We start from the raw sequence: 115,343 nt of genomic DNA, 5'->3' as shown, positions 1-115,343 counted from the left end.
TCAATGTGACCGAGCCGAGTTTATCCAGTGTGAACATAGATGCGCCTGAAGCTGATTTGGAAACAGACGAATCAGCTGCGGATGTCCCGTATGCGTCAAAGACAAACGATTGACTTAACATCGCAGCGCATAGCATCATTGCTATGCATGTCTTTTTTTGCCTGTGCATAAATGCACCTCCCTGTATTTGGCTTTCTCTCTTTCTGTGAAATAGGAAGCAGCGCACAAATGTGAGCTGCTTCCTGGATGATCTACCTATTCGTTTAAATAGGTGGTGACTCGGTTCTGGATCAGCTTCGCCACTTCCTCTGCAGTTTTCTGTCCGCTGAAGTACGCCATGGACTCTTCACCCGCAATAGATATCACTTTACTGTCCAGATCCACGTATTGATCGGCGGACTGAACCATTTGTTTAAACACATTGAATTGTTCGTCGGGTACTTCGGCCGGCTGCCCATTCGGAAGCTTATAATCGCCGCTTTCCACTTTTTCCTGAAGGTCATTTATCAGCTTTTCATTCACGGATTTAAGCATCGAGAACCCTTCTCTTTCCTGCAGTAATTGTGCTTCTTCTGACAATAGGAAGGTGATGAACTTCCAAGCTTCGTCTTGTGCTGGCGATTTGGCATGAATCGCGAACTGGGTTGAAGTAAAGACTCGCGCTCCTTTTTGCGCGGTTTCTCCCGCTCGGGGTAACAGCATGATCTTTGGATGATCGAACAGCATATAAGGGCCGTCGATGAAATCAAGCGGTGACCTAATCGGGGTTGAACTGAACAATTGTTGACCCGGCTGTGCCTCGTCAGCGGTTATAATCTTCTCATCATTCATTTCCATGGCCTGCTGAAGCAAATCCACAAATTCCGGAGAGTCGAACAATGCCTTTTTGGCGGAAGGTTCAACAAATGCAGCGTAGTTTTCATAGAGCATTTCTTGGAAGAGGTATTCCGGCGGATAGGACGCCAATGCATAAACCTCGGGGATACCGTTCTCCTTTGCCTTACGGATCACTTCCTTTGAAACCTTCTCGAACTTCTTCCAATCCCAGGTTTTATCATCGATTGCCACATTAGCGTTGTCCAACATGTCCCCATTACCAACCAATACTCTCAAGGAGTATCCCAAAGGGATGGTATACAGTCCGTCATTCAGTTTCAGACCGTCCAAAATATTCATTTGCAAATCGTCTTTATGGAGTGTCTGGTCTTGTTCCAGCAAATCATTCATATTGAGTAGGAAGCCTTTGCTCACATATTCTTTAACAGGCAAGCCGCCAACTTCAATGATATCCATCCCGTTTCCTGATAACATGGCTGTATTCGTTGCAGTACGATACTTCTCGAAATCCCCAGGTCCCCTTTGTTCACCCATGCTTTTATATGCATGGATCTGCAGGTCGATATCCGGGTATTTCTCTTCGAACTTTTTTTCCAGCGTTTGATAGAACGGAGTCGACTCTGTCAGTGACAGGGTAAGCACCGTTTTTCCCTCTTTCGTTGCGGGCTTATCCGCGTTCCCGCCTTCTCCTGACCCGCAAGCGGTTAAACTCGCGATCAAAGCTCCCATAGAAATAAGTAAATGCCATTTTTTCATCGTATAATTTCCTCCTGATATGTTCTGTTTACAACGCCTATTCCAAGCGTACTCGGTTGCCATCCTGCAGAGGCTCGCTGCTTTTCAGAATGATCTTATCTTGTTCATAAATGCTATCCGTTTGGATCATCGTTTCTTTGTCATTTCGCTCGCTGAACTTGATGTTGACTTTTCGGGCAACAAAAACGTTACCGAGTGCACCTGGCTGCTCTTCGACTACAAAAACGTACATACCTTCCCGGTCCTGATGAACAGCTTCATTAGAAACAAGCAGCCCTTGATAGAGAGAGCTTTTCTCGATGTTAATTCGAGCCTGCTCACCTCCTTTCAGCTTGGTGTTTATGAGTTTAATGCGAATTCTCTTTTGAGGGACGGTTACCGTCTCCGTTCCTTCGGTTGCCCCCTCAATCATCGGTTCCGCATTGGTGATTTCTTCAATTACACCTTCCATGACATTGGCTTGCTGCTCTTTATCTGTGTGGACTTCTACCTCGATCCGCTCACCAACGGATATCCCAATACTGGACAAACGTTTTGCATCAGCGCCGACTTCAAACCTATAGCCTTGGCTGCTATTTGAGACAATGACATCCGGCTCGCCCGCAGATGCAAGACCTTCAACCGCATTCAGCTTCGTGACAATACCGTCAAAGGGAGCGGTAAGCATCTGGTCTTTTGCCAGTCGTTCTTTCATCTCGTTGATCTTACGTTCTTGCGCAGCGATATCGAGTTTCCCTTTTTCAACTTCACGTTTTGCGCTGCGCAGTTTAAGCTCATCCTCCCCAATGGAAGATTGAATAAACTGATCCTGAAGATTTTGCTGCTCAATCCTTTGCTTTTCCAGATTCGTTACTTCAAGTTCGATTTCTTGTCTTGCCGCTACGTTGTCATAAGCGATAAGCTTCTGTCCCTTCTTAACACGTTCACCTTCTTTTACGTAAATCTGCTGAGCCTTCCAGTCGTTTGAACTGGATAGTTTAGCTTCGGCGATCGGCTGAAGTATTCCGCTTCCCGCGATCGATAGCTCAATGCCTCCCTGTTTCGGCTGTTCCGTGGTCACCTTGGGCAAGGTCAACGACTGCAGCGTGTTACTGAACAATGTAAACAACAGCAGCACCCCCATAAAACCCATGAACACGATTTGAAGGATTCGCTTTCGTCTTTGGTCAGCTAACCCTTTTCCAAGCTCCATATCCTTTCTTCTCCTCCTAAAAAAACCGTCCTAATAAGCTAACCCTTAATACCTGACAATTGAATGCCCTCTATGAAATACGACTCCGCATACAGAAATAACATTACCATCGGGGCCATATAGATCATGGATGCAGCAAAGGCAATCCCCCGGTCGCTATCATTAATCCTGGATAAAAAGACGGACAGCGGCTGCTTGAACGGGTCGTCCAAAAAAATAAGTGGCTGTTCCACCATGTTCCAATAATCAACGAACAGCAAGATCACAAGTGCGGCCAATCCCGGCTTGATCATCGGAACAATCATCGTTATAAAAATCCGCAAATGTCCGGCACCGTCGATTTTGGCTGCTTCAATGTAGGCATAGGGAATGTCCAGCATGAACTGTCTGAGCATAAATACACCAAAAGCTGCGAAAATACCAGGAACAATGATGGCGCCCGTACTATTCAGCATGCCAAGCTTATCGACCATAATATAATTGGGTACCAGCGTGACTTGGAACGGCATGAGCATCGTCATGACATAGACCAAAAACATCGTATCCCGGCCGCGGAAAATCAGCTTGGAAAATGCATAAGCAGCCAGTGCCGCGACGAGTGTCTGACCTACAATAATCGGCATCACCATGAACACGGAGTTCCAGAACATCGTCAGATACTTCGGGTTGTCAATGAAAACCTTCCCATACTGTGCAAAAGACACCTTGTCCGGAATCAGTTTCAGGTTCGCAAAGGAGCCGTCTCTACCCGCAGTCGTTTCATTCATTTGTCCGATGAGGCCATAATTGATTTCAATTTCCAGTTCTGTCATCAATGAATTTGTGAATGTAATCACAATTGGGGATATTAAGATCATAGCAATAACACCCATGACAAACGTTAAAGCACTTTTTTTCAATATGTAGGCTACTTGCACAGACTTCGCTCCACCTCCTATTCCATGTACTGCCGATGTCGGCGCTCAATCGCAAACAGCACTAGTACAATCAGTAAAATACAGAGAAACATCAGGGTTGCCGCCGCAGTCAGCTTTTGAATGTCGAGCGACACGAACATATTGTTCATGTAATGCTGCATCATATAAATGCTGTCATGGGGGTAATCACCTGCGATCAGATACGTTTCACGGAACACTTTGAATGAATTGATAATGGACATGATCACAACAAAAAACATCGTGGAAGTCAGATAGACCAGAGTAATACTTCGGAATTGCCGTAAACGACCAGCCCCCTCAATCCGGGCCGTTTCGTAGTAATCCTTCGGAATTTGCTGTAGTCCCGCCAGGAATAAAATGACGTTGTAACCGATGTTCTTCCATAGGTACACAATGATTACGACCCAACGTGCCGATTCCGTCTTCATCCAGTCCACCCGTTCAAATCCGAAGCTGTTCAGCCATGCGTTCAGGGAGCCGTTCCAATCAAACAGCAGCTGCCAGATCATGATGATGGAGGCGACGGGCACAACAAGCGGCATAACATAAGCTGTACGTAGCCATTTTTGAATATATGTATTCTTATTCAGCAGCATCGCTAACCCGAGTGACAGCATGACCATAAGCGGAACACTGACCGCGCTGAAGTAAAACGTGTTGGATACCGCCTTGCGGAAGGAACCACTTTCAAGCAGTTCCAGGTAATTATCGAATCCCACAAATTCGCCGCCCAACGATTGGCTCATAAAGGAATAATACATACCCATGGCAAACGGGATAAGATAAAAGAGTGCAAATCCGATACCGCTTGGTACGAGAAAAAACATGGCCGCCGAAGCATCCTTACGGAGCCATTTTTTCATGATTGACTGATCCTTCCTTTCTCAGTAAAGTTTCGACCTCCATCCTGGCCTGTTGCGCTCCCCACTGCATTTAGAATAAATAAGATTGCTTAAGAAAAAAGTGTGGGAAATATTAAAAATACTTAAAATATTGAAGTGACTAGGCGATTTCGTTACAAACAAAAGTGGTACAACAAAAAGCACCTGAAAGTATCAGGTGCTTTTTTCGTGTATTTCAGAGATACGATTCTAGTAAGCCAATCCAGCTTCAAGCTTCACAATACGACCCGCTTTTCTGCGGCAATTCTGTACCCGACGCAGCAGCGACCGAATCCGAATTACAAGCTCCTGCGGATCGAAAGGCTTCACCAGATAATCATCACGTCTAACACGCGAAACTTCCATATTATACTAAAAGTGCACCCCCTAGGATTCATCGGATACCACTAGGGGCTTATCCCATGTCCGCTCTAAGGGGTGCACTTCATTTATCAGATGTTCGTTATCGTTCTACATCCATTTCATGTTTGGCAGCTGAAATCACCGACAAAAATAATCGATTTCAACGCCAACTGTATCTCAAACTCATATTCTGGACCGCCACTAAGTAAAACACAGGAAGGAAAAACGGTGACCGAGATATTCCCTATACATTCTCCTGCTTTAACGCATCAATAATGTTATCCTCTTTTAATTTCCTGCTGGAAAAAATAATCGCAGATACGACAATAACAAATACGGCGACGACAACAGAAAGCATACTCAGCCAGGGAACGGTGAATCCGTAGCTGAATCGGTTCGCAAATGACCGATAAATCAGAATCATCACGGCGAAACTGACGGGAAGCCCGAGCAGCAGCGACTTGACTCCATAAAAGATACTTTCATAGTTCATCATTTTCGCAAAGCCTTTTGGCGTCATGCCAACGGATTTCAACATCGCAATTTCTCGCTTACGAAGGGATAAGCCCGTCGAGATGGTATTAAAAATATTCGCAATCGAAATCGCGGAGATTAACACGATAAAACCGTACGAAAAGACGGACGTCAATAGAATCTGTTGTTCTTCGCTTTTTCTGAATTGATATACATTGTAGACATTCAGATTGGTCTCAAACATCTCTTCGATTTCCTGGTGTGTCCTCATTGGCTCCATACTTTTCAAATAGAGGTATGTCTGAACGTTAGCCAGCTCCTCAACGTCTGCCAATTGATCCATGATGCGTTCCGACACGATCATATTTAACCCACCCACGCCTGCCCCGCTCATTCCCATCGGCGCTTGATCCGTCAGCGCAGCAACGGTCACACGTCTTACCTTCGTTTCTTCCGCATTATCTTGATAGCTATTCGTTAGTTCGAAATTTTGACCGACATTCGTATATATGGCCTTCGTCTGGACGTATTTCCCCCTATCCAAATCCCGGTAATGAATCGTATCCATCACGATCGCGGCGGGATGATCCGGGTCCCTAAGCTGTTCGAAATTTGCACCGACGGCATTGGCATAGGCTTGCAGACTCGAATCGTCTAATGCATGGATCTTAATCTCGTAAGGGTATTTTCCGTCCTGCAGTAAACTCTTATCCTTCTTAGCCATCTCTTGCAATTCTTCGGAGATGTACGCTTCATCGACCCAAGCGCGCTTATAGAACTCTTGAATCAGGTTGTATTCCAATACACCATCTAAGGATACAATCGATTGCAGCAACCGGTCGTCTATTCTTTTTCCATTGCTGTACGACACTTCCATATCATAATTGACGCCTTCCTGCGACAGTTCCAGGGATTGTTTCATGCCGGCGGTAAAAAACGATACCGTCAAAAACAAAACGATGCTGATGACAAGCGAAAATACAATGGCATGATATCTCCGTTTGTTTCTTTTTAAGTTTTTCAATCCGATTTCCGCTTCGATGCCGAAGAGCTTGCGAATGAACCTCGATGTTTTCACGGCTTTCGCCGTAAGCTTAACGTCGGACGTTTGGCGAATCGCGTCCATGGCGGAAACCTTGGATGCTTTGATCGCCGGCAGATACGTCGAGATGAAAATCGTCAGCATCGAAACAATACAGGCAATCAAGAGTGATAACGGCGTGACGATGACCGTCAGCTTTTCACTGCTCCATAATGCCCCTTCAATCATCGGGTTCATGAACCAAAAGGTGATTCCGATCCCAGCAAGACCGCATAGAATACCAATCGGGATGCTGATCAAGCCAATGATGACACCTTCAAAAAGCACGGAATTTCGCTTCTGCCTTTTCGTAGCCCCGACGCTCGCGAGCATCCCTAAATGACGGGAACGTTCCGAGTCGGATATCGCAAACGCATTATAGATGAGCGAAACCGAGCCGATCATAATAACCGCCATCAGGATCGCCGATAAAGAGTACATCATGCTGTACGATTCTTCGTTTTTGGACAAGCCGTAATAATGCAGCAAGTCGTTATTGTATTGGACCGATTCGATATCGTTTCTCTTTGCCACATTTTCCGCATGCGCAAACAAGGACGGTTTGATTTTCTGCAAGACCACCGCTGCATTCACGCGATCGGTTGCCCCGATCATATTTTCATCGACATAACTGATGATCGTATAACCCGGGGCCCCCGCCGTTTCCCATTCGGGGCGCTTGATGTAGCCGACCACCGTATAATCCTTTGTCTTGATATGCTGCAGCCTTTCAGTCAATGTGCCGTTTTCCCTACGCAGCGGTTCGGTCTGATCCAAGGGATGATCGCCCCCTTGTTCGAATCGTTCGCCGATCTGAAGGGTTAGACGATCGCCGATTTCGTACTTCACTTTGGCGTTCGTTGCAACGGGCTCAGAAATAACCACTTCCTTGTCCGTATGGGGTAGACGGCCCTTGCTTAGTTCAACCTGAAATTGCGTGAAACCTTGCGCATCATATTCCTTGATGAACAAGTATGGTTTATTGGGATTTTGTCCCCCTTCTAATAGGGTATAGCCAAGATCCCTTGAAATCGCAACGGTTTTGGTCGCCTCATCGGCTTGTATCGCCGCAAGCTGTTCTTTGGTGACATCATGATATTGAACATGCCACTCCCCGCTATCCGCGATGGTTTGCCTGATCATTAAATCCGAGAAGGAGAACACAAGCGTAGCGACAGCGGTCACCATGGCAACCGAAATGATGACGCCGAGGATGGTGACAAGTGTTCGTCTCTTGTTTTGCTTCAAATTCCGGATGGCAAGTTTGTAGACAATATTCATTGACGGATCACCTCGTCTTTGGCAATCTTGCCGTCTACAATTGAAATGATCCTGTCGGCCTGTAAAGCGATTCGTTCGTCGTGAGTGATGATAATCAGCGTCTGATGATAGGTTTTATTCAACATGTTCAACAGATCGACAATTTCGCTGCTATTTTTGCTGTCCAAATTCCCCGTGGGCTCGTCTGCCAGCATGATGGCAGGGTTACTGATGATCGCTCTGCCGATCGAAACTCTCTGCTGCTGCCCGCCGGATAACTGATTCGGCAGGTGGTTTAAACGATGCTCCAAATTCAGCGTCTTTACGAGCGCATCGAACTGCTTCTTATCTTCCTGCTGGTTGTCCAGCAAGAGCGGCAGCGTCAGATTCTCTTTCACCGTTAAGGTAGGAATCAGATTGAAAAACTGGTAGATCAGTCCGATTTGTCGCCGCCGGAAGATGGCCAGACGCGTTTCGTCCAATGCATAGATGTCCGTATTTTCAACGAAAACCTTGCCGTTTGTCGGTCGATCGACGCCTCCCAGCAGATGTAGAAGGGTCGATTTTCCCGATCCGGACGGGCCGATAATCGCGACGAATTCGCCTTTTTGAACCGAAAATGAAATATCGTCAAGCGCCTTTACCGCCGATTCGCCAGTGCCGTATATTTTAGACAAATGCTCGATTTTTAAAATTTCCATTGCCATATCTCCTAAAAGTTTTGTGGGCGTTACTTCTTGAATCGACTGCGTACAAAACTCGCTTCGGAAGCATGGGCGCTCCTTCAAGCTCAATTCCAGCTATATACCATCTCTTGATATCCAACATCCCACAGGATTACATTTCCCTCAATGGTGATCGCAAGCTCATTGGCCTGAGGAAGATAAATGGAGCTCATATCCGGCTCATGGCGTCCGGCTTCTACAGATATAGTCAGGAACTCATGTCCATCGGCGGTGACCCTAATGCTGCCCCGGGAATCCTTCTGATCGGGAATTCCATAATTCAAGAAGAGGTACACCTCCTTCTTATTGCCAAACGTATATGTGTACGTTTCCTTGTTTCTACCTTCAATGCTGTACACATTATAATGGGGTTCCACTTTTTGACCACCCATCTCAAAACTGGCCGTTTGGGGTCCTGTTGAAGAATTCCCCGTACTATCCCTTAAATCGTTTATCGCCACAAAGGGACCCATCTCTTTGGTGAACGCTTGGTCAACCATTCCGAAGATCCCCCACACCCCGAGCATCAAAACAACGCTGAAAATACCCGCGGCAACAATATTTCTCCAGATGTTTTTCGCGCGAAAGCCAAGTTTGTACGCCCCGAATCCGATGGCTGCTCCCGTTGAGTTCTGTATGACGTCGTTCATGTCGAAGCTGCCGAGAAAAGTAAGCGCCTGAATCGTCTCCAGCACGAGAATGGACAGGATGAACAGAATCATGAAGCGAACAAAGCTAGTCCGATATAACAACGGAATCAATATGCCAAAAGGAATGAAAGCGGCGACGTTCCCGAAACCCACAAAGTCCATCAATGTCGGATGTAGAAGGTCGGATAGACCCGGCAGCCTAAAAAAATCGTCCGGTAAAAAAATAAAGGTGTACCCCTTGATTTGATCTGCCTTACCTACTCTGCCGAAAGCGAAAAACAAAAAATATAGAATAAACAGGGTGTAAAATATCGTAATAGCAAAAATACTCTTGCGTTGTTGCTTCGATTGCATTGTCTTACCTCCATCGTTCTTCTGATGAAAATCATTTTATCTGTCTAAAATGACTTTTCAGTGACGATGGAGATGACAATTCAGTCACTTACGGTGTGACGCTAAATCACGTGCTTATAAAATTTAATCCGAAACTGCGTACCCTTCTCGCTGTCGCTCGTCACATCGATCACGCCGTTCTGGCTGGCAATGATGCTGTGAGCCATCGCAAGCCCTATGCCGATGCTCCCTTCGCCAGCATTCTTTCCTTTGTAGAAACGTTTAAAAATATAAGGCAAATCCTCTTTCGGTATGCCTTTTCCGTTGTCGGCAATGACGAGTTCCGTAAATAACGCGTTCTCGGAAAATGTGATGGCGATCGCACCGCCTTCAGGCGTATGCTCCACTCCGTTTTTCAAAATATTGATAACCGCTTCAGCAGTCCAATTGAAATCGCCGACAAAAGAGACGTCGTCATCCCCCGCAATGGAAATCGTCTGTCCCTTAATATCCATCGGAATCATTACCGGCTCTAATGCCTTTTGGATAAGGCTTTTCATGGGTATTCGGTCTTTTTTGAATGGGATGGTCTTCGCGTCCATTTTCGATAGCTTTAACAAAGAAGAAACAAGCCAGTCGATCCGTTCAAGCTGGATGCGAATATGGTGGGTGAACTCCGTTCTTTTGGCCGGAGGCAGGTCAGGGGCGCTTAGCAGGTCCGCCATGACGGTCATGGAGGTGAGCGGCGTTTTGAGCTGATGCGAAATATCGGAGATGGCATCCGTGAGTTGAAGTTTGTCCCGCTGCAACAACGACCGGTGCTCCGACAGCATGCGCGTCACTTTGTAAATATCATTCTTCAGGATGCTGAGCTCGCCTTCTTGATTATCCCGTACGTCAAGGGTATCATTGCCGCTGCTAATCTCCCGCAAATAGACGGACAGCTTTTCAATTTCGCGGTATCTCCATCTCGTATACAATAAGCTGCTGCCAATGAGCAAAATCGATAGAAAGAAAACGAGTGCCGTGGCGGCAGGAGAAATCATAAGAGCGCCAACAATCGCCGCTAAGCTGATTAAACCCATGACGAACAATAACATCTTTATTTCTCGATTGCGCAGCATCTAATCACCAACCTTATATCCCAGGCCGCGTACGGTTTTGATCAATGTCGGATGTCCGGGATCATCCTCCAGCTTTTCCCGCAGCCTTTTGATATAAACGGTTAACGTATTGTCGTTCACGAAATCGCCGGCCACATCCCAAATCTGCTCTAAAAGCTGATTTCTTGAGAGCACTTGTCCAATATGGTTGCCAAAGATCAAGAGCAATCGATACTCCAAAGCGGTCAGCGAAATCTCGGTACTGTTTTTAAAGACTTTTCCTTCCAGTGTGTTGATGCGGATATTATCGATGTCTATGATGTTTTTGGTTTGGGACGGCTTTTGATATCTCCGCAAGACAGACTTGATCCGCGACAGAAGTTCGCGAACTCGAAAAGGTTTGGTAATATAATCATCGGCTCCCATATCAAGCCCCATTACGACATTGACCTCATCATCGATCACCGTTAAGAAGATGACCGGAATGTCCCGCCGCTCCTTCACCATCTTGCACAATTCATAGCCGCTTCCGTCCGGAAGCTGCAAATCGAACAGGCATAAAGCGAACTGATCGATATCTTCGGCGAGCACCTGTTTTGCGGATGCGACATCATGGCAGATAACGGTTGAATAGCGCTCTTGCTGCAGCGAATATTCCAGACCGGACGCAATTGTTTTATCATCTTCCACTAACAAGAATTTCATATCCAAAACGATCATCCTAACGTTTGATTGAATTTATGACCCCATCTTCATTCTGATAGTTTACCAACGCACTAGGAAAAATAAAAGCCGTTCCCATAAGAAAACGGCAGTCCACTTCGGAAGCAAATTGAGAAGGGTATAGTTGAGATCCTGATCTAATCGGGAATCGGCTCAGTTCTTGTCCCCCCGACATTTGTTTTTGTTTTTCGATTCATCTTTCTATCGTCACGAGTTGAAAAAAATCCTAACAAACAATGCAAAAACACCTCCAAGTTGTCTCCATGCCTTACGACATGATTGCATGCTCTTGAAGGTGTTTTTATTTTGTCTCACGTTATGGGGCAGCCCCTCTATACAGTGAAATTGAGATCCTTTTTTATGTTTTAGATGCTATGTTCCCATGTCATGCGAACGATTTGGATACAGCCCCATTTTCCAGCGATATGCCTGTTTCATGGCTTTTGGCAGCTTTGTGATTATTCGCTCATTTTTTAGTATCCTCTAACCCCGCTAAACATTATAATTTTGCTAGGTATTTTGCGGTACGTATTAACTGGCTGGTAAAGGAGTTCTCGTTATCATACCACGCAGCAATTTTCACCAATGTATCTGTTCCGAGCTCTGTTACCTTTGTCTGTGTTGCGTCAAACAAACTGCCGTAAGTCATGCCGATAATATCAGACGAGACAAGCTGTTCTTCTGTATAGCCATATACATTCGACTGGGACTGTTCCATCTTCGTGTTGACCTGCTCTGCTGTGACGGAGCCGGCTACTACTGCGGTTAATTCTGTCAGTGAGCCCGCCATGACCGGCACCCTTTGCGATGTTCCATCCAGCTTGCCATCCAAGGACGGGATCACTAGCCCGATTGCCTTTGCTGCTCCGGTTGAGGTCGGAATGATGTTGCCCGCTGCAGAACGCGCCCGCCGCAGGTCGATCTTGGGATGGGGTCCATCCAAGGTATTCTGGTCGTTTGTGTAAGCGTGTATGGTGGTCATAAAGCCCTTTTTGAGTGGTGCAAGCTCGTTCAAGAAATACGCCATTGGCGCAAGGCAGTTCGTCGTACAGGAAGCAGCCGAAACAATGGTATCGTTCTTAGACAACGTATGTTCATTGATACCGAAGACAATCGTGGGAACATCGTTCCCGGCGGTGGTGGAGATCAGCACCTTTTTGGCGCCTGCTTCAATATGTGCTGCTGACGCTTTTTTTGATGCGAAGTAGCCAGTGCATTCCAGAACAACGTCAATTTTCAGTTCCTGCCAGGGCAGCTTTCCGGGGTCTTTTTCGGTATAAATCGGAATATCCACACCGTTCACGTTCAAGCTGTTCTCACTATAACCAATCTTGGCATCATAACGCCCTTGCGTGTGTCATGCTTCAGCAAGTGCGCAAGCATCTGCGGACTTGTAAGATCATTGATGGCTGCAACTCTATATCCATCCGTATCAAAAAGCTGCCGAAATGCAAGTCTGCCAATTCTGCCAAAACCGTTAATTGCGATGTTGATTGCCATCATCATAACCACCTTTCTGTCAGATACCCAAATTATATCCCTTGAAATTTTGTGATACACTGTCATAAGTGAAGCATTTAACTATACTATCTGTCAGGTGAGAACCATGCCACAAATTGACCGCCATAAAAACAGAACGGTAAATATCGAATTTGTAGCTGCCGAGGATTTTGCACATATCCCCTACCCGGAGCGGTTTACTCTCGTTTTTGTCACAAATGGAAGCATAAAAGGGATATTGAACGAACGCCCGGTCACCATTTCAGCACCCGCTATTCTTTGTTTGTCTGAAGAGGATACGATACAAGGATTAGAAAAGCACAACGCTTCTGCATCATCATTTTGTTTTCATCTGGATTTTCTTAACTCAACTCCTCATGCTGAAACAGCAGATTACTTTCCGACCGATTTGAAAATACAAACAGGTCTTTCGCTGTTTCGTAAGTCTCCTGAACGAACGGGCATACCTCGCATAACCGAGAAGGCATATCCACAATTATTGGAGTGGTTTTTTGTGCTTGGCACGGAAGTGTATGCGCAAAGCGATGCACTCTGGGCATGTAGAATAAAAAAATATTTTATTCAAATCATGGGAGTGCTTGAACATTTAAACCGTCACAGTGAACAATCACCTGTGGATTTGGTTCTGGAATATATACACACCAATTATTCGAAAAAAATCACCCTGGAAGATTTAACAAAGTGCGCGTACTTGAATCGCGTTTCTCTCAATAAGATGTTTCAGGAAAGATGCGGGTCCACAGCGATGGGCTACTTAATGTCGCACCGCTTGAAGGTTGCGGGGAATCTTCTGACTCATACCGACATGAGCTTAAATGAAATTGCACGAGCTACCGGATTTGAGTATGACACTTACTTCATTAAACAATTTACGGCTAAAAAAGGCATGTCACCAACAGCATATCGGGAAATTTCCCGCAAGTTCTCTGCTGCCCAATGATGAAGGAAGATTCTCCTCTTCATAATCTAATGTTACTTCAACGAACAACGGCAGCCGGTCACGTGGCCAGCTGCCGTAATGAATTGTTGCGCTATAGTTCTTCGTTAGTGCAATAACAAGTTGCTATGACTCATTCAAGATGGAGACATCAGACAAAGCTTCAGTTTCTAGCCGAAAGGGAGCCAGTATGTCCTAAAACTATCGTTTTCCGTCATGAAAAATGAACCCTACGAGTCTACTACCGTAGACATAAAAATATCAACGGGATCCTCACGATCCACTGCAAACCCGAAGCGTTCATATAGACGAATAGCCGCGCTCCCTTGAAGAACATTCAAAGTAACCCGTTTTCCTGCGACATGATCTTGTTTCAGGAAATAAGTTAATACTTGGCTGCCGATTCCTTTGCCTTGGAAATCAGGATGGATGTAAAAATGCTCTAATAAATACCCGTCAGTTAGCGTTTTGAAAGCAATGCATCCAATAAACCTAGGCCCTGCTTTTATGATCCATGTATGATTTGGATCAAATGAATCCCTTAAACGTTGGCGAACCTCTCTTCATTAAATCTTCCTAACCTTGTTAAATCATCATGTAGTACTATTGCCCGTAAATTTGCAATTGTCTCAACATCAGAGCAATCGGACCGGTGAAGAGTAATCTGATCCACCAAGCTGACCCCCCTCCCTTTATTCAATGAATTCTTGGGCTATCCTGCCTATCCCTGCGTTTAGCTCGTAACCATTATTTATAGCATTTTGGGTACAGAAACCATATCATCAAAACACTTGCCGTTACTTGTGGTACGGTCACCCGCTGTCTGTAACGGCAGGCTTTAGAGCTACCCTCAGGGAGAGGACTTAACATTATTGAACTAGCTTGAAATAGATAAGCTACCACCTGTGAATAGCGTATATAAATGAAATAAGTGCCCCGGTTTCGCATAACATCCTATCTATGCTCTTCGTAAATAGCCACATATGTAGAGAATTCGAGAGAAATTATTGAACTACCCTGCTCGTTAGCTAAATAATTTCCTTTCTTTCCGCTTTGTATCTTAGAGTCACGTATTACTTCTAAAATTTGACGGTCTTCATCAATTCCATGACCCATTTGAATTTATAAATGCGATCAGCTCCGTATCTTTATGACTATGACAGAAGTTGTCACTATCCTAATCTATACTAAGTTTTAGATTCTCGTTAACTTTCGTTAAGTAATGAAGTGAACAGGAAACATGAATCACTTGAAGTGCCAGCCCACCTATTTTCTTATCACTTAAATAAAGTACTAGGAGGTGATATGTGAGTGTTAGAACATGTATTAGCACTTAAGCCCAGTTAATGTTATATTTATAAGGATTCATTACCGAATTATTCCAAAATAGTCTGGAGGCCATTGGCATGGAACTAACTCACACTCGCTTGCTTGTAGATTGCTTTAAGGAATGTTTTATTTTTTACCGAGATGTAATGGGGTTGGAACCCATTTGGGGAACAGAGGAAGGAAGATATGCTGATTTCAATGCAGGTAACACTACTCTGGCCCTTTTTGACCGAAAATCCATGGCCGAAGCGATCAACGAATCTTACTCTGTAGACGATCACTTTAATGATAGGACAGTCATCGTCTTTCAAGTGAATGACGTAGACAAGTCATTTCTCGAATTGAAGGGAAAGGTAAACTTTATATCTGAGCCGGTTTCAAGGCAATATGGGATTAGAAGCTTAAATTTCAGAGATCCAGCAGGAAACTTGATCGAGTTGTATCATGAAATTCCTATGGAGTAGGGGGTGTATTGAATGAGTACTATAAGTTATGAAGAATTTGTCCAATTAGTAGAAAAAAATAAGATTATTCCGTTCGCAGCGTTTATCCCAGATTATCCATCGTTGACAGCTGCGGCGGATCATAACGACTGGCATTCAGGATCCGGTACGGATCCATGGTTGTGGCGTATTCGGATTGTCCAAGACGGTGTTGCTGCATATGGAAAGTTTTTTGGTGATAAGGCCTGCTTCATTCAAACCGATTATTTTCCCATAGTCAGGTCCCTCCTATCATCCGGCAAAACCATTGAAGTACGTTATAATGACGGTCTGATATCAAGAACTGCGTATCATATCTATAAAGTCTTGTGCGAGCATGGAAATATCGATTCGCGAAACTTGCGGAAATTGACCGGTTTGGATAAAAAAGAGAACAAAAAAGAATATGAAACGTCACTGGTTGAACTACAGAATTATGGTGATGTCGTTATCACTGGAGCAGCAAAACAAAATGAAGATAATTCAGGCTGGAACAGTATGTGCTACCAACCTTCGGAATTATGGTTGAGCTCGATTCAGGCAAGAAGTGAAGATGTACTCGTCGATGATGCGAGGATTCGGTTGAAATCGGAATTATCCGAATTTTGCTCTGAGAAATCTTTTAGATTCTTTGCAAAGAAACTAGCTCTCTGACTCCGCCTCTATGACGCATCATCAACCGATCATTTTTTGCTAATCCATAATCATGTTGATGACTTGTTTTGCAAACGCAGCATAGGGATCGATCAGATCAGGGCTTCGATCAATAGCCCACCTTAGGTTATCGAAAGCCCTTAATAGTAGCAAATGCCTCGTTTCAGGTAGGTCTTTTTCACTTATTCCGTACCCGTCCATAAACGCTTTAAATTCCTCAACATTTGCACTTTCTTCTAGTCTTAAGATTTGATAATGTATCATTTGAGCAACAGTTGCATGCGGTACCACGCTTACTTCTGGATTCCAGTCCAGTAATATAACTTGCTTTGCCTGATTGACAATTGTATTCTTCAAAGACATGTCTCCATGGTTTAAGCCGAAGTGAAACGATGTATTCTTCAAATTTTCAAACAGTTTTTTTACTCTCTGCGATTCCATCGGAGTAATTACTCCAAGCTCAATCAAACGATCATGCTCATTCAAACAATTGATATTATATTGCACATACCCTTGCCAACTGCCGTCTGATCCGGCATGAGTAGGTGACTGAAACTCACCGTGGACTGGATCAAACAGATCCCCTCCATATCCTCTCACTTGAATAGAATGAATACGCTTGGAATATTCGCCTAGTTTTCTCCAAATATCAGACTTGGGAACAGTACTGTCTACCCCGTTGTCTCCCTCAATAAAGGCTTGAATCATAAATGCGGTTTCATCAACTATACCAATGGACAACACCTTAGGTCCTGGAACGCCAACTGCGGCTGCCTGCTCGATGCACCACTTTTCTTTGATAAAGCTCTGAAATGTATCTTTATTGTTCATCCGGACAACAACTTTATGACTCTCCGTTTCGACTACGAAAATTTGATTTATGATGCCTTTACCTATAATTTGATATGAACTTTTTACTTGTTCCTGAAGAAAATCGCATGCTATTCGCTCTGCTTGTATAACTGCAGATTTTTCCATTGTGTCCTTTATCCCTCCAAGCGTCGTGCTTCTAATAGTTTATCACACACTATTTTGGATAGTACGTTTATAATGAAACTCTACTTCCCGTAACTTTAATAAAATGAGCAGGCAACTGTAGCCTGCTCATTTTTAAGCCTTATTCAACTTACGTTTCTGTTAGCTTAATTGCTAATATATCGACGCATAGAAGGATAATGACAGCGCCCCAATTCATTGTCAGCTGCCTTCTTTTCTTTATTTAATTATCGTTTCCCGTTAGTTTCCCGGTATCATCTATAAGGTGTAAACAGGTTGGCATGTCTAAAATTAATCAAAGCATCATATGCTTCATCTAAATTCATTTCAAATTGATAATCGTCCGAGTTGCGAGAATTAGGATCATTCAAATCAACACCATTAAGGCTTCCGATATGAGGCATCTTCAACATCTCTTTCGTGAGTATTCGCTTTAATTGCTTATCTTGCATTGCACGATCAAAGTCCAAGAAATAAGCATCCTCTGGCAACTTCATGAATGAATTCAGTAATATGTTGTCGATACGAACGGTTAATGAAGGCGGATTCTTATCCGATCGTATCATTGAGTCTGCTGCTAATACCCCCTCATTAAAGGATGTTCCAATTGTATAATATGCATCACCATAACTTTTCTTTAATTGTTCTCCGATATATGTAATTTCTAGCATTTCGTTATCTATACTAATCCCTTTATCTTCTGCAATTTTAACAAAATAGTCTCCTGACGCTTTAATCTTTTTAGCGATATGTCCATTATGCCCTGCGATTAGTATCGGCCCGTTTGCTTGATTTATAATCCAATCCACTTTTTCCTTCATGGCTGTATCGCGATTCTGCGAATGTGAAATAAAGTGTAAGAAACCATAACCTTTACTATAATCTCGTATTAAAGAATCATTTATCGACGAATAGTAGGCATATATAGACAGCATATTCTGCATCGCGATCTCGTACAATTGCTTGCTGGACTTGGATATAAGATGATCAGCTTTCATATTCATTTTGTGTATCAATTGTTCAATAAGACGAACATCCTTCTGTAACAGTGGACTCCATTGATGTTGTATCCGTTTATACATACTTGCAGTTAATGCTCTATCTCTATCAGAATCTAATTCATCACCGACTAAGAGATAAAATAATCCCATAAGGTCATCAACACTTACATTAATGCTGCTGAACTCTCTGTAAAGATCACAATCCACATCTTTTAAATACTTGTCAAGTATGGGTTGTATTAGGTTTGGTCGCTGAACATCCATGCCCCAATATTGCAACTGTTCTTCACTAGATGCGGATCGATTATATTCGCGCATCCAATTGAATAACGCAGCCATCTCTTGTGTGTGGTACATCGGAATCCAGTCTTCCCACACATCTTTCAACTCTATGTCCTCGCCAGAAAGATATCGATTCATTAATTCAGAACCCGCAAATTCCTCCTCCAATACCAATGTGCGAACTCCATACTTTTCGACAAGCACCTTAAATACATCAAGCCGCACAGACTGAAATTCAGCATTGTTATGGGTCGCTTCGCCTAAACCAATAATCTGGACACCATCGGGTATCGTCAATTGCTTAACGGGTACAGCATATTTTTCTAGTTTATTCGTTAGATCATTTGGTTGACTAGAACAAGCAGTAAGTAATATCAATATAACGGTTATCCATGCTAAATATAATCGCCGCCTCATTGTTGCAACTCTCCTCTCTATAGGGGATTTATCTTCCTAACATCAAATCCCATATTAGGTATTCTATAATTTTATTGAGTAATCCTGCCTTTCAGCTTAATGATCTAGAGAAGTGAAATGTAGTTTATGCATATCTAATCGGCAATCGGGTAATGTTCTTATTCATTACGGCAATCGGGACAAGAACTTGTACCGATAAAACAAAAAAGCCGCTAAATTAGCGACTTTCAATGGGATCATGATCTTGTTCCCGACACGAAGAATCTCCAATGAGATTCCGTCTATTTTCGCTCAAGATTCCCCGAATCGCTTAGCGGCTCGTGCCCGGGCCCGAGCGATCTCAACCTCTCGATTGCGGGGTTCAGCTTGAGTCACCAAAGAATCCAGCAGCTGCCTTGCAACGATGGTAATCTCTTGCACCCCTTGGTTAAATGCTGCTTCGTTCGCTTTGGAAGGACGGTTAAAGCCCGAGAGCTTCCTTACGAATTGCAGCGCTGCAGCCTGAATTTCTTCATCCGTCGCAGGCGGGTCGAAATTAAATAAGGTCTTGATATTTCGGCACATGGCATACTAAACCCCTTTCTTGTAATGAACGCACTTTGATGTATCCAGCATAACATAGTTTGCTCATTCAAATAGTTCCTCAACCCTTTCATATTAAAAAAGAAGCAAAACGCGGACTTTGTAAAGGAACGAACGCGAGTAACATTCGCCCCATTTTTCGTAAAGCGATTCATTCCAATCTTCATCCGACACTTCTTTTCCAAGAGCCATTTCGTATGAAATGGCTAGGAACGAACCATTTTCTGCAGCAATTTCTTCAACCATATTACCTCTGGTCGATGGAAGAGCATTTGAAACTGCCAGTCCTTTTTTCGACAAAAAATTTAAAAATTCAATTTCCCCCCGTATATTATTTATTGATCTTCTAATTGTATGTGAGATTTTCAATATGAAAAATGCATTGTTTTTATGGTATTCATAAACAAAGCTTTCATAACCGCCCATTGAACGAATATTGTCTCTATTAATGTCATATCGCTTTATTGCTTCGGCAAGGATCTCTTCAGTGAATTGCTCTTCAATTTCTCGGATCATTTTCTCTACCTTCTTCCATTCTTAAGTTAAGTAGTTGCATCATTTTTTCAATCGGAAATTTCGGCAAACACCTGACGATAAAGCCGCGTTGATTGCTTTCCAAGTAATTGTCCATAAGCGCCCTCTGCCCTCTCTTAGAAACACATCGAGTGCTGGTTAATGCCTGGCAGCGGCAAGCACATCATATGTGACCCTTGTTGGATAAATCTTAAATGAAGAATATTCATCAACCTTCTTAGCACTTAAAGATATCCCCTACACTTTTCATCTCTAAATCGGAATGCTCGTTCTTGTTGACTGTAACATTCTTGTTAAATTATGAAAAGGAAAGAAATTAGTTAAATCAGCCCTTATCTTTGAAGGTTATTGCTTGTTAAAGAGATAGAGACAGGATTCATTCGTTGGTAAACTTCTCAAAATCACTTTTCAGCCAAAGCTGATTCCTGGTTCAAAGAGTTAGGAATGGGTATTGATGCGTCGGAAAAGCCAAGCGGGGCATTGTGTAGGAACAATTCATGAAACCAACTGCAGACTATAACGTAATACTGTATGGTTACGAATGCAGCAAATTATGCTTTGTAGCCAACCATCATAATTACAAACAGGAAGGAGGTAGTACATTGGGAAGGCGTTATTGCAAATGGATCAAGCTCCGGAACTAAAACGGTTTCAGAAGCGACTGCCGACAAGCTTTTTGCTCGGTTCGGCCAAGCAGCTTGAGTGGTTGGGACTTTTTCAAGCTACCTCCTTTCGTGGCTTGCAATGGAGCCGAACCAGCATTGAATCGTGCGTATCCGAATAGCCGTATTTCAATCTGGAGGTGAATCCCTCAAATTTGAGGGAATTAATTGGACATTATTACCGTTACAAATTTAATCATACTCGTTGTCTTGATCGGATTGACCGCATTTTTCGTCGCATCGGAATTTGCCGTCGTGAAGATCCGGATTCGCGAATTGATCAATTGATAGCTGAAGGCAACCGGAAAGCGGTCACCGCCAAAAAGGTCGCGAGCGACCTGGACTACTATCTGTCCGCATGTCAGCTGGGCATAACCGTTACCGCCCTGGGGCTCGGGGCCATTGGCAAGCCTGCCGTTGAACGGCTGCTGTACCCGATATTCGACCTTCTCAACGTTTCGGACGCCGCAGCATCGGTTGTATCCTATGCGATCGCATTCATCCTCGTGACATTCCTTCATGTCGTCGTAGGCGAGATGGCGCCGAAGACGCTGGCGATCCAATTTGCTGAGAAGTTGACCCTTCTTCTCTCCGCCCCGCTATATTGGTTCGGCAAGATCATGTACCCTTTCATCTGGGCGTTGAACGGAGCTTCACGCGTCCTTCTGCGACGATTCGGCATTAAGCCGGCGGGGCATGAGGAGCATTATTCCGAGGAGGAGCTTCGTATCATCATGACCCAGAGCTATGAAGGCGGCGAGATCAATCAAACGAAGTTGGCCTACATGGAGAACGTATTCGCATTTGACGAACGAGTTGCAAAAGATATCATGGTGCCGAGAACCGAACTTGTGACGCTGGACAAGGATATGAAGTATGAAGAAATCGTCTCCATCCTGGACGAGAATAATTACACTCGTTACCCCGTCATCGAGGAAGGCAGTAAGGACCGCATCATCGGCGTCGTCAACGTGAAGAAAATGCTCCCGCATATCGTTTGCGGACGCCATCGCAATCTTGAGGAATTCGTACGCACCATCCCCTATATCTTTGAGGCGACCCCAATCAAGGAAGCTATGCTGAAGATGCAGCAAGAGCAGGTGCATATGGCGCTTGTTATCGACGAGTACGGAGGCACGGCCGGTATTTTGACGATGGAAGACATATTGGAGGAAATCGTCGGGGAAATCCGAGACGAGTTCGATGCCGATGAGGTGGCTGACATCCGAAAGATCGTTGGTGATCAATACCTGATCAACGGCCGCGTCCTGCTGGAGGACCTGGAGCGGCAATTCGGGATGATCTTCCAGGATACCGGCGGCATGGACACGATCGCGGGCTGGATTCAGTATCAACGCGGCACGACAGTGCAGAACGGGGATGAAATCGAGTTCGGCGGCTATGTATGGACCGTCGCCGAAACGGACCAGCTGCAAATCAAGCAAGTCCGGTTAAAACAAATGGAACCTACCATCTGAACCAACGAGCAATCGCTATAATCAATCTACCTGTGGAGGTGAATCCCTCGCCTGAGGGAAATTATTGGACGGTATAATTGCATTAAACCTGTTTCTGGTAGCCGTGTTCATCGGACTGACCGCATTCTTTGTCGGTGCCGAGTTCGCCATTCTAAAAGTGCGGATGTCCAGAATGGATCAACTGATTGCCGAAGGGAACAAAAAAGCGACGGTTGCGAAGAAAGTCGCGGGCGACCTGGATTATTATTTGTCTGCCTGCCAGCTTGGCATTACGATCACAGCCCTGGTGCTTGGTGCTCTAGGCGAACCGACCGTGGAGCGCATGCTGCATCCCCTCTTCGAGCGATTCGATGTGCCAGCGGCGGTTGCAACGGCACTATCCTATATCATTGCCCTGTCTATCATTACGTTTTTGCATGTTGTCATCGGCGAGCTGGCTCCAAAAACGCTAGCCATCCAATTTGCGGAGAAAATGACGCTAATGCTGGCCGGACCTCTGTATTGGTTCGGAAAGGTCATGAATCCGTTTATTCACGCTCTTAACGGCGCGGCCCGCTTGCTCCTTCGCATGGTTGGCGTCAAGCCGGCTGGACATGAATCGGTTCACTCCGAGGAAGAACTGAAATGGATCGTGGATCAAAGCTACGAAAGCGGCGAAATCAATCAGACGGAACGGGCCTATTTAAACAATATCTTTGCCTTCGACGAGCGATTGCTGCGGGAAATTATGATCCCCCGCGACCAGATCGTGACCGTTCGTAAGGGAATGCCGCTGAACGAGCTGATCCAGTTGCTGGACAACTATGATTTTACCCGCTATCCGGTCGTGGATGAACATTCGACGGATCACTTTGTCGGATTTATCAATACCAAGGAAATGCTCACTAGCATTGCAGCCGGCAAGGAATCCGACGTGGAGCGGTTCATCTACGACATGCCGCGTTTCGCGGACACGGCCTCCATTCGGGACGTCCTGCTCAAAATGCAGCAGACGCGGGTTCATATGGCAGCCGTGACCGATGCTTCTGGCCAAATCGTCGGACTTGTGACGATGGAGGATATTTTGGAAGAAATCGTCGGCGACATTCGTGACGAATCGGTAGGCCGCAGCCTGCCAGCTCTTCAGGGCTGATTCCAGTCTTACTGCGTAATGAACAATATTAAACGTCAATCAGCCCGTTATGGGCGGTTGACGTTATTTTTATCATAGGGATGGGGCACTGGTAATGGTAAAGCATCGAAACGTCTGGCTACCCCACCCATACTCCACAATTTTCCCATTTTCATTGGAGAACATCCTTTTTATTGGTGTTTAATCTTGCTGTCCTTACTCTCTTTTTCATCAAATTCTTCTCTTTCTTGTTTTCCTCAATAAATATCAGTTGTTCTTTTCAATATTTTGCCAGTTAGAAATACTTAATATTTCCGCTGCCTCTCCAATGAAGACCGCTCCTGCTTCCTCATCATCTTGCAGCTGGAACAACATCCAAGCCGTCATAGGTGCAAAAGCATATTCTTGTTACGATTTCGTAGGGGATGAAAAATCCGAACGCCAATTCAAATCCTTCCAGTCCTGATTGTGGTTAGAAGAATTCCGGATTTTATCGCAACCAAATACAAAATAGCCGCAACTATGCGGCTACTAGGCGTGTTTGTTCTTGTCGTCTTACCTTATTTGCTTATCTTGCATTCGACGAGCTGATGGATCCGTTCCCGTATCCTGCCGTTGCAGCTACCCCTTGATCCCCGTCATCGCAATGCCTTCAATGAAGTACCTCTGGGCGACAAGAAAAAGGATGAGCACCGGAGCGCTGACCATGGTCGCAGCGGCCATCATCGCCCCCCAATCGCCGTCTCCGTACTGGTTCTGAAAGGAACTGAGTCCTACCTGTACGGTGCGTAGTTCATCGCTATTCGTGACGATTAGTGGCCAGAAGAAATTGTTCCAGGTCCCCATAAACGTGAAAATCCCCAGGGTCGCCACGGCCGGTTTCAAAAGCGGCGTCACGATCGAAGCCAGAATACGCATATGCCCCCCGCCTTCAATTAAGCCCGACTCGATCAGCTCCGTCGGGATGCCCGTAATGAACTGGCGCATGAGGAAACAGCCGAAGGCGCTCGTAAGGCCAGGAATAATTAGGCCCGAATACGTATCCACCCAGTTCATTTGCGACAAAATGATAAATACGGGAATGATCGTTACCTGCGAAGGTACCATCATTGTTCCGATGTAAGCCAGGAAAAGAGTTTTCCTCCCCTTGAACTCCAGCTTGGAAAAGGCATATCCGCTTGCGACCGACGTTATCAGAACACCTGTCACGGTACTCGCCGTATATAAAGCGGTATTAAAAAAGTACTTATTCCAGGGAGCCATTTCCCAAGCCGTTGTGTAGTTGGACCAGGCAAATTCGGTAGGAATCCACTTGGGTGGGTACACGAATACCTCTCCCGGTGTTTTGATTGAAGTCGTGATCATCCATACTAATGGCAGCAGGGTCGTCACGACCGTCAAAAGCAGGATCGCGTAAACCATAAGCATCCCGATCATGTGTGTTGGTCTTCTCATCCGTTAAACCTCCTACAACTCAATCCTCTTTCTTCTGATACGAGTTCCACTGCCAGATTGTGATAGCGAACAGCAAAATAAATAGCAGAACACTCACCGCTGAAGCCCTGCCAATTTTGAAAAACTCAAACGCATATTGGTAGATATAGTAAGCGATCATATTTGTCTGGTTCATCGGCCCGCCGTTCGTCAAGGCATAAATTTCGCCAAAGGTCTGGAAGGAACCGCTGATCGATGTAATCAAGATAAAAAATGTGGCTGGTCGAAGTCCTGGAATCGTAATCCTGAAAAATTTCTGGACGGCATTCGCACCGTCGATTTCCGCAGCTTCGTACAGGGATCTAGGAACGCCCTGCAGCGCAGCCAGATAAATGACCATGTTATAGCCAAACGACTTCCATATTGAGAAAATGATGACGGACAGCATTGCCGTATCCGGCGAGACAAGCCATTGAAATGGATGATTGGGATTTCCGACCCCGATTTTCTCCAGAAAAAAATTCAAAAGCCCGTAGCTCGGTTCATAAATCCAAATCCATACCTGTGCCACGGCGATTACTGGCAGAATGGATGGCAGAAAAAATGCCGCTCGCATCAGCTTTCGGCCTTTGATTTTGCTGTTAAGCAGCACGGCCACCACGATCGCAATGCTCATGGAGAAGGCTACCGTAAATATCGTAAATACGGTTGTATTGACGATGGATTTCGTGAATACGGGATCCGCAAAGGATTGCTTGTAATTGTCCAGCCCCACGAGCGTGAATTGATTCGCGAACAAATCAACCTCTGTAAAGCTCAAATAAAACGAATAAAATATGGCGAACAGCGTAAATACGGCGATCCAGACAACATTTGGCGCGATCAGCATCCATGCAACTGCCGCATCCTTGCCGAATATACGTTTAAACTTTTTCATGTTTGCACCACCTCGCACACGCTTAATCAAGAATAGAGGGAAGGAGACGGATGCCGCTTTTCTCACCCCATCTCCCTCCTACACGAGCTTATTTAGATGAAGACCATGTTTTTAATAACGGTTTGCTTTCCTCGTACGCTTTTTGCATGGCCTCTTCGGCCGTTTCTTTGTTATGCATGGCAGCTTCGATATGCGAAGTGATAACCTCGGTGATCTCCGTAAGGGTGAGCACGTTAAAAGGCTGATATCTGCCGTACTGGTACCCGTCGATGTGAACCTGAATGTCCGGATTCTCCTTGACGAATTCCTTCCAAGCAGCGATATCCGAACTGCTCTTGCGAATCGGAATCGAACCGTAACCGACCGCGAATTCAGCCGTGTTTTCCGGCGTGGACAACCAGGTTAGAAAATCCCAGGCCGCCTTTTCCTTTTCCGGAGTTGTTTTGAAAATAAAATTGTTCGTGCCGCCCAAAATCGTCGCCTTGCCCTTTGTTCCTTCAGGCAACGGCGCAATGCCATAATCCAGCTTTTCGTTGGCATTCAGGGTTGGAATAGACCATGGTCCCGTAATGCTCATCGCGATCATGCCGGATTGAAATCCGTTTTGCGGCGGCGACAGGCTGGCCACTTTGTGCTTGTTGATCAGATCAGCGAAAAATTGGGTTGCGGCTCTACCGCCTTCTCCGTTAAACTGCAGTTCCGTACCTTCTGCATTGACATATTCGCCCCCGGCCTGCCACAAAAAGGGTGCCCAGGCGGCATCCAACGCTCCGCCCTGTGTCGTTGGCAGGGACATTCCCCATCTCTTTTTAGCCGGGTCCGTCAGCTTCTGTGCCGCTTCGACCAGCTCATCCCAGGTTTTCGGCGGTGTAACGCCCGCTTCATTAAACAGCTTCTTATTATAATAGAGTGCACGATTATTCGTCTCAATCGGAATGCCGTAGGTCACCCCGTCAAATCTCACGTTACCGTCAATCAGACCGTTCAGGAAGTCATCCTCGTTCCACTTGTCCGGCTCGGCCTGGATAAATTCATCCAGAGGTTTGACGACATCCTTCAGCGGTCCCAGCCACATCGGCCACATCAGCATCCCGACTTCCGGCAAAGCCTTGCCTGCAGCTGCTGCCGTTAACTTGGTCACCATATTGTCCGTATCCACGAACACGAGCTTCACCGTGGCATTTGACTGCGACTCGTTATACTTTTTAACGATATTGTCTAAAAATTTCGCGCTTTCTCCGGATGCACCATGCCAAGCCGTAATCGTTACCCGTTTACCTGAAGCCGTCTGATCCGTGCCTGATGCTCCCTCCTTCCCTGAAGATCCGGAGCACGCCGATACTACACCCAGCAGCATAGCTGCTACCAGCGGTAAAGCCAGTCGTTTAAAATGTTTGAACACTTGAAGACCCTCCCATTCGTAAATCTCGCCTATGCTTTATCCCTTGCCCTGTTCTGCAGCACAGTGCTTTAATAAAGCGTTGATTAAAAACTGATTTTACTGTAGATTAACGGTACCGTGTCTACTTTTAGACTGAAAACCCAATGTTGTAAGCACTTACATGAATGTGGTGAGTCCATGATATACAATATCCGCCGGCTGGAACACCGACGAATCTTAGCAATAAAGTGGAAAAATCTTATGTGTTTTGGATAACGGGAGGTTAAGCTGTGGCTGGAAAAACGCATTTTTTCAACTATTTATACCGCAGAACGGTCGCATATATTGTCTGTTCCGTCATTGTGATCACCGTTCCCCTGCTCATCATGCTGTCGGCCTACTCCAGGAACGAGATCATGAAATACAATAACGAAGCCATCGGCCTCATTAACGATCAGCTGGATTCGTTCTTCCGTTCGATCGAAAACACACAAAACATCATTACGACCGATAAGAGTGTCGTTCTGCCGCTCACGCTCTACTACGCCGTTCCCAATTATGATATCAGCGCGGCCACCAACGCGTTCCGCAGCATGTCGACAACGTTAAAGAACATGACTATGTTTCAGGACGGGCTCCAGTTTTGCGTTGTGGGCCAGAAAGGGCATTTGCCCGTCAACTCGACGAAAGAAGACATTAACGATAACTTTGTCCCCAGGGATGCGGCTTGGTATGAGATATTCGAACGAAATCCTGAGATAAGCCGGATTTTCTTCAACAATGAGCGTGATTACTATCTTTCAGCCGAAAAAGCCATCTCCATCATCAAACCGATCCCCGACATTCAGACAAGAAAGCCGATTGCTTATGTCATTATGGATATTACCTACCCTGATTTCAGGGATATGGTCGAGCGGATTCATCCATCCATTCCGATCCGGATTCAAGATCCTTCCGGGCAGATCTTGTTCAGCAACATGGACCCTTCGAGCCAGACGTCCTCAAGGGACAATAAATTGTTTAGCCGCCAGGTTTCGACATTTACGGGGATTGCGATTGAGAGCTACGTGCCGGAGCAGCTGTTTATCAAGCAAATCAGTTCGATCATCCTTGTAATCCTATCCATTATGGCTGTGTATTTGTTTATTATTTTCATCATTTCGCTCGTTTCCATGAAGCGGTTTACCCGCCCGATCTATTTACTGATGAAGGCTATGAAACAGGTATCCAGAGGCAATTTAGAAGTCGCCGCAAACTACCAAGGGAATATCATCGAGCTCCATGACCTCAAAAATTCCTTCAATATTCTCGTGACCGGCACCAAGGACCTCCTTAAGGAAAACTATGAAATGAATCTTCTGAAGACGCAGGCTGAGCTGGATGCTCTGCAGCAAAAGATTAATCCTCACTTCCTATATAATGCCCTTGAGACAATCTCCAGCCAGGCCATCATCGACGGCTCCAAAACTGCCAGCATCATGTGCCAAAAGCTTGGAGCCCTGTTTACTTACAGCCTTCAGCCTCAGGACATCGTAACGCTGGAGCAGGAAATCAGGCATCTAATGGATTATATGTATATAGCCGAAATCAGCTCTTTTTATCCGGACATCCACGTGGACATGAACATCGATCCGGATACGCTGGACCAGCTAATACCCAAAATGGTGCTTCAGCCCCTGCTCGAAAACTGCTTCAAGCATGGATTCGGCAGGGAGCCGGGACATACTCCTAAGATCTGGATCGAAAGCAGCATTCAGGATGAATATGTTCGCATCGAAGTGTGCGATAACGGCAGGGGCATGTCTTCCGATGAACTATCCCGGTTGAGAGAAAGCTTGAAGCAGGTGGAGAAAAGAACACTGTCTTCTCCCGGTACCTCAATCGGGCTACGACATGTCCATTCCCGGTTGGCTTTATTTTATGGGGATTCCTATGCCATGGATTTTCAGTCCGCCCCTTCACAGGGACTACGAGTCGTATTATTAGTTCCAATCCGAAAGGAAGATGCTTATGTATAAGGTCATAATCGCAGATGACAATCCCATTATTTGCACAGCGCTGGAAAGCCGCATTCCATGGAATGAGCTTGGTCTGGAGCTTTCCGGTGTTTGCCATGACGGCAGCGACGTTCTGGATCTGATCGAGAGACATGCACCTCATATCATGATCACGGATATCAGAATGCCCATCCTTGACGGAATCGCGCTTATCGAGCGGCTGCGCTCCCACGGGCTTCCACTGCAAATCATCATCATCTCCGGGTACAACGATTTCATATATCTTAAGAAAGCCATCGATCATGATGTGGCAGGTTATTTGTTGAAGCCGATTCAGGACCAGGAGCTGCTGAACAGTCTGCGTAAAGCGATCGGTCATTTAAAGGAACAGGAAAACGTCTCCCAAATGAGCCGTACTGCCCGTATCCACGAGCTGCGCGAATCCAAACGGAACGCCAGCGATCGTTTGTCCGCCGTCATTCGGGGCGTGGAGACCTGTGAGCGGTGCGGAGATGTTCTCGCGGAGCTTTCTTTTCCGTCGCCCTACCAATGGCTCTTGTTTCAGTTACCACTTCAAGAGGATGGAGGTTTACCCGAGATCACCACGGAAGATCTTTTGGAGTATGAGGATGTTCTTCTTCATCAACATGCACGGTCATGCCATCTATTCCTACCGTCCGGCACCCTGCTCGCTGCCATAGCTCCATATGAGCAGGCTGCTTCGGTTACGGACCTGGTTTCGGTGCAGCTTCGGGAAGATGGCATCCAGACAACGCATGCAGCCAGCATGCAGTTTCAGTCGCTATCCGGCATGCAGCGGGAGCTAATGGGAACAATAGCCGGTTTATATGGACAGCTATTTCAGAGCCGATTCACACCAGCGACTGCGGTGCATACCCCTTTTCTGACAATCAAGGATCAGCGGATCATCAGCATGCACCTCTCTCTGCAGGATTACAAGGGCTCGCTTGCGTATATTTCCGAGCAGCTCGATCATTGCCTGGTCTCAGCTCCGACACCGGGTCATCTAGATACCTTCATTAAGACCGTGTTCAAGTGGTATTCCGACTATGATCCAGCGTATTACGGCATGCAGGAGCAGATGGATGCAGCGCTGCTGGCTTCGCTTGCCTTTTCCTCGAGGGCCCATATACTGAATGCATTAACCCCAACGACAGAACCGGACTCTGATTCGGGGAGCAAAGCGATGAACGTCGTTCAGTATATCGAGAATAATCTGAATCAGACCTTGACCTTGAACATGCTGGGCAAGATCTTTCATCACAACAGCATCTACCTTGGACAGCTGATCAAAAAAGAAACGGGAATGCCGTTTAATCAACTGGTGAACAAGCTGCGGGTCGAGCGGGCCGAAGAGATGATCCGCCGCAATCCCGATGTGAAACTGACGGATTTGGCCTATCAGTTGGGCTACTCGGACAGCAAATACTTCTCCAAGGTATTCAAGAAAATTACGGGAAGGCCGCCAAGCCAAAGTGCGGATTCCGAAATGTAAAAAGCGATCTCAAATCCTGAATGGAGATCTGCCTATCGATCCTTATATCAAAAAATTCAGAAGACCTTCCAGACAATGGTTCACTTTCCTTATCTGTCTCTGCCGAAGCTGAAAGGTTAACCGATAAAAAATAAGAAGCGATCCAGTATCACTCCTGTGATCTCTGATCGCTTCTTAAATTGCATGAATGAGAATACAGTGACAGCCCTGTATAGATCAAATCCCATACATAAAGCCGACTATTAACAAGCTTCCAATGAGCGCTTTCTTTGTATAAATACTACAGTGTGATTTCTTTCTCCCAAGTTAACTCATTACCATGTTCATCTCGGAAAAGAAAGAGTACTTTCCCTTTCTCTCCTTTTAGATTATCGGGATAGATAAATCCAGAATACTGTCCATTTCCACTAATATAAAAGCCATCCTCTCCGTTACTACCATGTTCAACCGCTTCTTGAATAGTGTTTTTTACAACAGAATGTTCGGATAACCACTGCATTTCTACCAAATTGTAGCCTTCAGGAGCCTTATTTACAAAAAAGTCAAAGCTATTTCCTGTTGTTGGCTTTTCTGTCTGGTCAATAATAATTAAAATTTCTTTGTCCTGGGTATCTTGATTAGATTGATCAGACTGATTAGATTGAATTGTTTTAGTTTCACTTACATTTTTATCATTGGTTTCTTTAGAATTCCCACCTATCTTTTTATCATCTGAAGTATCAGAAGATCCGCTTTCCGCATTATTACCTTGATTCTCTTCAATGTCACCGGATTCTTCTTTATTAATACTTTCTTTCTTATCTTCCTGCTCTTGATTAGAATCAGTTGTCGTATTCCCCTGAATCGTTTCAGACTTTTGATTCACATTGCCATCTGATGTCTTCGTTGATTCATTACCGCAAGCGCTAGTAATCAGCATCATTACCACACCTGTAATAACGGTTACCTTTTTAATGTTAATCATTATTCATTTCCTGCCTTCGTTTAAAGTAAAGTAAAAAGCCACGCCTTGTTTAGTGTTTACTGCTCCATAATCGCTGCCGTGCAGTTCAAGAATATGCTTTACGATCGCCAGGCCCAAACCTGTTCCGCCGGTTTTCCGATCTCGAGATTTTTCCGCCCGGTAAAAGTGATCCCAAATACGTACTAGATCCTCCTCAGGAATAGACTTTCCGTTATTCTCTATGATGACGGTAATAGTTCCTATTCCTTTTTTTATGCTCATTTTAATCTCGCTGTTTTCAAATGCATGCCTTATTGCATTGCTCATAAGATTCAGAAGAACTTGTTCAATTCGCCTTAAATCTGCCTCAACAAATAAGCCTCTCTGGTTCAGATTATTAGTATAAAATTGAAGCTTTTTAGATTCCATTTGTTGTGAAAAAGAATCTACTACCCTCTGTATTAGATTATATAGATCAAAGGAGCTTGGAGACAGCTTGACGGCTTTCACTTCGAATTTAGATAATTCCAACATATCCATAATCAAGTCGTTCATCCGGTCCGTCTCATTAACAATTAAGGCCAGGTATCGCTCTTTCTTCTCCTTTGCTACTCCATCCTGTAACCCCTCCGCAAAACCTTTCACTATGCCAAGCGGAGTCTTAAGTTCATGTGAAATACTAGCAATGAGTTCTTTACGAAGCTCTTCAGCCCGTTTTTTTTCTTCTACGTCCTCCTGCAGCATTATGTTTGCGTGTTGTAGTTGTTTTATTGTCGTATCTAAGTTATGGGATAATATATTCAAGCTTCGAGATAGTTCTCCGAATTCGTCATTGGTTCTAACATCAGGCGGTGAAGAAAAGTCTAGTTTAGCCAGACGTACTGCTGCACGGTTTAACATAATCAAAGGGCGTGAAAGCATTCTCGAGTAAACTAATGAAAGTAACATTACAAGGAAAATAATAATGGGTGCTGCATAAATGAAATATTTTCTTAGGGTATTGACGGCTTCCCCCACCGGTTGCATGGAGGTCATCGAAAATAAGTAATGTTTCTCGTTAGCACTGTTTAAGAATGGGTGAAGCAAGAAAACATAATCGACCCCGCTCCATTTATCGCTCCAATTCACCCTGATTACTGAACCCTGTTTTAGTTGGTGTTGATATAAATCGACGTTTTCTAACCATTCCTCGACTGCTTCTTTTACCAATGCGTCTTGATATAAAGGGTTATAAGTACGATTCTCAGGAATGAGCAGATCTGATACCGTACCCTGAACCCGCACAAGTCCAACTTCTGGATAATTTCCCCTTGGTCGGATGGAAACAGGCTGCATGATCGTATCGTTTTCATCCATAAAGATTCCATCTACAGCTATTACATCGCCTAATCTTAAGTTCTGTGGTACCTCCCCTTCCTGTATCCCATCTAACGGGATCTCAATTTTTACAATTTTATTTTTAGTTTGCAGTTTTATAAAATAAGGATTCAAACGAATGATTTCAAAATTACTGTTCAATATTGAAATACTAGTATCATTTTGATTCATGAACTCCCCGATTGTTCTAGCGGGAAGTTTTGCATTCGGCTCTTTTTCCAACTCCTTCAAGAGCTGATTCGAGTTATGCTCCATTGCATTAATTTTAGATGATCTATAAAAATGCTCGAAGAATTGTCCTTGGGCGAACATGACCAAAGAAAAAATAAACAGGATTAGAAGTGAAGTCGCTACAAATAATTTGGTAACTACACTGTGCTTTTTCATCCCTCACACCTCAAATTTATAACCCGCACGAACTACCGTAACTATATACCGTCCTGTTTCACCAAGCTTTGCTCTTAACTTCTTAATGTGTGTATCCACGGTTCTTAAATCACCTAAATAATCATATCCCCAAACTGCGTTTAAAATATATTCTCTTGATAACACTTTTCCGTAATTTTGAACTAGAAAAAGGAGCAAGTCATACTCTTTTGGAGAAAAATCTATATTCACTCCTGATATATTTACGACGTGTGCCTTTCTATTAATTTGTAGTTCACCATACACAAGCATCTCGTTTTTACGACCTACAGTTCCTTCTTTCCTCTTTAATAGTGCTTTAGCACGGGCTACCAATACTCGAGGACTCAAAGGCTTTATGACATATTCATCTGCTCCAAGTTCAAAACCCAATAGCTGGTCTTCATCATCAGACCTTGCCGTAATTATGATTATGGGTATATCTGATTTTGCCCGAATACTCCGGCATACCGTATAACCATGCATTTCTGGCATCATAATGTCAAGAATAATAAGGTCGAAATGGGCAGCATTAAACTTATCGAGAGCGATCCTACCGTTTTCCGCTTCTTGCACTTCCCATTCTTCCTGAATAAAGTAATCTGAAATAAACTCCCTCATAAGTACATCGTCTTCAATCAATAAAATGCTTCGTTTCATTACAGCACGCTCCACTTTCTGTTTTCAAAGGCATATAGAAATCACCACCTCTATTGTTTTATCAGTATAGCAGAATAGAAGCACGAACCACTTTTATCTTTTAGCGATCCCATTCATTAACTAAATATAAATTAAACTTGTGTATAACGTGTGTACACGTCATAGTTTTGCGCAAATTCTTTCGTTTTTCTAATCCAATCCCGTTGTTCTATCCATCACTCCGAGAGTGAGTTCTTAAAAGAATACTCTATCTCTGTGCTTTCCAACTAGTATCGTTCTTAGGTCTAGGGATCAAATCAGCCTTTAGCCGTATTAAGTAAATATTCTTTCATGGCTTATATTATAAAGGGCACAAGATCCATATATTAAAAAAATCGGAATAGAAGGGTATGCGTAGAAGCTGAGGAAGATACGTGTTTCAGAAAAGATACTGTTATTGGGGTATGGTTTGATCCTTATATTTATGGTGGTACAGGATTGGGTTCCACTTGGCACGTTAAATAATGTCCAGGCAATTTCATTGAATCGTTCAAAGAGCGAACTGGTCACCGTCACAATTATTGGAGTTGTGCAAATTTTAATATTGATAGCTCTGATATTGGTTTTTGTCGGCAAGAGACAACCTTTATGGGTAAAGTTTTGGTTTACTTATTCATCCCACTTTTATATTTGCTGGAGCATTGCTTGATTGGTGGATTCCTTATTTGTTTGGATACGGTGCCGAGGAGAAAAGTACAAGATACATCGAAATGTTTGGAAACACGCATTCCTTTTTGCCTTTAAGGAATGGTATTGTGCCAAATACACCACATATCCTGTTCCATACGATACTTCTAATCTGCATCTTCCTTACCATTTATATTAGCTTCACTAATAAATCGAGGAGTTCGCAAAAGAAGTATATTTCAAGAGAAAAGGTTATATAAGCACTAGGGTTATTGACTGGGATCTCACTGGAGGTTTTGATTCAGACTATATTAAATAGGTGACATATTGAAAATATTTTAACGCATCTAAACTTTTCAACACTAACAATGAATGAGCATTTTAAGAAAAGGTAGAGACTTTATCTAATCGGGAATCGGCTCAAGTTCTTGTCCCTCGTCACCCCCCCTATCAAATAATTTGAAGGGGGGGTGGTTTGATGATGGATACACCTTTTATGAAACACTAACATCTCTTTTACTTAAATTCTTAAATGCCAAGTATTCCTTATTGGACTTCATATAACTTAATATCTTTTCGGCACATTCTTTTGGATTCATCTTTTCCGTATTTACTCTGAGGTCGTACTCATCAACGCTATATACCTTGTTGAACTGTGAAGCCGCTAGTCCAATAACTCTATCTCCTCTTGCTTGCTCTCTTCTAATGAGTTCTTCTTTCGAGCATATTACTCCTACAAATAACGTAGGCTGATCGAAAAACAGATCAAGACACTCATTCAACCACTTGTCGTTGTCGATTACGGTATCTACTATTACATTCACACCAATTTCTGAAAACAATTTTATTGTCGAATAGTACACGGAGAGTAAGGGATCAAAAATGATTTGTCCGATCCTTTGCTGATCTACTTCTCTTGTAGGTTCAACAACATCTAAAAATTTGGTGTTGAATTCTTTAATAAAATGATCTATTGATAAATAATGAAATGGAATCTCTGTTTGATTCATCAGTTCTATAGAAATACTAGTCTTTCCTGAACTTGAAGTTCCGTTCATTAACACAATAATCCCTTGCTTCAAACGAATCACCCTCACGTATAGGATTGGCGTAGCGTTCACATATCGTCTTATCTCTTGCCAAATTGGGAGGGCTTTCACCTTTTTTAACAGAATGTAGAAAGTACTCACCATGATTTATCTCCAGGCAGTTAAGCTGCTTACCGTAGGCACATGCTCCGTCAACACCTATCTTATCCTCAAGAGGACTAAACCAAATATCTGCAGATGAGTGCAAATAAACGCATGGCGTATGGCCAAAAACGACGATCTTATCTGTACCTGTGAGATTGTTAATGAATATGTCTCTGATCCACAAAAAATCGTCATCGGGCTGTTTTTTCCAATCCTCATAGAATGGGTTGATTCCGGCATGTACGAAGATATGAGTATCTGTTTCATGGTACAATGGCAGATCATTAAGAAAATCAATGTGCGGTTGGAAGTGATTACGAATAAATTCCTTGGCTTTTATATATGTATTCCAATCAAATTGCTCCTCCAAGAAGTCAAAACCACAATAACTCTCTATCGTCTGATACCCTCCATTATTTAACCAATGAGCATTAAGGCTCTCATCATTGTTGATCAGGGCGCTTACCATCATATCATCATGGTTTCCCTTTAGTACAACCACCCCAAACTCTTCATGCAATTCCTTGACTCGCTGCACGACCTCTCTGCTCTTTATCCCTCGATCAACGTAGTCTCCCAATAAAATCAACTCATCATGTTGAGGCCTATAATTAACTTTGCTTAGCAACAAGTTGAATTCATCGAGACAACCATGAACATCACTAATTATCAATGATCTGATACAGAACCCTCCTGTCTCAGTTGAATCTTTCATAATATACTATGCCATTGCCATCAGGTTTATATCGACGAGTCTTCGTTGAACAGGCTAAGGACAAACGGCTAAAATTCGCCATCTCCTGCTAGTAATATCCTAAAGCTCCTCAATACGCTTCGCTCAATATAGTTATTTCATATACCATTTAATCGCATTCTTATACAAGACCTTTTCAACTTGATCATTATCAAGAGTGTTGTAAATCAATTCAATATCAGAATGATCATAAGGTCTCTTTGCTCTCGTTGAAGGTAAATCGGTTCCAAACATTAAGGCATCTGGGTTAATTGAATAAATTGTACGGATAGCCTCTGTTACATCAAGATCAACCCTACCAAAGCCGGTTGCTTTTACTCTAACTCCCTTATCGACTAAAGATAGAAGGTTATTAAACCCCTCTCTTGATAAACCCAAATGATCTACCGATACTGCAGGGAGTTTTTCCAAAGTTGTTGCAATTTCAGGTAAAGAAGTAGAATCAATATATAATTCAGCGTGCCATCCTACTAACTCATGAACTCTCCTGGCGAAGTAGTCTAAACGGGAGATGTCTTCCGAACCTCCTCGCTTGACATTAAAACGAATGGCTCTTACACCGTAGCCATGCAGCCTGATTATTTCTTCATCTGACGTATCATGTGGCAATTGAGTTACACCAACAAAATTCTCACCGAGTTTTTGTAACGAATTAATGAGATAGTTTTGATCGAATCCTTGAAATGAACCCGATATAATAGCACCTCCCATTACATTTAGTTCCTGAACTTTATCTAAATAGTCTTTGCAGGTAAAGGGCTCAGGTAAGAATCCTTGATTCTCTATTAATGGAAAACGTGGGTCTATGATGTGTAGGTGTGTATCAAAAATGGTTCGCATGAATTTTTCTCCTCTCCTATCGCCAGATGTAAGCATTAGAAAAAGGTACACATGTGTTTCATCTAATGAAATTAAGTTTCACTAATGCTTCATCTATATTCTAACTGAAAAACACTAAGATAAAAAGCACCCAACATTGATAGAATTATATGAGTTTGTCGCATGTTTTTCTTTAGAGTCACATTTTATATGGATCCTCTTCATTAAGCTATTCCAACCCTTTAGCTTAATGAAATAGCATTGGAATTGCTTAGATTTTCATTTAACCGGTAATCGGACTCATTCTTGTCCTACAGCTGAGGCTGAAATTAAAAGCATAAATCCAATGAGTATTCATTAAGTAAGTATTTCTTTAAGAATCCATTATCTAGGATATTCAATTCTAACCTATAATTAAGGATGTCTTATGAATACAACCTACAAGCTCAGTCAATTCTAAATACAGCATGTAAATAAGCCACTTGGAAAGGACCAGGTGGCTTACTCATGTCATATTACACTTCCTCAAGTCTTACTTGTTGGCGGTACCGGTAATCTTCTCGTAGTACGGAGCCAGCTTGGAAGTCGCCTGCTCATATTGCTCCTGTTCTTCTTCGGTCAGCTTCTCGGCATCTTGGACAAGACGGACCATGAACCCGTACAACCAAAACCGGTATTACAACGCAACATCTTCACTTAAATCCACATTTCTGCCGCTTTCCCGATCAATCTCACCTTTGAATCCTCCCATTACATAGCTTTGAAGCCAACTTCTAAAAGAACTGCCTTATCCCCCGGAAGTTATGGCCAAACAAGTTGGAATCTTATTGGAGAGAAGTCTTTAGAGCATTACTGGTCCATTTGTCATGCAGATATGAAGAAAATCAACCACGAATAAGTGGTATTGTCTGGTCCTCATGCATAAAGGGCAGAAGTCGACGCTTCTGCCCTTTGATCGTTGCCCCTGCCACTTTATATCTATATTTACTTCAACTCCGTCACGTTGCCGTCAATGCTGATGCTCTTGATGTCTACATCCCCTAGAAAAACGAGGTTATTCTTGCTGTCGAGATTATACAGCCATTGAAATCCGTTCTTTGTGGTACTTGTCGAGCTGACATGCAGCATCAGTTCTGATCCGTCAGCGGCAATAACCTTAACCTCCGGCGTATATTCCGGCAGTTTATCTAACTCACCGTCGGTACGCTTGCCTTCGATAGCTAACCCGATGGAAGAAACACTAATAGTACTGAGAGACATTGCCTCCTCGCCCTCATCAATCGTCAGATTTAGACCCTGCTCTCTTTGCTTCCCGGGAGAAATGGTGAATTGTACATCCCAAGGGCCTTCAACGGCTTGGGTGATGGCCGCTGACGTGATTCGATCGGCTGTGATCCGTGCCTTTAGCCCGTCGAGGTCATTCATCGCATCCATTTCAAATACGCCGATAAGCTTTTTGTCATCGTCAACAAGCTGCTGCCCCACCATATAATTCACATCATGTTCCATATTCAGTTCAAGTGCAGGTATCGAAGCACCCTCTGGGAATGGCATGCCATCCTCTTTCATGAAGCTGACCACCAAATAACCGCTGTTGCCGACATAAATCCCTTCTTCCACATTCATGGTTACCCCGGAGGCGGTATCTGTCCCTTGTATAGGTGACCGTTCGTCTTCCGCAATGGATGCGGATTGGCCGAAGAACTGCTTCAAGCTATCCATGTACTGACTCGCAAAAGCGGTCGTGCTAAGTATCATAATCATCGCGGCAGCGATAACGATACTGGCTTTATATTTTTTTACCTTCCTGTTTTTAAACATCATCGTTTCCTCCTCTAGAATACGGTTCATCGCTCGATTCTTGATGCGTTCCAAACTGATATGCTGCGTCAACTCGCGTTCCTCTTCCTCCGTAAGAAAGAGTTTCTCCAGTTCCTGATTGTCGATATTGGCCAAGATATCTACAATTCGTCGCTTCACTTGCATCCATCCCCTTTCGCTATTCATTTGAAGCTTCACTCCTATAGACACGCTCCTTATAAAAATCCTACGGATTCTCGGTTTCATAATGGATGCGCAGTTTATCCTTCGCCCGGCGGATCCGGGCAGTGACGGCTTTCTCCTGCATATTCAGCCTGCTTGCAATATCCCGGACTTTCTCCAAATAGAAGTATCTGCGGATAAAGATTTCACGATCCGGTTCCCCCATATCCTGGACCATGCCGCTAATCGCTTCCTTCTCCTGTCGCAGAATAGCCAGTGCCTCTGCAGAAGGACAAGAAACCGCATCATCTTCCAGTTCCGATTCTATGACCCGCTGCCTTTTTCGCAAAACATTCAAAGTATGATTACGCGCGGCTATGGCCAGGTAAGGCTTGAGGCTATCTCCACGCAGCATGATTTTGGGCCCGTCTGTCCACAGCTTGACCAGCACGTCCCCGGTGATTTCCTCCACATCGTAGGAATTAAACCGTCCACCAGCCACCTTAGCAACCACCGCGGCTATGTAGCGTGAATATCGGTCAACCAATGTTTCAAAACATTTCGGATCTTTCCGAGCAATACCGTACAACAATGTCCGATCCTCCATGGATCCTCCCCCCTTTATAACCATCTCTTTTAGTTGAACTAAGCCCATAAATCCGGTGCTACTATATAAGACACCATTAATTCCGGAAACCCTACATGAAGTCCAATAAAAATTCACAAAAAACCGTTACCGGAACCCGATAACGGCTTAGCTGGAGCGATGAATATCTGATTTGGCTCCTCCCACACCCCATTTCCTGTTTTGCTCGCGAACTTGTGCGGCATCCGGGTTACGCATTTCCCAGCCCGGATGCGGCGACAGTTAGTAACTCCACGATATGTATGTAAGAAGTAAAGGAAACCCAGCTCTTCAACAGATAGCCAATATAAGTGAGCAACCGTTAATGAAATATTATCAAAAATATTTTTTTCTCATCAAAAAAAGTCACTCGGGAAAAATCCGGAGTGACTTTCGGCTATTTGTTCATTTCGGTGATCCAATCCTCTATAGCAAGAACAACCTTTTCTAATTGCTCTTCCTCATCAATGGCTGGATCATGATCCCCTTTTTGCTTTCCATATGATCCAAATTGTCCATGGTTCCCTCCCTCGATACTGACATACAAAGTGTCTGCAGGTAGGTTGGTTCTAGCCCTTTCCCAAGCTTCTCTGTTGAGTACTCCATCTGATGTCCCTGTTATTTGCAATACAGACAGATCTGAATCTTTTATTGAACCCGTATCATCAGCGTAAGAAGCCAAGAAAAATATTCCCTCAAGCTCCTTACTGTGTTCAGAAGCATATCTGGCTGCAAATGAACCTCCTAAAGAATGTCCCCCAATAACGTATGATTCATCGGGGTGTTCTTCAAGAAAGGAGTTGGCTTTATTTTGACCAAAAATGGCTAGATTCAGCGGCATGTCTGCAATGTATACGCGATGTCCCAGTTTTGCGAGTTCCCTCGCAAAGGGGGAATAGCTTTTCGGTTCTACCAGACCTCCAGGGTAAAAAATAATATTAGGTTCGATTACCTTCCCCATACCAGCCTCAAATTTGTAACCGTCTTTTACCTCTGTTACTTTGACCAAATTATCGCTCTGAAAAGCGAGCTCCGCTTGACTGGAAGGACTGTAGGTTATCAATTTCAGGTATATGAATAAGCCAATTGCAACAATCACGAACAATGAGCATCCCCATACCAGCCTTCTAATCCATTTGTTTTTCTTCTTCATGGTTGACACTTCCCTTCACTTGAAATAAATTAAATTATATTTACCGGTAAGTATAATTACAAGTTTAATTTGTTGATATGGATAAATTGTCATAAGTTATTCCCGGAGGCTATGATGATGAATAAGGATTCAGTTGGCAATAGGATCAAGATCTTGTCCTATAAAAGGATAAGTCTTGGTCCTATAAACGTTAAACCCTCCTTATGCTCGGATCTCTGAAGGGTTTTGTTCTTATCCGTCTGACGCCTGACCTCTCCTTGCCATTAAAATAAAGATAGCCGACCCATACTGGTCAGCTACCTTACGAAACGGATACTATTTTCATAATTTTAATAAAACCACGTTACCTACAGTGCAAATAAGTGAACAAGGATATCCATCTAATTTAGTAATTTGGCTACTGACCTGGTAATCCAGTAAAAAATTTCGCCGATCGTCATTACTTTTTCAGTATTATCAAATTTTTCTTCGATTCCTTTTTCGCTTTTTTTATTAGTAAGCATAATTTGATCTCCTTTGGTGATTCCTTTTTACTCAACTTATGTGTAGCTTTCATGTAGTTTTATACGAAAATAAATTTGTGAAAGTTCCGATTTTCAAAAATAATTCAGCTTAAGGTAGCAGTGAAATGCAGCTAAAAGCTTATCTAATCTAATCGGTAATCAGACTTTGTTCTTGTCCCCCGGCTATTGAGAATCCAATCAAAAAGAAACTCCGTTCCCCTTATATGGGACATTTTTTGGTGGAAGAACAACCCCGGTTTTCTTAAGGATTCCTCCATAGAAGTTATTTTTTTAAGCTCCATGAATGAATGACTGTATTGTTCTTTTTTAAATGGCTGTACCTTATGGCATTCTTATTCTTCAGTTCATTAAATAACTTATAATAATCCTGCTCCAAGGTTTCCCAAGCACTGTATTTTCCATTTCCGTCTAATCGCACGGTTAGAGAGCTTGCATTTGTTTCGTTATACAGGATTCCATTGGACGTTTGCCAATCGGGAATTTTATCTTTCCACTCCGCAAATATAAAACCCTTCCACTTGTCCCCGAGAGCCGACATCAATAAATTTCTATTTACTGGGTTAACTCCTCTGAACATTTCTAGCCTAGGATGATTATTATCAATGAAGAAATTACCGCAATTGGAACATTGATAAACCGTTTTAAAAAGTGTGCCTATTAATGATCGGATTCTCATTGCAGCCTCTTCTTTATCTGTTGATGACGGTCCCGATTTCTCAATAGCATCGTCAATCTCGTCCAGGAGATCAAACTGATCTTGATCCGATATTAAATATCCCTTATAGGATAAATAATCCGTCGTATCGTGTATTATTTGTCCACATTCACGTCTAAAATTCATTCGTTCACCTCAAACCGGCCGCTTCTTAAAATTAGGGTTGCCATTTACAAAGTATATTGCAATATAAATATTACCACATCCTGGAGTTTTCCTGCCCGATAAGAGAAACAATCTAAAGAGAAATATACAATTTAATGGTCCAGTTTTGAATTTTCAATGTTAAACCTTTTGAAACATCCCGCTATAATGAATCGTAGTAACCATTAAGGACGGTGAAGAGAATGGAAAAAGAACGTTTATTAAGGAAACCAACTGAACAGGGAATAGAACTCACCCCTCTCGAAATACATATGCACGAGTTTGACCACAGGCTTCGTGGGTATGACCAGGACCAAGTTAACGATTATTTGGATAGGATCATTAAAGACTATGAAACATATAACAAAATAATAAAGGAGCTTCAGGAATATGTAGTTATGTTGTTAAATCATGCGACTCCTTCAAGCGTTCCTGCAGGCCTCCATCAACGACTTCGCGAACTAGAGATTCATTGTTTCGGCAGACCGAAAGATTAAGGGAGGTTCCTGTCCAGACGAGGGTATTGACACAAAAGAGGCCTTATGAGGCCCCTTTTGTGTGCTCTCTAGCAGCAATCTGCCAGCAAATGTTAGTCGGCGCTCGAGATCGCTCGCAAGGTGGGCTTCAATCATGTGAATCACTTCATACAATCCTTAAAAAAGGTCCAAGGAAAAACACCTAAAGGTTTTAGGGAATTCAGAAGCGGATTAAGGAGTTGAACACCGTGAATTACTATAAAGGAGCCATACCAGGATCAGATAACTTTATCTACTTCAAAAGTGAAGTTAAGCTTTATGAAAATGATGTTATTGTCTTAGAAGAAAAGAAATACTTCATTGAACGAATTGAAAGCGGACTACTAATTTTACAGAAAGTTGGCGCCATTGTTTCGGTTAGCGTATAAGCTTACATTTATAAATAAACAAACATAATATTGTACTACTTGTTTATACCATGTCAAAAAGCATTAAGTTGTCTTCCTGCATAAGGCAATCGCTTTTTTGCAATTGAGAAATGAAGACAATACGATGTCAGGACCATCCAAATACTGCGTAACTCTGTCTGCATCGATAAACTCTATATAACAAAAAATAGACACTATCAACTTAATGGATAGTGTCTTACGTGTGCTTGGCGGCGTCCTACTCTCCCGGGACCCTTCGGTCCAAGTACCATCGGCGCTGGAAGGCTTAACGGTCGTGTTCGGTATGGGAACGCGTGGAACCCTTCCGCCATCGCCACCAAACATGATTTTTGCGCTGCCTTTGCTTCATGATTGCTCATCAGCAAAATATCAAGCCTTAGAAAAGGCATGCAGCTTCAAAATCGTTTCAAGATTTTTTGAACCTTGAAAACTAGATACGAAACGTCTTTGCGTTGATTAGAATCCGTAGCATTTCCCCAATGTGGTATCGGGGTCCCCGAAAAGTATTCGGCATTAGCTTCAAAGCTTCGCTTCACTTTTTGGGGTATTGTTTATGCTTCCGTAGCGAGCTTTCTTTCAGAAAGCTTTTAGGATAAGCCCTCGACCGATTAGTATTGGTCAGCTCCATGCATTGCTGCACTTCCACCTCCAACCTATCTACCTCGTCGTCTTCAAGGGGTCTTACATACTGGGAAATCTCATCTTGAGGGGGGCTTCACGCTTAGATGCTTTCAGCGCTTATCCCGTCCGTACGTAGCTACCCAGCCATGCTCCTGGCGGAACAACTGGTGCACCAGCGGTACGTCCATCCCGGTCCTCTCGTACTAAGGACAGCTCCTCTCAAATTTCCTACGCCCACGACAGATAGGGACCGAACTGTCTCACGACGTTCTGAACCCAGCTCGCGTACCGCTTTAATGGGCGAACAGCCCAACCCTTGGGACCTACTTCAGCCCCAGGATGCGATGAGCCGACATCGAGGTGCCAAACCTCCCCGTCGATGTGGACTCTTGGGGGAGATAAGCCTGTTATCCCCAGGGTAGCTTTTATCCGTTGAGCGATGGCCCTTCCATGCGGTACCACCGGATCACTAAGCCCGACTTTCGTCCCTGCTCGACTTGTAGGTCTCGCAGTCAAGCTCCCTTATGCCTTTGCACTCTTCGAATGATTTCCAACCATTCTGAGGGAACCTTGGGGCGCCTCCGTTACTCTTTAGGAGGCGACCGCCCCAGTCAAACTGCCCGCCTGACACTGTCCCCGTACCGGATCACGGTACCAGGTTAGAACCTAGATACGATCAGGGTGGTATCCCAACGTCGCCTCCACACAAGCTGGCGCTCATGCTTCTTAGGCTCCCACCTATCCTGTACAGATCGTACCCAAATCCAATATCAAGCTGCAGTAAAGCTCCATGGGGTCTTTCCGTCTTGTCGCGGGTAACCTGCATCTTCACAGGTATTAAAATTTCACCGGATCTCTCGTTGAGACAGCGCCCAAGTCGTTACGCCATTCGTGCGGGTCAGAATTTACCTGACAAGGAATTTCGCTACCTTAGGACCGTTATAGTTACGGCCGCCGTTTACTGGGGCTTCGGTTCACAGCTTCGGAGTTACCTCCTAACCGCTCCCCTTAACCTTCCAGCACCGGGCAGGCGTCAGCCCGTATACTTCGCCTTGCGGCTTCGCACAGACCTGTGTTTTTGCTAAACAGTCGCTTGGGCCTTTTCACTGCGGCCCCCTCGGGCTATTCACCCTACCGAGGCACCCCTTCTCCCGAAGTTACGGGGTCATTTTGCCGAGTTCCTTAACGAGAGTTCTTCCGCGCGCCTTAGAATTCTCTTCTCGCCTACCTGTGTCGGTTTGCGGTACGGGCACCTTCACCTGACTAGAGGCTTTTCTTGGCAGTGTGAGATCATGACCTTCGCTACTGTAATTTTCACTCCCCATCACAGCCCAGCCTTATCGATGTGCGGATTTGCCTACACATCAGCCTCACTGCTTGGACGGACATCCATCAGTCCGCGTCACTACCCTCCTGCGTCACCCCATCGTTCATAACGGTTTACGGTGGTACAGGAATTTCAACCTGTTGTCCTTCGACTACGCCTTTCGGCCTCGCCTTAGGTCCCGACTTACCCTGAGCGGACGAGCCTTCCTCAGGAAACCTTGGGCTTTCGGCGGATCAGATTCTCACTGATCTTTTCGTTACTCATACCGGCATTCTCACTTGTATGCTGTCCAGCGCTCCTTACGGTACACCTTCAACCTACATACAACGCTCCCCTACCCCTGAATCGACTTCACTCCGCCTTCGAAGTGTGTTTAACCCCTGAGAGCATTTGGTCATCCTTGATTTCATCTCAAGTCTGACAAAAATGTTCAACTCAGGCTCACTACCTCAAAGAAGCAGTGAAGTCGATTCAAGCCATAGCTTCGGTGGTGTGTTTAGCCCCGTTACATTTTCGGCGCAGAGTCACTCGACCAGTGAGCTATTACGCACTCTTTAAATGGTGGCTGCTTCTAAGCCAACATCCTGGTTGTCTGTGCAACTCCACATCCTTTCCCACTTAACACACACTTGGGGACCTTAGCTGATGGTCTGGGCTGTTTCCCTTTTGACAATGGATCTTAGCACTCACTGTCTGACTCCCGGATATAAGTCTATGGCATTCGGAGTTTGACTGAGCTTGGTAACCCTTGCGGGCCCCGCACCCAATCAGTGCTCTACCTCCACGACTCTAATTTCCGAGGCTAGCCCTAAAGCTATTTCGGGGAGAACCAGCTATCTCCGAGTTCGATTGGAATTTCTCCGCTACCCCCACCTCATCCCCGCACTTTTCAACGTACGTGGGTTCGGGCCTCCAGTGCGTGTTACCGCACCTTCACCCTGGACAGGGGTAGATCACACGGTTTCGGGTCTACGTCCACATACTCAGTCGCCCTATTCAGACTCGCTTTCGCTGCGGCTACGGCTTCTCGCCTTAACCTTGCATGGGAACGTAACTCGCCGGTTCATTCTACAAAAGGCACGCCATCACCCCTATAATGGGCTCTGACTTCTTGTAAGCACACGGTTTCAGGTTCTATTTCACTCCCCTTCCGGGGTGCTTTTCACCTTTCCCTCACGGTACTGCTTCACTATCGGTCGCTAGGGAGTATTTAGCCTTAGCAGATGGTCCTGCTGGATTCATACGGGGTTTCACGTGCCCCGCACTACTCGGGATCCGTCTCGGAGGGTTCACATTTTCGATTACAGGGCTTTTACCTTCTATGGCCGGCCTTTCCAGACCTGTTCGTCTAATCTAAACCTTTGTAACTCCATGTGAGACGTCCCACAACCCCAGAGAGCAAGCTCTCTGGTTTAGGCTGTTCCGCGTTCGCTCGCCGCTACTGACGGAATCACTCTTGTTTTCTCTTCCTCCAGGTACTTAGATGTTTCAGTTCCCTGGGTATGCCTCCTCGCATCCTATGTATTCAGATACGGGTAACTGGCTATTACACCAGTCGGGTTTCCCCATTCGGACATCCCCGGATCGAAGCTTGCTTACAGCTCCCCGAGGCAGTATCGTTGTTCGCCACGTCCTTCATCGGCTCCTAGCGCCTAGGCATCCTCCGTGTGCTCTTAGTAGCTTAACCTCAAAGTTTCGCTTGCGAAACTAACTTCGAAAGCATAAACTATGCTCCGGTTATTGTGCTCATCGCTCTGTTGTCCGCTTGTTTCCTGATTGGATAAAACCACTCAATGGTGAAACAAGCTCCCAAAGGATCGATGATCCCAAAACCTTCGCGTGCTACTTTTATTGAAACTTGTTTTGACACAAGTTCAGCTAAAAGGATATTTCTAAAACGCAAATTCGTTTCGTTATCTAGTTTTCAAGGATCAAATTCAATCGGCCGTTAATCGACCGGAAGAATATCTTATCAATTCTCAGCGATCTTGTGAAAGATCTGGAATCAACAAGCTTGAGAGGTTGAACTCTCAAAACTGACCAACGAGTGAGTTGGTTGACTTTACTTCGTAAAGCCTATTTATCCGGCAGCTTGCGCTGACCGTATTTGTACCGCTTCGCTACGGAAGCGAGGTACTCCATAGAAAGGAGGTGATCCAGCCGCACCTTCCGATACGGCTACCTTGTTACGACTTCACCCCAATCATCTACCCCACCTTCGGCGGCTGGCTCCCGTAAGGGTTACCCCACCGACTTCGGGTGTTGTAAACTCTCGTGGTGTGACGGGCGGTGTGTACAAGACCCGGGAACGTATTCACCGCGGCATGCTGATCCGCGATTACTAGCAATTCCGACTTCATGCAGGCGAGTTGCAGCCTGCAATCCGAACTGAGACTGGCTTTTTAGGATTGGCTCCACCTCGCGGCTTCGCTTCCCGTTGTACCAGCCATTGTAGTACGTGTGTAGCCCAAGTCATAAGGGGCATGATGATTTGACGTCATCCCCACCTTCCTCCGGTTTGTCACCGGCAGTCACCTTAGAGTGCCCACCCAAAGTGCTGGCAACTAAGATCAAGGGTTGCGCTCGTTGCGGGACTTAACCCAACATCTCACGACACGAGCTGACGACAACCATGCACCACCTGTCTCCTCTGTCCCGAAGGCCGCCTCTATCTCTAGAGGATTCAGAGGGATGTCAAGACTTGGTAAGGTTCTTCGCGTTGCTTCGAATTAAACCACATACTCCACTGCTTGTGCGGGTCCCCGTCAATTCCTTTGAGTTTCAGTCTTGCGACCGTACTCCCCAGGCGGAATGCTTAATGTGTTAACTTCGGCACCAAGGGTATCGAAACCCCTAACACCTAGCATTCATCGTTTACGGCGTGGACTACCAGGGTATCTAATCCTGTTCGCTCCCCACGCTTTCGCGCCTCAGCGTCAGTTACAGCCCAGAGAGTCGCCTTCGCCACTGGTGTTCCTCCACATATCTACGCATTTCACCGCTACACGTGGAATTCCACTCTCCTCTTCTGCACTCAAGTTCCCCAGTTTCCAGTGCGTCCCGAAGTTGAGCCTCGGGTTTAAACACCAGACTTAAAGAACCGCCTGCGCGCGCTTTACGCCCAATAATTCCGGACAACGCTTGCCCCCTACGTATTACCGCGGCTGCTGGCACGTAGTTAGCCGGGGCTTTCTTCTCAGGTACCGTCACTCTCATAGCAGTTACTCTATGAGACGTTCTTCCCTGGCAACAGAGCTTTACGATCCGAAAACCTTCATCACTCACGCGGCGTTGCTCCGTCAGGCTTTCGCCCATTGCGGAAGATTCCCTACTGCTGCCTCCCGTAGGAGTCTGGGCCGTGTCTCAGTCCCAGTGTGGCCGTTCACCCTCTCAGGTCGGCTACGCATCGTCGCCTTGGTGAGCCGTTACCTCACCAACTAGCTAATGCGCCGCAGGCCCATCCTCAAGTGACAGATTGCTCCGCCTTTCATAAACCCGCCATGCAGCAGGTTTAATTATCCGGTATTAGCTACCGTTTCCGGTAGTTATCCCAGTCTTGAGGGCAGGTTGCCTACGTGTTACTCACCCGTCCGCCGCTAAGCTAATGGTTTCCCGAAGGAAACCGTTGCTCCGCTCGACTTGCATGTATTAGGCACGCCGCCAGCGTTCGTCCTGAGCCAGGATCAAACTCTCCAATAAGGATTTTTCGAGTGGATACTTCCTGGATCACTCCAAGAAAATATCCAACCGTTCGAGTTTGTAGCTCATTTAGAAAAACTGACGAGAATTTGTTCAATTCTCTATTGTAACTCCCCGCCGAAGCGGTTCGTTTTACTCACTCGTTGTTCAGTTTTCAAAGATCAACCTTTTCGTTACTGGCGAAACATGTTCGCAGCAGCAACTCTTATAATATATCACTTTCCATCCATCTAAATCAACAAGTAAAAAGTTCCAATTTCTTGTGATCGTTCTTTTTATTTGTTTACTTGTCAGCAGCTTTCTTGCTGCCGGATTTATAATATAACATAATCTCTTTTCGATTATAAGTTGTAAAATATTCCGGGTGTTGATAAAGACTAATCAATGTTTAAGCAATTTCGAGTAGGCAGTCGATGTACGGTGAACCGTCTCACGCAGTTTCTAGACAAAACGCATTACTCCCGCCAAATAGTTCAACTGTATGCAATTAACCTGGTCGTATTGTTCAAATGGGAAAACCACTCCCGGCCACTCTCTAATCCTGGATCCGCCCCACATATCCCTACTATTTCTGCAAAATTCTTGTTGAAGCATGCTTCGTTAACCGTCGCTAGCCGTTTCATCCATAAGGGTGCTACGCAGACGACGAACGTCCCGGATTGGTGGCTGCCCAAACATCCGCGCATATTCCCTGCTAAAATGCGATGGGCTCTCATATCCAACCTGAAATGCAGCTTCGGCCGCATCGATGGATCCTGTCAGGAGTAACCGGCGTGCCTCTTGCAATCGGATCTGTTTCTGAAACTGGATCGGACTCATCCCTGTGACTTCCTTAAAATAATCGTATAAAGACGAAGCGCTCATGCGGGCCTCTGCGGCTAAATCATCGACGCGCAGGGGCTGGGCAAAGTCGCGATTAAGCTTTTCGACGACCCCTGCGATGCGTTGTGCATGACTTCCGATAACTGCAATCTGCTTCAGCGAAGCGTTATTTTCTTTCTGGAGCACCCGGTAAATAACCTCTCGCATAGCGTAAGGCGCAAGCACCGGGATATCTTGCGGCGCTTCGATCAATTTTACAAGCCGCAGCACTGCATCCAGGAGGGCATGGTCGATTTGGCTTACCTTTAGTCCCCGGCATGTTTCATTTCCTGCTCTCATCGAATCTCCGGCAGCCTGAATGACGTCAACAATCTGTTTCATATCGAAAATGATCTGCGCACTGACATATGGTGTTTCACTCGAAGCTTCCATCACCTGTCCAGTAATCGGCAGATGTACCGATGCGGTTAAAAAGCTGTTTGAATCATATTGGTACATCTCCTGCCCTAATATAACTACCTTGGAACCTTGAGCTACGACGCAAAGAGAAGGTTCATAAACGGAATAAACCGGCTCGGACGTCCTGGAAGCACGAATCAGGCGCAAACCGGGAACTTTCGTGTCATGCGTTCCGTCTTCTAGCGTGAATTTCTCTATGATATGTAGAAGTTCCTTTCTTTGTTTCTCGAACCATGCATCCATTAGTCTTCCCCTTCTTTTTACTGATGTAATTAACCTTACTTTATCTTTCTCTGGAGGATTTGACAATGATCCTGCAGGATCCGGCTACCGACTCTCCGCTCGAAGTTGCGATAATCGATATGTAAAAAAATGCGTTAGCGGAATGGGAGACCTATCCATAAGCAAACTTACAAGGTAGGTAAATGACAGCCCAATACACGCAAACGAGACGAGAGGAGAAATTGTATGAGTACACCAAACGAACAAAACCATCCATATGTCGGCATGTGGGTGACCAAAGACGGTTATATTCGACATGAACTGCTGCCGAACGGGCGGTATGACGAGGCACGCGGTAATCGAAAAAGCGCTTATCAAGGCCGGTATACCATTATAGGCGACCATATTGAGTACGTAGATGATACCGGGTTTACCGCAGACGGTGATTTCCGGGATTCAGTGCTTTACCACGCCGGTATGGTTCTCTATCGTGAGGAGTAGGAGATTTCCTTGTTTAGTTTATTAATTAGTTACCGTTTAATCGAACAATTAGCATAATCAAATGGAAGAGGAGAAATGTTTCATGTCAAAAATCCAGGGTAAAGTTGTTGTCATTACAGGAGCAAGCAGCGGGATTGGTGAAGCGACGGCCAAGCTTCTTGCCAGTCAGGGAGCGCATGTTGTTATGGGGGCCAGACGCGTGGAAAGACTGGCAGCTTTGGCTTCGACGATTGAGACAGAAGGAGGCTCGGTACTATTTCAACAGCTGGACGTGACGAATATCGAGCAAATGCAGTCCATCATCCGCTTGGCGCAGACCCGGTTCGGCCAAGTCGACGTCATTGTAAACAATGCCGGCGTAATGCCCCTCTCTCCTTTGGCTGCCTTGAAAATTGAGGAATGGAACCGAATGATTGACGTCAATATTCGCGGAGTTCTGCATGGCATCGCTGCAGGTCTTCCCATCATGAGAGAGCAGCAATCCGGTCATATCATTAACTTGGCTTCCATCGGTGCCTATGCAGTGTCACCAACGGCAGCAGTCTACTGTGCAACCAAATATGCCGTTCGCGCCATCACGGAAGGCTTGCGGCAGGAAGTTGGAGCAGACATTAGGGTAACGCTGGTTTCCCCGGGCGTAACACAGTCTGAGCTCGCAGAGAGTATTTCGGATGACGAGGCCAGGGAACTCATGAAAACGTACCGACGTGACGCTCTGCCTGCTTTTGCCATTGCCCGAGCTATTGCTTATGCGATTGAGCAACCGGCAGATGTCGACGTCAATGAGTTAGTGGTGCGGCCAACTGCCCAGCTTGCATAACAATGTGACAGAGAAAGGACCTGGAGCAACGGGTCTTCAAATATTGAAGGATGAATCAGGCAGTCAGTCAACCCATCGACTCGGCTGCTTGTTTGCTTCAAACTCCCCCTCCGATTCCGTCAGCGGAAAGTTTTGTTTGAAGATAGGCCTAATGGGTTAGAAGTATGCGGCAACTCCCGCCCACCCATAACCTATTGAGTTACGCTTTTTCGTCATTTGTTTATGACTACCGTGCTAGACAATTACCCTGCAATTATTGCACAGGTGTTGCTTGCCCCTGGCACCCCAACATTTTTCCGTCTTTGTTTGTTAGCACAGCTAAATCAGCAATGAGCCAATCACCTCTACTTACGAGGTTCCGAAAATTTAAAGTGGGCAACAGTGCTTTCGCACAGTGTCGCCCCCGCTTGTATTCGTTCTTCAAATCTCAATTTTATATCCGACACCCCATACCGTCTGAATGAGCTTATAGCCTAGCAATTTGTCCACTTTCTCTCGCAGGTTGCTGATGTGTACCATCACAGTATTATTGCCCTCATAATATTTTTCCTTCCATACCTTCTGGAAAATGTCTTCGGCGGGAAATACTTGCCCTGGATGACTTGCAAGTAAATATAAAATATCAAATTCTTTTGCGGTGAGGACGATTTTTTCTTCATTGTATCTTACTTCGTAACGTTTATGGTCGATCGTAAGTGGTCCAAATTGCAGGAAAGAAGAACCTTGAGATGGATTGTTTTTTGCCGGATAGGCGCGTCTCAGAAGGGCCTTCACCCTTACAATTAACTCCAAAAGATGAAACGGCTTGGTCATATAATCATCTGCACCAATCAATAATCCTTCTATCTTGTCCATGTCCTCCGATTTGGCGCTTAGCATGAGAATAGGCACGTTCTCTGTCTTTCTAACTTCCTTAGAAAACGTAAGTCCGTCCATCTCAGGCATCATCACATCTACGATTACAAGGTCAATCTCTAGTTCCTGAAAGCATCGTAAAGCTTCCAATCCAGTAGCAGCTGTGAAGACGTTATGACCTTCTTGTCGAAGTGCAAGCTCCACGAGTCTTACAATTTCCGGATCGTCGTCTACCACCAATATGTTAGCGTTCATCGATGTTCTCCCTTTCAAACAAAGTAAAGAAAGCTGTCCCGCTCTCATCACTCTTCACCCAAATTTCCCCTTGATGAAGTTCTACAATATTTTTGGCTATGGCAAGCCCGAGACCTGAACCTTCTTCCGTACGCGCCTCATCTGCTCGATAAAAGCGTTCAAAAACATATGGAAGAGAGTGCTTAGGAATCGGTTTCCCGTAATTTTTTATTTCAATACAAATCCCTTTCTCGTCCTCCTGGAGTCGGATATCAAGCCACTTACCATCCGCGCCATATCGCAATGCGTTGTTTATAATATTTTCGTATACTCGTACGAGTTTCTCAGCATCTGCATAAAGCCAGACTTCGCGACCAGGTAAACTTAAACGAGCTTCCATCCGATTGGCTTTTAATTCAGGAATATACTGAGCAGCCAGCTGTTGGAGCAATCGAGTCATATTTATTTTTTCTTTATGAAGGGTTAGCTTCGGATTTTTTGTACGAACATACTCAAACAGTTCATTAACAAGGCGATCTAAATTTTTGCTCTTCTCATAGATGATAGACGTATAATAGCGCATTTCGACTTCATCTTTGTAACGATCCTGTTCAATAATATAGAGATAACCAAGAATTGAAGTTAATGGCGTGCGTAAATCATGGGAAACAGAAGTGATTAGCTCATTCTTCGATTCTTCTGCTGCTCTCTCCTGCTGCAGGGAGAGTTCTAGCTGATGAACAAGAAATATTCTGTGCCAAATTTCCAATCAACGTACCCCGATCACTCACAGGTAATTTTACGTCCAATTTCCCTTCGGCCATCGATTGAAGCATTTGGGATACCTCTGTATAGTAACGAAATGACCGTCGAGACACAATAAACATGCTGAAAATGAGAAATAGGAAAAAAACAAAAAATATAATAGGAAACAACCTGGGGAATAGTCCGTTAAGTTCATTAACCAGGTTGATGACAAGGTTATATAGATCATCTGAAATAACTCTAATGATCAGAATAACAGCCATTAGTACAAAACAAGTTCCCCCTGCAAGCACTGCACTTATGCTGATAAACTTCGCCAGCTCCAATCGCATCCTATGATATGTAGATTCCATACAATTCACTCCATATTTAATTTTTATTAAAAATGATTAATACTCACAAAATCTAATGAACCTCAGTTCCAAGAATACTCGATCACTGCTTTTGTTTATGTAAAACTTTAAAATTCTTTAAATATACTTTACATATTCTAAACTTTCTCTTTGTAAGCTGAATAAGGAAATTAAGTTACTACGAAGGAGAGAGACTTTCATGGATTTGTTATACACTATTCCACCATTAGCCGTTTTGATACCTTTAGCACTACTGTATATCATTTTTAGGGTGATTACCTATAAAAACAAGAGAGTGACCTTACTTGAAATTTTATTTAGCGGCTATTCGTTGGGTGTCATTTATTTTGTCTTTTTACCTATTGAGCTGACCTTTGGGGTTCACCGCAATCAGGCTCCATGGTACAGCTCGATCAACTTTATTCCTATTCTAACCATTGATATGACAAGCTTTATATTAAATATTATCCTGTTCATTCCACTGGGTGCTTTCTTGTGGCTTGCGCCTCGCACCGTTTATTCCTTAAAACAAGCAATTCGGACGGGGTTGTCCGTATCATTTGGCATAGAGCTGATGCAGCTCATTATTAAACTATTACTTGGCAGCTCAAGAAGTATCGACATCAACGACTTGATAGCTAACACGATAGGATGCGTAGTAGGTTATTTCTTAATTAAACAAGCTATAAAATTCAAACCGTTTGCATCTCTTCTAAAATGGCTTCTCCCTATAAATCATCGGCTTTATAAGAAACTTTAGATAAAAAAAGACAAGGCACTGAACGGTATGGATGCTTCCATTCGCAGTTCGATGCCTTGTTTTATTTACCGAAACGGCTTGTTTCATCATCTGCCATCATACGGACAAATTCCATGGACGCGGGGGAAATCTCATCGAAAGAAATTGCGATAACTCCGATCTCCCTGGTAATCACAGGCGTAACCGGCTTAACGGTGAGCCCATGGGACACGGAGGATAGCGTAAAGTCGAAAACAAGACCGATCCCGAGCCGTCTACGGACCATATGGATCAGGGTTTCGGCGGTTTGGACGGTCAAATTGCTTTCGAGATTTAAGTGGTGCTGCTGAAGTATGCTGTTCATCGCCGCCTCATGCCCGCCTTTACAATAAATCATGTCATGCTGGTACCTTCCGAGGTCGACAACCGCCGTATCGTGCAGCTCATGATCGTCCGGAATGATCGCCACCATGTGATCCTGAACCAGGCTATAGTGCTCAAATTCCGTAAACGGGGACGCGACAAGCCCAATTTCCACGGCACGGTCGGTGACCCATTCCTTGATCTGGTCGGATACCCCCTCATGGAGTTCAATTTGAACGTGAGGATACTTGGCCCGGAACCTGGCGATAGCCTCAGGAAGTAACAGGGACGACGCAGCGGGAAACGAGCCGATTTTGATTGTTCCAGATAAGAGCTGGCTCTCCCGGCTGGCTACCTGAAAAATGCGGTTTTCAATGGATTGCATCTGCCTCGCCAATACCAGAACCTCTCTGCCGACATCGGTCAGAATGATCCCCTTCTGCCTATCCCTCACAAACAGTCTCACTTGCAGCGCATCTTCAAGCTGTTTAATCGTCTTGCTCACAGCGGGTTGGGAAATAAACAACGCTTTCGCTGCTTCGGTAATGTTTAATTTCTCGGCGGCAGCCATAAAGACATTCAGGTGGTTCAAGTTTATTTTCATCGCGCACACCTTCATAACCACGTGGTTATTCCCTTTATTACAAATATGTATTTCAGTTATGTACTATTATAACTTATTCTAATTGCACGGCAATACGGAGACATCGCACGCATTTAAGGTTGTAAGGAGGAGATTATATTGATCGATCATGCAAAAAAAGCGGGGCTTTCTCAGACCTCGGAGGGCACCCGCGTATCTACTCGCCGCATCTTGTCTACAGCTTGGATCGTTACGGCTGTATTCATGCTGTCCAATTCAGCGACGCCGCTGTATGTCCAGTGGCAGACGGCGCTGGGATTCACGAATGGAACCCTAACGGTTATTTTTGCCGCTTATATCGCGGGCTTGCTTGGCAGCCTGCTCGCAGCCGGCCAGTTGTCCGACCGGTTCGGACGCAAGGCGGTGCTTTATCCGGGTCTTTTGGCTGCGGTGGCCGCCTGTGCGCTGTTCGCATCGGCCGAATCGGTCGGCATGCTGCTGGCAGCTCGGTTGCTGACAGGCATAGCCGTCGGCGTCATCGTTTCCGCCGGCATGGCGGCGGTAGTGGACTCCGGTGGACACAGCAAGAGACAACTGGCATCCCTTGCCGCTTCCGTGGCTATGGTCCTCGGAGCCGGACTCGGGCCGCTGCTGGCCGGAATGATGGCCCAATTTCTTGCGTACCCTGTTGTGCCTGTGTATTCCGCGCAATTAATCATTTTAGCGACAGCCTTTCTGGTGGCATCCCGTCTCCCTTCCCGGCGGCATCCTACGCACGGAGAATGGAAGCTGCGCTTCCCGTCGGTCCCTAAGCATAACCGTCTGCATTTAGCGATGGGAATATCCGTGTTTGCTCCGGGCATTACCTCGACTTCCTTTGTACTGTCTCTGGGTCCGCCGCTGCTGTCCAAGCTACTGCATGTGACCAGTCCCTTGGTCGCTGGAGGAACGGCCTGTATCATGTTCTTGGCGGCCACGGGAATCCAATTCGTTGTCAAAAGGTTCTCCGTGCGCAGTCTGTTTCTCATGGGTAGTGCGGTTATCCTTTTGTCCATGAGCTGCCTGGTATCTGCTGTTATGTTATCGGCACCAGCAATCCTTGTAATAGCTGCGGTATTCGCAGGTGTTGGACAGGGGTTGGGGTAGCTTGGAGGCCTCACGCTGATCAGCTTGCATGTCCCGGAACATCGCCGCGCCGAAGCCAATGCGGTACTGAATATCGGAGGATACGTACCTGCCGCGCTGCTGCCCATCGGAACAGGTTTTTTGATCGATATGACCAGCATCTCCCCGGGTGCCTCGCTGTTTGCGGGTGTGATTGCGGCAGCTTCGGTCGCGGGGGCCGTTTTTGTAACCTTGAAGTTTAATAAAAGATAAAGACTAGAGACGGTTATCTCCATGGGCTGAATGATTCAAACATGCGGTAAACCAGGCGAATATAATTTGACTTTAACGTAGCGTTAACCCTTAAAGTGATTCTAAAGGGTGGATGCAATAGAGGAATTTTTCAATTTGATGATAATTAGCGAAGGTGAGCTTTAATATGCAGAATATAGAGCGACAAGCACAGAAAAAAGGCGTGAAGTTGAAGGCTTATGGTCAATGCCAATTTTGTGGATCAAACACTGCTGGTGGAGTTATTGAATGTTTTGACATTTTCAATCATATAGCAAGTCATTTTGTAGGAGGAAATGGTCTTTCTCAATTTATATATACTGATGCACATTGTCTGCAGCATTCGGAGGTTCATGGCAGATGGAACAACAATTTGCATCTCACCAGACAGTATTTAATACTTGAAAGAAATATAGAATGGGAGTATTCGAAACCACCTCTGTTGAGCGATATGATGGATAAATACAAATTATCGCACCCGGATGCTTTGATCCCTGCATTGCCCGTACTAGAAAGAGGAAACTTAACCGTTACGGACTTAGTAGGACTTAAACAGGATGAATTCGAGTCGATGCTATTAACATGGGCAATTGATGTATATCATGCATACAATCAGTTTCATGCAATTGCAAAAATTGTAGGTGATCTCTATATCAACAAATATGAACGATAAAAAACGGAGGACAACATGAATGTTATAAATATTGGATATGGCTCAACAAATTATTATGCAATAGAGCACCAGAAGAAGTATCTATTAATCGATACAGGCATGCCGGGTACGCTAGGAAAAATGACGAGTCAATTGCGAAAATATGGAATCAATCTGAATGCTGTTCATCATTTGATTGTAACTCACTTTCATCCTGATCATTGTGGAATCGCCCAAGAGCTACAATCCTTGGGCGTAGAATTGATGATCAGCAGAACACAACTATCTTTTCTTGAATCAGCAAATAACTTTCTGAAAAAACTGCACAATTATAAAGAAATTGAAGTCAATCCCAACAACATCATCAACGAAAACGATAAATCGGTGTTCACTAACAGATTTGGTATTCCTGGATACATTCTGCACACACCAGGTCACTCAGAAGATTCCATCAGTATTATTATCGAAGGAGTAGGTATTTTTACAGGTGACTTGCCTTTTCCAAACCACTACATGATTGAATCGAACGAGAAGGTGGATATTAGTTGGTCACAACTAAGAAGCACAAACGAAAAAAAGGTATTTCCAGGGCATGGGGATCCCTTCTCACTTTGAAAGTTGAATGAGCAGCACCTCTAAACTCGGATAGACATATAATAAATTTTGGAAATTTCTATCAACTATCGCAGGGCAATCAGGATGATGTGCTTCGCTTTGGAATGATTTTAACTTGGTCCTCTTGGTCCTATAAAGTAAAAAGCCGCGCGTATGCGGCTTAAAAAGGGACACCGTTTTTGACTTTCAAAAGCTTACTTCTCTCTGGATCTTCAGTTTCACTTCGATTTTGCACCCGTTACTTTGAAGTAAATTTGATAAGGCTCGTACCCGATATCCCGAATTCGTTTGAACGTGATGGCAGGATCCTGGTTGACTGTTTTGAAGAAATAACGCCAACTCCCCCACTCGCGCTCATTCTCGTTCTCGATGGCGGACGCGATATTCTCATCCTCCACATAGAGCTGACGTTCCGTCTCACACAAGCCCGCCAGCACTTCCGGCCCGTATCGGAAAGCACCCGTCCGTTCGTCGTCGGGCAGCGGAACAAACCGAATGCCGATTGGCAGCTTAATCGAGACGGTATCGCCTTCCTTCCATGCTCTGTGAATGTCGTAGAAGCTGCTGCTGTCTCGAGTCGTCCCCTGCAAACGGTCATTAACGTATACGGAAACCTCTGCCATGATCCACTCCGGTATGCGGAAGCGGAGCGTGAATGTTGTCGGCGCCGCAGTGGATACGATGAAATCGTACTTCCGGAAGGCAGGCATATTTTCATTCGTCGCCGCTGTATCATTAATGGCTTGATACCCAGCTGTGTTAGATGAGGATAGCAGGCTGCCGCTCATTTTGTCCTGCGTCTGTACGATCTGTATGTCGGTGCCATCGATGCTTGTGCGCAACTCGGAATCGAAGTATTGACTGATATAGATGATTTCCCCGTCCTGATAATAAATTCCCTTATTCCAGGCCGCATTCGCCTGAACCATCGTGCCATGGCAGCAGAAGAAGCTGTCGGTTTCCGTGCTCCACTCCTTACGCAGACCGGCCTTCATGGGAAGAAAATAGGTCAGCAGTCCGGTATGAGGATGCTTATGCTGACTGCCCGTCAAGCCATATTCCTGATAATAGGCTTGCGCCATAATGCCATTGTAAAGATTGTATTCGATATATTGCGCGTAGGATGGATCGCCCGTTTGACGAAATAAGAACTCGGCCAGGCGGATCATGTTATAGACCGTGCAATGCTCTTGATTTTTGTCACCCAGACGCGCCTTCATCTTCATCTTCGGCATCCAGACCTCACCAGCGGTTTGACCGCCTGTCGCAAGGCTTCCTCTCTCCGTAACCGCGCATTTCCAATACGCTTGGACGATGGACAGCCACCTGTCGTCTCCGGTAACCTCATAAGCTCTCGCACAGCCGAGCACTTCCGGGATCGTGGTGTTTGCATGCATATTCGTAAGGGGATCTTTGCCCTCCAGCAAGGGTTGAAACAGCCGACTGCGATAGTAGCGTTCCAGCAGCACACGATATTTGTCCGCCCCGGTTATGTGCAGCAGATCGGCCCATACCTCAAGCATCCCGCCTGTCTCCACATCGAGAATATCGTCGAATTGCTCTCTTGTAAAAGTGCCGCTCCAATTAACAAACCAGTCCGCGAACCGATCCACGATATCGAGCGCCTGTCGATTACCGGCATATTGCCAGGCATCGACCAGTCCCATCAATATTTTATGCAGATTGTATTGGGGCGCCCAGATGCTTTTGCCCCTTGCAATCCAGTGCAGATACTTTTCGGGAATCGGACCGACCCACTGCCCGCCGTTATCCCGTTGGCATTCATGCAGCTCCTGCACGATCGCATCCAGTTTGGCCTTTAATTCCATGTCGCCGCTTTTTTCGTAATGCATCGCCGCGCCCGACAACCAATGACCAAGAAAATGTCCGCGCAATTGGCAGACCGGCGTCTCCCAACCGCCGTGCGCACCTTCGGGAATCGTTCTGCCGTGAAATCTGCCGGCCTCCAATTGATAATTAAACAACAGATGACCGCTGTCCAGCTTCATCAGATAGCTTCTGTTCGCTCGTTCCCTGCGAATAAGATCATGCTCTTTTACAATGACCTGTTTACCCATCAATCCTTTCATCGTATCCCTCCTGTCCAGATGTCGGCCGGACGGGCTGTAACCTTTCAGCCCGGTTACCGGAACGCCTTGAAAAAGTATTTTTGTCTCCTACATAAACCGTAGAATTGGGGAATGAGAACCATCGTTGCTCCCCCACTGGTCCGGATAAACGGCCCAAATGATCGGATTGGAGCGCATGAAGATCCCCATGCCCAAGTATCATCGCATCTTAATAATTCGGGATCAGGGATAGTATAGAGGACTGACTTTTGCCGGAAAATGATTTATACTTGCTTTTACTTGATCAATTCTATTATTGCGAGGATTGCGAGGAAACGATGACAACGATTTATTATGTCGGATACGGTGCGGCCCATCCCGGCGACTTTCTGTATGATTTTCCGGAGGGTCATGATTTCTGGTTGCTTATTTTGACACATACTCCGGCCGAAATCTGGGTGCAGGGCAGCGTCAGGGAATACCCGGCCAATTGCGCCGTGCTTTTTCGGCCTGGACAGAAAATCTGGTATCGTGCCTGTGCGGAGCAATTCGTCAACGACTGGGTGCGCTTCGATACCGACGAATCCTACTTGACGGAAACGACGCTGCCGTTAGGCGTTCCGTTGCCGTTGGTAGACCCCGGCTACTTCAGCAGGCTGTTTCAACTTCTCGCTACCGAGCATTTCTTCCAGTACGACTATCGGGAATTGTCGATCGATTATTTGCTCCGGCTGATGTTCCATAAGCTGCTGGAGGCCGCCCGGGAGACGGATAGACAGCCGGACGAGCATCAATTGCTGGAGCTTCGCAAGCGGATTCACAATAATCCGGGCTTTGCATGGTCCGTTCCGGTCATGGCGGAGTCCGTCCATCTGAGTCCGAGTTATTTGCAGGCCTTGTACAAATCCGCCTTCGGCGTCTCATGCATGGAAGATGTCATTCAGAGCAGGGTCCGACTGGCCAAAGAACGGCTGTTATACGGCTCGCAGAGGATCGCTGACATTGCTGCATTGTGCGGCTACCGGAATGTCGAGCACTTCTCCAGACAATTTCGCCGAATTGCTGGCTGTACTCCACGTTCCTTCCGGAGCTCCGCAGGCGCGGCCGCTGATCAAAAATAAACCAGCAAATGCCCTCCTCCATTCGTGACAAGAAATTGTAGCGATAAAAAAAGCCGCTAAGTTAGCGACTTTCTTTGGGATCATATTCTTGACTATCGAGAGCGTTCGTAAAGGGCAGGGGTTAAAACAATAATGATGGTATTTTAATTGATTTTTTCAATACGCTTAACGAATCGAATAGGTGGAAAGGATTCTAGCTGGTCTAAGCCAGAAGTGATTTTCACTTTTTGTCCTACTTCAATTGATTCGTAAGTCTCTTTTTCAACCAAATAAAATGAAGCTTCCGGTTGGTCTTGTGCTAATTTTACAAAATACTCAAGATTACCTTTTTTTAAATCCTCCTCACTTATGTTTTGAAGAACGAAAAGTTTGTACATGTCACTTTGATCAGTCTTATATACTACAGTACCTTCGTAAACTGGATACTCCTCTTTCTTATCTTTATTTGAACAGCCAGCAACTATAAACATACTAATTAAAATACACAGCATTACTTTCTGATAATGCATTGCCGTACCTCTTTTGAAAATTTTCTTGTTCATTACATCAAGCTCCGCAAGTTTTGGTTACAGCTCCCGGGTCATAAAAGTACTGTAAGGATCGAGCGCATAGTCAGCAAATGGCCCGCACTCCAACAACCCGAAGGCAGCGTACAGCCGTCTTAGCCGGCTAAGGCAGCCTTCGCGTCCGTAAAAAACGTTACTTAATTATTTCCGATTTGTTCGGCCAAACCGATTAGAAGTCCTTCAACGCCACGAATGTAGCAGAGCCGGTACGAGTCCCCGTACTGAACAATTTCGCCAACGAGCACAGCACCATGTTTAGAGAGTCTGGATACCATTTCGTCAATGTCTTCAACGGCGAACATGACGCGCAGATAACCGAGAGCATTTACAGGAGCAGTTCGGTGGTCTGATATAGTAGGCGGGGTGAGAAATCGCGAAAGTTCAAGTCGGCTGTGGCCATCCGAGGTAACCATCATAGCAATCTCTACATTCTGTGAGCCCAGCCCGGTTACGCGACCAGCCCATTCACCTTCGACAGTAGCTCGTCCTTCAAGCTTCAAGCCAATTTCCTCGAAGAAAGAGATTGCGTCATCGAGTGAATCCACAACGATGCCAACATTGTCCATTCTTAATAATTTGTTATTTGCCATAGTTTGATCTCCTTATTGTCGAAATTTTATTACATAATCATCTTCTTGTTATTCTATGAGTGATTATTAATCCCTTCCAATTCGGTACCAACTTGTCACAGTTCGAATGTTCTTTCTTTTTCATCTAACGATATGCTCATGGCGTGGGGGTTTGACAAGAGCATATACGGTTAAAACGCAAATAGCCGCAGCTATGCGGCTATTAAAGCATGAATCTTCTTGTCGTTTTAATTGAAAGGTGTCACTGTTTAGTAGAGATCGCGGTCGTTCTTTTTATTTTACCTTCACTTCTCTTTTTTCAAGTAGATTTACGGATAATCAGCGAAGCCTTGTAGGTTTTCACGATAGGAGCAAATTGCAGTCCCTTCAATCTCCTGGTAAGACATTCCGTAACATCCCTCACCATATCGGAAATACAATTGGTTAATGTGGTCAGCTCCGGGTCAGTCATCAGTCCTACAGGATGGTTATCGCATCCGATGATGGACATATTTTGCGGTACGGATATCCCAGTTTGCTTTGCTGCCTTCAAAATACCGGTAGCTACAAAGTCACTACCTGTTATCATTCCATCCGGCAAATCATCAGAAGTAAATAATTGTTCTCCCAAAGAGTAACCATCCTCCATAGTCACCAGACCCGTGTAACATTGCGCTTTCGTACAAGCAAGGCCAAATTGTTGGTGAGCCAGTTGAAACCCTCTCCATCTTCGCTCTTGCAATGGTGTCAGTTGATCCATACAGAAAAATAAATGACGGCGCCCCTTGGACAGCAAATAGGCTGTCGCTTGAAAGACCGCATCTTCTTCATCCAATCGAAAGACATCGAGGAACTCTCCGTCCATCGCTTCGTTGCATATGATTCCAATGGAAGAACCTATATATTCTTTAATCTCTCTTTCAGAGAAATGGGAATGAGCAATAACCACGGCATCCATTTCTCGTCGTAACAATCGGGCATACACATCTCGTTCATACTCGCGGGATAATTCGGTCTGATAGATGACAAGTCGATACCCCGCTGAGCCTAAAGACCGACTTAATGCGCTAACAAGCTGACTGAAAAAGGGATGCTCCACATCCGGGACAATCACACCGATATGATTGCTGGCCTGAAGACGCAACTGAACCCCCTGCGTATTACGGACATATCCCAGCTGCTTAATGGCTTTCTGGACTTTTTGTCTGCTCTCATCCGATACATGCGGATGGTTGTTTAACACGCGTGATACGGTTGACTTGGAGAGACCGCTTACTCGAGAAATATCTATTATGGTGGGCAAAACGAACACCTCATCTAAAGTATTGACCTGGGAACGTTCCCTGCAACTATGATATCGTTATCAAACTGTAGGAGGAATGACACGTATGCAAGTCATCTATATCCCCGCTGTAACTGAATACCTGATATTTTTTGATTTCGACGAAACCTATTATCCGCATGAATGTTTGCCTGAACAACTCAATATGGTATACGAGCTGGAGCAATACCTCCAGCAGCTAGCCAGAAATCGTCAAGTAAAAATAGCTTGGGTTACCGGAAGCAGTGTTCAGCAACTTCAAGCAAAAATGAAAATAGCCGGTATGACGCAGCTCCCCCATTATATAGCGAGCAATCTGGGCACAGAGATGTGGGAGGTGGAGTCTGACGGACATCTGGTCACTGTTCCATCATGGACAAAGATTATTGGAGCATCCGGATACTCTCGAAGAGATGTGGAGGATTTAATTAGCGAATTAAAATCAACATACAACATTCTCCTTCACGAACAAACTCAATTTGGTCAATCCGGATATAAAATGAACTACTATTATTATCCGATATCACCAACAAGAACCCAATACGATTTAAGCATCATCAGGCACCTGGCTGCAAATCAGGGGATCGGCATTAATATCAATGTTTGCAATCCAAAGGCGGGAGATCCGGAGCACGCATATGATGTCGATTTTATCCCGGCTGGAACTGGAAAAAAAGCGGCTGTTCAATTCCTGATGGATTATTGTCAGGTACTCCCTTCCAAAACATTGGCCTTTGGAGACAGTGGTAATGACATCGAGATGCTTCAGATGGTTGCCCATGGATATCTTCTCCAGAATGCAACAGCTGAGGCAAAAGCAGGCCATAACAACGTTGCTCCTTATCCTTACGCCGAGGGTATTTTGCATGTATGCAGAAATTTCTTTGGGGAGTAATTCATGCTTTACTTTTGCATTTGCTTAGCTATTATCCAATACAAATACCGCCGATTTCCTCTTTGGAGAAGGGCGGTATTTACATATCGAGAGCTTAACAAGCCTATCCCCCGCTCGGAGGGTATATATGGAGCAACACCGGAGTATTATATTCTGCGCAGAGTTTGAAGATTTCCGTTCAAATACCATCCAACGGATCTCTGGTTTTCCCAAGCGACATGATCCGGAGAAAAACGGGATGAACTGGTCAGCATGGCCGATTATGCGCCTCAACAAGCTCCAAATCGCTGTACTCGATGACCAGCTCTTCGATACGGGCAATAAATAGCTATATCGCAGGCAGGGTTTGAAATGATGGCTTGCGAAATATCGAAATATCCCTTCTGACAATGACGAACCTCATAAAGAGCTCAGTTAAAACGATGGGGTGGTTTTTTACCACTTCTTTTTCTTCCTCTGCTTACCAAATAGAGCAAGCTTCAGCAAATAGGCTCCGTCTTTCTTGATAAAAGGAATGGTTGCAATTCCTAATGCGACGAGATAAATAAATGCAACCGTAAAACAAGCCGAGGTAATTTCAGAGTATTTGAACAAACTCGGCGTATCCGTAAAATAGCAAATGATTTTCAAGATAAATATGTTCAAGGCTACGGAGACCAAAGTGACAAAACCTGAGAGTGTGCGTTTCCCCTCATTCTCAAATTTTTGGGCACGAAATATCATCGACCAGAATAAAGTGGTCCATAAATAATACAGAATAACAATCAAAAACCAAATAAACCATAAAAAGGCTAAGATTAACAAAAGCATGTTCCCCAACTCCCTTCGGTGAAATCGTAGCTTTGCGGATGATTTTGTTGTTTGGAGGAATGCTCTTGTTGACCATTGCGTTGCTTCCTGTAACAAAACCTGTTCCCCTCTAGGAGCTTTCTTCTAGCACCATTGCATCTTCAAATCTTCAATAATAGGGTGTAAGTGTTCTCAACATGAAACAGCACAGGCCCTTACATACTCACAACAAAGAGACCGCAAATTATGCAGCTCCCATGGTCTCTATGGGTCTTATCGATCGGCCCATTAACCAACAGACTACAATTTCAATCGATATACCCCAGCCTCACCGAGAAAATCTTTTCGGGTCAATCCTTTTTCTCCAAGCAATATCCGGTAATTCGTTATCGTGCCATCATGTGAAATCATGAAAATTGTTTTATATCTTTCCCCGATCCACGCTATTAATCGCTTAGCATATCCTTCAAAGATATATTGCTCAATCTGGTTAATCCCTTCTTTCCAGCACTCCAAATTGAAATCGAGAATTTCAATATCTCCATACAGATTTCGAATTTCAGTTTTAGAAAGGATATGATCACATGCTAAAAAAGGGAGATCGGGGTTCTGAGGAAACATTCTCGGACCAACAAATGGAGAAATTACAAAGTCCAAATCATTTTTTAAAATAGCTGCCGTCTCTATTGTGCGTTTAGTTGGACTCACAAGAACTAAATCATCAGGATCAATTATAGTATCATTTCGTAGCTGCGTTACTTGAAATTTGCCGTACTCCGTAAGACTAGGATGCAGAGTATTCAACCGATTTGGATAATCGATAAGATGCTCTCCATGACCGTGCCTGATAAATATGAAGTCCATTTTTCACCCTCTTAGCGACATATCCCATATTTGGAATTCTGTGCTTGTATGTAGCAATCCTGCTGTTAACGAAATGAAGCTCCCGATCGACGGCTTCTTCGAAGTTGATTAATAAGTTATTAGTTCGCCTTACTTTAACATCTATTTGTCCGCCAGGATAGTAAATTCCCAAGGGATATTTTCATTATTCCATCCACGATGCTCATCAAACCTTTGCAATCTGAACCCTGATGCGACGACCGAATTAATAATATCACTTAACGTGTACAATCGAATGGAGACATCGGGGAAGTCTTTCTGCTCATCTATATCAAATGCTCCTTTATACGCCACATCTCCATTTTTTATTTCCGTATCAAAGTAATTGACCTCGCCATGAGATGAGATACATCTTCCTAAGGGATGGAAATCACTTAAAACCAATTGTCCACCATTATGCAATAAGGCGTAAAGAATACTCATGAACTTGTCCAAATCACCGAAATAGTGTAATATTCCTCCCTCTAAATATAGAATGTCGAAATATCCTCCGTACTCCTTTAGGTCAATATCATATATGTCGGTGACGATATATTCTAATGTGATATTTGCGCTTGCTGCCAGCTCTAAAGCATATTTTTTGTTTTCCTCAGAGATATCGAATACAGTCACCTCTGCTCCTAGTAAAGCTAACGGAACAGCTTTTCTTCCATTTGAACCGCAAAGGTTAGCAATCTTTTTGCCTTGAACATGTTCAAAAAGGCCTTTATGCTTTTTAAGTGCCGCGAGCGGGTTTTCTAATAGCAGACGTGCTTTTTCCTCAGGAGAACCATCTCTTTTATGCCAAAATTCATATGCACGATACTCCCAAGCTTTTTTATTTATTTTACTTTGTTTATGCACTTCGTTCCCCCTCCCTTTCTCCTTACTAAAATTATACAACAAGTTGCGACTAACCTGACACGAAACCTGTCTGTATCGAATGGGAACAAGCTCGCCGGAGCTTAAAAAGAATCGGCAGCAGTCCCCCCTTACTCGTTTCGAACATGGAGTACCGCTGCTTTTCAATAAAACCGGCTAGTAAAGCCTCGAAAGACTTGCCCTTTGTGATGATTCGGATCCCCGCAATACTTTATTGGCTAGTCAGGTTAGCCAATCGCCGTATCTCTTCGCTTAACCTTCGATTGACTGGATACACTTCTTCGATAAAATTTAAAATACGAAGCGCCGACTCGGGAACATGATGGTATCCCTGTATCATGTCTCCTATGATTTCCGCAAAACGGGGGAATCTCCTCTCCAGCCGCCTCTCATTGCCGAATGGGTCGGGAAAGTATTCCACCTCTTGCTCCAGTAGATGGAGGACGGATAGAATCCTGTCCACTGCGTAGCCTTGAACAAACCTCGTCGCGGAAAGACGCTCTCCCCTTGCATAGCGACCGAGCCCCACGTATAGGTTTGTTAGCGCTTCATTCAAAGGAAAGTCCAAACAATCCGCTCTTAGGCTGGGGACCGGATTGGAAGGTTTGGCGATTGCCGTATTAGCATACATTGGATCCTTCCAAATGACCCGGCCTGCCGTATAGGTCGCGTTAGCCAACTCCGATTCCTCGAATACAGCATATTCCCCGAAAATACCATCCTCGAACAGTACTTTGTAGCCAACATCAGAATTCTTAAACGAATAGGCAAGAGGGTGTACATCCTCGAGCCAATCCAATCGGTCTATATATCTGTTTTTCTCCCCGGGCTTTACAATGACAAAGAAATCTAAATCCGAATATTCATCCAACCGTTCTGTCTCGACCCCAACGGAACCAACTCCTAATAATAAAAGAGCTCCCCCCTTCCGTTCGAGCGACTTCCCGATATCGCCCAGCCGCTGTAACAACAATTCCGTTCTTAACATTACGAATCCTCCCTTTCTTTTGGAATGCAAAAAGGGTCCAACCCACTTCTCAGCGAGGTTGAACCCGAAGGTTGCATTGCCTTTGTTATTCTGTCTTCAAATTACCACGCAGCCTTATTGCTGTCAATCGAAGACAACTAGTAGGCACTAGGGGAGATAATTGCACGATACTAGAACCGATTCCTATACAATTGTAGAGTCAGCCGGTGCGGCGGGAACGGGCCAGAGTTAGCCCGGCGAGGACCATGCCGATCAGCCCCATCAAGATAGCAATGATAGCCCCAGCTCGCCCGGCGCCGGTGCCGAAATCACCAGTGAAGATGGTGAGATGCACCCCGGCGTACGATATGACGATCAGCCCTAAAACCGTGGCTACGATTGCCCCGTTTCGCCCACCGTTGCCGATGCGACGGACGGAGCGGGCCAGAGACAGTCCGCCGATTACCACGCTGACTAGTCCCAACGCCGCGTCCAAAGTGGCCCAGAGGCGTCCTTGGGTTAATCCGTATACGACATTACTGTTGGTTGCTTCAGCAAAGACAATAGTTGGAACGAGTAGGCATGCACAAAGTATTAGGAATGAAACTAGCATCATTTTCATTTGTTAATTACTCCTCCTTTTTGTTTTTCCATCGCTTGCTTTGAACCTCCAAGTTTCGACAGCAACAGCCAGATCATTGACCACGAGTTGAATGCGAATCTAGGTTTTCTCAATCGACGACGCATACGCAGTCATTCCTTCCGTTTTGAAAATTTCTCTCCTTTCACAGCCAGTTTACACATCAAATGTCGAGATCTTATGCAGATCTTCCGCTATTTGCGTGGATTTCTTTAAGAGCCTTCCTAATCACGGTATAATTTTCGGTAAGCGGTGAGTACTCGTAAGTGAAAGGAATTAAAAGGAAAGGATGTGATGGGAATGGGACCGAAATTGCTGCTTGTGGAGGACGAAACGGGAATGCTGGAGGAGATGCAGACCTATTTGCAGCGTGAAGGGTTCAAGGTATTGACCGCCTGTACCGGCAATGAAGCGCTCATGATTGCCCGGTCTGAAAATCCAGATCTCGTCGTGCTTGATTGGATGCTTCCCGAGAAAAGCGGAATCGACGTATGCCGCGAAATAAGGCATACCTCGCATTGCGGCATTATTATGGTCACGGCGCGATCGGATGAATCTGATAAAATCGTCGGTCTGGAAATCGGTGCGGATGATTATTTGACGAAGCCATTCAGCTTGCGCGAGCTCGCATCGCGCATCAGAGCTGTGCTTCGCCGATTAAACGGGCCTGAAGACAAGTCGATGTTCTTGGAAAGAGACAACTTGATCATTTCCGAAGCCAGATGTCAGGTATTCAAAGACGGTCATGAAATCCAATTGACACCAACTGAATTCAAAATTTTGTTCACACTCGCGGGTCGTCCCGGCATAGTCTTTAGCCGTTTACAATTATTAAAGGCTGCTTTGGAGGATGAGTACATGGGATACGAAAGAACGATGGATTCCCATATCCGGAATCTTCGCCGAAAATTGGAAGACGATCCTGCCAATCCCCGATATATTCAGACGGTATATGGTTTCGGTTACCGATTCGGTGAACGTTCATGAAGATAACGTTTCGGATGAAAGTATTTGCCTGTATGGTGCTTCTCATGCTCATTGTAAGTATCACTTTCTCCCTTACAACACAACTTTACGCAGGTGAACTGGTCGATCAATTTCGAAAGGAACGCATCGATGCCAACTATTTGAAAGCCATGCCCGAAGATCAAATCGAAATCTTTATCTCTTATTTCATTGACAATATGAAGCTGGACACACTGCTTAATGTAACACACGGCGTACGCTTGCTCTTTTTTATTACCATCGGGTTACTCTTCAGCTTTTGGATATCAGGGGTGCTGACCCTCCCGCTTAAAAAGCTAATAGCCGCAATAGAGCGCGTGGCCCAAGGTGACCTTAACGCCAAAGTGCCTGTGGACACGAAAGATGAGTATGGGAAAGTCGCTCAAACATTCAATGATATGACGTTTCGCCTGAGTGAAGCTGAAGAAGCTCGCAGTCGATTGGTGGCCGATGTTGCCCACGAGCTTCGCACGCCGCTGTCCTTGATGCAGCTTAAACTGGAGAATTATCAACAGGCCGGCCAACAGATCTCGCCAGAAATGTTACTTCGGATTCATGATGAAGTGATCCGAATGAGCTTGCTAGTCGATGATTTACATGTCTTATCGTTGGCAGAAGCAGGACGGTTGTCGCTCCATCGCAAACCGCTTGATTTGACGGTTCATTTAGAACGAATTGTGGACGACGTGAAATTTGAAGCGGAAGAAAACGGAATTGCCCTTAGTCTTTATACGATTTCGAGACCGATTTCCGTAATGGTCGATCCGAGACGGATAACGCAGGTTTTCTTTAATTTGCTGACCAATGCGATTCGTTACACGCCAAGTGGTGGGGAGATTATGGTTAAAATCGAAGAGCGGGTCGTGGATCGGAATGCGTACTTTGTACGTGTCTCGGTGATCGATACCGGCATCGGAATATCGGAGGAAGCATTGCCCCGCCTATTCGATCGATTTTACCGCGTGGACGAAGCACGCTCGCGGCATACAGGCGGTACGGGACTCGGTTTATCCATCGCGCATCATTTTGTAAAAGCCCATGGTGGGTTCATCCGCGTTGAGAGTGAACCCGAGAAAGGTACAACATTTTCCGTTTATTTGCCTCACGGGCAATGATAATTATAAGAGTTGGTAGCCCGGCGTACAAACATGCAGGAAATCCACTTCCTATGCCCCTACGATCCGGGGTGTATATGCTGTTCCGTTGACACCCTCCCTCTTCTTACCCGCCCGTTAGCTTCGAAAAAAACATTAACCACTCTGTTTAATATCCCATAAAAGAGATCAACAATGTACGGCAAGGATCATGTGACAAAGGGGTGTCCATAGTTCTCTGTCGCCTCCAACGGGCATATCTCGATTATGCAAAACAAGCAAACGCGGTTTTCGCGATTGCTTGTTTTGCATGATGGTGTTTAATTATGAACGGTAACATTCGTTAACGTTTAAGCAGAACGCTAATGTCTCTCATATACAGGTCGATCCGGCCCGGGTTCGGCCAGGCTCCATCCGATACCGAGCAGAACGATGATGGCAATGAACGCAGCCGGCAATACCCATTTCCAGGAATGCGCGAGCATCCGGACGGCAGGAGACATCAGGGCAAGGATCATTCCGATCAACACGACGCTGAACAGGTGAACTCCCGGCGGCAACAAGAGGAATACGATATGAAAGACCGATGTGAACATCAGAATAGGGACAAGCGTCGTTCCCAAAACTACGGCAGGATGGTTTAAGGTTTCTAGCGGATCGCGGGTGCATGCCGCCCATATCAATGCAGCGTAATGGATCAGCAGTGGGATCGAAAATAGATAGCTTGCACCCGGCAGAAACCAGGTTGAGCCGATGAGCAGCAGTAGGAACAGAAATCCGCCGCCAAGCAGCATCTCTAATTCATTCGATTTCCGCACGATCCAGCGGGTAAGCGCAACATGAACGATGAGTGTTACCAGAACGAAGCTGATGCTGTAGAGAAGCGTATCATAAGTTGCGCCTGTAGGCTGCGTCATTTTGCCGGCCCACAACGTTTCGATCAGCGTCCACAAGCCATAGCTCAGTGCGGTTGATAGCACGGCGGCCAGAATCGGGGTTCCGAGCCCGATTAAACTCCCCTTTGTGGTTAGTAAGGAGAATCGGGCATACAACCAAGCAAAGGCCAGCCATAACGCTGCAAGCGCAACAGTAATCGGAATCGCCCACTGCGTAGGGTAATGAACCAGCAGGCCGAACAAATTGAAATAAATGCGGTTGCTTGTGGAGGACAAGTCTGACAAGTCGAGATTGCCGAAATGCCTTGCCATGGCGAGCGCATTCTCGCCTTGATGCTGCACGGTCTCAAGGGAGACATTCTCCGTATTGTCCATAGGGGTATGATAAGCTACCCAACCATCGCCATAGGCAAAGTTCAGTCCCGGAAGACCATGCTCCAGGGCCACCGTCAGATCGGTATCGTTCGGCAGTTGCTTGTAAAGGTCCACCAAGAGCGAGTTGCTGACAGGATTGGACACAGCCCGCGCGTATTCTTCGATAATCCGTCCGTTGCCATCGCTGGTCTAGAACATGAAGGATGAACCCTTTGATCCTCGGGCTTCAAAATTTGCGATCATGCCAACCTCACGATGCAGCGGGTCACGGAAGAACACCTCGGCTCCCAGCAGGCCTTTCTCTTCCCCGTCCGTCAATAGAATCCAAATATCATTCTGAGGAGGAGATCCGGCTTGTATTGCCCTTGCCGTCTCCAGCAATGAAGCCACGCTTACCGATGCATCATTCGCCCCGGGCCCGGTAGGTACCGAGTCGTAGTGGGACATAAGAAGGAGCGGTTTGCCCGGTCCGGTGCCCTTAATGACCCCCAGAATGTTCGTAAGCTGGACGTCAGTATCGATGTATTTTGTTGTTAGACGGTCTTTAAACTCCTGAACCTCCGGGTTCAAGCCGAGCAACTCCATCTGTTCCACCAAGTATGCCCTGACTTCCCCATTGGCAGGCGATCCCATGGGGTGGGGCTCCTGTGCAATCCGTTCGACATGGACCATCGCCCGTTCAGCGGAGAACTCGGTTTCTGGCGCGTCCGTTCCCCTGGGTTGCGGCGGCTTCTCGAACCAATGCAGAAGGGAGACAAAAAGGATGACGGCGAGGATCGTCGTAAGCGGCAGCCAATAGGGATGTTTGCGGTCTGGCGGTCTGCTCAATTGAATTTGCATGATACCTAATCACTTCCTTTTAAGATCATTCAGACTCATTCATGGAGCAATCGTTCATCGTATGTATTAAAAAGCTCTTATACAGCGTAGTTCCAGAATATGACATGTGTCAATATTTGATTACAGTGTGTAATGAAATCAATGCATCACAGAGCAAGAGCTCCCATTAGAATGGAAGCTCTTGTGATTTATATCCAAGATGGTCATTTATTCAACTTTAGTTCCCGGTTATCTTAGCAACCAACATACTACAACTTCTTTCAATATGCCCCAGCCTTACCGAGAGGTCTCTTCTCTCCAAGCAAAGCAATATCTGATAATTCGTTATCGTAACGTGTATGTACCTGATGGACTTTTAAGCAAGCAATGCCCTTATGTTCTTCTCGTACACAAAAAGCTTATACGCCTCTGCGTCCCCAGCCAAAAACTTTGACATGCACGATGGCTTTGGTTACCCAATGCAAGAGCACATACAACACGATGAACAAAATGAGCAAAGGCCTAAAGAATAGCATTGCCACAACCCAGGTGAGCAGAATCTGCCAGTTCTTCATTTTCCGCAAATATTTTACTGGCCACAAGCATATTTTAAATAACTTTTCGTTATGCTGAAGCGCATCTAAAAATTCATCCTGGAACTGTTTGTTGTCCGGGTCCAAGCGGACGGCATTTCGCATATACGTCTCTTTCAGCTTGTATTCCCCACGCTGGCCAGACGACAAGCCGAGGAAAAAATATACATTTGGCGATTCCATATTATTGTTGAGGGCTTGCCTTTCCAACCTGGCAGAATCCTCGAAGTTTGTCAGCAACGCTTCCGTATAGCTTAACAAAGCCAAATATAATGGTGATTCCGGACGCAGTTCAAGCGCATGTGAAAGTGCCGTCTTTGCTTGCTTTGGCCTCCCCTTTTTGTTCAACATATTTGCCTGCAGATAATAATAATGAGGCTCATAGGGATCTATCCGTAAAGCTTCTTGCAGAGCTTCTTCGAAAGCCCGATCCTTATCCGTATAGTAGTAAACGCTGACGCGCACAAACCAGGCCAGCTCGTGCTGTGGTTCCCGTTTAAGCGCCTGATTCGACCAATGCAGTGCTTTGTCGTATTCATCCATGAATAAGTGAATTTGCGAGATTAGCGCAAAGACGTCCGGGTGCTCCGGTACTTGGCTTATTAGCTGCTCAGCTTCCTTTAAAGCTTCTTTATACCGCCTCCATTTGATAAGCTGCTGCGCCTTCGTATATGCGGCGTAATGATGTACGTCCTCCACCTGCTCTATCCCCTCCTATACATTACGACTTGACGCCATGCTTCTTAATGTAATCCAATACGATTTGATAATCCCCGTTAACGTCACTGAACGTCGCGTAATTCTTTGCTGTAGCAAACCAATCCAGCGTTGTTGCCTTTCGGCCTTTTGTGGATCTCTTTAAATCGTCCTGAGTAATAGGCTGGATCTCACCCTTCTCAAACGTACGCTCCATCGCTGATTCTACGGCATCATGGACTAACTGCTCTAAGTCGGCTCCGGAATAAAACTTCGTCTCTGCAGCAATTCTGGGCAGGTTCAGCGAACCCAGCGGCTTACCGGATAGCTTCAGTTCGAGAATGGTTTGCCGCTCTGCCTCTTCAGGCGGCGGTACAAAAACCAGATGGTTAAAGCGACCGGGACGTCTCAATGCGGAATCAAGGTACCAAGGCGTATTGGTTGCTCCGATGACAAACACGTTATCGTTCTCCGCCTGCAGACCGTCAAGCTCCAGCAGTAATTGGTTAACAAGCATGCGGTCATGATGCTGGCGCATTTGATGCCGGCTGCCTCCAAGGGCATCGATTTCATCAATGAAAATAACGCAAGGTTTGTTTTCCCGCGCTTTTTCAAATATATCGTGTAAGTTATGTTCACTCTGGCCAGAATACATCGAAAGAATTGACTGAAGCTCTACATGAAAGAAATTAGCATCGATCTCGCCTGCCACCGCTCGTGCCAAAAATGTTTTGCCGCATCCGGGTGGCCCGTACAGGAGCAAGCTCCCTCCAGCTTGTTTGCCGTATGCAGCATATACTTCCGGCTGCTTCAGAGGTAATATAAAATTCATTCTGATTTTCTTCTTAACCTCTTCCAAGCCTCCGACGTCGGCAAACGTCTCTTTTGGTTTCTCAGACTCGACAAGCGATTGATCCTCTTTGCTGAAATGAATAAGCCTTAAATTTTTGCGTCTTTGCGCTGCTAGTTCATCATGTTCCGACATTCTGCTCTCTCCTCTGTAATATTCTCTCATAAGAATATCATACTTCCATAAATTAGGGAGTAATCCAGCGAAAAAAAGACAACCGCAAATGGCTGCCTTCCTTCAATCCTCATGTGATGATTTGTATTCAGCACGCTAAAGAATTAATACGTAATACGTTCGATTACTACAATGCTTTCATCAAACAGCCCGCTCGTAATTAGATGGGATGGACGTTTGGAGCGGATTTCTGGATCAGGATGTTGTTCAGAACCAAAAGTAAACTCTATGGGCTGATCTCCTTTAACTTCTACAATGACATCCAAACCTTGTTTTGGAATACCTGCTTGTTTGTAATAGAAAGTTTCCATTGATTTAGGAATGGTAAAGGATTCTTCATCAACTTTTATTTTTTGAACGCGACCACCAGGTATATACAGATACATGTTTTGCACATCGGTTCCACCTGTGAATCGAAAATGAATCATTTTATTCCCTTGCTTTATCCCCGTCTTTACTAGCTTTATTTGTGGTATTTGATAGTTTCGTACAGGTGCATTTCCTACCCATGCTTGTTTATCATAGTTAAACGGTAAGATAGCTTTAATATTGGAAGTATTCGTTGAAGTTATATATTTCTTCGTCCAATCATCTGGTGGTTGGGTTGTAACCCACTGTGCTTGTTTTTTATCCTGATCCACGACATAGAATAAGTTACTATCTATAGGTCGATCTGCACTTGGGTTAGCTCTGAAAAAACTAATCGATATTATTACTACCGCGATTCCTATGAGGGTATAAGGCACCCATTGTCCAAGCTGGAATAACTGTTTACATGGCATGAACAGCAAAGCTAAGAGCCAAACGAAAAGTAACATGAGGTAAGGTGCAAGACTAACCGGAAAAAAGGTGAAAAGTAACTTGAGCAGTGGGGCGAACAGTACTACGGGTAAGAAGGATTTAAGGGATAATATCCATGTATTGGCACTTATTGTATCCATTTTATTCTTCCAAATTACCCACCCAAGTATCAGTAGTGATACAAGCAATGGCCAAGCAAACAGATAGCTGGCACCAGGTAGAAATTGTGTTAACAGGATGAGAACTATGACACCAAGAAAGATCGCCGACAAAGTCATTTCCCATTCATTTACGGAACGGAATTTCCTCCAGATAAGGAAACTGATAGATGCCGTGAGTAATAGAAATGCCCATTGATAATAAGAGCTGTCATATATTGCCCCACTGAATAAGGTCATTTTTTCTCCCCAAAGTGCGTTTACACCCATCCAAATCATTACCGTTGCGAAGATCGAAGAAATGACAGCGAACAGGATAGCTAGCAAACTGAACCCTAAGCCTTTGTAAGAGGCGCGCTTGTTCTTAACTGCAATGATCGTAACCATCGCGAATACAAGTACAATCAGCCCTGTAAGGGGATAGACCCAGTAATAAGAGTAGGAAATGACTACACCAAAAAAGTTAAAATAAACGGCATTCTCTTTCTTAATATCATTTAATTCCAATTGACCGAAGTGCCTTGCCATTGCTAAGGCGTTTCGCCCTTGATGCTCTAGCGAACGTATATCTAGGTGTTTGACATCGTCACGTGGTGTATGATATCCAGTCCATCCATCACCATAAGCAAAATTCAACCCGGGTATTTTATTTTCATTGGAAACCGTTAAATCCGAGTCGTTTGGCATGATTTCAAAAAGATTTCCTAGTAAGGATGAGGTAACGGGATTTGGGGCTGCTTTGGCAAATTCTTTTACCATCCAACCGTTATGATCACTGGTTTGGAACATGATAGACGGACCACTTGTTCCTCTAGCCTCGAAATTAATGATGAGATCAATTTTTTGTTTATGTTTTGATTTCGTCCAAAATTCCTTTGCACCCATTAATCCTTGCTCTTCGCCATCAGTAAACACGAAATAGATATCATTTTTTAAAGGTGGAGCTGATTTTAATACACGTATGGTTTCTAATAAAGCGGCAACTCCGCTTCCATCATCACTAGCTCCCGGTCCTTGTTGAACAGAGTCATAGTGTGCAGACATCATCATTGCATGATCACTGCTAGTACCTTCAAGTTTAACAATCACGTTGTACATATCTCCGCCAGTTAACATTTTTGGGTATAGAGAAGCATGATTGGAGTGTTCGATTTCTGGTTTTAATCCCATTAATTTTAATTGTTCAACCAGATAATTTCTTACTTTTTCATTTTCGATTGATCCGCTTGGATGAGCAGTCTTTGCGATGTGGTTTAAGTGTTGGACAGCACGATCTGCTGAGAAATTTTCCGAGATATCCGCCTTCTTATCTGGGCTTGGTGGAACAATGGTATGAAGGCTGATAAAAGCAATCAAAAATATAAATGATATGATCGTAATGGCCTTAATAATTTGATTATCAGTCAGATTTAATCCTCCTTATGGTTACTTGGTTGTATGTATCATAATGAAAAAGAAAAAGACAAACCAATGGTTTATCTTACAGTTACCTTACTTTACGGTAAGGTGGGTTATTGAGAAAAAATTACGCCCTGTCCTCCCTTTGCCAAAAAGGAAGGTTCTAATTTTGTATGAAAGTAGGCCCTTTCAATCCCGGCGCCTTAATGAGAAAAACTGTCGGATTTAATTGGTACTGTGTCAAATCGGTAATCGGACCATAGTCCTTGTCCGGGGGCAAGGAGTTGTACGAAAAAACAAAAAAGCCGCTAAAATGATATTATCCCCTTTAAGTAGACAGTGTGTAAAAAGCGCATTAAAGTCTACTTTGGAGGGGATTTTTTCCATGGGCGAAATAAGAAAGACATATGACATCGAATTTAAGCGCAAGGCTGTTGCGATGTTCCTGGAGGAAGGTCTTGGCTACAAGACGGTAGCCAAGACCTTGGGCATCGATGATAGGATGGTTCGAAGATGGGTGGCTCACTACGAGCGAGAAGGAATTGAGGGTCTCAAGGAAAAAAGAGGCACCTCGACGGGTTCGAAGAACGGGAGACCGAAGAAGGCCAAAACCTTGGAGGAAGAAGTCCTGCGGCTGCGAGCGGAGAATGCCTTGCTAAAAAAGCTATGGGAACTGCAAAGGGGGCAAGAGCAAAGCGACGTCAAACCTACCAAGCCATCGAAGCGCTAACTAGCAACTACCCCGTGGCCTTGCTGTGTGAACTGGCAGGTATCGCTCGAAGTAGTTACTACAAATGGGCAGCCAGAAAGAATAATCCAACGCCCAAACAGATCGATGAGCAGGCTCTGAAAGAGAAGATTCTAGAGTGCCATACTCAGCTAAAGGGCATTTACGGATACCCACGGATTCGTGTCTGGCTAAAGAAAACCTTTGGCTTGAACGTCAACCATAAGCGTGTGTACCGGCTGATGAAAGAACTGGGGATTCGTGCGCGCATTAGGCGAAGGAAGCCATACTTTGGCCGTCGGGAGGCAGGGATTACCTCAACCAATGTACTGAATCGGGATTTTAACGCCACGGCACCCAATACGAAATGGGTCACCGATGTGACCTATCTGCCAATCGGCTCTCGCTTTCTGTACCTGTCGGTTATTTTTGACCTGTATAACAACGAGGTGGTTGCCTTTCGGATCGGACGCCACAACAATTTAAAGCTTGTGCTGGAGACCGTACAAGCAGCTGTACATAAACGCAAAGTAGCCAACCTGCTGCTCCACAGCGACCAGGGCTTCCAGTATACTCACAAGGAGTACCATGCTTTTTTGAAGCGTAAGAAAATTAAAGTGAGTATGTCGCGTAAGGGAAACTGCTGGGATAACGCTTGTATCGAGAGCTTCTTTGGACACCTGAAGTCAGAATGTCTTCGACTCGACACTTTCTCGACCGAGGAAGAGCTCGTAAAGGCAATTGAACGATATATCCATTTTTACAACCATGAACGTTTTCAACAAAAACTAAACAACCTTAGTCCGGTTGAGTACCGAACTAGGGTTGCTTAAGGCTGCTTTTTTAGGCTGTCTACTTGACAGGGTTAAGTTCAAAATAGCGACTTATATTGGGACCATGTTTTTGTCCTCCGACACCAATTTGAAAAATTTCGGTTAACTCCTTTTCTTCTTATGGATCATTCCTCTTACAAATGGCTTATGTTAAAATCCATCCTTCATTAGCGGGCGCCTTTCCCTTCAGCTCGCCTTCGCGAGTTTCGCGCTTCGAATCGATGACGAAGCATATACGACGAGCGCTGTCCAAATGAGCGCAAAGCCAACGAGCAATATCGGGGAGACGAATTCCTTGAACACGAATACGCTCAGCAACAGCATGATCGTTGGCCCGATGTATTGTACGAAGCCGAGCGTGGACAGCGTCATCCGGGCAGCCGCCCGGGCAAAGAAGAGCAGCGGCAGCGCCGTTACAACGCCGGAAAGAAGCAGTTCGATGAACATGGACGGAGGCAGCGTCCATGCCGTTGTCTTTCCTACGGCAGCCAGATAAATCCAGTAGCCGAGTGCGACGGGCAGGACGACAGCCGTCTCTGACAACAAGCCCACAGAAGCGTCTTGCGCGATCTTCTTCTTCGCAAGACCGTATAAGCCAAACGACACGGCCAGCGAGATCGCAACCCACGGGAACCTCCCGTAGTCGATGGCGATGATGAGCACCGCGGCACCCGCGATGGCAATCGCGAGCCATTGACCGCGGCTTGGCTTCTCGCGAAGGAATACCACCGCAAGCAGTACATTCAGCAACGGGTTCAAATAATAGCCGAGACTTGTCTCGACAACATGGCCGTTGTTGACCGCCCAGATGAAGATCAGCCAATTCGCAGCGATCAGCAATCCGCTGGCAGTGAGCGACAGCAGCAGCGAGCGGCTAGCTGCAATCTTCCTGAGTTCACCCCAACGGCGCTGGAGCGCGACGAGAATACCCATGAAGACGAACGACCAGACAACCCGATGTGACAGAATCTCGCCTGCCGGCACATTATCAAACAACTTCCAATAAAGCGGGAGAACCCCCCACATGATATACGCAATAATAGCGTTGACCAATCCATTATTCATGATTACGTCCCCTCTTCTCTCTCCGATGTCTGAAACGGATTATACGCCTCGATCCTCGTTTAAGTAAAGTAAATAATCTGTATGTGCTTACTTAAAAGAAAAAAGACCGCAATATGCGGCTTTTAAAGTCCATAGGTTCTAAACGTTCCACACGTTTCACATTGGTATGGTTTGTTACGAATTAACAATATAATCCTAGCCGAACTCCGATTTAGATTCACAATATATCCTCATCCGCCAGTTCTTTGTCTAGAGATCCCATTTTTTGTAATAACATAACCTGCCGGCAAGCAAGTTGTATCCGGATGATTTTTACAACGTGAAAAAAGCTCTTTAACATCTCGCTGGAAATCACTACGCGGACTCTTGGGTTCTCTTATTCCCCATTTCGACATGCATTCCAATATCAAACCTTGAGTCTCCGGATATTTCCTTATACTGCTATTGAGCTCTTCCGTAGGCAGATCATTGATAAAATAATCCGATAACAACAGCTCTACGACTTCCGCTGGCAACGAAACGTTTAAGGAAATTAGTGAATCCAACATAGCTGCTGCCCGGTACTGCACATACCGTTCCGATTCTAATTTGTCTCGTTCCTTTTTGTCAATATACAATAATCGTGCCATTGGGGTAACGAATGGTTGCAATACACCGTTCTCACGCAGACATTCATAAGCTACTTCTATTAAATCAGCAACAAGCTCGGGGTTGTTTACTACAGTGAAAAAGCCCAGATCCCGCTTGGCATGACATAAGCTTTCGATAAAGCTAACGATCCAATTCGCAGCTTTCAAAGTTTCATCAGACGACAGTATATCCTCGGCAAGGCTAGCTTTCATGCTCTCCCGTTGAACCGCGTCCACAGACACAAATTGCTGGAGTCTATCCAGAATATTATCTTCTTTTAACATATCGAATATTGATCCCCTTCACTTGCAAGTAAATAAGCTTATCGCTTGCCTCTCCATTCCTATACAATTTACCATATATACGGTTAATAGAACGAACTCTATGGTAATGAAAATCAGAACCGTCCTTCCCGTTAACAGAGGCGACGGCAGACGATCCTCCAGCCGGCTGCCGTCGTATTGTGAGATTGAGCTATCTAACCATTTGCGTATTAGTTATTGCATTAGTATTGGAACTATTGCGTCAAGTTGCATTCCTCTTGATGCTTTCAATAAAATCACGTCATTCTCCGTAATCACTCTTTTTATAGATCTTGCCAAGTCCATTTTATCCATAAATGTTTTTACTGCGCCAACTGGGTAATTCTTTGTTGCTTCTAATGCAATAAGACGGCTAAGTTCGCCGAATGTATATACATAGTTAATTTCACGGGGATCAAGGCTTCTCCCGATGTTTCGGTGAAACTCTTCTTCACGATCACCAAGTTCAAGCATATCACCAATTACTAAATACTTTTTTCTATAGCCTGTTAGTTCTTGAAAAGTCTTTATTGCTGCACTGACAGAATCAGGACTCGCATTCCATGCATCATTAATTACTGTAAATCCCAAAGAAGAATCAATCTTTTCCATTCTCATCCCGGGCAGTTTTAGGTTTCGAAACCCCTCATTAATTTCTGTTGAGTTGAAGCCCATCTTTAATGCAATTGCAATTGTAGCAAGTGCATTATTAATATTGTGTTCGCCGAGAAGCGGGAGATAAAATTTATCGTTAGCTACAGAAAATTTGGAACCGTATGGGTTAGTCACAACATTTTCAGATGTTATATCATTAAAATGTTCTTGGCCAAAACTTATGGTTTCTATTGAGGTTCTTAGTATATTACAGAGTTTGGTGGTTAACAACGGGTCGTCACCGTTATAAACTAGACATCCACCATTCTTTAGACCGTTTAAAATTTCTAATTTTGCTGCAGCTACTCCTTCTTTGGAGCCGAGGCTTGAAAGATGCGCAACCCCAATCATTGTAATTATTGCGATGTCCGGCTCGGTAATTTTTGATAACTGATCAATGTGTCCCCTTTCACTCATTCCCATCTCAATTATTGCAACTTCGACATCTCTATTTATCCTTAAAATTGATAATGGGACACCTACTTGACTGTTTAAATTGCCTTCTGTTTTGTAAACGCGAAGCTTCGTTTCTAAAACTGAATGAAGCATTTCTTTCGTAGTCGTCTTACCGTTGCTACCCGTAACACCAATTATTTTGACTCCTAATTCTTTTCGATACGCTTTCGCTAATTTTTGTAAGGATTCTAGGCAGTCATCAACAAAGATTAGCGGCAGGTGAATAGGTGGGTCCGGGTGATCCGTTTGCCAAAAAGCAGCCACTGCCCCTTTAGCGATTGCCTCTGTAACAAAATTATGACCATCTAGCTCTCTTATAATAGGAATAAATAAGTTGCCTGGCTTAACTGTTCTTGAGTCAATCGACACTCCTTGAATCAAAATTTCTTCAAACTCCCTTGATAACCCATCGCCTTCCGACATCTGTTCAATAACTTTTAGTTTATGAGAAATCATCATAACACCGCCATTTGTTAAAACGTTATTTTGTGCCTTGACCAAAATGTACGAAACAAAGTAGTGACCCGTGCGCGGAAATTTTCCTTTTTGTTTATCTTGATAATGACATGGATGAAAGGAAAAAAATAGATCCATCTAGGAGACATTTTCTGCATTAGGTGGTCCCTATACTTTTCAATTTTCATGATTGTTAGTGCATCGTCTAATAAGACAGGTGCGGTTAAATCACAAAAAACGCAGCTATGCGGCTTTAAGCGTAGACATTCCCGCCATCGTTCAGATTTTCAGTGAGCAAGAAAGCAATTGTCTGAATCAATACTATACATTATGATGGTGTTATCATGAAAAGGGACAATTTGATACACCAAAAAACCTCTCCCTCCAGTTATAGATGGTTGTACTTCCATCTCACCGAAGGAGAGGTTTCTTTTTGGGTTGCATTCTCGACTAGCAGCGGGATCATGTATACTGGTTGACGTTATGCGATGACGCTGCCGAGGACGAATTTGCTACCTCCGTGTATAACATGCAGGTCCCCCCTTCTCCGCTACGGGATGTGGCCTAGCATTCACAATATTTTTTCAGCATCTAGGGACCAGCCGGATCGCCCTACAAGGTATGTTACAAGTTCATCGTCGAAGCCGATCCCGAAACCCGGTGTGGCCGGAATATGGATCTCGCCATTTTCGATTCGGTAGCCAGATACGTCCATTCCCTCAATTGTAATATCATCATATTCCACAAATTCGAAGTTACGTACCGCTGCTGCCAAATGTCCCGACGCGTAAATGCCGTAGGCATTGCCGTAACAATGAGGCGCAGACCGCAAACCATGGGCATCCAGCTTCTCGCCTAATTCCATCCAATGCGTGAAGCCGGGCCAGATGATATCGTACTGCAGCACATCTACACGGCCGCGAATCGCCCACTCAACAAGATGAGGTGCTGCAAGACCTTCCCCATCGGCGATAAGCACATTCTGTCCACGTTGACGGAGCCATTCCTTCAGGTCCTCGTATAAGGCTTCATCCTCATGAAAGGCTTCTTCCACCCAGTATAGATTCACGTCCGCCAAAGCTGCCAAAACCTCTTTGGTTAAGTTCAAATTATATGCATTATTCGCATCGATCATGATCTTGCCTGCGGGACCTGCCACTTCCGAAATCCCATGTACGATCGCGATATCTCGTTTCGTCCCTTCCCAGAGCGGCATATGGCGTCCGCCTCGGCCAACCTTAATCTTAAAATGACGTTGGCCCTTCGCATAACCTTGCATCGCTTCTTCTTGCATCAATGCGACTGCAGCCCGCTCATCGGGCAAATGTAAATCATCGAAGTATAGCGAGGTATCATAACAAGGGACAACCAAAGGGGCTCCCGATAGCGTGCGGGCACCGGACACTAATTGGTACACGGGTTTACCTTCCCGCTTCCCTAACCAATCGAACACGGGATATTCCAATTGTAAACGATACGCTTCATGCAGCCGGCCACGCTCATCGAATAAGTCAAGCAATCGGCGGCCGATTATGTTTTCGGCCCATTCCGGCGTCATATGGATCGAGCTGCCGTAACCTGATTGTCCATCGATCGTAATTCTGGCGATATCCACTGTGCAGCTTTTGCCATGAATGCCGATTCTGCCATTGGCTCCCGCATTTCTGGCTCGTTCCCCCGTTAACTTAGCGAATTCGATTTTTTCCACTTTCCAATCAGCCTGTATAACCGCAATGTTCATAGGATCCTCCTTAGCCGACTTGACGGTATCATGTCCCTATTTGATTCGTGAACAGAGCAATATTGTAGATTTATATTGTTAGTAGATAAGAAAAATTCTCCATCCATTGAGATCTGTAATAAAACTCACGGTTTCGCAGTCGTGAGTAAAAAAACTTCCCCGTCCTATTTTGCCTTTGGATTATCATGACAAGTATTGTCACTATTATGAGACATAATGTAGATGTATCCATGAGTGGAGTTACGAATAGACATGTAAAGGAGACGGGTAACGATGTTGAAAGCGATCCCTTTTATTATGTTGGACGGAAAGGCTGAAGAGGCGATCCGATTCTATGAGGAAGCGTTAGGCGCGACTATCCTGTTTAAGCAGACGTTCGGAGAATCGCCAGGCGGCGAGAAATTGTCCGAAACGGAGAGAGCCCGACTCGCTCACTCTATTTTGCGTATCGGCGACACGGAGCTTTTTGCGGCTGACATTGATGCGGATTTTCCCTACAAGGAAGGAAATCAAGTGAATATTTGCTTGACGACGCCAGATGTAAATCAATCAAAGCGTTTCTTTCAAGCTCTGCAGCAAGGAGGTCAAGTGAATATCCCTCTTGAAGAAGTTCATTTTAGTCCTGCATATGGCGTTGTGACCGACCGGTACGGCGTTACGTTTCAGATTTTTACGGTGAAACCGGAATAAACAAACTGTCACAGGCTGCCCCAGCCATGAGCTGGAGGGCAGCCCTATTTCTGCTTGGCAACGCGAAAGTGGAACAAGGCCGGAGTGTCAATCCATCAGAGGATGTTGAATCAATCATCTACCCTTAGCTATGTAAGACCTTCGCTTCATTCATAAAGTTAGCGCTCACCCATTCCCCCTCCATCTTTAACAACTCATTAACAGTCTTATGGTCCGTAGGGGGTTCATCAATCCAATTAAGCAGAGTGTGAATGATGGAATCTTTTTCTGGGAAGTGCTGAAGAAAGACTTCGGCCTGCTCGTGAAGTCGAGTCGTCCAAATCTGAGAACGCACCATCACCATGGAATAGTATGTTCAAATAAGTTTACGGGCGAAGCTTTTTGTTATTGTTTTATAATCTTCTCCAGACGCCGTTGTTAACCTTGCTAATGTCCGGTCAAGGACCTGTTCAATATCGCCATTAAAACGGACTTTGGAATCGCTTCTCCTCTGCTACACTACCATACAGATAAACACTATGAAGTTGTTGATGAAATACCTGTTTAATGCTCTCGATCGATTCATGGATGCAAGTCATATAGACATCATCAATTTTGTCTTTGCTAACATCGCTTACTATGAAACCATTAGGGTCTAGACCATAACCAGCTTTTAAAATCCTCATTCCAATCACCGCCTCACATCAAAACAAGTTACGGGCTGACGTAATCTCCCGAAAATGAATAATGATATCAAACCATTTGGCGAGAGGCCCAACTATGTGAAAGGTTGAATCTTTCTCAAGGTCGTAATTATGTGCAATCCCTCGCCAATACATAACTTTGTCACCTGTGTTCTCGTGCCACCAAATCATGTTTTTTGCCATTCGATGATCGAGGTCAAGGCTCTCAAAGCCCTCGTATTCATAGAAGCCTAAGATGAAACGAGCGTATTGAAGCGCCAATTCGTGCCCGTCATTTCTCGGGAGTTCGGCAATGAGCTGGTAGGTCAGTCGTGCGTCATCAATGAATCGCTGTTTATTTTGCTGGCGAGTACCACGCGATATGCTTGTCGATTTCACCCGAGGGACGAAGAAACGAATAACGAGTCTCTAGCTCATCCAGCCGTTCTGGCGCATTTATTCGTACATAGTTTGCCACTTCGTCGGATACCTGAACATGCCCTGCACCGAAGTACCCACCAAAAACTCGAATCGTATCGCCCGGGTTCTGGATATTATAGGAGCGCATCCAACATAGAGCATCGAGAACCTCTTCTGTCTGTAAAGGGCTCCAAGTTGCAGCAAGCAAAGCTTGTGGGTCGCCCTTGCCTGTACGCGCAAGTACTCATTAAGCTGCATCCCAATAGTCCAGTCCGTCTCCAGAAAGAGCGTACGGAATCCCAGGTGTTCAACAAGGAATCTCGTAAGTCGGTCCTTAATGAGATATATCTGGTGAGCGCTTCGGGCACCGCGAGTCGACTCTCCAATCCCGATGATAGCAGTGTGGCGAAGGATATTGGCTAAGGGCTCTAAATCAGTGAAAGGAGCCTGGGGATCAATTGTGGCGTTCACTGATTGCTTTATTTGCTTGGTGCAACACCTTTTATCAGTAATTCCGTCCATTGGGCGGTATAAGGGAGAATCCTCTTGTAAATGTGGGGGCTGGAGATCCCTTCAACCAGAGCCTGAAAATAAATCAGAAGAAATTCATCCGAATATTTGAGATCAACCTTGCCTTCTTTACGCCCGCGGTGAAATAAATCCAACATGAGACTGTAGCTTTCCTGGACGTATTGCTGCATCATCAGTGATAATCCGTCATCGCCTTTCTTCGTAAAATAATCCATTAAATCGAAATAAAATTGCTTGTTGATCTTCTCCAGAAATTGAATTTTGATCTGACTCATGGCAATGATCGTTTCTTCGAAAGGTTTATTTTCGGCCATGAGCTCCCGGGCCGATTCTCCCATTTGAGTTAAAAAATACTTAAACACCTCCTGGATCAGGTTTTCTTTACTCCCAAAATACTTAAATATCGTCGTTTTACCGACATTGGCATGTCTCGCGATCTCATCTACCGTTACATTTTCGATGCCGGCATCGGTATTCATCAAGTTAAACGTTGCTTCTAGAACTTGATTTTTCTTCGCTTGGGTCCGCTTTTCAAAACCATTCATTCCTTATTCCTGCTTTCTAACGATTATGATTAAAAATGAATATGGAGGATTTAGTTCGTATTTTTCCTTCCTATTAATTATATATCAAAATTATGAATTATAAAACAAATAAGAGTTCTAAACTTATGTTTTTTTGCATTGACTATGCCATTAAACGGGTGTATAACTGAAGTTGTAAATGAACTTTGGTTTAAAACAAAGCGAATTCAACTAATATAAGAACTAAATATTAATAATTAGTTCATTATTTGTTGAGGTGAAGCTTTGCTTTAGACTGGAAAGCACGTTACTAAAACTGGTCAAGAAGGAGTTTTAGTGCTATGACAAACATTGTAAAAGTGCAAGGCTTGCAAAAAAGCTTCGGGAAATTCAAAGCGTTGCATGACGTGTCATTTACGGTAAATGCCGGGGAAGTTGCCGGATTTATCGGGCCGAACGGTGCGGGAAAATCCACCACGATTCGTACGCTGCTCGGGATCATCCAGCGGGATGCCGGGGATGCGACGATCTTTGGCAAGGATGTATGGAAGGACAGTCTTGAGATTCATAAACGAATTTCTTATGTTCCTGGGGACGTGGCGCTCTGGGGCAGCTTAACAGGCGGCGAAATCATTGATTTGTTTATGAAATTGCATGGCGGCGGAGACAAAACGAAACGCGACTATTTAATTAAACGGTTTGAGTTGGATCCGAAGAAGAAAGCCAAGGGCTATTCCAAAGGAAATCGGCAAAAAGTCGGCTTGATCGCGGCTTTATCCGTTGATTCCGATTTGTATATTTTCGACGAACCGACTTCCGGACTGGATCCGTTGATGGAATCCGTCTTCCAGGATGAGGTCGAAAAAATCAAGCTTGCGGGAAAAGCAATCTTACTGTCCTCTCATATTTTGAGCGAAGTGGAACGGCTGGCCGATAAAGTAGTTATCATTCGCCAAGGCAAAGTGGTTGAAACCGGAACATTGGATGAGCTGCGTCACTTAACCCGTTCGACAGTAACTATGGTAACGCAAGGCGATGTGGCTAAGATGGCATCCGTTAACGGTGTCCATGATTTCAAGCAATCCGGCAATCAAGCGACATTCTCGGCGGATAACGAATGTATCAATGATATTTTGTCCGAAGCGGCAAAGTTGGGCGTCAAGAAATTTGAATCCGTGCCGCCTACGCTGGAAGACTTATTCATGCGTCATTATGAAGTCTAAGAGCGGAAACGGAGGAGACTGGGATGCAAGAAAAATTTGCGCGTTCGCGTGTACTTTTCGTCCAATATCTGAAACGTGATTGGAAAAAAATCATCATTTGGATTTTAGGTTTAGGCTTGTTTTCAGCCGGATTTGTTCCGGCTTTTGAAGAAATCGGCAAAGGGCAAGGTTTGCAGGGAATGTATGAAACCATGCAAAATCCTGCCATGATTTCCATGGTTGGTCCGACACCGGTTGAGACCGCGGCGGATTATACTTTAGGCGCGATGTATGCGCACGAAATGCTGTTATTCTGCGGTTTGTTTGCGATGATTATCGCTGCTTTGCATGTGGTAAGCCATACCCGCAAAGAAGAAGATCTAGGGCTTACTGAACTCGTACGCTCTTTTCAAGTAGGTCGTCAAGCCAATTCGCTTGCGGTGATTGCCGAAGTCGCCTTGATCAATATTCTATTGGCGCTCGTGATTGGAGGAGTCTTGACCAGCTATGGCGCAGATACGATTTCGGCCGAAGGAGCCTTTTTGTTTGGCGCATCCATCGGGATGGCCGGGATCCTGGGAGCCGTGATTGCCTTAGTCATGGCGCAAATTATGCCAACTTCATCCGGAGCAACCGGTTCATCGCTTGGAATTGTAGGTTTGCTTTATATTCTTCGTGCTGGTACGGATGTGTCGAATGTTGATTTCTCCATGATCAATCCGATGGGTTGGACTTATCTAGCCTATCCATTTACAAAAAACAATTGGATTCCCCTGATTGTGGCGATCGTCTTCAGCGTCATTGTCGTGATCATCGCTTTTGCCCTTGAAGGCGGTCGAGACATGGGGGCCGGTTATTTGTCCGAACGAGAAGGACGAGAATCGGCAAAAAAATCATTGCTGTCCGTACCCGGCCTGTTTACCAAGCTGAACAAAGGCGTAATGATCAGCTGGTTGATTGCCTTCGTTATCATGGGAGCAGCCTATGGTTCGATTTATGGAGATATGCAGGCTTTTCTCGAGAGCAATGAAGTCATGAGTCAAATGTTTACCATATCCGGCGTTTCCATCGAGGAATCCTTCACCGGGACCATTATGATGGTCTTGATCGGAATGGTTTCCATTTTGCCGATTGCGATCGTGAACAAACTGTTCTCGGAAGAAACCCGGCTGCATCTAAGTCAGCTTTATGCAACCAAAGTGACGAGAGCTCAGCTCTATTGGACGAGTGTCATTTTGGCCATCGCTGCTGGGATTGTGGGCATTTTGCTCGCTTCCGGCGGTCTTGGAGCGACGGCCATTTCTGCCATGGGTGACCGCTCGTCCATCAATATGTGGGATTTTCTCGAAGCTGGTTATAACTTCCTGCCTTCCGTGTTATTCTTTACGGGACTTGCCGCTTTGGCTTTAGGCTGGGCCCCAAGACTAGGGAAAGCCGTATATGGGTACCTTGGCTATTCTTTTGCATTAAACTACTTCGGCGGCATTTTGGATTTGCCGGAATGGTTCGCTAAGACAGCCGTTCAAAGCTGGATTCCGCGAATGCCTGTAGATCCGTTTGATGCGACTACCTTTATTGCGATCTCGGTGATCAGTGTTGCTTTGATGGTTATGGGCTATATGGGATATCGCAAACGGGATATGGTGGAAGGAGCTTAGCAGAGAAGTGAATTCGTAAAATGTCTTGACATAAAATGGAGCAGAAAACGGGCTGAACTATGTGATTTCGGCCCGTTATTTTTTGTGATTTATGGCGTTTATCCGAAGAGCAAACCGATATTGCCAAACTGCTCGCCCGCCATCATTCGCTGAAACGCGCTCCGTGTCTCATCTATCGCGTACATCCGGTCGATCAGCGGATGAATCCTGTGCTTCTCCATGAACTGAAGCATCTCAGCAAACTCCTCCCGGCTCCCCATCGATGTACCGATCCAGGACAGCTGAGGAAAAAACAAAGCCCTAAGCGGAACATCTACCGTATCGCCGGAGCTGGCCCCAAAACTGATAATCCGCCCATTGGGCTTAATCACCTTTAAGTATTGGGAAAAGGTTGCCGGACCGATGCTATCTAGGATCACGTCCACCTTCTCCCCTTCCAGCTCTTCGTTCCAATCCCCGTCGCTTGAAAAAGCCCTATGTAAAGAATACCTCCGAGCTTCAACAAGCTTGGCTTCACTGCGGGATGTAACGCTCACGACAGCCCCCGCAGCTTGGGCCATGAGCATCGCATAGGTTGCAACCCCGCCTCCTATGCCCGGAATGAGCACATGCTCGCCTGCCTTGATTTGGGCCCTTGTAAACAGCGCACGGTAGGCTGTTAGAGCAGACAAAGGAAGTACTCCCGCTTCCTCCCAACTCAGATATAATGGCTTTCTGAAGGCATTGCCCGCCGGGATCACTACCGTCTCGGCAAAGGTGCCGTCCATCGGACCGCCCAAAATCTCAGGTACTACAGGGACCTCTTCTGTGCGCTCCCAGCCGATCGTCGGATGGATGATGACCTCGTTGCCAACCATGTGATCGCTAACGCCCTTACCCACTTCCTCAATGATCCCTGCCCCGTCTGAACCCAGAATGAGCGGCCTATCCGTTGCCTGCCGTCCCTCCATCAAAAATAGATCACGGTGATTGAGTCCGGCCGCCTTTAAGCGGACTCTAACTTCACCTAAACCCGGTTGTTTTATTTTCACATCGCTGATTCGAAGCCCGCCCAGACCGCTCGGGCCGTGATGAATAACTGCTTTCATATGAATTCCTCTCCTTCTTCCGGCCTGTTGGCCGTCCTGGATTCATTGTAAGTTTCACTCCGATGCATGTAAAATGGTTAGTAATGAATGTGACATTCAGTAGAAATGAAGCCAGGATGGTGAAGGCGTATGGAAAGTGGAGATTTACGTATATTCTACGCAGTGGCGGAGGAAGGCAGCATCACGCGAGCGGCCCAGCGCCTTCAGTATGTTCCCTCTAACGTCACGGGCCGGATCCGCCAGCTGGAAGAAGGCCTGCGAACATCACTATTTGTCCGAAGCAACCGGGGGATGGAATTGACTCCAGCCGGTAAGATTTTGCTTGGATATGCGCGTGAAATTTTAAATTTGCTGGGTGAAGCGGAGAAATCCGTTCAGGCTGAGGATAAGCCGCGGGGACAGCTGCGAATCGGAGCGATTGAATCCACCGCCGCAGCTTATCTTCCGGAACGCCTCGCCGATTATTATGCTCGATACCCTGAGGTCAATCTGTCCCTGAACACGGGTAATTCCAGCGTACTTATGCAGCAAGTAGTTAACCGTGAAATTGACGGGGCTTTCGTGTACGGCCCTGTAACGCATCCTCAGCTGAAGCAGATCCCTTACTATCAAGAAGAACTGGTGCTGCTCACCGAAGTTGGGGCCGAAAGTCTGCAGGAGCAATTGCACAAGCCAATGCTGATCTTATCGACGGGCTGTACTCACCGGTCCAGAGTGGAGCGCCTTCTGGCAGAAGCCGGAGTCCAACATCCGCGTATCATCGAGTTCGGTTCGCTCGAAGCTGTCATCGGAGGGGTTGCTTCGGGACTCGGTGTAGCTCTCCTTCCGAGGTCCAATGCCGCAATGCTTTCCAAGGAGATCAACATGAAAGCCATGACGCTTCCGAAGTCCTATCGTGAGCTTGTGGTGCATTTTATTTATCACAGGGACGTCCCAGTGAGCAGCGCGCTTCGAGCATTTTTAGAGCTAAATCATCAATAGTGATTTAATCTTCACCTGCTATTTTCTTTTAGAAGGTATTGATTTGTTGTTATCGAACACATAAAAAAGCTCCTGTTTCGCTACAGGAGCATAAATCTTCTCTTAAAGTAAGTCGTTTTTTTCCATGGTCATTACATCAATAAACTTACCAGCCGTGACACCCTGCTTCTCAAAAACGCCAGCTTCCCAATATTCTGTTGTGCGTATAAAACCCAGCCCTTTCCGTTAAACGAAAAAAGTGTTTAGTAATATCTAAGGCTTGATTGCCTTGATTACGGCTGATACGATGTAATCCTCGATATTGGATCCTTGAACCCAATCCTTAATAAAATCTTTGGACTCATCCTTCGGTTCGACGGAGATATCGGTAAATCCGCTTTGTTGAAGCATTGTCTCAATTTCGCTAATTGAAGATGCTCCTGATATGCAACCTGAATAAAGTTCATCTAAGTCGCTTTTTATTTCTGAAGGAAGCTCTGCTGTTGTCACAATATCGGAAATCGCCAGCCTGCCGCCGCTTTTTAGAACACGAAACGAATCATTAAACACCTGCTGCTTATCAGGCGAAAGGTTGATAACACAGTTTGAGATGATGACGTCCACCGTGTTATCAGCGACAGGAAGATGCTCAATTTCTCCCAAACGAAAATCTGTATTCGAATACTCCCCTCTAATAGCATTGTTACGTGCACGGCTAACCATTTCAGGTGTCATGTCAACGCCGATCACTTTACCGGTCTCCCCCACCTGGCGGGACGCTAAGAAACAGTCAAAACCCCCGCCGCTGCCTAAGTCGAGTACGACTTCACCAGGCTTTAATGACGCAACAGCTTGGGGATTGCCGCACCCCAAACCAAGATTTGCACCTTCAGGCACCGCGCTTAGTTCATCATTCGAATATCCAAGCTTACTTGAGATCGAATTGAAGTCGGAAGGTGTACTGCAGCAGCTGGTTGTTTGTATGTCGGTTTGACAACACGAACTAGCATTACCTTCTTGAATAGCCACTTGTTTATAACGGTTACGTACATTTTGGCGAATTTGATCGTTCGTTACTTGATTCATTCGATCATCTCCTTCGAGTAGTTTTTATAAGATCAGCAACAGCTAGGCGTACAACAGGCTATTGAATTCGCAGGTTGCCGTCTCCAAAGAAGTTGGTTCAACACCCCCTCTTTTGGCTTTTTCCATTTCCAGGCTTCCCTACTGGCTCGCTCAACTTCGAGCTGCTGCTGCTTCAAAAGATATTCTTCGTCCCACCAATTTAAATACATAGGTAAGATCCTCCCTATAAATGATTTCTTATTTTCAAATAACGCATTAGCTTGCTTACAACGTATTTTTCGTCCGGCCCCACCCCCCTTAATGTTGCGGAAGCGAAGGAACGCTGTCCTTCCAAACCGACATAATAAAGTCCTGGAGCGGTAAGGCTTATTCCTGCTGTCTGTATCGGTTTTCCCTCAGTGCCAAGAGCCCCTATGGGAAAATACTGAATCACCTCATTTTGTGACGGATAGTGGGTTGCAGCTCCAGATATCCTCATACCTGGCAATGAGGACAACCTTACTGGCGAAAACAGCTTTAAACTATCGTAATAATGCGGCCAAGAACCAGCTGCATGCTCGCCTGCTTTCAAGATCAAAAACTTGAGCCCGTTTTGCTTCAAGTAATACCCGGAAGCCATACCGGCCTGCCCGCCTCCGATAACAATTGATGCTAAAACGGATGCCATTTTAAAGCCCCCCTTCGTTCATTATTTGCATTATACAAGTATTTGAAGGTAAAAAAATTTACCCAATAATGGGTCTGCAGCAATTATCAGATTTAGCCATTGCCTCATTCATTAACTTGATGGAACGAAGGACCGTCTCTTTCTCGAATTCGGTCATAAATGAGAATATTTCATCAAGATAAGCATTCATCTGTTGGTCGATCGTTGTAGCTACGTACTTCCCTTCAACCGTTAAGGAGAGGGTCGATACCCGGCGATCGGCAGGATCAGGTGTCTTTTTAATTAAATTCATTTTGATTAGAGACTGTACTTGTCTGCTGAATGTTGTAATATCAGTCCCCAATGTTTCTGCGATTTGCTGGATCGAAGGATTATGCTGACGGTCGACTTCGAACAAAATATGGCTTTGGACAGGAGTGATGTCATTACCACCCACAGTGCAGCAATTTTTGTTCAATAAGCCGAAACGGCGTGTCATAATCTGAAATAGTTCGCGAGTGCTTTCCATTGTTCTGTTCACCTCTTGATTCATTTATACACGAAACATTTGCAATATGCAAATGTTATTTGGGTAAGAAATCAAAGACTTATCTTTCATTTGATTTTCTACCGGAATCCGAATATTATATAACCGTTTACTTATGTGAGAAATGGTTGATCAGATAAGGAGGTGTTGGTTTGGAGCAAATCTACGAAATGGCTGATAAGTTGAAGCTGCTAAGCGATGGTACCCGTCTCACCATTTTGTCCTTGTTGAGGGACCGGGAATTTTGCGTATGCGAACTCGTTGATATCCTGGAGATTTCTCAACCCGGCGTAAGTCAGCATTTAAGAAAATTAAAATCCCAGGGCCTAGTAAAAGAAGATAAACGCGGTCAGTGGGTATATTATTCCTTGAGTGTAGATGTTCCACCATACATTAGGTCGGTGCTCGAGTATACGCCTAATTCTAAGACCATTCTAACTGCGCTTAACAAAAAAGAAATAACTTCGGTTTGCGAATGAGGCTTTTGCAGCATTCTGAAGTTTTTTCTTGTTGTTTATATAAGTATATGGTTATATAATGATTTCCGTCGTTCATCGATGACACAGACTTTGAAGCAAACGGAGGACGAGATGGCAACTGTTGTATTAGCTAGTATTATTTTTTTGATTACCTTAACCTTGGTTATCTGGCAGCCCAGAAATTTATCCATCGGATGGTCAGCCTGCGGCGGTGCTGTGCTGGCGTTACTTGCCGGGGTAGTTAGTGTCCATGACGTCTGGGATGTTACCCAAATGGTCTGGAATGCCACGTTAGCTTTCGTTGCGATCATCATCATCTCTCTAATCTTAGATAGGATTGGATTCTTTGAGTGGGCTGCCCTACATATGGCAAGAGCTGCTCGTGAAAACGGCATCCGCATGTTTGTATACGTCAGCATTCTGGGTGCTGTTGTCGCTGCCTTTTTTGCGAATGACGGAGCAGCCCTCATTTTGACACCGATCGTATTGGCCATGGTAAGGGCGCTTAACTTTGATGAAAAAAAGGTATTCCCTTTCATTATCGCGAGTGGGTTTATCGCGGACACCACTTCACTTCCGCTCGTCGTGAGCAACTTGGTCAATATCGTATCCGCTGATTTCTTTGGAATCGGGTTCGGGGAATACGCTGGCCGAATGATCATTCCGAATTTATTTTCACTGATCGCCAGCATCTTGGTCCTGTATTTCTTCTTCCGTAAAAGTATTCCGCGGCAGTTTGAAGCCACCCGCTTGAAGGAGCCTGCCGATGCCATCAAGGATCCCTTCATGTTCCGGATGTCTTGGTATGTTCTAATCGTTCTTTTAATTGGGTACTTTATCAGCGAGTTTCTGAATATCCCTGTATCCCTTATAGCTGGTGTCATCGCTCTTATGTTCCTATTACTTGCCCAGCGCAGTCGGGTGGTCCCAACGAAAGAAGTCCTCATAGGAGCCCCTTGGGCAATTGTCTTTTTCTCTATCGGCATGTATGTCGTGGTGTATGGTCTCCGAAATGCGGGACTTACCGATTTGCTCGCAATAGCTATACAAACCGTTGCTGACCAAGGATTATTTGTGGCGACAATGGGTATGGGGTTCATTGCCGCTCTTCTGTCATCGGTCATGAACAATTTGCCTACCGTCATGATTGATGCGCTAGCCATTGATGCTACCCAGACGTCTGGAACGATTCGGGAAGCATTAATTTATGCTAACGTGATCGGCTCTGATTTGGGGCCTAAAATCACGCCGGTTGGTTCATTGGCAACATTGCTATGGCTTCATGTGCTTTCTACCAAAGGGGTCAAAATTTCTTGGGGAACTTACTTTAAGACCGGGATTATTCTCACGGTCCCAACGCTGTTTATAACCTTGCTTGGGCTCTATTTGTGGTTAGCAGTTTTGTAGTTTTTATATAAAAGGAGACGATGATTCGTGGAGAAGAAAACCATATACTTTCTCTGCACCGGCAACTCATGCCGCAGTCAGATGGCTGAAGGTTGGGCTAAACAGCATCTAGGGAGCAGCTGGAATGTATACAGTGCTGGTATCGAAGCTCACGGGCTGAATCCCAATGCTGTTCGAGCCATGAATGAGGTAGGGATCGACATTTCCCACCAAACCTCCGATGTGGTTGATCCGGAAATTCTTAACCAAGCGGATATGGTTGTAACGCTATGCGGGGATGCTGCAAATAAATGCCCTGTTACCCCGCCGACAGTAAAAAGAGTTCATTGGGGATTTGATGATCCTGCGAAAGCTCAGGGCACGGATGAAGAAAAGTGGGCTGTGTTCCAAAGGGTTCGAGATGAGATTGGGGATCGAATACTTAAGTTTGCCGTCTCAGGCGAATAGACAAGTCTCCTTCCCTGCTCGCTGGTTCAATAAAGGCAGCCGATATCATTAACGGCTGCCTTCTTGTTTTATTGAATGGTTGTAGATTATTTTGAATCACTTTATTTTGTAGAAACTAACGACTTTCGATTTGCTCTTATTGATTGGTTATCGTTAAGCTGGAGGAATGCTCTGCGGATTGTTAAATACATTTTTCGGATCATATTTTGCTTTTATTTTTCTCAATCTTGGATAGTTCTTTCCATAATAGACCGGTCCTGAACTCTTAATGCCCTGGTCTGGAACGTTAATATAGGATCCTACGATATAAGGCTGCAATTTCTTTCGGGTGTTTCGGGCCAAAGCGATATTTCTAGCTGCATGAGATGGATTCACCCAAGAGCTGTTCCATTCCACGTAGAACTTAGCTTTGCGCCAGTAGAATGCGGTGGCTCTAGGTGCGATGCGGCTTACGGCGCCGCCCCAATTCAGGAAAAAGAACCCGGCTGGCGTCCCTCCCTCTGCTTTTTCCAGAAACTCGCGCATGACTTTATAGGCTTTCTCTGGAAATGGACGTCTGCCAAAGCCGCTGGAGAACTGGTTGCTGAATCTTTGTGTAAGAACCGGATCGGGGGCGAGCATAAACTTAGTAGCTTCCCTGTATGGCAGATAACGGATGATTTTTTGCGTCGGGGTGCCAACACTAAGAATTGGTTCCAGTTGGGTAAGCGCCTCGCGTTTTGATCCTAGGTAGATCCCCAGCATACTGACATTTCCGCCTTTTTTGGGACCGACGCTTAATTCACTTCCGAGCTTGGTACTGGCGTTCGGAGCCCAAACCTGCCATTTCTTCACGATTTTTTCAAACTGCTCCCATGGCCAGGTGATTCGAAATACTGTGGCTTTGTTTGGAGCACGCAGCACCTTGAATTTGTATTTGGTATAAACGCCGAAGTTCCCGCCGCCTCCCCCACGGGATGCCCATAGAAGGTCGGAATTTTGTTTTTTGTTTGCTCGAATGATTCTCCCCTTGGCGTCTACCATTTCGAGTTCGATTAAATTATCGCTGATGAGACCGGTCGTTCTTTGTAGCGGCCCGATTCCACCACCAGGCGTAATGCCGCCGATCCCTACCGTTGGGCTGTCGCCAAATGGGGCCATATAACCCTGCCGAGCCAACGTATCGACGATTCGGCCAACCTGATTCCCGGTCTCTACTACTGCTGTGCTGCTCTTTTTGTTCAGACGAATTTTCTTCATTTCGCTGACGTCAATGACGATTCCTCCATTGACCTGCGAGAGATTGCCTTCCAAGGCGTGCCTTCCGCTTCGCGGGCGCAAGGGGACTTTATTTTTTCGAGCCCATCGAATGGCATTGGCCACATCTTGTGTTTTCTGAGCAAAAACAAAAACCTTAGGAAATCTGTCCGTATGTGGATCCCAATTTTTGCGTGCTGCTTCATACCCAGGGTCACCCCTAAAAATCACTCGCCCAGTAAGCCTCACATCTGACTTCACGGATCTGTCCATCTCCTTAGAATTAATGAGAAGAATGAATACATTTTTGACATATCGGCGGATGCCATATAATGTATGATGAAAATCTGTGACGTGTATGGGCTGGTGCCCTTAAAATTTCTTGAGGAGATTCTAAGTCATTTTAATGACTCTACGATCGGTTTGTTGTCCCCATCTGCCCTTTAAAATGGCTTCATGACCATAAGCACCAGTATGGCAATCATCAGCAGCTGCGCTGCCGTCTCGATGGGCACGATCTTTTTGATCAGCAGTCCGAATTCGGCGGGTATCTCATTACCCTGGTCGTAATTTTCAGAAATGCTCTTCTCGATCTTGTTCACACGGGGCTCGATCCATCCGTCAATCAGGACGACCGTGAGCAGCGCTAAAAGGATGGATACATTCAGCCACATTTGGGAGAACCCCGTCTTGGTTATGATCATAAGCCAAACCCCGGTTAAAATTAGGACGGTACCGCCGATTTTAGGAAGGATAGAGGGTCTGTTTGCTATACCAGATGCAAAGTGCAGCTGTCCGACGGTCTTGGCCGATCTTCGAATGATGAACAAAACAAAAGTGGGGCCCATGATAGCGATTGAAGCCAATATATGCAAAACGAGCAGGATTCCAAACAAACCCATAGTTCCCTCCTCCTTAGCGCACCGTCGAATGTTGGGTTTGATAGGCTAGACCGATCCTTTTTCCTTTAAACGGTCCTTCGAGCTCAAGATGTTCCAGCATACATGCGACCACATCGTCATAAGCCACATTCAGCTCATGAAATCGACTGAACAAGTAACCGGCAATATCCGTCTCGGAATATTCCTTGATCGTCTCTGGAACCGGAACGGGTAAGGTTTCCGTTGTTACAAGAAGAGGAACCGAATCCGGCTGCTCTCTCGACACTGTCATGGTTCCCGGACACATCATGGACCAATCGAGTCCAGTCTGTTGCAGCCTTTCGAGGTTCCGGTTATGGTTCCTGTATTCAGGTGGAAAGCCGGGTAAATTGTTGCCGATTAGATCTGTATAAGGTATATCCAGCAGGCCGGCTCCCCCCATTACCCATACCCGCCCGGAGAAACTTGGCACCGATTCACATTGGCTAATAATGTTGTCAACGATCCTATTAAATTCGTCTCCCTGCCCCGCATGGCCCGCTGCAAGAATAGCGGCGTCTTGATGCGCGAGCGCCTCACCGACGCTAGCCGGTTCCATCATATCGCCCGCGATAACCTTCACATGCTTGGCGGAATGCTCGCCTAGTTGCTCATAAAGCTTCTCCGAATTTCGCACAAAAGCGGTCATTTCATGACCCATTTTTATCCCTTGTAGCAGCACTCTCTTCCCTGTATTCCCTGTCGCTCCAAACACAACAATTTTCATTGGTTTTTCCTCCTCTTTCGTGTCCCCATTATTTGGTTAGATCAAGCTTAGCATCGCCCTTGCATGATGTTAAGAACCCACTTTAAAGTAGGGTCCTTACTAAAAAGTAAGCATGACAAAAGGACACCAACATGAACATGAAGATCAGGAGGAAATGGGAGCTCTTTTATAGGCAGATTGACGGCAATTCTACAGAATGGGGCATTTAGGATCTAAAACTCGTTAATGAATGCCACGTGCCAAGGGGGGCGAATTCAATTACTTGACTCATACGGTCGTCATTGAGTGGTGCACACTTGAATTAATGTTGTCATTTTGCGACCGCAGGAATAACAAAAGCTGCCCGGGATTCCCGTGACAGCTTTTGTTTGGGGTTATTGAAGCCATGTACAAGGTCATTGAACCACCGTTATGACGCTGAGTCTTCAATATTCCGCTTGTTATGATTTTCTCCCCAAGCACACATGACTTCTGCTACAGGGATCAATGTTTTTCCGTACTCACTGAGTGAATATTCTACTTTTGGAGGGACCGTAGGATGGACCGTTCTATCGACAATGCCTTCCCGTTCCAGATTCCGGAGATGCTGTGAGAGCATTTTTTGTGACACCTCAGGTATGAGCTTCTCCAGATCATTGAATCGCTTATTAGAGTCCATCAAATGCCATAAAATCAGGGGCTTCCATTTGCCGCCTAAAACATGAATGAGTGTCTCAATCGGACATTGACGCTGATGAATCATCGATGGATCATCCCCTTACTTTCAAGTAAGTGCATTACCTAAAAATTGCCATAATTGAATTTTACGCTAGCTCTACGATCAAGTCAAACATGAAAACGAAAAAAGGGAATCAGACTTTAACGAATCCAGCCTTCACGACCGCCCTACGATCCATCGAGAATGAGATAAAGTCTTCTTAAGGATCGGATTGGGATCAAGTTATCCTAATCTTTTCCCTTCAAACTTCATCCTTAATCACATAGTTGGAATCCCCTTTAACGGATATGGTATCCAGAGCATTTATGGCTGCTTCAATAGAAGCAATGCGTCTTTCTAGTAGTGTTTTTTGCGGACTGCCTTCTTTAGCGTTTTCATACTGTTTTATTACGGATGGAAGAATACCGGCTATAACCGTTCGAGCTTCAAGGGTGTCGGAAATCTCATATGAAAATTCCGTTCCTTGCCAAGCATGTTCTAGACTATCTAAGGCGATTTTCACTGCATCCCGTCGTTTCTTAATGAGCGATGTGTTCGCTTCTTTCTCGGTCATCCTTTTAAAGCCGTTTTCGAGTTTTCTTAAAGTTGACTGCATCGATTGTATCAGCAATTGTTGGCGTTCTGGGGTTACAGCTTTCATGTTCATCCCTCGCTTTTTATATATTTATCGAGTGGACCTCCGTTCCTGTTGGCTACCCATTTACATTGGGGAAGCTGCTCCCTTCTCTACAAGGTGCCACCGGTTAATAGTGCCGTACCTAGGGACTCCACTAGAATCCCTACTTTTGTTTCCAATATAACTGTACAACATTCATGCAAGTGAGAAGATAAAGCGGGCGTACCATTGATTCTGATTATAAAAAGATTATCAATGTACTTTAATGTTTTAACTAAATCCCTAAAGACACCAATCTAGTCGGCTAAGGAACCAAGATCTTGTTAGTGCCAAAGAAAAAAGCGCTAAAACCTAAGGTTTTAACGCTTGTCTGATTTACTACCGGTCCACTCTTCGTACAACCCATACGGCGGACTCCACTGTATGCGATATCAAAACGGTTCTTAGAAGCTCGCCATCGCCATGCTACGACGATCAGTTCACATTGCACCGTAGCCGGTGGCACCATAATTCCGCAATTATTAATCCGTTTGCTTGTAATCCGCCTGCTTGGCCCGATGCACCGTCAAAGTCACCCGATTGGTTTCACACATGAACGTGGAGAGATGTACGGGCTCGTCCTTGGCATCGAAGGCGATTTTCAAAATCCGAAACAAATTGGCCCCGACATCGCATTCCAGCAGCTTGGCATAGTCCTGTGTCGCGCTAATGACATCGATTTCTTTATCGTTGCTTACGATCTCCGTCCCGTATTCCTCGGCCAAAATTTTATACGTGGACTCGTTCATCGCGATCTTCTTCTCCAGATCGGGGAATCGGGTCAGGGAATAATGCGCGATATCGTAGAACAGCGGGCGTTCATTGACATACATGAGACGCTCCAGCTCCAGGACAGGGCTGCCGGCTTCAATCGCAAGATGCCCGGCCACCTCTTCCGTCGCTTCAATGACATTGCTTCGTAGAATGCGGGAATTCGGAATCATGCCAAGCTGGTGGCTGAACTCCGAGAATCCGCTTACAGACAGCAGCTCGTTGTGAAATTTGTTGGAGGCCACAAAAGTCCCCCGCCGCGGAATCCGGGTAAGGGCTCCTTCCCGCACCAGTTCCTCAATCGCTTTGCGGATCGTAATCCGGCTTACGTTATAAATGTCGCACAGCTCTGCTTCCGTCGGTATTTGCTCATCCGGTTTGTAGCGCCCGTGCTGGATGTCATTCTTCAACATCTGCCGGATCTGCATATACAGCGGTTGAGGGGTCGAAGGATTTAAATTCATCGAGCATTCATCCTTATCCATCAATGATCATTTCTTATCCCTCTATTATACATTGATGGTCGCCCTCAGTCACCATGCGGCAAAATAGCTGATGGTTTTCGCGGCCCTTTGCGCGCCTTGCTCCAGGCATTTATCGACCGGAAGCCCGCTCAGCGTCCCGTAAATAAACCCGGCAATAAAAGAATCCCCCGCCCCCAGCGTATCGACGACCTCTACTTCAACGATCCCATGCTTATAAAATTGGACGCCGTCATAAGCCAGCGAGCCGTTGTCGCCCAAGGTGGCCACGACGATTCGGGGACCCCGGGCCTTGATTTCCCTCATCAGATTCCGGATATGCTCGTCATCCTGCGTATAAGACAAAAACGGATAGTCCACATAAGGCGCAAGCGTCGTTACGAGTTCATGGTCCAGCTTATCGGCAAAGTCAAAAGAGGTCAGCAGCCCCTTTTCTTTAAAAAAAGGATAATAGCGGTCGGCATGGCCCCATATTGCGGAATGGACGAGCTGAAACGACTCCGTAAACCGAAGATCCTCCGGACTGAGGGAGAAGCCGGACATTACGCCTTCCTCATAATCTCCCAGCTTTCTTTCACTGCCTGCCATTTCGACGTAGGTCACCGCAGTGGTCCCTTCTTTGGCCGATACCCTTGACGTATCGACGCCCTTCTCCTGGATCGCCCGGACCATGATCTCCCCATAACGGTCGGTTCCCACCCAGCCAATATAGGCGGTGTCCGCGCCCAATTCAGTCAAATAGACGGCCACGTTCACCGGGTTTCCTCCAGGGTAAGCCTCACCGGTAGACTGATACACGTCCATGCAGTTGTCTCCGACGGTCACGATTCGCATTTTCTCTCACCTTCCCTCTGTTCAAAGAAGAGTGCCGCCTGGTATTGCAGCACTCCCGGTGCATATTAATATTCCATCTTGCGGTAATATCTTCTCAGCGTTAGCGGATGGTTTCTCTCGCGTTCCAGATAGACGCTGATCCGGCTGAGCAGCGCCCAGTTGATGCTGACTGCGAAATGCTTCCGGAACTCTTCGCTGATACCTTCCATGGCAAAATCCTTGGTATCGATGACCGTCAGTCGCTTCGTGACTTTTTCGGCAAAACGTTCTACGCGATCTGTCAGCGGCCGAGTCTCATCCTCGCCCTTCAGCAGGATAACGCTGGTATCTTCCACCACAAGCTCGAGCGTACCGTGGAAGAACTCGGCTGCATGAATCGATTTGGCCTTGATCCACTGCATCTCTTCCAGCACGCACATGGCATAAGAATACGTATTCCCCCACAGGTTACCGGAGCCGACCATCATGTGGTAGTCGGTGTCTTTATGCTCAATGGCAAAAGCTTCCGCCTTGGGGTCGAATGCTTTGACGGCGTCCAGAATAGCCCGGGGAAGCAGGGCTACTTCTTTCGTGAACTGTTCGTATTGAGGGAACTCGTTACGGTTATGCATGAACCGGAATACGACCATATACAGCAGCATGAAAAACGTATCGAAGGAATGCTTCTCCGATCCCGTCGTGATGCAGTGGTCCACCAGCTTGGTGATCGGCGTATCCGGCTCGGCCACCAAAGCAAAAGTTGTTGCCCCCCGAGATTTGCAGTATTCGATGGCCTCGATCGTCTCCTTGGTGGTTCCCGATACCGAGGTGAAGATACATACCGAATCTTTGCTGAAATGCTTGTTGTTCATCACCACGAATTCGGCGGCGATTTCCGCGTGCACGTCGATCGACGAATTGGATTTGAGGATATATTCGTAAGGGTACATCATGGCGATCGTGCCGCCGGCACCGATCATGAAAATGTTGCTGTAACCTTTCCGGCAGATCCCGTCCACAATCTCCTCGATTTGGCTTCGGTATGCCAGCCCTTCTGTTTCAACAAGTCTTAGGAAAAGCTCTTCGTCGAATTTAAACATTGATCGATTCCTCCTGTACCAGAGCAGGTGCGCTCCGATTCTTTATTTGTTATGTCTTGTATTATATTTTGATAATACATTTGTTGCAATCATTTTTTAAATGACAGATCGTTACGCCACGATATGCGGTTTGTTGTCCGGGTCCCTTGTTCGGCCATATTTCTTTTCCCAGTAATAGTAGACGGGCAAGCCGGTTGCGATGACGATCAACGCGGCGATCATCCCCTCAAGTGGAGCCCAGGTAAACGTTCCCCAAGCAAGCCACGCCGCTCCAAGAATGGCCAGAACCGTCGTCACCCTCCAAATAGGCATTCTGTAAATCGGCTTATAATCCTCCCTTTTCCGGCATTTATAGACGGCGGCAAAGTCCAAAATGTTGATGACCAGCTGGATCAGGGTAAAATACCCGAGCAGCGAAGTTAAATCACTGAAAAATACAAGGATGCAGGCATAACTCACCTGGGCCACAATCGAAAAACTTGGTGTTTCATACTTGGGATGAACCTTGGCAAACCGTCGAAAGAACAGCCCGTCCTTGGCCATGGCGTATTCCAGGCGGGGCTGGAACATGATGCACGAGCTTAAGGAGCCTAGGATGACGATGATGGCCGTGACCGCCACGAATGGGGACGCGATGTTGGCCAACCCCGGAATATAGCTGACCGCATCGGACACGGCAGCGCTGGAACCCAGCAATTTGTCAAAGGGCATAAGCCCCGTAATGCACACCGAAAGCAGCGTGTATAACCCCAGGACAATCAGCACCGAGCTAATGAGCGCTTTTGGCAGCACTTTGCCCGGATTCCGGATTTCTCCCGCCATGAAGCAGATCGACGCCATGCCCGTGTAGGCCCAGGTTGTGGCCGAAATGCCGCCAATCAAGCTGCCGCTTGCGGAGCCGGGCGCAGGGGTGTAGGAGAAGTGATCGTAATTCATGTACATCAAACCTAAAACGATCACGATCAGAAACGGAATGATTTTGATCAGCGTAATGACGACTTGAAATCGCCCACCCTCCTTCACGCTCCGGTAGTGAATGGAGGTGATGAACAGAATGATCGCGATCCCCAGCAGTTTGCCGGCGATTCCCGAGAAAAAAGGAAAAAAGGTTGCCAGATACGTGACGATCGCCAGCGCCATGATCGAAATGGACGGGGGATCCAGCGCCCAGAACGTCGCCCAGCCATACAGGAAGGCAAGCGGTCGCCAGCCCGCCTTGTTCAGATAAACGTAACCGCTTCCATTTTCGGGATAGGCCGTTGACAGCTCCGCTAGCACCATGACTTGCGGTATGGCGATCACGCCGCCGATAATCCAGGCCAGTATCGATATCGAGGGCAATCCCGCGGCTCTGGCTACGTCTCCGGTCGAGACGAATATCCCGGAGCCGATCGTCGTTCCGACGGCCAAAGCCAAAGCGGACCAAAAGCCCAGCTTTCGTGTAAGTGTGCCATTACTCATCGTGAGTTCCTCCATATCAAGATGATTAGATGCCTATTTCCCGTATTTTCCGGATCGAATGCATGAGTGTATCGTGCGGATCTTGATAATAATGAAATCCCATGATTTCCAACGAACAAGTGCCTTGGTATCCATGCCGTTTAAGACTTTCAAGGTAACCTCTCCAATCCAGCGTCCCCTCGTCCAAGGCCAGATGAGCGTCCGTCGCTCCATCCCCGTCGATCAAGTGAAAATGGCAGAGTTCCTCCAGCGTAGAGAAATAATCCTCTGGTCTCTCCCCGGCGAGCTGCATCGCTACGGTGTCGATCATTCCTTTGAGCGCCGGCGATCGGATCTCGTCCATCATTCGTTGAATGCCTTTGACGTCGGTGATGAGGTTCGATTCGAAGCGGGTTAAAGGCTCCAAAGCAAGCGTGACTCCCTCCCGCTCTGCCACCTTGGACAGCCGACCGATCGAATCGGCGGCATACTTCCAGGACTCCTCGACGGGTACATGAAAGCTTCCGATTCCAGAGGTGACCAGCATCATGTTGGCATCCAATTCCAGCGCTGCGTATACATTTTCGACAAAGTAATCCACGCTTCTCTGCCGCAGCTCCTGATCCGAAGCCGCAAGATTAAACGGATACACGCATTGTTCTGGGGTATAACAAACCACCTTCATGTTCCTTGATTTGAGATCCTTCCTGATGCGCCTTAATTGGCCGATCCCTCCCCGATACACGTAAAAATGGGGCTCGCCTGCCCACAGCTCGATCCGATCCACCCCCAGCTCCGTCATGGATTCAAGAAAATGCTCGAACGGAAAATGCCTGTACGTAATATTCATGCCTGCAATATTCATGGCTCCACCTCCTCTTGAAAACGCTTTATATTGTTATGTCTTGTATTATATTCAACGAATACAATAATTTCAATCCATTTCGCAAAAAAAATCCCGCCAAGAGTTCCCTAATAAAAGGGATTTCTTAACGGGGTTTGACCGCGATTTTTATTGTAAAGCCTGCAAACATTAAGCTGCTCTCTGATTGTACACACGCATCGCAAAGAAATAAGCGACGAGCATAATGCCGATACACCACGCAAGCGCAATCCAGATATCATTGCCTACCGGTTGATTTGATAATAGCGCACGGATGGTTTCCACGATTGAAGTTACCGGCTGATTTTCGGCAAAAGCGCGAACGACCTTCGGCATCGAATCGGTCGGCACAAAGGCCGAGCTGATAAACGGGAGGAAGATAAGCGGATAGGAAAATGCGCTTGCTCCTTCGACCGATTTACCGGACAATCCGGCAATCGCCGCAACCCAAGTTAAAGCCAGCGTAAACAGAACGAGTATACCGGTTACGGCGAGCCATGGAAGAATCCCTGCCGAAGAGCGAAAGCCCATAATAAGTGCTACGACAATGATGACGATAAGAGAAATGACGTTGGATACCACCGAGGTCAGCACGTGCCCCCACAGCACGGCGGAACGAGCAATCGGCATGGAGTGGAACCGCTCAATGATGCCCCGTTGCTTATCCATAAACAGGCGGTAAGCCGTGTAGGATATCCCGCTTGCAATCGCAATCAGCAGGATGCCGGGCAACAGATAATTCACATAGTTATCCGTATCGGTTTGAATTGCGCCGCCAAACACATAGACAAACAGCAGCATCATCGCAATCGGTGTAATGCAGACCGTGATGATGGTGTCCATGCTCCGAAAAATATGGCGCATGGAACGTCCTAGCATAACGTTCATGTCGCTGAAAAAGTACTTGTTCATCGTTACTTACCCTCCTTATTACCGATGATTGCGAGGAAGATCTCCTCTAATGAAGGTTGTTTTTCCACATACTCCACCTTTGCAGGCGGGAACAGCTTTTTCAGTTCCTCAAGCGTGCCATTGGTAATAATCCTGCCCTCATGCAAAATCGCAATTCGATCGGCAAGCTGCTCAGCCTCTTCCAGATACTGTGTGGTCAGAAATATCGTCGTGCCGCCGTCCGCCAGTTCCTTTACGGTCTTCCAAACCTCGATGCGTGCTTCAGGATCAAGCCCGGTCGTTGGCTCGTCGAGGAAAATAATCCGCGGATTACCCACAAGGCTCAAGGCGATGTCGAGCCTGCGGCGCATCCCCCCTGAATAAGTAGATGCCTTGCGGTCCGCGGCATCTGTCAGGCCGAAGCGTTTGAGCATGTCATCCGCAACCTGACGCGGATGTTTAAGGTGGCGCAGCTTGGCGATCAAAATCAGATTTTCCCGCCCGGTCAATATCTCGTCAACCGCGGCAAATTGCCCGGTCAGACTGATCGCATGCCGCACATTCTCGGGATTTGACGCAACGTCAAATCCGTTTACAACGGCTGTGCCTCCGCCCTGTTTGAGCAGCGTCGTAAGGATTCTGACAATCGTCGTCTTGCCCGCGCCGTTGGAGCCAAGCAGAGCGAAGATTTCACCCCGCCTCACATTAAAATCGACGCCCTTCAGAACCTCTGCGTCCTTGTAAGATTTTCGCAGACCCTTAACTTCAATCGCTGTTTCCATCCCGATCCCCCCTATTTATTTTTTATCCGTATTCTTTTTCGCCGTCTTGTTAGCTCCTTGGCCAATAGATTCTTGATAAATGTCTGCGTACGTTTTTGAATCTTGGATTAGATCATCGCAAAAAGCCGCTACGTCACTGCCCGTTACTTCGAGCACACCTTTCCCTGAAGCCGCGCCTTCCTCAAATAGATCGACAATCCCCGAGAGCAAATCCGTCCCTTCGGTTAGTTCAACTGGGCCGACCTTAAAGAGATACTTTTGAATCTCTTTATAAACAATCTGATAATCCTGCGGAAGCGCTTTGACGCGCGCCACGTGCGCTCGCCACTCTTTTCTGCCTTCGATGATATCTCGGATTCTCATGTCATCCTCCCTCCTATTTGCCTAATTTTTTTGCAATATTATGGTTGAGCTGCTCGCGCCACTTGTCGCGAATAGACTTTGCCCCTTCTTCACCCGCCAGGGCTGAACAGAAGCCTTTGATATCGCCACCCAAAACCTCTTGAACATTTTGACCATCAGCCGCCGTTTCTTCGAGCAGCCCAAGCACACCGTCAAGAATTGGCATGAGGTTGCGGCCGGTGAAATCGGAGTGCGGCCAAAGATATGCATTAATTTGTTCCCATGCCGCTTGATAGTCAGCCGGCAGCTTTTTGGCTCGCGATTCAAAGGCTTTCATTTCCTTCGTCATGTCGCTGCCTGTGATTCTTTCCCAAAAATTCATCGTTTCTCCTCCTTTAATTCGTTGATTTTTGATGATACGAACTCCCATTTTTCCCAGAACTTCCGCAGCTCCTCACGTCCCGCGTCGTTGATCGCGAAGAACTTTCGCGGCGGTCCCATGTCGGAGGGCTTCTTGGTGGTCTCCACCAATTTGTTTTTTTCAAGCCGGATCAGGATGGTGTACACCGTTCCCTCCACAACATCCTTGAAGCCGAGGGCGTTCAGCTGCCGTGTAATTTCGTAGCCGTAGGTTTCTTTGCGGCTTATAATTTCAAGGACACAGCCCTCAAGCACACCCTTGAGCATTTCCGTTAGGTTTTCCAGCACAATCACTCCTTGCTATTCTGTACGACTGGTATGCAGTATTACTTACTACTGCTATAAAGTAACACGTAGTAGCCGCTTTGTCAACGGGTCTTTGTTCCAGCAGGAATAACTTCAATGTTGATCATCCGTTTCAACCACGGTTCCCCCTATATGTTCTTATCATTTTCGGCTAAAAGTGTATGTTCTTATCCTCAAGGTTTTGATAATAAGAACATAACCGTCAAAACAAAAAAAGCCGCTGCTACGCGGCTTATATGCTTCTATGTACTTGTCGTCAAACAACCTCTAAGGATGTGTCTTCCCAAAAAGTTAGCTAGTTTCCCTAATGGTGCCCATACAAAAACGCGAGATAGTCGATGTCTCACGTTTAATAATAAAACTAAATTTGAATTCGGTTTCTAATCATAAAAGTAAATTCTATTGTGCAGTCAATATAATCGGACCATCCGCAGTAATGGCTATCGTATGCTCGTACTGTGCGGAAAGCGAACCGTCAGCGGTTCTGGCAGTCCATCCGTCGGCATCAATCGTCATAAACGGTGCTCCGGCATTTAGCATCGGCTCGATCGTAAATACCATCCCTTCCTTCAAGCGGAAGCCTTTGCCCGGATTCCCCACGTGCGGATAATTCGGTTCCTCGTGCATCTCCCTTCCCACGCCATGACCGAGCAGATCGCGCACCACCGAAAATCCGTTGCGCTCGGCATGGGTTTGAACCGCATGCATGACATCGCCGATCCGGTTTCCGACTACAGCCTTTTCGATACCAAGATATAAGCATTCCTTCGTTACCTGCATCAATTTACGGGCTTCGTCCGACACCTCACCGACCGCATAACTCCAGGCTGAATCGCCGATCCAGCCATCCGCCTCCGCGACGATGTCGATTGTGACGATGTCTCCTTCCTTGAGCGGCTTCCGGTTCGGAAAACCATGGGCGATGACGTCGTTGACAGACGCGCATGTCGCAAACGGATAGCCGTTGTAGCCCATCGTATAAGCCCTGGCGCCATTCTCCTTCAAAAACCGCACCGCGAACGACTCGATATCGAGCGTTGTGACACCCGGACGGATCATATCTGCAATGGCTTGGTGAAAAGCAGCGACAATGGAGCCCGCTTTTCTCATCTCTTCAATTTCAGAGCTCGATTTCAGGATGATCATTCCATTTATCTCCCCTTTGACTGTAAAGTTGAAAAAATCATCTCGACAAACCCTTCCACATCCAACTCGCTCTGCATATTGTGGTGGATGTTCAATGCTGCACAGCCTATAAGTGAGCCAAATATCAGATTTGCTGTTTTCTCCGGGGATTTGGAGTCGATTCCTTCACGAATCATTTCCACAAAAGGCGAATAGATCCGCTCCTGAAAATCGGCAAACAGCTTGATGAACCGGTTTCCGGGGAAGTGATGAAAATTATCCGCAACCGATTTAAGCAAAATAAATACGGAAGGATCCTGGATGCACTTCCGCAGGAGCAGCCTGGAGAACGACGCAGCTTCATGCGAACGGCCGCCCTCCCCCGTCAAAGCGGGCTGAACTGCCGACTCCGTCCGATTCAGGGCATCCCACAGTAAATCTTCCAAAAGCATTTGCTTATTTTTGTAGTAATGATACACGGTTCCGTAGCCGAGCTCTGCCTTGACCGCAACATCGCGAATTTCCAATTGAATGCCCTTCTCCAAATAAACCTCAGCAGCCGCTTGCATAATTTGGTTCATCCGTATCTCCCGGATCGCATCATTCTGTTCTTTGGTACGTGGTGACATGGCTCCTCCTTTTTTTGACCTGCTGATATGTCAATGTAAAACCAATATACATCATGTGGAAATATAGATCAAGTCATTCGACGCTGCCTTCTGATGGACTGCCCATGACATGCAATATTTGATGATTCTTAATACAATACAAAAAAGCCGCAACTGATGCGGCGATTCTTATCGTTCGACAAATTTGGATGCAAACATTGTTATTCGTTGCTCACTACTTCATAAATAAGTTACACTGACACATGATAAACCTTTGCCAACCTCTACCTACTCTATTTTTATTGGAGGCTTTTATGAAACTCGCTACCTTTTTTCCTTATCGGAACGACGCAAGAAAGATATTGATTCCTTATTTAAATCAATTAACTGAAGCACAGTGGTATGCAAGGCATCCGGACCACCCGAATTCCATCGCTTGGATCGTTGAGCACATCGCTCGCAGCGAAGACGAATGGATTAACGTGATTGCTCTTAAAGAAGAGCGGCGGCTCAAAGGCGTTCTGGATCACCCACAGCAGATTCTCCAGGCATATATCGACATTCGTAACCATACTGACCTCAAACTTAGCGCTATGGAATACGATGAACACGAGCCAGCCGTACAGCTCCCTCATTTTTCAGACGGTTGGGAACCGCCTTCACCGCCGACGCTCCGATGGATCTTCCATCATATTTTCGATCATGAGTCGTACCATATCGGTCAAATCGGCGTCATTGCACGGTTGAACGGATTCGACGGACCGCTTTTCTGACTAGGTGTGTGCTGTTGACAGAACTTATGCATTGTGCTTCAATATGAACGAATTTAAAAATATTCATTCCGAACGGAGCAATGAGTCATGAGCAAGAAAGAAGACATCTTTAAATGCGGGAAGGAGATATTCAGTTCAAAAGGATTCAAGCAGACCAGCATCGCGGAAATAGCGAAATTAGCCTGCATTGGCGTTGGAACGTTCTACAATTATTATTCATCTAAAGAGCAGTTGTTTTTAGAGATCTATATCGAAGAAAATGAGAACCTCAAGAAACGACTTTTCGAATCGCTTGATTTAGAGCAAGAACCGCTGGAGCTGATAAACCAACTGGTAACGAAGAATATCGAGGCCGTTAACACCAACCCAATTTTGAAGGAATGGTACAACCGGGATTTCTATAAGGAACTGGAGCAGTACTACAGGCAAGAAGGCAGCAAAAATCTGGACTCCTTCCGAAGTCTTTACACAGAGCTATTTAAAGCCTGGAAGTCTGCAGGGAAGATCAGAGCGGATATTGATGAAGAGCTACTCCCCGTTTTCTTTGATTCGTTGGTTTACATCGATACGCATAAAGATGAAATCGGTATCCAATACTTCCCTCAAATTATTCAATACCTAGCGGAATTTATTCTGAAGGGCCTAACGGATCATCCTAGATGATTCATGATGGGCCTTTCCTTTAATCGTTGGGTGAATGAATATAAATATATTCATTCTAGCTTCCGTGCACAAATGAAAGTACCGATTCATAAACGGTAAACAAAACCGAATGCAATCTATTTTGGCAAGCGGTCAATCTTATGAAGTTAATCTAGCGTGCTTTTTGCTGCCCTTCGATTTTGACATCAAGAATATACTCGAATTTTGAATCAATTGCAGTTAAAAATAATGGGGTTCGGGTGGTATGAAAATGAATATTAGGAAAGTGGCCATCATTGTAGGAAGTTTATTGATCCTCAGCCTGTTTATTTCCACGCTGAGCGATGGAAGCTCGAAAGCAGAGGGCAATGGAGATTCTGACTTCTCCGAAGTGGATGCGTATATTGCTCGTGAGATGGAAAGGCAAAACCTGCCGGGTCTGGCTCTCGGGATTGTACAGGGGGATCGCATCCTTTACCTGAAAGGATATGGTCAAGCCGATTCTTCGGGCCGTCCTGTAACACCCGATACGCCTTTTGGAATAGGCTCGATCGGAAAGTCAATTACAGCTATGGCCGTTCTGCAGCTTGCGGAAGAAGGAAAACTTGACATAGATGCACCTATACAGCGCTATATCCCTGCCAAATTCAAAGGTGCACAGTTTATTACTGTACGTCAGTTACTAAACCAAACAAGCGGGTTCTCCCAAATCTCGACTTTTAGCAATACGCTGTCAAGCATCAATGACCAAGATCAAGATGCTCTGGAGAAAAACGCCTTATCTTATGCGGAAAAGTTTTTACAGAATACCACGCAAACCGAACATTCCTATAGGTATTCAAACGCTAATTACGTACTGCTTGGCTATATTGTGCAACAAGTGTCCGGCCAATCGTATGGCGACTATGTAAAGGAACATATTTTTAGTCCACTTTCTATGAAGAACAGCTTCGTTACGCACGATGAAGCAGCCGAGCACGGGTTAGCTACGCCATACCGGCGCATATTTGGGCACAATATTGCTTACGATGGCCCTTATATTTTTATTCCAGGGGATGCTCCGGCGGGGTATCTTTATTCCAGTGCAAAAGACATGAGCCATTACTTGATCGCACAAATAAACGGCGGCAGCTTTGAAGATGATTCTGTGCTCTCTCCGGAAGGTGTGCGACTGATGCAGACCGAACCTGTGCCGGGAACGTATGCCATGGGTTGGATGTCGGGCCGCATGAACGGGATGCCGGTTATTGGTCAGCCGGGTGGTTCAATAGGCTTCCAAGCCCAAACCTATATTGTTCCTGAGCAAGAGCTGGGCGTTATCGTTTTCTCCAACGTACTGGGCGCGATCGATTCCACTTTTCTCAAAACGCATGTCATTACGACTACCGATATTGCTTCCGGTGTCATTAGCATACTGAATGGGCATCCGTTTGAAGGAACATTTCTTAGCATTTCGGTGAAATATTTGCTTATAAATGGACTCATATTCGTGCTAAGCGCTTGGGGAATATACTCGACCGCTCGTACTGCGAAGCGCTGTTTTGGCTTCAAGAAGCCTGATCCTGATACTGCAATATCGATTAAAGTTGTATCGAAAATTGCTCTGGAATTCGCAGGCCCTCTAATCATCCTGATATTGAGCACGACGAAAATCATGCCAGTATGGCATATTGCCACCATCTATCAGCCGGACGTCATTTTATGGGTAAAGATCATGTCTGTGCTTATGGCAATGAAGGGAAGCATGGAATTGATTCGGTTGATTCGGTTGATTCGGTCGATTCGGCTTGACAAAAAAAACGAGCAGCGGTTCCGACACCAAGGATGACGATCCGGACGCGAACCCTTTGGAGCGAGGTTTCGTTCATCACAACTTTTTCACCCGCCAGACATTACGGTCGGCGGTTGGTGTCGCTGCCAATCTTATTCCCGGGCATTTTTTCGTTGGTATGAGTGCCCTTCTACCAGAAGCATATAACAGCAGCCGTTTCTCGGGTTTCCACCGGGTAACGGCTGCTCATCATCTCTTGAATTTACATTTCGTTGTTGCAAGAGATATATTCCTCGTGTATATCCAATACATCAACGTGATTTATCGAATAGCCTTCTTCAACGTGATTTATCGAATAGCCCTCTTCGAATCAGGTTTGCCGTAACCGGCTTCTTTCCGATTTCCCGTGACCATATAGACAACTGACCGATATGGTGAATTTCGTGCGCGATCACGTGCCGCATCACCTCACCGAATGTAAAGTATTCCTGCTCCCCGTCCTGGTTTGTGTCAACCATAATACGGTCTTCCAGGCTATCATTCCAAGCATAGATGAAAGGTGCAATTTCTGCATGGGTCCGATCCGAATAATCCCTTAATCCTTGCACGCTGGCACACTCCTCGAACGAAGGAATGTCAAGCTCCTTCCCTTGCAAATCCCCGCACAACCAAGCATATTCGACGGTCAC

At 45.5% G+C, this 115,343-nt stretch carries 103 protein-coding genes, 3 rRNA genes and 6 pseudogenes (2 of these 112 cut by a window edge); 34 read left to right on the top strand and 78 right to left on the bottom strand.

The window, feature by feature from the left end:
- The 11 genes and pseudogenes from NST44_RS21025 to gap all read right to left on the bottom strand — a co-directional run.
- A protein-coding gene (locus tag NST44_RS21025) for a hypothetical protein (RefSeq protein WP_007131452.1) crosses the window boundary here: on the bottom strand, window positions 1-169 show its 5' portion. Its footprint begins 782 nt before the window's first position; the window shows 169 of its 951 coding nt (coding positions 1-169); it begins with the start codon at window positions 167-169; its stop codon lies beyond the left edge, outside the window.
- Between the two features lie 86 nt (window positions 170-255).
- Window positions 256-1,593: an ABC transporter substrate-binding protein gene (locus NST44_RS21020; protein ID WP_340900526.1), complete on the bottom strand. Its 1,338-nt coding sequence runs from the start codon at window positions 1,591-1,593 to the stop codon at window positions 256-258.
- Window positions 1,594-1,630: 37 nt separating this feature from the next.
- On the bottom strand, window positions 1,631-2,785 hold the full coding sequence (locus tag NST44_RS21015; protein ID WP_340900525.1) for an efflux RND transporter periplasmic adaptor subunit: 1,155 nt from the start codon (window positions 2,783-2,785) through the stop codon (window positions 1,631-1,633).
- A 38-nt stretch (window positions 2,786-2,823) separates the two neighbouring features.
- Window positions 2,824-3,642, bottom strand: a complete 819-nt coding sequence (locus NST44_RS21010) for a carbohydrate ABC transporter permease (RefSeq protein ID WP_340900523.1) — start codon at window positions 3,640-3,642, stop codon at window positions 2,824-2,826.
- A gap of 77 nt (window positions 3,643-3,719) precedes the next feature.
- On the bottom strand, window positions 3,720-4,586 hold the full coding sequence (locus NST44_RS21005; protein ID WP_213614154.1) for a carbohydrate ABC transporter permease: 867 nt from the start codon (window positions 4,584-4,586) through the stop codon (window positions 3,720-3,722).
- A 625-nt stretch (window positions 4,587-5,211) separates the two neighbouring features.
- Entirely contained in the window at window positions 5,212-7,803 is a 2,592-nt protein-coding gene (locus NST44_RS21000) for an FtsX-like permease family protein (RefSeq protein ID WP_340900521.1), read from the bottom strand.
- A complete protein-coding gene (locus NST44_RS20995; RefSeq protein WP_007131458.1) occupies window positions 7,800-8,483 on the bottom strand; it encodes an ABC transporter ATP-binding protein in 684 nt (227 codons plus the stop codon). Before NST44_RS20995 ends, NST44_RS21000 begins: the two co-directional genes overlap by 4 nt.
- An 89-nt stretch (window positions 8,484-8,572) precedes the next feature.
- On the bottom strand, window positions 8,573-9,511 hold the full coding sequence (locus tag NST44_RS20990) for a VanZ family protein (RefSeq protein ID WP_007131459.1): 939 nt from the start codon (window positions 9,509-9,511) through the stop codon (window positions 8,573-8,575).
- A gap of 101 nt (window positions 9,512-9,612) precedes the next feature.
- Window positions 9,613-10,614, bottom strand: coding sequence for a sensor histidine kinase (locus NST44_RS20985; RefSeq protein ID WP_040739517.1), 1,002 nt, complete (start codon window positions 10,612-10,614; stop codon window positions 9,613-9,615).
- On the bottom strand, window positions 10,615-11,298 hold the full coding sequence (locus NST44_RS20980; protein ID WP_007131461.1) for a response regulator transcription factor: 684 nt from the start codon (window positions 11,296-11,298) through the stop codon (window positions 10,615-10,617).
- Between the two features lie 517 nt (window positions 11,299-11,815).
- A pseudogene (gene gap, locus NST44_RS20975) lies at window positions 11,816-12,816 on the bottom strand (type I glyceraldehyde-3-phosphate dehydrogenase).
- A 106-nt stretch (window positions 12,817-12,922) separates the two neighbouring features.
- On the opposite strand from gap, the gene NST44_RS20970 reads away from it, so the two are divergent.
- A complete protein-coding gene (locus tag NST44_RS20970; protein ID WP_007131464.1) occupies window positions 12,923-13,777 on the top strand; it encodes a helix-turn-helix domain-containing protein in 855 nt (284 codons plus the stop codon).
- A 227-nt stretch (window positions 13,778-14,004) separates the two neighbouring features.
- On the opposite strand, the gene NST44_RS20965 is transcribed toward NST44_RS20970, so the two are convergent.
- Window positions 14,005-14,253, bottom strand: coding sequence for a GNAT family N-acetyltransferase (locus NST44_RS20965; RefSeq protein WP_431786078.1), 249 nt, complete (start codon window positions 14,251-14,253; stop codon window positions 14,005-14,007).
- A gap of 927 nt (window positions 14,254-15,180) precedes the next feature.
- On the opposite strand from NST44_RS20965, the gene NST44_RS20960 reads away from it, so the two are divergent.
- Together NST44_RS20960 and NST44_RS20955 are read left to right on the top strand one after the other, a co-directional pair.
- Entirely contained in the window at window positions 15,181-15,567 is a 387-nt protein-coding gene (locus NST44_RS20960) for a VOC family protein (protein WP_007131465.1), read from the top strand.
- Window positions 15,568-15,579: 12 nt separating this feature from the next.
- Entirely contained in the window at window positions 15,580-16,239 is a 660-nt protein-coding gene (locus NST44_RS20955) for an AlkZ-related protein (protein WP_007131466.1), read from the top strand.
- Window positions 16,240-16,278: 39 nt separating this feature from the next.
- Here NST44_RS20955 and NST44_RS20950 read toward each other — a convergent pair whose 3' ends face one another.
- From NST44_RS20950 to NST44_RS20935, 4 genes are all read right to left on the bottom strand, one after another.
- A complete protein-coding gene (locus NST44_RS20950) occupies window positions 16,279-17,217 on the bottom strand; it encodes a phosphotransferase (RefSeq protein WP_007131467.1) in 939 nt (312 codons plus the stop codon).
- 272 nt (window positions 17,218-17,489) lie between these two features.
- Complete coding sequence (locus tag NST44_RS20945; RefSeq protein ID WP_007131468.1) at window positions 17,490-18,935, bottom strand: erythromycin esterase family protein; 1,446 nt, start codon at window positions 18,933-18,935, stop codon at window positions 17,490-17,492.
- A gap of 291 nt (window positions 18,936-19,226) precedes the next feature.
- Window positions 19,227-19,499 (bottom strand): DUF2277 domain-containing protein, encoded by a 273-nt coding sequence (locus tag NST44_RS20940; protein ID WP_007131469.1) that lies wholly within the window; start codon window positions 19,497-19,499, stop codon window positions 19,227-19,229.
- Window positions 19,500-19,592: 93 nt separating this feature from the next.
- Window positions 19,593-20,033: a hypothetical protein gene (locus tag NST44_RS20935; RefSeq protein WP_007131470.1), complete on the bottom strand. Its 441-nt coding sequence runs from the start codon at window positions 20,031-20,033 to the stop codon at window positions 19,593-19,595.
- An 848-nt stretch (window positions 20,034-20,881) separates the two neighbouring features.
- Between NST44_RS20935 and NST44_RS20930 the strand changes: the two are divergent.
- Window positions 20,882-22,191 (top strand): annotated as a pseudogene (locus tag NST44_RS20930) (hemolysin family protein).
- A 64-nt stretch (window positions 22,192-22,255) separates the two neighbouring features.
- Window positions 22,256-23,323 (top strand): hemolysin family protein, encoded by a 1,068-nt coding sequence (locus NST44_RS20925; protein ID WP_007131473.1) that lies wholly within the window; start codon window positions 22,256-22,258, stop codon window positions 23,321-23,323.
- Between the two features lie 600 nt (window positions 23,324-23,923).
- Here the strand turns inward: NST44_RS20925 and NST44_RS20920 are convergent.
- The 3 genes from NST44_RS20920 to NST44_RS20910 all read right to left on the bottom strand — a co-directional run bounded on the left by NST44_RS20920 (window position 23,924) and on the right by NST44_RS20910 (window position 27,075).
- Entirely contained in the window at window positions 23,924-24,757 is an 834-nt protein-coding gene (locus tag NST44_RS20920; protein WP_007131474.1) for a carbohydrate ABC transporter permease, read from the bottom strand.
- A gap of 19 nt (window positions 24,758-24,776) precedes the next feature.
- On the bottom strand, window positions 24,777-25,673 hold the full coding sequence (locus NST44_RS20915) for a carbohydrate ABC transporter permease (protein ID WP_100085266.1): 897 nt from the start codon (window positions 25,671-25,673) through the stop codon (window positions 24,777-24,779).
- Window positions 25,674-25,761: 88 nt separating this feature from the next.
- Window positions 25,762-27,075: an ABC transporter substrate-binding protein gene (locus NST44_RS20910; RefSeq protein WP_007131476.1), complete on the bottom strand. Its 1,314-nt coding sequence runs from the start codon at window positions 27,073-27,075 to the stop codon at window positions 25,762-25,764.
- Between the two features lie 269 nt (window positions 27,076-27,344).
- Here NST44_RS20910 and NST44_RS20905 point away from each other — a divergent pair, with 269 nt between their 5' ends.
- Together NST44_RS20905 and NST44_RS20900 are read left to right on the top strand one after the other, a co-directional pair.
- The gene (locus tag NST44_RS20905) at window positions 27,345-29,072 is read left to right on the top strand and encodes a cache domain-containing sensor histidine kinase (RefSeq protein ID WP_007131477.1); all 1,728 of its coding nucleotides are present in this window, start codon (window positions 27,345-27,347) and stop codon (window positions 29,070-29,072) included.
- Window positions 29,065-30,567, top strand: a complete 1,503-nt coding sequence (locus tag NST44_RS20900; RefSeq protein ID WP_340900519.1) for a response regulator — start codon at window positions 29,065-29,067, stop codon at window positions 30,565-30,567. Before NST44_RS20905 ends, NST44_RS20900 begins: the two co-directional genes overlap by 8 nt.
- Before the next feature lie 280 nt (window positions 30,568-30,847).
- Here the strand turns inward: NST44_RS20900 and NST44_RS20895 are convergent, their stop codons facing one another.
- The 11 genes and pseudogenes from NST44_RS20895 to NST44_RS20845 form a co-directional block, all read right to left on the bottom strand.
- Window positions 30,848-31,531 carry a hypothetical protein gene (locus tag NST44_RS20895; protein ID WP_007131479.1) on the bottom strand — a complete coding sequence of 228 codons (684 nt, stop codon included), beginning with the start codon at window positions 31,529-31,531 and terminating at the stop codon, window positions 30,848-30,850.
- Between the two features lie 3 nt (window positions 31,532-31,534).
- A complete protein-coding gene (locus NST44_RS20890) occupies window positions 31,535-33,274 on the bottom strand; it encodes a sensor histidine kinase (RefSeq protein WP_007131480.1) in 1,740 nt (579 codons plus the stop codon).
- A 3-nt stretch (window positions 33,275-33,277) separates the two neighbouring features.
- On the bottom strand, window positions 33,278-33,952 hold the full coding sequence (locus NST44_RS20885; RefSeq protein ID WP_340900518.1) for a response regulator transcription factor: 675 nt from the start codon (window positions 33,950-33,952) through the stop codon (window positions 33,278-33,280).
- Between the two features lie 1,160 nt (window positions 33,953-35,112).
- Window positions 35,113-35,700: a chloramphenicol phosphotransferase CPT family protein gene (locus NST44_RS20880; protein WP_040739586.1), complete on the bottom strand. Its 588-nt coding sequence runs from the start codon at window positions 35,698-35,700 to the stop codon at window positions 35,113-35,115.
- Window positions 35,645-36,526 carry a metallophosphoesterase family protein gene (locus NST44_RS20875; protein ID WP_083832651.1) on the bottom strand — a complete coding sequence of 294 codons (882 nt, stop codon included), beginning with the start codon at window positions 36,524-36,526 and terminating at the stop codon, window positions 35,645-35,647. The genes NST44_RS20880 and NST44_RS20875 overlap by 56 nt, the downstream gene beginning before the upstream one ends.
- 132 nt (window positions 36,527-36,658) lie before the next feature.
- On the bottom strand, window positions 36,659-37,405 hold the full coding sequence (locus NST44_RS20870; RefSeq protein WP_007131484.1) for an amidohydrolase family protein: 747 nt from the start codon (window positions 37,403-37,405) through the stop codon (window positions 36,659-36,661).
- Between the two features lie 658 nt (window positions 37,406-38,063).
- Window positions 38,064-38,168 (bottom strand): annotated as a pseudogene (locus NST44_RS20865) (TetR/AcrR family transcriptional regulator); the annotation flags it as partial.
- Window positions 38,169-38,368: 200 nt separating this feature from the next.
- The gene (locus tag NST44_RS20860) at window positions 38,369-39,370 is read right to left on the bottom strand and encodes a DUF4179 domain-containing protein (RefSeq protein WP_040739693.1); all 1,002 of its coding nucleotides are present in this window, start codon (window positions 39,368-39,370) and stop codon (window positions 38,369-38,371) included.
- A 61-nt stretch (window positions 39,371-39,431) separates the two neighbouring features.
- A complete protein-coding gene (locus NST44_RS20855; RefSeq protein ID WP_007131486.1) occupies window positions 39,432-39,974 on the bottom strand; it encodes an RNA polymerase sigma factor in 543 nt (180 codons plus the stop codon).
- A 415-nt stretch (window positions 39,975-40,389) separates the two neighbouring features.
- Window positions 40,390-41,145, bottom strand: coding sequence for an alpha/beta hydrolase (locus tag NST44_RS20850; protein ID WP_007131487.1), 756 nt, complete (start codon window positions 41,143-41,145; stop codon window positions 40,390-40,392).
- A gap of 786 nt (window positions 41,146-41,931) precedes the next feature.
- A complete protein-coding gene (locus NST44_RS20845; protein ID WP_007131489.1) occupies window positions 41,932-42,510 on the bottom strand; it encodes a hypothetical protein in 579 nt (192 codons plus the stop codon).
- Between the two features lie 221 nt (window positions 42,511-42,731).
- On the opposite strand from NST44_RS20845, the gene NST44_RS20840 reads away from it, so the two are divergent.
- The 3 genes and pseudogenes from NST44_RS20840 (at window position 42,732) to NST44_RS20830 (ending at window position 43,432) form a co-directional block, all read left to right on the top strand.
- Window positions 42,732-43,025: a DivIVA domain-containing protein gene (locus NST44_RS20840; protein ID WP_007131490.1), complete on the top strand. Its 294-nt coding sequence runs from the start codon at window positions 42,732-42,734 to the stop codon at window positions 43,023-43,025.
- Between the two features lie 105 nt (window positions 43,026-43,130).
- Window positions 43,131-43,247, top strand: a pseudogene (locus NST44_RS20835) (AraC family transcriptional regulator); the annotation flags it as partial.
- 5 nt (window positions 43,248-43,252) lie between these two features.
- Window positions 43,253-43,432, top strand: a complete 180-nt coding sequence (locus NST44_RS20830) for a hypothetical protein (RefSeq protein ID WP_007131491.1) — start codon at window positions 43,253-43,255, stop codon at window positions 43,430-43,432.
- A 225-nt stretch (window positions 43,433-43,657) separates the two neighbouring features.
- Here the strand turns inward: NST44_RS20830 and rrf are convergent.
- The 4 genes from rrf to NST44_RS20810 all read right to left on the bottom strand — a co-directional run bounded on the left by rrf (window position 43,658) and on the right by NST44_RS20810 (window position 50,624).
- A 5S ribosomal RNA gene (gene rrf / locus NST44_RS20825) occupies window positions 43,658-43,774 on the bottom strand.
- A 267-nt stretch (window positions 43,775-44,041) separates the two neighbouring features.
- Window positions 44,042-47,088 (bottom strand): 23S ribosomal RNA (locus NST44_RS20820).
- A 457-nt stretch (window positions 47,089-47,545) separates the two neighbouring features.
- Window positions 47,546-49,100 (bottom strand): 16S ribosomal RNA (locus tag NST44_RS20815).
- Together the 16S, 23S and 5S rRNA genes form the textbook arrangement of a ribosomal RNA operon.
- A 600-nt stretch (window positions 49,101-49,700) precedes the next feature.
- Window positions 49,701-50,624 carry an AraC family transcriptional regulator gene (locus NST44_RS20810; RefSeq protein ID WP_007127995.1) on the bottom strand — a complete coding sequence of 308 codons (924 nt, stop codon included), beginning with the start codon at window positions 50,622-50,624 and terminating at the stop codon, window positions 49,701-49,703.
- Between the two features lie 225 nt (window positions 50,625-50,849).
- On the opposite strand from NST44_RS20810, the gene NST44_RS20805 reads away from it, so the two are divergent.
- Both NST44_RS20805 and NST44_RS20800 read left to right on the top strand, forming a co-directional pair.
- Window positions 50,850-51,104: an Atu4866 domain-containing protein gene (locus tag NST44_RS20805; protein ID WP_007127996.1), complete on the top strand. Its 255-nt coding sequence runs from the start codon at window positions 50,850-50,852 to the stop codon at window positions 51,102-51,104.
- Between the two features lie 82 nt (window positions 51,105-51,186).
- On the top strand, window positions 51,187-51,924 hold the full coding sequence (locus tag NST44_RS20800; RefSeq protein WP_007127997.1) for an SDR family oxidoreductase: 738 nt from the start codon (window positions 51,187-51,189) through the stop codon (window positions 51,922-51,924).
- Between the two features lie 420 nt (window positions 51,925-52,344).
- Here NST44_RS20800 and NST44_RS20795 read toward each other — a convergent pair whose 3' ends face one another.
- Window positions 52,345-53,034, bottom strand: coding sequence for a response regulator transcription factor (locus NST44_RS20795; protein WP_007127998.1), 690 nt, complete (start codon window positions 53,032-53,034; stop codon window positions 52,345-52,347).
- Window positions 53,024-53,782 (bottom strand): sensor histidine kinase, encoded by a 759-nt coding sequence (locus NST44_RS20790; RefSeq protein ID WP_083832584.1) that lies wholly within the window; start codon window positions 53,780-53,782, stop codon window positions 53,024-53,026. Before NST44_RS20790 ends, NST44_RS20795 begins: the two co-directional genes overlap by 11 nt.
- Window positions 53,783-54,330: 548 nt before the next feature.
- Here NST44_RS20790 and NST44_RS20785 point away from each other — a divergent pair.
- Window positions 54,331-54,891, top strand: coding sequence for a VanZ family protein (locus NST44_RS20785; protein WP_340900516.1), 561 nt, complete (start codon window positions 54,331-54,333; stop codon window positions 54,889-54,891).
- Between the two features lie 61 nt (window positions 54,892-54,952).
- Here the strand turns inward: NST44_RS20785 and NST44_RS20780 are convergent, their stop codons facing one another.
- Window positions 54,953-55,837: a LysR family transcriptional regulator gene (locus NST44_RS20780; protein ID WP_007128002.1), complete on the bottom strand. Its 885-nt coding sequence runs from the start codon at window positions 55,835-55,837 to the stop codon at window positions 54,953-54,955.
- A 138-nt stretch (window positions 55,838-55,975) separates the two neighbouring features.
- On the opposite strand from NST44_RS20780, the gene NST44_RS20775 reads away from it, so the two are divergent.
- From NST44_RS20775 to NST44_RS20760, 4 genes are all read left to right on the top strand, one after another.
- The gene (locus NST44_RS20775) at window positions 55,976-56,962 is read left to right on the top strand and encodes an MFS transporter (RefSeq protein WP_340900514.1); all 987 of its coding nucleotides are present in this window, start codon (window positions 55,976-55,978) and stop codon (window positions 56,960-56,962) included.
- A gap of 24 nt (window positions 56,963-56,986) precedes the next feature.
- Complete coding sequence (locus tag NST44_RS20770; RefSeq protein WP_340900513.1) at window positions 56,987-57,193, top strand: hypothetical protein; 207 nt, start codon at window positions 56,987-56,989, stop codon at window positions 57,191-57,193.
- Window positions 57,194-57,359: 166 nt separating this feature from the next.
- Window positions 57,360-57,884: a DUF5946 family protein gene (locus NST44_RS20765; protein ID WP_007128004.1), complete on the top strand. Its 525-nt coding sequence runs from the start codon at window positions 57,360-57,362 to the stop codon at window positions 57,882-57,884.
- A 15-nt stretch (window positions 57,885-57,899) separates the two neighbouring features.
- Window positions 57,900-58,478, top strand: coding sequence for an MBL fold metallo-hydrolase (locus NST44_RS20760; protein WP_007128005.1), 579 nt, complete (start codon window positions 57,900-57,902; stop codon window positions 58,476-58,478).
- A gap of 218 nt (window positions 58,479-58,696) precedes the next feature.
- On the opposite strand, the gene NST44_RS20755 is transcribed toward NST44_RS20760, so the two are convergent.
- Entirely contained in the window at window positions 58,697-60,568 is a 1,872-nt protein-coding gene (locus tag NST44_RS20755; protein WP_340900512.1) for a beta-L-arabinofuranosidase domain-containing protein, read from the bottom strand.
- A gap of 317 nt (window positions 60,569-60,885) precedes the next feature.
- Here NST44_RS20755 and NST44_RS20750 point away from each other — a divergent pair, with 317 nt between their 5' ends.
- Entirely contained in the window at window positions 60,886-61,668 is a 783-nt protein-coding gene (locus NST44_RS20750) for a helix-turn-helix transcriptional regulator (protein ID WP_040738196.1), read from the top strand.
- 143 nt (window positions 61,669-61,811) lie between these two features.
- Here the strand turns inward: NST44_RS20750 and NST44_RS20745 are convergent, their stop codons facing one another.
- The 3 genes from NST44_RS20745 to NST44_RS20735 all read right to left on the bottom strand — a co-directional run bounded on the left by NST44_RS20745 (window position 61,812) and on the right by NST44_RS20735 (window position 64,115).
- A complete protein-coding gene (locus NST44_RS20745; protein WP_007128008.1) occupies window positions 61,812-62,210 on the bottom strand; it encodes a DUF3221 domain-containing protein in 399 nt (132 codons plus the stop codon).
- A gap of 161 nt (window positions 62,211-62,371) precedes the next feature.
- Window positions 62,372-62,824, bottom strand: a complete 453-nt coding sequence (locus NST44_RS20740; RefSeq protein WP_340900511.1) for a VOC family protein — start codon at window positions 62,822-62,824, stop codon at window positions 62,372-62,374.
- A 298-nt stretch (window positions 62,825-63,122) separates the two neighbouring features.
- Window positions 63,123-64,115 carry a LacI family DNA-binding transcriptional regulator gene (locus NST44_RS20735; protein ID WP_312889714.1) on the bottom strand — a complete coding sequence of 331 codons (993 nt, stop codon included), beginning with the start codon at window positions 64,113-64,115 and terminating at the stop codon, window positions 63,123-63,125.
- A 76-nt stretch (window positions 64,116-64,191) separates the two neighbouring features.
- Between NST44_RS20735 and NST44_RS20730 the strand changes: the two genes are divergently transcribed.
- Together NST44_RS20730 and NST44_RS20725 are read left to right on the top strand one after the other, a co-directional pair.
- Complete coding sequence (locus tag NST44_RS20730; RefSeq protein WP_007128011.1) at window positions 64,192-65,019, top strand: HAD-IIB family hydrolase; 828 nt, start codon at window positions 64,192-64,194, stop codon at window positions 65,017-65,019.
- 127 nt (window positions 65,020-65,146) lie between these two features.
- Window positions 65,147-65,347: a hypothetical protein gene (locus NST44_RS20725; RefSeq protein ID WP_007128012.1), complete on the top strand. Its 201-nt coding sequence runs from the start codon at window positions 65,147-65,149 to the stop codon at window positions 65,345-65,347.
- Window positions 65,348-65,454: 107 nt separating this feature from the next.
- Here the strand turns inward: NST44_RS20725 and NST44_RS20720 are convergent, their stop codons facing one another.
- The 5 genes from NST44_RS20720 to NST44_RS20700 all read right to left on the bottom strand — a co-directional run bounded on the left by NST44_RS20720 (window position 65,455) and on the right by NST44_RS20700 (window position 69,161).
- Window positions 65,455-65,925 (bottom strand): hypothetical protein, encoded by a 471-nt coding sequence (locus tag NST44_RS20720; RefSeq protein WP_138919310.1) that lies wholly within the window; start codon window positions 65,923-65,925, stop codon window positions 65,455-65,457.
- A 183-nt stretch (window positions 65,926-66,108) separates the two neighbouring features.
- Window positions 66,109-66,672, bottom strand: a complete 564-nt coding sequence (locus tag NST44_RS20715; RefSeq protein WP_007128014.1) for a histidine phosphatase family protein — start codon at window positions 66,670-66,672, stop codon at window positions 66,109-66,111.
- A gap of 141 nt (window positions 66,673-66,813) precedes the next feature.
- A complete protein-coding gene (locus tag NST44_RS20710) occupies window positions 66,814-67,554 on the bottom strand; it encodes a class I SAM-dependent methyltransferase (protein WP_007128015.1) in 741 nt (246 codons plus the stop codon).
- A 229-nt stretch (window positions 67,555-67,783) separates the two neighbouring features.
- Window positions 67,784-68,560 (bottom strand): hypothetical protein, encoded by a 777-nt coding sequence (locus NST44_RS20705; protein WP_007128016.1) that lies wholly within the window; start codon window positions 68,558-68,560, stop codon window positions 67,784-67,786.
- Window positions 68,561-68,759: 199 nt separating this feature from the next.
- Window positions 68,760-69,161, bottom strand: a complete 402-nt coding sequence (locus tag NST44_RS20700; protein ID WP_028405259.1) for a DUF6223 family protein — start codon at window positions 69,159-69,161, stop codon at window positions 68,760-68,762.
- A gap of 318 nt (window positions 69,162-69,479) precedes the next feature.
- Between NST44_RS20700 and NST44_RS20695 the strand changes: the two genes are divergently transcribed.
- On the top strand, window positions 69,480-70,166 hold the full coding sequence (locus tag NST44_RS20695; protein ID WP_340900507.1) for a response regulator transcription factor: 687 nt from the start codon (window positions 69,480-69,482) through the stop codon (window positions 70,164-70,166).
- Window positions 70,163-71,299, top strand: coding sequence for a sensor histidine kinase (locus NST44_RS20690; protein WP_340900506.1), 1,137 nt, complete (start codon window positions 70,163-70,165; stop codon window positions 71,297-71,299). Before NST44_RS20695 ends, NST44_RS20690 begins: the two co-directional genes overlap by 4 nt.
- A 341-nt stretch (window positions 71,300-71,640) precedes the next feature.
- Here the strand turns inward: NST44_RS20690 and NST44_RS20685 are convergent.
- The 4 genes and pseudogenes from NST44_RS20685 to NST44_RS20670 all read right to left on the bottom strand — a co-directional run bounded on the left by NST44_RS20685 (window position 71,641) and on the right by NST44_RS20670 (window position 77,996).
- Window positions 71,641-73,134, bottom strand: a pseudogene (locus NST44_RS20685) (M28 family peptidase).
- Window positions 73,135-73,787: 653 nt separating this feature from the next.
- On the bottom strand, window positions 73,788-74,660 hold the full coding sequence (locus tag NST44_RS20680) for a tetratricopeptide repeat protein (protein ID WP_007128022.1): 873 nt from the start codon (window positions 74,658-74,660) through the stop codon (window positions 73,788-73,790).
- 22 nt (window positions 74,661-74,682) lie between these two features.
- Entirely contained in the window at window positions 74,683-75,642 is a 960-nt protein-coding gene (locus tag NST44_RS20675) for an ATP-binding protein (protein WP_007128023.1), read from the bottom strand.
- A 143-nt stretch (window positions 75,643-75,785) separates the two neighbouring features.
- A complete protein-coding gene (locus NST44_RS20670; protein ID WP_340900504.1) occupies window positions 75,786-77,996 on the bottom strand; it encodes a M20/M25/M40 family metallo-hydrolase in 2,211 nt (736 codons plus the stop codon).
- Between the two features lie 427 nt (window positions 77,997-78,423).
- Here NST44_RS20670 and NST44_RS20665 point away from each other — a divergent pair, with 427 nt between their 5' ends.
- Together NST44_RS20665 and NST44_RS20660 are read left to right on the top strand one after the other, a co-directional pair.
- Window positions 78,424-78,768: a transposase gene (locus NST44_RS20665; RefSeq protein ID WP_007128026.1), complete on the top strand. Its 345-nt coding sequence runs from the start codon at window positions 78,424-78,426 to the stop codon at window positions 78,766-78,768.
- Window positions 78,705-79,598 carry an IS3 family transposase gene (locus NST44_RS20660; RefSeq protein ID WP_138919311.1) on the top strand — a complete coding sequence of 298 codons (894 nt, stop codon included), beginning with the start codon at window positions 78,705-78,707 and terminating at the stop codon, window positions 79,596-79,598. The genes NST44_RS20665 and NST44_RS20660 overlap by 64 nt, the downstream gene beginning before the upstream one ends.
- Before the next feature lie 186 nt (window positions 79,599-79,784).
- Here the strand turns inward: NST44_RS20660 and rarD are convergent, their stop codons facing one another.
- From rarD to NST44_RS20640, 4 genes are all read right to left on the bottom strand, one after another.
- Entirely contained in the window at window positions 79,785-80,663 is an 879-nt protein-coding gene (gene rarD / locus NST44_RS20655) for an EamA family transporter RarD (RefSeq protein WP_340900503.1), read from the bottom strand.
- 230 nt (window positions 80,664-80,893) lie between these two features.
- Window positions 80,894-81,577, bottom strand: a complete 684-nt coding sequence (locus NST44_RS20650) for a hypothetical protein (RefSeq protein WP_340900501.1) — start codon at window positions 81,575-81,577, stop codon at window positions 80,894-80,896.
- A gap of 213 nt (window positions 81,578-81,790) precedes the next feature.
- The gene (locus NST44_RS20645; RefSeq protein ID WP_340900500.1) at window positions 81,791-83,299 is read right to left on the bottom strand and encodes a UDP-N-acetylmuramoyl-tripeptide--D-alanyl-D-alanine ligase; all 1,509 of its coding nucleotides are present in this window, start codon (window positions 83,297-83,299) and stop codon (window positions 81,791-81,793) included.
- A 433-nt stretch (window positions 83,300-83,732) separates the two neighbouring features.
- Window positions 83,733-84,902 (bottom strand): enolase C-terminal domain-like protein, encoded by a 1,170-nt coding sequence (locus tag NST44_RS20640; protein WP_210094862.1) that lies wholly within the window; start codon window positions 84,900-84,902, stop codon window positions 83,733-83,735.
- A gap of 273 nt (window positions 84,903-85,175) precedes the next feature.
- On the opposite strand from NST44_RS20640, the gene NST44_RS20635 reads away from it, so the two are divergent.
- Window positions 85,176-85,592: a VOC family protein gene (locus NST44_RS20635; protein ID WP_340900499.1), complete on the top strand. Its 417-nt coding sequence runs from the start codon at window positions 85,176-85,178 to the stop codon at window positions 85,590-85,592.
- Window positions 85,593-86,609: 1,017 nt separating this feature from the next.
- On the opposite strand, the pseudogene NST44_RS31100 reads toward NST44_RS20635, so the two are convergent.
- Window positions 86,610-86,897 (bottom strand): annotated as a pseudogene (locus NST44_RS31100) (erythromycin esterase family protein); the annotation flags it as partial.
- Window positions 86,898-87,153: 256 nt separating this feature from the next.
- Window positions 87,154-87,750 carry a TetR/AcrR family transcriptional regulator gene (locus NST44_RS20630; protein WP_007128035.1) on the bottom strand — a complete coding sequence of 199 codons (597 nt, stop codon included), beginning with the start codon at window positions 87,748-87,750 and terminating at the stop codon, window positions 87,154-87,156.
- A gap of 320 nt (window positions 87,751-88,070) precedes the next feature.
- Between NST44_RS20630 and NST44_RS20625 the strand changes: the two genes are divergently transcribed.
- Both NST44_RS20625 and NST44_RS20620 read left to right on the top strand, forming a co-directional pair.
- Window positions 88,071-88,952 (top strand): ABC transporter ATP-binding protein, encoded by an 882-nt coding sequence (locus NST44_RS20625; RefSeq protein WP_210094860.1) that lies wholly within the window; start codon window positions 88,071-88,073, stop codon window positions 88,950-88,952.
- 23 nt (window positions 88,953-88,975) lie between these two features.
- Window positions 88,976-90,589 (top strand): ABC transporter permease, encoded by a 1,614-nt coding sequence (locus NST44_RS20620; protein WP_340900497.1) that lies wholly within the window; start codon window positions 88,976-88,978, stop codon window positions 90,587-90,589.
- A 98-nt stretch (window positions 90,590-90,687) separates the two neighbouring features.
- On the opposite strand, the gene NST44_RS20615 is transcribed toward NST44_RS20620, so the two are convergent.
- A complete protein-coding gene (locus NST44_RS20615; RefSeq protein WP_007128038.1) occupies window positions 90,688-91,677 on the bottom strand; it encodes a zinc-binding dehydrogenase in 990 nt (329 codons plus the stop codon).
- A 129-nt stretch (window positions 91,678-91,806) separates the two neighbouring features.
- Here NST44_RS20615 and NST44_RS20610 point away from each other — a divergent pair, with 129 nt between their 5' ends.
- Window positions 91,807-92,658, top strand: a complete 852-nt coding sequence (locus NST44_RS20610) for a LysR family transcriptional regulator (protein ID WP_007128039.1) — start codon at window positions 91,807-91,809, stop codon at window positions 92,656-92,658.
- A gap of 252 nt (window positions 92,659-92,910) precedes the next feature.
- Here NST44_RS20610 and NST44_RS20605 read toward each other — a convergent pair whose 3' ends face one another.
- The 3 genes from NST44_RS20605 to NST44_RS20595 all read right to left on the bottom strand — a co-directional run bounded on the left by NST44_RS20605 (window position 92,911) and on the right by NST44_RS20595 (window position 94,898).
- On the bottom strand, window positions 92,911-93,723 hold the full coding sequence (locus NST44_RS20605) for an arsenite methyltransferase (protein WP_210094859.1): 813 nt from the start codon (window positions 93,721-93,723) through the stop codon (window positions 92,911-92,913).
- A gap of 223 nt (window positions 93,724-93,946) precedes the next feature.
- Window positions 93,947-94,390 (bottom strand): NAD(P)-binding domain-containing protein, encoded by a 444-nt coding sequence (locus NST44_RS20600; protein WP_007128042.1) that lies wholly within the window; start codon window positions 94,388-94,390, stop codon window positions 93,947-93,949.
- 58 nt (window positions 94,391-94,448) lie between these two features.
- Entirely contained in the window at window positions 94,449-94,898 is a 450-nt protein-coding gene (locus tag NST44_RS20595) for a MarR family winged helix-turn-helix transcriptional regulator (protein ID WP_007128043.1), read from the bottom strand.
- 170 nt (window positions 94,899-95,068) lie between these two features.
- Between NST44_RS20595 and NST44_RS20590 the strand changes: the two genes are divergently transcribed.
- From NST44_RS20590 to arsC, 3 genes are read left to right on the top strand one after another with little or no spacing between them, the layout of a single operon-like run.
- Complete coding sequence (locus tag NST44_RS20590; protein WP_007128044.1) at window positions 95,069-95,395, top strand: ArsR/SmtB family transcription factor; 327 nt, start codon at window positions 95,069-95,071, stop codon at window positions 95,393-95,395.
- A gap of 12 nt (window positions 95,396-95,407) precedes the next feature.
- Entirely contained in the window at window positions 95,408-96,802 is a 1,395-nt protein-coding gene (locus tag NST44_RS20585; RefSeq protein WP_340901458.1) for an arsenic transporter, read from the top strand.
- Between the two features lie 27 nt (window positions 96,803-96,829).
- Complete coding sequence (gene arsC, locus NST44_RS20580; RefSeq protein ID WP_007128046.1) at window positions 96,830-97,249, top strand: arsenate reductase (thioredoxin); 420 nt, start codon at window positions 96,830-96,832, stop codon at window positions 97,247-97,249.
- Window positions 97,250-97,402: 153 nt separating this feature from the next.
- Here arsC and NST44_RS20575 read toward each other — a convergent pair whose 3' ends face one another.
- The 17 genes from NST44_RS20575 to NST44_RS20495 all read right to left on the bottom strand — a co-directional run bounded on the left by NST44_RS20575 (window position 97,403) and on the right by NST44_RS20495 (window position 111,489).
- Window positions 97,403-98,758 carry an FAD-binding oxidoreductase gene (locus NST44_RS20575; RefSeq protein WP_040738091.1) on the bottom strand — a complete coding sequence of 452 codons (1,356 nt, stop codon included), beginning with the start codon at window positions 98,756-98,758 and terminating at the stop codon, window positions 97,403-97,405.
- 170 nt (window positions 98,759-98,928) lie between these two features.
- On the bottom strand, window positions 98,929-99,387 hold the full coding sequence (locus NST44_RS20570; protein ID WP_007128048.1) for a DUF2269 family protein: 459 nt from the start codon (window positions 99,385-99,387) through the stop codon (window positions 98,929-98,931).
- 13 nt (window positions 99,388-99,400) lie between these two features.
- Complete coding sequence (locus NST44_RS20565) at window positions 99,401-100,132, bottom strand: NAD(P)-dependent oxidoreductase (RefSeq protein WP_007128049.1); 732 nt, start codon at window positions 100,130-100,132, stop codon at window positions 99,401-99,403.
- Window positions 100,133-100,541: 409 nt separating this feature from the next.
- Window positions 100,542-100,874 carry a winged helix-turn-helix transcriptional regulator gene (locus NST44_RS20560; RefSeq protein WP_007128050.1) on the bottom strand — a complete coding sequence of 111 codons (333 nt, stop codon included), beginning with the start codon at window positions 100,872-100,874 and terminating at the stop codon, window positions 100,542-100,544.
- Window positions 100,875-101,091: 217 nt separating this feature from the next.
- Window positions 101,092-101,490, bottom strand: a complete 399-nt coding sequence (locus NST44_RS20555; RefSeq protein ID WP_007128051.1) for a hypothetical protein — start codon at window positions 101,488-101,490, stop codon at window positions 101,092-101,094.
- A gap of 497 nt (window positions 101,491-101,987) precedes the next feature.
- On the bottom strand, window positions 101,988-102,740 hold the full coding sequence (locus NST44_RS20550) for a GntR family transcriptional regulator (RefSeq protein ID WP_007128052.1): 753 nt from the start codon (window positions 102,738-102,740) through the stop codon (window positions 101,988-101,990).
- Between the two features lie 69 nt (window positions 102,741-102,809).
- Entirely contained in the window at window positions 102,810-103,592 is a 783-nt protein-coding gene (gene frlD / locus NST44_RS20545; protein WP_040738094.1) for a fructoselysine 6-kinase, read from the bottom strand.
- A gap of 65 nt (window positions 103,593-103,657) precedes the next feature.
- Window positions 103,658-104,671 carry an SIS domain-containing protein gene (locus tag NST44_RS20540; RefSeq protein WP_251534849.1) on the bottom strand — a complete coding sequence of 338 codons (1,014 nt, stop codon included), beginning with the start codon at window positions 104,669-104,671 and terminating at the stop codon, window positions 103,658-103,660.
- Window positions 104,672-104,782: 111 nt separating this feature from the next.
- Window positions 104,783-106,132 (bottom strand): amino acid permease, encoded by a 1,350-nt coding sequence (locus NST44_RS20535; RefSeq protein WP_340900496.1) that lies wholly within the window; start codon window positions 106,130-106,132, stop codon window positions 104,783-104,785.
- Window positions 106,133-106,157: 25 nt separating this feature from the next.
- Window positions 106,158-106,976: a sugar phosphate isomerase/epimerase family protein gene (locus tag NST44_RS20530; protein ID WP_007128056.1), complete on the bottom strand. Its 819-nt coding sequence runs from the start codon at window positions 106,974-106,976 to the stop codon at window positions 106,158-106,160.
- 168 nt (window positions 106,977-107,144) lie between these two features.
- Window positions 107,145-107,906, bottom strand: coding sequence for an ABC transporter permease (locus tag NST44_RS20525; RefSeq protein WP_007128057.1), 762 nt, complete (start codon window positions 107,904-107,906; stop codon window positions 107,145-107,147).
- Between the two features lie 2 nt (window positions 107,907-107,908).
- Entirely contained in the window at window positions 107,909-108,667 is a 759-nt protein-coding gene (locus NST44_RS20520) for an ABC transporter ATP-binding protein (RefSeq protein ID WP_007128058.1), read from the bottom strand.
- 15 nt (window positions 108,668-108,682) lie between these two features.
- A complete protein-coding gene (locus tag NST44_RS20515; protein WP_213615619.1) occupies window positions 108,683-109,030 on the bottom strand; it encodes a DUF1048 domain-containing protein in 348 nt (115 codons plus the stop codon).
- A gap of 13 nt (window positions 109,031-109,043) precedes the next feature.
- Complete coding sequence (locus NST44_RS20510) at window positions 109,044-109,391, bottom strand: DUF1048 domain-containing protein (protein ID WP_213615621.1); 348 nt, start codon at window positions 109,389-109,391, stop codon at window positions 109,044-109,046.
- Window positions 109,388-109,696 (bottom strand): PadR family transcriptional regulator, encoded by a 309-nt coding sequence (locus NST44_RS20505; RefSeq protein ID WP_279615609.1) that lies wholly within the window; start codon window positions 109,694-109,696, stop codon window positions 109,388-109,390. The genes NST44_RS20510 and NST44_RS20505 overlap by 4 nt, the downstream gene beginning before the upstream one ends.
- 438 nt (window positions 109,697-110,134) lie before the next feature.
- Complete coding sequence (gene map / locus NST44_RS20500) at window positions 110,135-110,881, bottom strand: type I methionyl aminopeptidase (RefSeq protein ID WP_007128062.1); 747 nt, start codon at window positions 110,879-110,881, stop codon at window positions 110,135-110,137.
- A gap of 5 nt (window positions 110,882-110,886) precedes the next feature.
- Complete coding sequence (locus NST44_RS20495; protein ID WP_213615623.1) at window positions 110,887-111,489, bottom strand: TetR/AcrR family transcriptional regulator; 603 nt, start codon at window positions 111,487-111,489, stop codon at window positions 110,887-110,889.
- 293 nt (window positions 111,490-111,782) lie between these two features.
- Between NST44_RS20495 and NST44_RS20490 the strand changes: the two genes are divergently transcribed.
- The 3 genes from NST44_RS20490 (at window position 111,783) to NST44_RS20480 (ending at window position 114,711) form a co-directional block, all read left to right on the top strand.
- Entirely contained in the window at window positions 111,783-112,241 is a 459-nt protein-coding gene (locus NST44_RS20490) for a DinB family protein (RefSeq protein WP_144869890.1), read from the top strand.
- Window positions 112,242-112,328: 87 nt separating this feature from the next.
- Window positions 112,329-112,904 (top strand): TetR/AcrR family transcriptional regulator, encoded by a 576-nt coding sequence (locus tag NST44_RS20485; protein ID WP_340900495.1) that lies wholly within the window; start codon window positions 112,329-112,331, stop codon window positions 112,902-112,904.
- Window positions 112,905-113,154: 250 nt separating this feature from the next.
- Window positions 113,155-114,711 (top strand): serine hydrolase domain-containing protein, encoded by a 1,557-nt coding sequence (locus NST44_RS20480; protein WP_213615627.1) that lies wholly within the window; start codon window positions 113,155-113,157, stop codon window positions 114,709-114,711.
- 281 nt (window positions 114,712-114,992) lie between these two features.
- Here the strand turns inward: NST44_RS20480 and NST44_RS20475 are convergent, their stop codons facing one another.
- On the bottom strand, window positions 114,993-115,343 hold the 3' portion of the coding sequence (locus tag NST44_RS20475; RefSeq protein WP_213615629.1) for a DinB family protein. The gene runs 135 nt beyond the window's last position; only the last 351 of its 486 coding nucleotides appear in the window; its start codon lies off the right edge, out of view; it ends in the stop codon at window positions 114,993-114,995.

This window comes from Paenibacillus sp. FSL W8-0919 (genome assembly GCF_038003785.1).
Lineage (GTDB): Bacteria > Bacillota > Bacilli > Paenibacillales > Paenibacillaceae > Paenibacillus_AQ > Paenibacillus_AQ lactis.
Note: the sequence above shows the minus strand (reverse complement) of the source record. Positions and strands in the feature narration are given on the sequence as shown.

What these genes read in the sequence shown, in the direction of transcription:
- NST44_RS20885 (WP_340900518.1), bottom strand. Translation starts at nt 33,952, where the DNA reads ATGAAACGAAGCATTTTATTGATTGAAGACGATGTACTTATGAGGGAG.
- NST44_RS20875 (WP_083832651.1), bottom strand. Translation starts at nt 36,526, where the DNA reads ATGAAAGATTCAACTGAGACAGGAGGGTTCTGTATCAGATCATTGATA.
- NST44_RS20715 (WP_007128014.1), bottom strand. Translation starts at nt 66,672, where the DNA reads ATGGACTTCATATTTATCAGGCACGGTCATGGAGAGCATCTTATCGAT.
- NST44_RS20635 (WP_340900499.1), top strand. Translation starts at nt 85,176, where the DNA reads ATGTTGAAAGCGATCCCTTTTATTATGTTGGACGGAAAGGCTGAAGAG.
- NST44_RS20755 (WP_340900512.1), bottom strand. Translation starts at nt 60,568, where the DNA reads ATGAAAGGATTGATGGGTAAACAGGTCATTGTAAAAGAGCATGATCTT.
- NST44_RS20950 (WP_007131467.1), bottom strand. Translation starts at nt 17,217, where the DNA reads ATGGAAAAATCTGCAGTTATACAAGCAGAGCGAATAGCATGCGATTTT.
- NST44_RS20850 (WP_007131487.1), bottom strand. Translation starts at nt 41,145, where the DNA reads ATGAAGAAGAAAAACAAATGGATTAGAAGGCTGGTATGGGGATGCTCA.
- NST44_RS20955 (WP_007131466.1), top strand. Translation starts at nt 15,580, where the DNA reads ATGAGTACTATAAGTTATGAAGAATTTGTCCAATTAGTAGAAAAAAAT.
- NST44_RS20840 (WP_007131490.1), top strand. Translation starts at nt 42,732, where the DNA reads ATGGAAAAAGAACGTTTATTAAGGAAACCAACTGAACAGGGAATAGAA.
- NST44_RS20745 (WP_007128008.1), bottom strand. Translation starts at nt 62,210, where the DNA reads ATGAACAAGAAAATTTTCAAAAGAGGTACGGCAATGCATTATCAGAAA.
- NST44_RS20650 (WP_340900501.1), bottom strand. Translation starts at nt 81,577, where the DNA reads ATGTTAAAAGAAGATAATATTCTGGATAGACTCCAGCAATTTGTGTCT.
- NST44_RS20690 (WP_340900506.1), top strand. Translation starts at nt 70,163, where the DNA reads ATGAAGATAACGTTTCGGATGAAAGTATTTGCCTGTATGGTGCTTCTC.
- NST44_RS20565 (WP_007128049.1), bottom strand. Translation starts at nt 100,132, where the DNA reads ATGAAAATTGTTGTGTTTGGAGCGACAGGGAATACAGGGAAGAGAGTG.
- frlD (WP_040738094.1), bottom strand. Translation starts at nt 103,592, where the DNA reads ATGCGAATCGTGACCGTCGGAGACAACTGCATGGACGTGTATCAGTCT.
- NST44_RS20805 (WP_007127996.1), top strand. Translation starts at nt 50,850, where the DNA reads ATGAGTACACCAAACGAACAAAACCATCCATATGTCGGCATGTGGGTG.
- NST44_RS20510 (WP_213615621.1), bottom strand. Translation starts at nt 109,391, where the DNA reads ATGAATTTTTGGGAAAGAATCACAGGCAGCGACATGACGAAGGAAATG.
- NST44_RS20760 (WP_007128005.1), top strand. Translation starts at nt 57,900, where the DNA reads ATGAATGTTATAAATATTGGATATGGCTCAACAAATTATTATGCAATA.
- NST44_RS20895 (WP_007131479.1), bottom strand. Translation starts at nt 31,531, where the DNA reads ATGATTAACATTAAAAAGGTAACCGTTATTACAGGTGTGGTAATGATG.
- NST44_RS20535 (WP_340900496.1), bottom strand. Translation starts at nt 106,132, where the DNA reads ATGAGTAATGGCACACTTACACGAAAGCTGGGCTTTTGGTCCGCTTTG.
- NST44_RS20995 (WP_007131458.1), bottom strand. Translation starts at nt 8,483, where the DNA reads ATGGAAATTTTAAAAATCGAGCATTTGTCTAAAATATACGGCACTGGC.
- NST44_RS20730 (WP_007128011.1), top strand. Translation starts at nt 64,192, where the DNA reads ATGCAAGTCATCTATATCCCCGCTGTAACTGAATACCTGATATTTTTT.
- NST44_RS20560 (WP_007128050.1), bottom strand. Translation starts at nt 100,874, where the DNA reads ATGATTCATCAGCGTCAATGTCCGATTGAGACACTCATTCATGTTTTA.
- NST44_RS20640 (WP_210094862.1), bottom strand. Translation starts at nt 84,902, where the DNA reads ATGAACATTGCGGTTATACAGGCTGATTGGAAAGTGGAAAAAATCGAA.
- NST44_RS20700 (WP_028405259.1), bottom strand. Translation starts at nt 69,161, where the DNA reads ATGAAAATGATGCTAGTTTCATTCCTAATACTTTGTGCATGCCTACTC.
- NST44_RS20660 (WP_138919311.1), top strand. Translation starts at nt 78,705, where the DNA reads ATGGGAACTGCAAAGGGGGCAAGAGCAAAGCGACGTCAAACCTACCAA.
- NST44_RS20620 (WP_340900497.1), top strand. Translation starts at nt 88,976, where the DNA reads ATGCAAGAAAAATTTGCGCGTTCGCGTGTACTTTTCGTCCAATATCTG.
- NST44_RS20765 (WP_007128004.1), top strand. Translation starts at nt 57,360, where the DNA reads ATGCAGAATATAGAGCGACAAGCACAGAAAAAAGGCGTGAAGTTGAAG.
- NST44_RS20600 (WP_007128042.1), bottom strand. Translation starts at nt 94,390, where the DNA reads ATGGCATCCGTTTTAGCATCAATTGTTATCGGAGGCGGGCAGGCCGGT.
- NST44_RS21020 (WP_340900526.1), bottom strand. Translation starts at nt 1,593, where the DNA reads ATGAAAAAATGGCATTTACTTATTTCTATGGGAGCTTTGATCGCGAGT.
- NST44_RS20695 (WP_340900507.1), top strand. Translation starts at nt 69,480, where the DNA reads ATGGGACCGAAATTGCTGCTTGTGGAGGACGAAACGGGAATGCTGGAG.
- NST44_RS20665 (WP_007128026.1), top strand. Translation starts at nt 78,424, where the DNA reads ATGGGCGAAATAAGAAAGACATATGACATCGAATTTAAGCGCAAGGCT.
- NST44_RS20870 (WP_007131484.1), bottom strand. Translation starts at nt 37,405, where the DNA reads ATGCGAACCATTTTTGATACACACCTACACATCATAGACCCACGTTTT.
- NST44_RS20725 (WP_007128012.1), top strand. Translation starts at nt 65,147, where the DNA reads ATGGAGCAACACCGGAGTATTATATTCTGCGCAGAGTTTGAAGATTTC.
- NST44_RS20625 (WP_210094860.1), top strand. Translation starts at nt 88,071, where the DNA reads ATGACAAACATTGTAAAAGTGCAAGGCTTGCAAAAAAGCTTCGGGAAA.
- NST44_RS21010 (WP_340900523.1), bottom strand. Translation starts at nt 3,642, where the DNA reads ATGATCTTAATATCCCCAATTGTGATTACATTCACAAATTCATTGATG.
- NST44_RS20555 (WP_007128051.1), bottom strand. Translation starts at nt 101,490, where the DNA reads ATGAAAGCTGTAACCCCAGAACGCCAACAATTGCTGATACAATCGATG.
- NST44_RS20515 (WP_213615619.1), bottom strand. Translation starts at nt 109,030, where the DNA reads ATGAGAATCCGAGATATCATCGAAGGCAGAAAAGAGTGGCGAGCGCAC.
- NST44_RS20495 (WP_213615623.1), bottom strand. Translation starts at nt 111,489, where the DNA reads ATGTCACCACGTACCAAAGAACAGAATGATGCGATCCGGGAGATACGG.
- NST44_RS20990 (WP_007131459.1), bottom strand. Translation starts at nt 9,511, where the DNA reads ATGCAATCGAAGCAACAACGCAAGAGTATTTTTGCTATTACGATATTT.
- NST44_RS20645 (WP_340900500.1), bottom strand. Translation starts at nt 83,299, where the DNA reads ATGGATCTATTTTTTTCCTTTCATCCATGTCATTATCAAGATAAACAA.
- NST44_RS20800 (WP_007127997.1), top strand. Translation starts at nt 51,187, where the DNA reads ATGTCAAAAATCCAGGGTAAAGTTGTTGTCATTACAGGAGCAAGCAGC.
- NST44_RS20615 (WP_007128038.1), bottom strand. Translation starts at nt 91,677, where the DNA reads ATGAAAGCAGTTATTCATCACGGCCCGAGCGGTCTGGGCGGGCTTCGA.
- NST44_RS20530 (WP_007128056.1), bottom strand. Translation starts at nt 106,976, where the DNA reads ATGAATATTGCAGGCATGAATATTACGTACAGGCATTTTCCGTTCGAG.
- rarD (WP_340900503.1), bottom strand. Translation starts at nt 80,663, where the DNA reads ATGAATAATGGATTGGTCAACGCTATTATTGCGTATATCATGTGGGGG.
- NST44_RS20480 (WP_213615627.1), top strand. Translation starts at nt 113,155, where the DNA reads ATGAATATTAGGAAAGTGGCCATCATTGTAGGAAGTTTATTGATCCTC.
- NST44_RS20485 (WP_340900495.1), top strand. Translation starts at nt 112,329, where the DNA reads ATGAGCAAGAAAGAAGACATCTTTAAATGCGGGAAGGAGATATTCAGT.
- NST44_RS20490 (WP_144869890.1), top strand. Translation starts at nt 111,783, where the DNA reads ATGAAACTCGCTACCTTTTTTCCTTATCGGAACGACGCAAGAAAGATA.
- NST44_RS20675 (WP_007128023.1), bottom strand. Translation starts at nt 75,642, where the DNA reads ATGTCGGAACATGATGAACTAGCAGCGCAAAGACGCAAAAATTTAAGG.
- NST44_RS20920 (WP_007131474.1), bottom strand. Translation starts at nt 24,757, where the DNA reads ATGAGAAGACCAACACACATGATCGGGATGCTTATGGTTTACGCGATC.
- NST44_RS20505 (WP_279615609.1), bottom strand. Translation starts at nt 109,696, where the DNA reads ATGCTCAAGGGTGTGCTTGAGGGCTGTGTCCTTGAAATTATAAGCCGC.
- NST44_RS20570 (WP_007128048.1), bottom strand. Translation starts at nt 99,387, where the DNA reads ATGGGTTTGTTTGGAATCCTGCTCGTTTTGCATATATTGGCTTCAATC.
- NST44_RS20845 (WP_007131489.1), bottom strand. Translation starts at nt 42,510, where the DNA reads ATGAATTTTAGACGTGAATGTGGACAAATAATACACGATACGACGGAT.
- NST44_RS20705 (WP_007128016.1), bottom strand. Translation starts at nt 68,560, where the DNA reads ATGTTAAGAACGGAATTGTTGTTACAGCGGCTGGGCGATATCGGGAAG.
- NST44_RS20810 (WP_007127995.1), bottom strand. Translation starts at nt 50,624, where the DNA reads ATGGATGCATGGTTCGAGAAACAAAGAAAGGAACTTCTACATATCATA.
- NST44_RS20960 (WP_007131465.1), top strand. Translation starts at nt 15,181, where the DNA reads ATGGAACTAACTCACACTCGCTTGCTTGTAGATTGCTTTAAGGAATGT.
- NST44_RS20575 (WP_040738091.1), bottom strand. Translation starts at nt 98,758, where the DNA reads ATGGACAGATCCGTGAAGTCAGATGTGAGGCTTACTGGGCGAGTGATT.
- NST44_RS20785 (WP_340900516.1), top strand. Translation starts at nt 54,331, where the DNA reads ATGGATTTGTTATACACTATTCCACCATTAGCCGTTTTGATACCTTTA.
- NST44_RS20890 (WP_007131480.1), bottom strand. Translation starts at nt 33,274, where the DNA reads ATGAAAAAGCACAGTGTAGTTACCAAATTATTTGTAGCGACTTCACTT.
- NST44_RS20540 (WP_251534849.1), bottom strand. Translation starts at nt 104,671, where the DNA reads ATGTTTAAATTCGACGAAGAGCTTTTCCTAAGACTTGTTGAAACAGAA.
- NST44_RS20855 (WP_007131486.1), bottom strand. Translation starts at nt 39,974, where the DNA reads ATGGAGGATCGGACATTGTTGTACGGTATTGCTCGGAAAGATCCGAAA.
- map (WP_007128062.1), bottom strand. Translation starts at nt 110,881, where the DNA reads ATGATCATCCTGAAATCGAGCTCTGAAATTGAAGAGATGAGAAAAGCG.
- NST44_RS20935 (WP_007131470.1), bottom strand. Translation starts at nt 20,033, where the DNA reads ATGATCCGAGAAATTGAAGAGCAATTCACTGAAGAGATCCTTGCCGAA.
- NST44_RS21005 (WP_213614154.1), bottom strand. Translation starts at nt 4,586, where the DNA reads ATGAAAAAATGGCTCCGTAAGGATGCTTCGGCGGCCATGTTTTTTCTC.
- NST44_RS20740 (WP_340900511.1), bottom strand. Translation starts at nt 62,824, where the DNA reads ATGGCAAATAACAAATTATTAAGAATGGACAATGTTGGCATCGTTGTG.
- NST44_RS21000 (WP_340900521.1), bottom strand. Translation starts at nt 7,803, where the DNA reads ATGAATATTGTCTACAAACTTGCCATCCGGAATTTGAAGCAAAACAAG.
- NST44_RS20980 (WP_007131461.1), bottom strand. Translation starts at nt 11,298, where the DNA reads ATGAAATTCTTGTTAGTGGAAGATGATAAAACAATTGCGTCCGGTCTG.
- NST44_RS20940 (WP_007131469.1), bottom strand. Translation starts at nt 19,499, where the DNA reads ATGTGCCGAAATATCAAGACCTTATTTAATTTCGACCCGCCTGCGACG.
- NST44_RS20780 (WP_007128002.1), bottom strand. Translation starts at nt 55,837, where the DNA reads ATGAAAATAAACTTGAACCACCTGAATGTCTTTATGGCTGCCGCCGAG.
- NST44_RS20630 (WP_007128035.1), bottom strand. Translation starts at nt 87,750, where the DNA reads ATGAATGGTTTTGAAAAGCGGACCCAAGCGAAGAAAAATCAAGTTCTA.
- NST44_RS20985 (WP_040739517.1), bottom strand. Translation starts at nt 10,614, where the DNA reads ATGCTGCGCAATCGAGAAATAAAGATGTTATTGTTCGTCATGGGTTTA.
- NST44_RS21015 (WP_340900525.1), bottom strand. Translation starts at nt 2,785, where the DNA reads ATGGAGCTTGGAAAAGGGTTAGCTGACCAAAGACGAAAGCGAATCCTT.
- NST44_RS20945 (WP_007131468.1), bottom strand. Translation starts at nt 18,935, where the DNA reads ATGAGGCGGCGATTATATTTAGCATGGATAACCGTTATATTGATATTA.
- NST44_RS20970 (WP_007131464.1), top strand. Translation starts at nt 12,923, where the DNA reads ATGCCACAAATTGACCGCCATAAAAACAGAACGGTAAATATCGAATTT.
- NST44_RS20900 (WP_340900519.1), top strand. Translation starts at nt 29,065, where the DNA reads ATGTATAAGGTCATAATCGCAGATGACAATCCCATTATTTGCACAGCG.
- NST44_RS20795 (WP_007127998.1), bottom strand. Translation starts at nt 53,034, where the DNA reads ATGAACGCTAACATATTGGTGGTAGACGACGATCCGGAAATTGTAAGA.
- NST44_RS20595 (WP_007128043.1), bottom strand. Translation starts at nt 94,898, where the DNA reads ATGGAAAGCACTCGCGAACTATTTCAGATTATGACACGCCGTTTCGGC.
- NST44_RS20520 (WP_007128058.1), bottom strand. Translation starts at nt 108,667, where the DNA reads ATGGAAACAGCGATTGAAGTTAAGGGTCTGCGAAAATCTTACAAGGAC.
- NST44_RS20750 (WP_040738196.1), top strand. Translation starts at nt 60,886, where the DNA reads ATGACAACGATTTATTATGTCGGATACGGTGCGGCCCATCCCGGCGAC.
- NST44_RS20605 (WP_210094859.1), bottom strand. Translation starts at nt 93,723, where the DNA reads ATGAATCAAGTAACGAACGATCAAATTCGCCAAAATGTACGTAACCGT.
- NST44_RS20550 (WP_007128052.1), bottom strand. Translation starts at nt 102,740, where the DNA reads ATGAATTTAAATCCTTCGACCCCTCAACCGCTGTATATGCAGATCCGG.
- NST44_RS20915 (WP_100085266.1), bottom strand. Translation starts at nt 25,673, where the DNA reads ATGAAAAAGTTTAAACGTATATTCGGCAAGGATGCGGCAGTTGCATGG.
- NST44_RS20610 (WP_007128039.1), top strand. Translation starts at nt 91,807, where the DNA reads ATGGAAAGTGGAGATTTACGTATATTCTACGCAGTGGCGGAGGAAGGC.
- NST44_RS20860 (WP_040739693.1), bottom strand. Translation starts at nt 39,370, where the DNA reads ATGCAAGTGAAGCGACGAATTGTAGATATCTTGGCCAATATCGACAAT.
- NST44_RS20525 (WP_007128057.1), bottom strand. Translation starts at nt 107,906, where the DNA reads ATGAACAAGTACTTTTTCAGCGACATGAACGTTATGCTAGGACGTTCC.